Genomic DNA, 115,343 nt, shown 5'->3' with positions numbered 1-115,343 from the left:
GGGGTGGACAATAACAAGGCCGCTGCCAAGACAATAAACCGCATCTTCGTAAATCCTTTTATCGGGCATGCCTGACGCCAGGACGGCGTCAGAGGTGGCCGGCATTATCGGAGCCAGCGCAGCCAAAGAGCAATCGTTCCTATTTGAACAGGAACGGTCTTACGGATAAGTCGGATCAGCGCTGCATGCCCCAACGCTTCACCGTCAGCCGCTCGAAGGTGTCGAACACCAGGTTTTCCACGAGCAGGCCGATCAGAATCACCACGGCCAAGCCGGCAAACACCTTGTCGGTGTACAGCTCATTCCGGTTCTGGAAGATGTACCAGCCCAAGCCGCCCTTGCCGCTGGTGGCGCCGAAGACCAGCTCGGCGGCGATCAGCGTACGCCAGGCAAACGCCCAGCCGATTTTCAGGCCCGCCAGGATCGACGGCAGCGCCGCCGGGATCAGGATGAACAGCACAAAACGTATGCCCTTGAGGCCATAGTTGCGACCGGCCATGCGCAGGGTTTCGGACACGCCAAGGAACCCGGAGTAGGTATTCAGCGCCAAGGCCCACAGCACCGAATGCACCAGCACGAAGATCAGGCTGTTCTGCCCGAGGCCAAACCACAGCAGCGCCAGCGGCAGCAAGGCAATCGCCGGCAGCGGGTTGAACATCGAGGTCAGTGTGCTGAGCAGGTCGCGCCCCAATTGGGTCGACACCGCCAGCGTGGTCAAGCCGAACGCCAGCACAATGCCGATCAGGTAGCCCTTGATCAGCACCGCCAGCGAGATACTCACTTTGCTGAGCAACTCACCACTGAGCAGGCCGTCGAACAGTGCGTGCGAGGTCTGCAGGAAACTGGGCAGCAGCAAGTCATTGTTCTGATAGCGGGCGACTGCCTCCCAGAGGATCGCCAACACGATCAGGATCAGGCCCTTACGCAGCCAACCTTGCTGCCACAGGCGTTGACGCAAGGGGAGCTCGCGCTCCACGGGGACGCTGAGCAGCGGTTCGAGGGTGACTTCAAATTCCTGGCGCATGGAGTGTCCCTTCAGTAGGCGATGCGGATATCAGCGAAACCCAACTCACGTTCGGCCTCGGGCGCTTCGTCAAACAGCAGGCGATGAATCCGCCGCGCCGACGCCTGGAACGCCGCGCCACCCAGGCTGTGCAGGTCATATTGATGGCTGTGAATTTCCGCACGCACACGCCCGGGATGCGGCGACAGCAACAGGATGCGATTGCCCACCACCAACGCTTCTTCGATGGAGTGGGTGACGAACAACAGGGTGAAGCGCACCTCTTCCCACAGCAGCAGCAACTCTTCCTGCATTTTGCGTCGTGTCAGGGCATCGAGGGCGGCGAAGGGTTCATCCATGAGCAGGATTTTCGGTTGCATGGCCAGCGCACGGGCGATGGCCACGCGGGCTTTCATGCCGCCGGAAAGGGTATGCGGGTAAGCATCGGCGAAGGCACTGAGGCCTACTTTTTCGAGGTAATGCAGGGCCCGCTCTTCGGCTTCGCGACGCTTCAAGGTTTTCGACGCCAGGAGCGGGAACATCACGTTCTGCTTGACGGTTTTCCACGGCGGCAGTTGGTCGAACTCCTGGAACACCACGATGCGATCCGGGCCGGGCTCATCGACCTTTTGCCCCAACAGGCGAATCTCGCCTTCGCAGGGCTTGATAAACCCGGCGATGGACTTGAGCAAGGTGGATTTGCCGCAGCCTGAGGGGCCGAGCAGTACGTAACGGTCGGCCGGGTCGATCTCGAAACTGACCTGGTGCGTGGCCCGCACCACGCGTTCGGGGGTGCGGTATTCAAGGCTGACGTTATCCACCGCCAACAGGGGTTCGATGGCGGTATTCAGGTTGCTGGCCGCGTGGCCTTGCAGGGGCGCGTTCATTTCAACTCTCTTGCCGGGAATAAGCTTCAGAAAGGCGCGTCGCCCTGGATGGTGGTGCGAAACAGCTTGCGGCGCAGATAGCTGGGGCAACCCGCGGCCAGGTGGATCAGCGAGCGGTTATCCCAGAACACCAGGTCGTGGGGCTGCCACTGGTGGCGGTAGATATTTTGCGGCAGCACGCTGTGGGCGTAGAGCTGGGCCAACAGATCGCGGCTTTCGTCTTCCGGCAGGCCGACGATGCGGGTGGTGAAACCTTCGCTGACGAACAGCGCTTTGCGCCCGTTTTCCGGGTGGGTACGCACAATCGGGTGCACCACTTCCGCCACTTGGGCCAGTTGCTCGGGCGTCAGGGTCGGGCGCCAGTTGCCTTCGAATTTGGTCTCGCTGTAACGCGCCGTGTAGGAGTGCGCAGCGCTGCGCCCCTCCACGGCTTTGCGCAGGTGCTCGGGCAATTGGTCCCAGGCTTTGTGCATGTCGGCGAATAACGTGTCGCCGCCCTCGGAGGGCAGCTCCTGGGCGTGCAGCATCGAGCCCAGGCTGGGCAGCTCTTTGTACGACAGGTCCGAATGCCAGAATTTACCCGCGTCGCCCAGGCCGATGGATTGGCCGTTTTCGATGATATTGGAGACGATCAGGATTTCCGGGTGGTTGGCCAGCAGGAACTGTTTGAGCACGTGGATCTGCAGCACACCGAAGCGACGGCTGAAGGCGATCTGTTGTTCGGGGGTGATTCGCTGGTCGCGGAAGACCACCACATGGTGGTCGAGGTGAGCGCGATGAATGCGCGCGAAGTCCTCGTGGTTGACCGGGCGGGATAAATCCAGGCCGATGATCTCGGCGCCGACACTACCGGGGAACGGGCGAATCTCGAAAGATTGGGCGGTAGAGGTCGCTGTTGGAACAGTAGAGGTGGCGGACATGAGGGCACTCCCGGTCGGACAGGGGAGTGACTTTATAGATATAAGAACGGACGCTTAAATACCGTTAGCGAATATCGATATGCATTAGGGTTGGGATCTGCAGTGAAGCTGATGGCGCCATCGCAGGCAAGCCAGCTCCCACATTTGAATGTGTTCACAAATCAACATGTGGGAGCTGGCTTGCCTGCGATGAGGCCCTGGCAGGCGATAGAGATTACCGCTCGTGCAACGCCTCGGCCCGCGCCTTGATGATCGGCTTGAGCAGGTAGCTCAGGATGCTTTTCTTGCCGGTGATGATGTCCACCGAGGCGACCATGCCGGGGATGATCAGCAATGGCTTCTCATCGGTGCCCAAGTGGCTGCGGTCGGTGCGCAAGGTGATCATGTAGTAAGTGGTTTTTTTGTCTTCATCGGTGATGGTATCGGCACCAATGCGTTCCAGCTTGGCCTTCAGGCCGCCGTAGATGGTGTAGTCATAGGCGGTGAATTTAACGATCGCTTCTTGCCCCGGGTGCAGGAAAGCAATGTCTTGCGGGCGGATCTTGGCTTCCACCAGCAGGGTGTCGTTGAGCGGCACGATTTCGACCATGTCGCTGCCCGGCTGGATCACGCCGCCCACGGTGTTGACCAGTAACTGCTTGACGATACCGCGCACTGGCGAGGTGACCAGCGTACGGCTGACACGGTCTTCGAGGGCGCGGCCAGTGGATTCGGCCTTGTTCAGTTCGGTGCGGGCTTCGTTGAGCTGGGTCAGCGCTTCACTGCGGAACTTGCCACGGGTTTCGTCGATCTTGCGCTGCACTTCCTTGATCGCCGATTCGGCGCGGGGAATCGCCAGGGTGGTGGCGTCGAGCTGACCACGGGTTTCCATTTCGGCGCGCTTGAGGCGCAAGACTTCAACCGGCGACACCGCACCCTGCGCCACCAGGGGCTCGGACATGTTGATTTCCTGGCGTTGCAGGGACAACTGGCTGCGGTACTGGCCTTGTTTGGAGGTAAATTCGCGCAGTTCCTGCTGGCGCTGCACCAATTGCTCCTGCAAGCCACCCACTTCGTCCTTCAACTGCTGGCGGCGGCTTTCATACAAGGAGCGCTCGTTGGCGGCCTGGCTTGGGGCGGCCTTGAGTACCTCGTCAGGGATGTTCAGCGGGCGATCATCCACCTGCGCGCTCAGACGCTCGACACGCAGTTGCATGGCCAGGCGCAAGGCTTCGGTTTCACCGGCATTGGAGACAAACCGCGTGTCATCGAGGCGAATCAACGGTGCGCCAGCCTCTACGATCTGGCCTTCTTTCACATACAACTCGGAGACGATGCCGCCTTCCAGGTTCTGGATTTTCTGCAGCTTGGACGACGGAATCGCCTTGCCGTCGCCACGGGTGACTTCGTCGATGCTGGAGAACCCCGCCCATACCACCAGAAATACAAAGAACGCGATGATCGCCCAGATGGTCAGGCGGATAACCCGCGGTGCATCTTCGATCAGGGCCTTGTTGACCTCGGGCAGGGGCTGGTTGCGCAGGGAGTCGGAGCCTTTGAAATAGCGGCCGACCGCGCTTTTGATGGAGTTAAGCAACACTGATCTGCCCCTTTTTCAACGCTTCCATAACCACGGCTTTCGGGCCATCCGCGAGGATCTGCCCACGGTCGACGACCAACAGGCGGTCCACCAGAGAGAGCAGTGAGGCACGGTGGGTGACCAGCACCACGGTCTTGTTTTGCACCACGGCTTGCAGGCGTTGCTTCAAGCGTTCTTCACCGGTGTTATCCATGGCGCTGGTGGGTTCGTCCAGCAGCAGGATGGGCGGGTTGAGCAACAATGCGCGAGCCAGGGCGACGTTCTGACGCTGGCCGCCGGACAGGTTCTGCCCACGCTCGCCGACTTGCAGCTCATAGCCCTGGGGGTGCAGACGCGCGAATTCGTGCACGCCGGCCAGCTCCGCGGCTTGCAGGACCATTTCATCTTCTACATAACGCGCACCGGACACCAGGTTGTCACGCAGGGTGCCGGCCAGCAATTGGATATCTTGGGCGACGTAGCCGATGTTGTGGCGCAGTTCGCTCACATCGATCTGGCGCACGTCGACGCCGTCCACCAGCAACGCGCCGGAGTCCGGCTGATAAAGACCGACGATCAGTTTGGCGAGGGAGCTTTTACCTGAACCACTGCGGCCGATGATGCCGATTTTCTCGCCCGGCTTGATCACCAGGTTGATGTTTTTCAGCGCAGCGTTCTGTTGGTTCGGGTAGGTAAAGTTCAAGCCCCGACACTCGATGGCACCTTGCAGGGTGCGACGGCTCATCGGGCGCTCTTCGAAATTGCGCTCTTGGGGCAGCTCCATCATCTGGTCCACCGAGGTCATGGTGACCTTGGCTTGCTGGTAACGGGTCAGCAGGCCGGAGAGCGAGGCCAGAGGGCTCAAGGCGCGGCCGCTGAGCATGTAGCAGGCAATCAGGCCGCCCATGCTGAGGTTGCCGTCGATGATCTGGTACACGCCGAACACAATCATGATCACGCCAGCCAGTTGCTGGATCAGCAGGGTCATGTTCATCGACAGGCCCGACAGCAACTTCACGCGCAGCTCAAGCCGGCTCAGGGTGCCAATGGTTTGCTCCCAGCCGTACTGGCGCTCGCTTTCGGCGTTGTTGACCTTGACCGCGTCCAGCCCGGCGAGGGTTTCGATCAGGCTCGACTGGCGCTCGGCGGCCAGGGCCATGGTTCGTTCCATGGTCGCCACCAACGGTTTTTGCAGGGCGTAGCCAATGCCCAGGGCAAGCGGGAACGCCAGCACCGGAATCCACACCAGGTGGCCGCCGAGGATAGCGATCACCAGGAAAATCAGCAGCGTGAACGGCAGGTCGATCAGGCTGGTGAGGGTCAGCGACGCGAGGAAATCGCGCAGGCTCTGAAACTCATGGATGTTCTGCGCAAAGCTGCCGACCCGCGCCGGGCGGTACTTCATGGACATGCCGACGATGCGCTCGAACAGCGTGGCCGAGATGATCAGGTCGGTCTTTTTACCGGCCAGGTCCAGGCACAGGCTGCGCAGGCTTTTGAGGATCAGGTCGAACAGGTAAGCGCCGCAGATGCCCACGGCCAGCACCCACAGGGTGGCAGTGGCCTGGTTCGGCACAACGCGGTCATACACATTCATCACAAACAGCGGCGCGGCCATGGCGATGATGTTGATCAGGAAGCTCGCAGCGATGGCGTCGGTGTAGAGCCAGCGCGAGCGCATGAGGGTGTCACGGAACCACGAACGCGCCCGGGGAATCAGGGAGCCGTGGTTGACGTCGAATTTGTGCTGAGGCTGGGCGAAGAAGACCTTGCCGATGTAGTCGTCCGCCAACTGCTCACGCTTGATCAGCACTTCACCGCCGTCGCTTTCGCTGAGCAGGATCCGCGCCTCGTCTTCGCCTTGCCAGCCGACCAGCACCGTACTGCGACCGTCTTTGAGCAGCAGCAGCGCTGGCAGTGCAATTGTCGGAATCTGTTCGAGCTTGCGTTGCAGCAACCGCCCCTGCAGCCCGGCACGCGCGGCGGCGCGAGGCAGCAGCTCGGCACTCAACCGCTGCGAAGGCAGCGGCAGGCCGGTGGTGAGCATGGCTGCGCTGGCGGGTTTTTGATGCAGGGCACAGAGCGCCAACAACCCGTCCAGTAACGGGTCGTCGTGCAGCGTGCGTGGATCATGACTGAGATGAACTCGACTGACTTCGGATTCCACGCGCTGCACTCTCGACTAACAGATGGGGCTATTGGGGTGACTCAATTCATCCCAGGCAGTTGGACTTTAGGCTTCACGTCGTTTTGCACGACGGAGGCCATCGGTGCGACCACTCCCTGGCTTTTGAGCAATTCGCCCATGGTCGCCTTGATTCGATATTGAGTAAATAACTGAATGTTCTTGATCTCTTCCAAGCGACGGGAAGCGGTGAACAATTCGTTCTCGCTGTCGAGCAAATCCAGCAGGGTACGTTGGCCGAGACTAAACTGCTGCTGGTAGGACGTGCGCACCCGGGTGCTGTGATCCACGTATTGCTGGGCTACCGGCAACTGCGCATTCGCATTGTTCAAGGCGTTCCAGGCCAGGCCCAGTTCTTCATTGAGTTGGCGCAAGGCGTTGTTGCGGATATCCAGTGCCTGGCTGGCCTGGTACGACTTGGATTGCAGGTCAGCCTTGTTGCTGCCACCGGCGAACAGGTTGAAGCGCATGCGCACCATGGCTTCCCAGCCGTTGTTGTGGCTGGCGTCGCCGGACACGTTGTTGTCGGCGTTGGTGCCGAGCTCGGCATCAAAACGCGGGTAGAACGTGGATTTAGCGGCTTCGTACTGGCTCTCGGCGGCGGAAATGTCCGACTCGGCCGAACGCAGGATCGGGCTGTTGTCGAGCATCTGGCGGCGCGCTTCATTCAGGTCTGCCGGCAGCATGGCCATGAACGGGGCCGGGCGTTCGAGCTGGTCGGGCATCTGGCCGACGGCACTGAGGTAGTTGACCTGCGAGTCGGCCAGGTTGGTCTGCTCGGTGATCAGGTTGTTGCGGGCCTGGGCCAGGCGCGCTTCGGCCTGGTCCTGGTCGGCGCCGTTGCCAACGCCGCGCTGGGTGCGCAATTTGATCTGGTCGTAGATGCGTTCGTGGTTGCGCAGATTTTCTTCAGCCAGGCGCACGAACTCGCGACGGGTCAGCACATCCAGGTACACCTGGGCAACGGTCAACCCGGTGCGCTCGGAGGTACCCAGCAAAGAGTAAGCACGAGAATTAACGTTGGCTTGTTGACGCCCGACTTCGCTGGAGGTGGCGAAACCGTCAAAAATCATTTGTTGCAGGCGCAGGCTGGATTCGCCGCGATTGAGCGTGTCCCAGTGGTTGCCGTTTGGGCCGTTGGCGGCACGGGTGGTGGAGTTATCGGTGCCTTCACGGCCGTAACCGGCGTTCAGGTCAACGCGCGGCAGGTAACCACCTTGGGCGGCGCGCAATTGGTAATCGGCGGCGATACGACTATTTACACCGGCTTGAATTTCCGGGTGCACATCCAGCGCCTGCTGCATGGCCTGGGGCAATGTTTGGGCTTGTACAAAACTGGCGGCGAGGACGAACGGTATTGCCTTAAACAGGTGCAGACGCATTAAAAAATTCCCCAGGACTTCTTGTCTCAAATCACAGCGATTGGCCTCGCTGCGTCGGATAATGGCTACCGTTATGACCGTACGTCGGAAAGTTCAAAAAGCGGAACTGCTTCACACATGTAGGACGGTTCGCCGCATAAATATCAATGTGACATTACGGAGGCGATTGTTTAGGATGGCGACCAGAAGGTCAATAGTTTGGCATAAACTAGATCGCTAAAAAATATAGCCAAATATTTGACGTCATTAACACCATAGACTACGCCCCTACTGTCTGGCGCCCTAACTTGGGCTGCCACATGGATTTCATCAGAACGGAACGCCGGAGAAAATTTTAATGAGCAGTGTTGTTGCCATCGTCAAAAGCATTGTTGGTCAAGTTTTCGTTATTTCTCCGGAAGGAACGCGCCGAGTCCTCGTTGAGGGCGACCGCCTGTTCGCAGGCGACCAGGTAGACACCGGCCTGTCTGGCGCTGTCAGCCTGGAGCTGGCCGACGGCCGCACACTGGACCTGGGCCGTGATACCCAATGGAGCGCCGATTTGCCGGACTCCAGCGCCGACCTGGCTGCTGCCGCTGAAAACGCTGCGCCGTCGGTTGCCGAGCTGCAACAAGCCATCGTCGCGGGCGCCGACCCGACCACCGACCTGGAAGCTACCGCTGCCGGCGCGACTGCGGCCGGTAACGGCGCTGCAGGCGGGGGCCACAGTTTCGTTGTACTGGATGCAACCGCTGGCCGTGTCGACCCCACGATCGGTTTCCCGACCGGCCCGCTGGGCCAGGGCGCTTCGACACTGACCCAACTCACGGGCGCCCAGGCCGCCGCCAATACGGGCAACCTGGCCTTGCAGGCCTCGACGCTGAGCCTGAGCGCGACCCCAACCATCACCGAAGCCGGCGGCGTACTGACCTACACCGCCACCGTGACCCAGGCGCCATCCAGCGACCTGAGCATCACCCTGTCCAATGGCGCGGTGATCACGATCAACGCCGGCCAGCTGACCGGCACCGTCAACGTACCGCTGGCACCGAATGACAGCCCCTACATCGACGCAAGCCAGATCACCGTCAACGTCACCGGCACCACCGGCGGCAACAACCTAGTACTGACCCTCGACCCTAATCCGGCCGTTACTCAGATTACCGATACCATCGATACCACTACCGTTACGCTGACCGCAGGTCAAAACGTGACCGAAGGTGGGCAGATCACCTACACCGCTACGTTGACCAATCCTGCGCAGACTCCGGTAACTGTCACCTTGAGCAATGGCTCGGTGATTACCATCAAGGCTGGCGAGTCGGTTGGCACTGTCGTGGTCGATACACCGGCTAATGACGTCTACAACAACGGTTCGACCGTCAGCACCACGATTACCGGTGCGACCGGCGGCAACTTCGAAAATCTGGTGCCAAGCACGACGCCTGCGGTCACCACGATTACTGATTCGATCGACACCACCACCGTCACGCTGACGGCGGGCAACACCGTGACCGAAGGCGGTCAGATCACCTACACCGCCACGTTGACCAACCCGGCGCAGACCCCAGTGACTGTCACTTTGAGCAATGGCTCGGTGATTACCATCAAGGCTGGCGAGTCGGTCGGCACTGTCGTGGTCGATACCCCGGCTAATGACGTCTACAACAACGGTTCGACCGTCAGCACCACGATCACCGGTGCGACCGGCGGCAACTTCGAAAATCTGGTGCCGAGCACGACGCCTGCGGTCACCACGATTACTGATTCGATCGACACCACCACCGTCACGCTGACGGCGGGCAATACCGTGACCGAAGGCGGTCAGATCACCTACACCGCCACGCTGACCAACCCGGCGCAGACCCCAGTGACTGTCACCTTGAGCAATGGCTCGGTGATTACCATCAAGGCTGGCGAGTCGGTTGGCACGGTTGTGGTCGATACACCGGCTAACGACGTCTACAACAACGGTTCGACCGTCAGCACCACGATCACCGGTGCGACCGGCGGCAACTTTGAGAACCTGGTGCCGAGCACGACGCCTGCGGTCACAACGATTACTGATTCGATCGACACCACCACCGTCACCCTGACGGCGGGCAATACCGTGACCGAAGGCGGTCAGATCACCTACACCGCTACGTTGACCAACCCGGCGCAGACCCCAGTGACTGTCACCTTGAGCAATGGCTCGGTGATTACCATCAAGGCTGGCGAGTCGGTCGGCACTGTCGTGGTCGATACCCCGGCTAATGACGTCTACAACAACGGTTCGACCGTCAGCACCACGATCACCGGTGCGACCGGCGGCAACTTCGAAAATCTGGTGCCGAGCACGACGCCTGCGGTCACCACGATTACTGATTCGATCGACACCACCACCGTCACGCTGACGGCGGGCAATACCGTGACCGAAGGCGGTCAGATCACCTACACCGCCACGCTGACCAACCCGGCGCAGACCCCAGTGACTGTCACCTTGAGCAATGGCTCGGTGATTACCATCAAGGCTGGCGAGTCGGTTGGCACGGTTGTGGTCGATACACCGGCTAACGACGTCTACAACAACGGTTCGACCGTCAGCACCACGATCACCGGTGCGACCGGCGGCAACTTTGAGAACCTGGTGCCGAGCACGACGCCTGCGGTCACAACGATTACTGATTCGATCGACACCACCACCGTCACCCTGACGGCGGGCAATACCGTGACCGAAGGCGGTCAGATCACCTACACCGCTACGTTGACCAACCCGGCGCAGACCCCAGTGACTGTCACCTTGAGCAATGGCTCGGTGATTACCATCAAGGCTGGCGAGTCGGTTGGCACGGTTGTGGTCGATACACCGGCTAACGACGTCTACAACAACGGTTCGACCGTCAGCACGACGATCACCGGTGCGACCGGCGGCAACTTCGAAAATCTGGTGCCGAGCACGACGCCTGCGGTCACCACGATTACTGATTCGATCGACACCACCACCGTCACCCTGACGGCGGGCAACACCGTGACCGAAGGCGGTCAGATCACTTATACCGCTACGTTGACCAATCCTGCGCAGACGCCGGTAACTGTCACCTTGAGCAATGGCTCGGTGATTACCATCAAGGCTGGCGAGTCGGTTGGCACGGTTGTGGTCGATACACCTGCTAACGACGTCTACAACAACGGTTCGACCGTCAGCACCACGATTACCGGTGCTACCGGCGGCAACTTTGAAAATCTGGTGCCGAGCACGACGCCTGCGGTCACCACGATTACTGATTCGATCGACACCACCACCGTCACGCTGACGGCCGGCAATACCGTGACCGAAGGCGGTCAGATCACCTACACCGCTACGTTGACCAACCCAGCGCAGACGCCGGTAACTGTCACCTTGAGCAATGGCTCGGTGATTACCATCAAGGCTGGCGAGTCGGTTGGCACGGTTGTGGTCGATACACCTGCTAACGACGTCTACAACAACGGTTCGACCGTCAGCACCACGATTACCGGTGCTACCGGCGGCAACTTCGAAAATCTGGTGCCGAGCACGACGCCTGCGGTCACCACGATTACTGATTCGATCGACACCACCACCGTCACGCTGACGGCGGGCAACACCGTGACCGAAGGCGGTCAGATCACCTACACCGCCACGTTGACCAATCCAGCGCAAACGCCGGTAACTGTCACTTTGAGCAATGGCTCGGTGATTACCATCAAGGCTGGCGAGTCGGTTGGCAGCGTGATCGTCGACACCCCGCCGAACGACGTCTACGTAAACGGCAGCACTGTCAGCACCACTATCGCGAGCGCGACGGGCGGCAATTTCGAGAACCTGGTGCCGAGTACGACCCCTGCGGTCACCACGATTACTGACTCGATCGACACCACTACCGTCACGCTGACGGCTCCGTCGCAGGTTAGTGAGGGCGGCCAGATCACGTACACCGCTACGCTTTCCAATAAAGCGGGTACTGACGTCACCCTGAAACTCGACAACGGCTCGACGATCACCATCAAAGCCGGTGACACAGTCGGCACTGTGACTGTCCCAGCGCCAAGCGATGACGTGTTCATCGACAAGAGCACTCAGACCGTCAAGATCACTGACACCGCTGGTGGCAACTTCGAGAAGTTGGACGTTGCTGGCGACGGTGCAACAACGACGATCAACGACACCATCGACAAGGTTGATGTGGTTCTGACTGCCACTACCACTATTGGCGAAGGCGGCAACATCGTTTACACCGCGTCGCTGGTCGACAAGTCGGGTAACGCGGTGACTAACATCACCAACCCGCTGACCGTCACTCTGGACAACGGCCAGACCATCACTATCGGTGTGAACCAGTCCAGCGGCACCGTCACCACCGTGGCACCGAACGACGTCTACAAAGGCGACCAGACCGTCACCACCGCAATTAAGGGTGTGACCGGCGGCGAGCACTTCGAAAACCTGGTGCCGGGTACTACGCCGGTTAACACCACTGTCACTGATACTCCAGGCACTGCGGACACCACCACCGTAACGCTGACTGCGCCAAGCGCAGTCAACGAGGGTGGCCAAATCACCTACACCGCAACCTTGAGCAACAAGGCGGGTACCGACGTCACCCTGAAATTGGATAATGGTTCGACCATCACCATCAAGGCTGGCGACACCGTCGGCACCGTAACTGTCCCAGCACCTAGCGATGACGTGTTCATCGACAAGAGCACTCAGACGGTCAAGATCACTGACACCGCTGGTGGCAACTTCGAGAAGCTGGAAGTAGCAGGCGACGGCGCAACGACGACGATCAACGACACCATCGACAAGGTTGATGTGGTTCTGACTGCCACCACCACCGTTGGCGAAGGCGGCAATATCGTTTACACCGCGTCGCTGGTCGACAAGTCGGGTAACGCGGTGACTAACATCACCAACCCACTGACCGTGACCTTGGATAACGGCCAGACCATCACAATCGGCGTGAACCAGTCGAGCGGCACGGTCACCTCCGTGGCGCCGAACGATGTGTACAAAGGCGATCAAACTGTAACGACGGCTATCAAAGGCGTAACCGGCGGCGAGCACTTCGAGAATTTGGTTCCTGGCACTACGCCGGTTAACACCACTGTCACTGATACTCCAGGCACTGCGGACACCACCACCGTAACGCTGACCGCGCCAAGCGCAGTCAACGAGGGTGGCCAAATCACCTATACCGCAACCTTGAGCAACAAGGCCGGCACCGACGTCACCCTGAAACTGGATAATGGTTCGACCATTACCATCAAGGCCGGCGACACCGTCGGCACCGTGACTGTCCCAGCACCTAGCGATGACGTGTTCATCGACAAGAGCACTCAGACGGTCAAGATCACTGACACCGCTGGTGGCAACTTCGAGAAGCTGGAAGTAGCAGGCAACGGCGCGACCACAACGATCAACGACACCATCGACAAAGTTGATGTCGTACTGACTGCCACCACCACCGTTGGCGAAGGCGGTAATATCGTCTACACCGCCAGCCTTGTGGATAAAAACGGCGCGGCAGTGACCAACATCACCAACCCGCTGACCGTGACCTTGGATAACGGCCAGACCATCACCATCGGTGTGAATCAGTCGAGCGGTACCGTTTCGGTTGTAGCTCCAGATGACGTCTACAAAGGCGATCAAACCGTCACCACCGCAATTAAGGGTGTGACCGGCGGCGAGCACTTCGAAAACCTGGTGCCTGGTACCGATAAAGTCACCACCACTGTGACTGACACTCCGGGCACTGCCGATACCACTACCGTGACCCTGACGGCTCCGTCCGAGGTGAGTGAAGGCGGTCAGATTACGTACACCGCTACGCTTTCCAATAAAGCGGGCACCGACGTAACCCTGAAACTCGACAACGGCTCGACGATCACCATCAAAGCCGGCGACACCGTCGGCACCGTGACTGTCCCAGCACCTAGCGATGACGTGTTCATCGACAAGAGCACTCAGACCGTCAAGATCACCGACGCTGCTGGCGGCAACTTCGAGAAGCTGGAAGTAGCAGGCGACGGCGCAACAACGACGATCAACGACACCATCGACAAAGTTGATGTGGTTCTGACCGCTACCACCACCGTTGGCGAAGGCGGCAATATCGTCTACACCGCCAGCCTTGTGGATAAAAACGGCGCGGCAGTGACCAACATCACCAACCCGCTGACCGTGACCTTGGATAACGGCCAGACCATCACCATCGGTGTGAATCAGTCGAGCGGTACCGTTTCGGTTGTAGCTCCAGATGACGTCTACAAAGGCGATCAAACCGTCACCACCGCAATTAAGGGTGTGACCGGCGGCGAGCACTTCGAAAACCTGGTGCCTGGTACCGATAAAGTCACCACCACTGTGACTGACACTCCGGGCACTGCCGATACCACTACCGTGACCCTGACGGCTCCGTCCGAGGTGAGTGAAGGCGGTCAGATTACGTACACCGCTACGCTTTCCAATAAAGCGGGCACCGACGTAACCCTGAAACTCGACAACGGCTCGACGATCACCATCAAAGCCGGCGACACCGTCGGCACCGTGACTGTCCCAGCACCTAGCGATGACGTGTTCATCGACAAGAGCACTCAGACCGTCAAGATCACTGACGCTGCTGGCGGTAACTTCGAGAAGCTGGACGTTGCTGGCGACGGTGCGACCACCACGATCAACGACACCATCGATAAAGTTGATGTGGTTCTGACCGCTACCACCACCGTTGGCGAAGGCGGCAATATCGTTTACACCGCGTCGCTGGTCGACAAGTCGGGTAACGCGGTGACTAACATCACCAACCCGCTGACCGTGACCTTGGATAACGGCCAGACCATCACAATCGGCGTGAATCAGTCGAGCGGCACCGTCACCACCGTGGCGCCGAACGACGTTTACAAAGGCGATCAAACCGTAACGACCGCTATCAAAGGCGTAACCGGCGGCGAGCACTTCGAAAACCTGGTGCCGGGCACTACGCCGGTTAACACCACCGTTACCGACACACCAGGCACTGCCGATACCACTACCGTGACCCTGACGGCTCCGTCCGAGGTGAGTGAAGGTGGTCAGATTACGTACACCGCTACGCTTTCCAATAAAGCGGGCACCGACGTAACCCTGAAACTGGACAACGGCTCGACGATCACCATCAAAGCCGGCGACACAGTCGGCACTGTGACGGTCCCAGCGCCAAGTGATGACGTGTTCATCGACAAGAGCACTCAGACCGTCAAGATCACCGACGCTGCTGGCGGTAACTTCGAGAAGCTGGAAGTAGCTGGCGACGGTGCGACCACAACGATCAACGACACCATCGACAAAGTTGATGTGGTTCTGACCGCTACTACTACCGTCGGCGAAGGCGGCAACATCGTTTACACCGCTTCGCTGGTCGATAAGTCGGGTAACGCAGTAACTAACATCACCAACCCGCTAACCGTCACTCTGGACAACGGCCAGACCATCACTATCGGCGTGAACCAGTCGAGCGGCACCGTCACCACCGTGGCGCCGAACGATGTGTACAAAGGCGACCAGACCGTTACCACTGCCATCAAAGGCGTAACGGGCGGCGAGCACTTCGAGAATTTGGTTCCTGGTACTACGCCGGTTAACACCACCGTTACCGACACACCAGGCACTGCCGATACCACTACCGTGACCCTGACGGCTCCGTCCGAGGTGAGTGAAGGCGGTCAAATTACGTACACCGCTACGCTTTCCAATAAAGCGGGTACTGACGTCGCCCTGAAACTCGACAACGGCTCGACCATCACCATCAAGGCCGGCGACACAGTCGGCACCGTGACTGTCCCAGCGCCAAGCGATGACGTGTTCATCGACAAGAGCACCCAGACCGTCAAGATCACCGACGCTGCTGGCGGCAACTTCGAGAAGCTGGAAGTAGCAGGCGACGGCGCAACAACGACGATCAACGACACCATCGATAAAGTTGATGTGGTTCTGACTGCCACCACCACCGTTGGCGAAGGCGGCAATATCGTCTACACCGCGTCGCTGGTCGATAAGTCGGGTAACGCAGTAACTAACATCACCAACCCGCTGACCGTGACCTTGGATAACGGCCAGACCATCACAATCGGCGTGAATCAGTCCAGCGGCACCGTCACCACCGTGGCGCCGAACGACGTTTACAAAGGCGACCAGACCGTTACCACTGCCATCAAAGGCGTAACCGGCGGCGAGCACTTCGAGAATTTGGTTCCTGGTACTACGCCGGTTAACACCACCGTTACCGATACCCCGGGCACTGCGGACACCACCACCGTCACTTTGACCGCGCCAAATGAAGTCAACGAGGGTGGCCAGATCACCTACACCGCAACCTTGAGCAACAAGGCCGGCACTGACGTCACTCTGAAGCTCGATAACGGCTCGACCATCACCATCAAAGCCGGTGACACAGTCGGCACCGTGACTGTGCCAGCGCCAAGCGATGACGTGTTCATCGATAAGAGCACTCAGACCGTCAAGATCACTGACACCGCTGGTGGCAACTTCGAGAAGCTGGACGTTGCTGGCAACGGCGCGACTACCACGATCAACGACACAATCGACAAAGTTGATGTGGTTCTGACCGCTACCAACACCGTCGGCGAAGGCGGCAGCATCGTTTACACCGCCAGCCTTGTGGATAAAAACGGCGCGGCAGTGACTAACATCACCAATCCGCTCACCGTGACCTTGGATAACGGCCAGACCATCACAATCGGCGTGAATCAGTCGAGCGGCACCGTCACCACCGTGGCGCCAAACGACGTCTACAAAGGCGATCAAACCGTCACCACCGCAATTAAGGGTGTGACCGGCGGCGAGCACTTCGAAAACCTGGTCCCTGGTACCGATAAAGTCACCACCACTGTGACTGACACTCCGGGCACTGCTGACACCACCACTGTCACCCTGACGGCTCCGTCCGAGGTGAGTGAGGGTGGCCAGATCACCTACACCGCAACCTTGAGCAACAAGGCCGGCACTGACGTCACTCTGAAGCTCGATAACGGCTCGACCATCACCATCAAAGCCGGTGACACAGTCGGCACCGTGACTGTGCCAGCGCCAAGCGATGACGTGTTCATCGATAAGAGCACTCAGACCGTCAAGATCACTGACACCGCTGGTGGCAACTTCGAGAAGCTGGACGTTGCTGGCAACGGCGCGACTACCACGATCAACGACACAATCGACAAAGTTGATGTGGTTCTGACCGCTACCAACACCGTCGGCGAAGGCGGCAGCATCGTTTACACCGCCAGCCTTGTGGATAAAAACGGCGCGGCAGTGACTAACATCACCAATCCGCTCACCGTGACCTTGGATAACGGCCAGACCATCACAATCGGCGTGAATCAGTCGAGCGGCACCGTCACCACCGTGGCGCCAAACGACGTCTACAAAGGCGATCAAACCGTCACCACCGCAATTAAGGGTGTGACCGGCGGCGAGCACTTCGAAAACCTGGTCCCTGGTACCGATAAAGTCACCACCACTGTGACTGACACTCCGGGCACTGCTGACACCACCACTGTCACCCTGACGGCTCCGTCCGAGGTGAGTGAGGGTGGCCAGATCACCTACACCGCAACCTTGAGCAACAAGGCCGGTACTGACGTCACTCTGAAGCTCGATAACGGCTCGACCATCACCATCAAAGCCGGCGACACCGTCGGCACTGTGACTGTGCCGGCGCCAAGCGATGACGTGTTCATCGACAAGAGCACTCAGACCGTCAAGATCACTGACACCACTGGCGGTAACTTCGAGAAGCTGGAAGTAGCTGGCGACGGCGCGACCACCACGATCAACGACACCATCGACAAAGTTGATGTGGTCCTGACCGCTACTACTACCGTCGGCGAAGGCGGCAATATCGTCTACACCGCCAGCCTTGTGGATAAAAACGGCGCGGCAGTGACTAACATCACCAATCCGCTCACCGTGACCTTGGATAACGGCCAGACCATCACAATCGGCGTGAATCAGTCGAGCGGCACCGTCACCACCGTGGCGCCAAACGACGTCTACAAAGGCGATCAAACCGTCACCACCGCAATTAAGGGTGTGACCGGCGGCGAGCACTTCGAAAACCTGGTCCCTGGTACCGATAAAGTCACCACCACTGTGACTGACACTCCGGGCACTGCTGACACCACCACTGTCACCCTGACGGCTCCGTCCGAGGTGAGTGAGGGTGGCCAGATCACCTACACCGCAACCTTGAGCAACAAGGCCGGTACTGACGTCACTCTGAAGCTCGATAACGGCTCGACCATCACCATCAAAGCCGGCGACACCGTCGGCACTGTGACTGTGCCGGCGCCAAGCGATGACGTGTTCATCGACAAGAGCACTCAGACCGTCAAGATCACTGACACCACTGGCGGTAACTTCGAGAAGCTGGAAGTAGCTGGCGACGGCGCGACCACCACGATCAACGACACCATCGACAAAGTTGATGTGGTCCTGACCGCTACTACTACCGTCGGCGAAGGCGGCAATATCGTCTACACCGCCAGCCTTGTGGATAAAAACGGCGCGGCAGTGACTAACATCACCAATCCGCTCACCGTGACCTTGGATAACGGCCAGACCATCACAATCGGCGTGAATCAGTCGAGCGGCACCGTCACCACCGTGGCGCCAAACGACGTCTACAAAGGCGATCAAACCGTCACCACCGCAATTAAGGGTGTGACCGGCGGCGAGCATTTCGAAAACCTGGTGCCGGGTACTACACCTGTAAACACCACCGTGACCGACACGCCGGGCACCGCTGATACCACCACCGTCACTTTGACCGCGCCAAGCGCAGTCAACGAAGGCGGTCAGATTACGTACACCGCGACCTTGAGCAACAAGGCCGGCACCGACGTCACCCTGAAACTGGATAATGGTTCGACCATTACCATCAAGGCCGGCGACACCGTCGGCACTGTGACTGTCCCAGCGCCAAGCGATGACGTGTTCATCGACAAGAGCACTCAGACCGTCAAGATCACTGACACCACTGGCGGTAACTTCGAGAAGCTGGAAGTAGCTGGCGACGGCGCGACCACCACGATCAACGACACCATCGACAAAGTTGATGTGGTCCTGACCGCTACTACTACCGTCGGCGAAGGCGGCAACATCGTTTACACCGCCAGCCTTGTGGATAAAAACGGCGCGGCAGTGACTAACATCACCAATCCGCTCACCGTGACCTTGGATAACGGCCAGACCATCACAATCGGCGTGAATCAGTCGAGCGGCACCGTCACCACCGTGGCGCCAAACGACGTCTACAAAGGCGATCAAACCGTCACCACCGCAATTAAGGGTGTGACCGGCGGCGAGCATTTCGAAAACCTGGTGCCGGGTACTACACCTGTAAACACCACCGTGACCGACACGCCGGGCACCGCTGATACCACCACCGTCACTTTGACCGCGCCAAGCGCAGTCAACGAAGGCGGTCAGATTACGTACACCGCGACCTTGAGCAACAAGGCCGGCACCGACGTCACCCTGAAACTCGACAACGGCTCGACGATCACCATCAAAGCCGGCGACACCGTCGGCACTGTGACTGTCCCAGCACCTAGCGATGACGTGTTCATCGACAAGAGCACTCAGACGGTCAAGATCACTGACGCTGCTGGCGGTAACTTCGAGAAGCTGGACGTTGCTGGCGACGGTGCGACCACCACGATCAACGACACCATCGACAAAGTTGATGTGGTCCTGACCGCTACTACTACCGTCGGCGAAGGCGGCAACATCGTCTACACCGCGTCGCTGGTCGACAAGTCGGGTAACGCGGTGACTAACATCACCAACCCGCTGACCGTGACCTTGGATAACGGCCAGACCATCACAATCGGCGTGAATCAGTCGAGCGGCACCGTCACCACCGTGGCACCGAACGACGTTTACAAAGGCGACCAAACCGTAACGACCGCTATCAAAGGCGTAACCGGCGGCGAGCACTTCGAGAATTTGGTTCCTGGCACTACGCCGGTGAACACCACCGTGACCGACACACCGGGCACCGCTGATACCACCACCGTCACTTTGACCGCGCCAAGCGCAGTCAACGAAGGCGGCCAGATTACGTACACCGCAACCTTGAGCAACAAGGCCGGCACTGACGTCACTCTGAAGCTCGATAACGGCTCGACCATCACCATCAAAGCCGGTGACACCGTCGGCACTGTGACTGTTCCAGCACCTAGCGATGACGTGTTCATCGACAAGAGCACCCAGACCGTCAAGATCACCGACGCTGCTGGCGGTAACTTCGAGAAGCTGGAAGTAGCTGGCGACGGTGCGACCACAACGATCAACGACACCATCGACAAAGTTGATGTGGTTCTGACTGCCACCACCACCGTTGGCGAAGGCGGCAACATCGTCTACACCGCCAGCCTTGTGGATAAAAACGGCGCCTTGGTGACCAACATCACCAACCCGCTGACCGTGACCTTGGACAACGGCAAAACCATCATCATCGGTGTGAACCAGTCCAGCGGTACCGTCACCACCGTGGCGCCGAACGACGTTTACAAAGGCGACCAAACCGTAACGACCGCTATCAAAGGCGTAACCGGCGGCGAGCACTTCGAGAATTTGGTTCCTGGCACTACGCCGGTGAACACCACCGTCACTGATACTCCAGGCACTGCGGACACCACCACCGTAACGCTGACCGCGCCAAGCGCAGTCAACGAGGGTGGTCAGATTACGTACACCGCTACGCTTTCCAATAAAGCGGGTACTGACGTCACCCTGAAACTCGACAACGGCTCGACGATCACCATCAAAGCCGGTGACACCGTCGGCACGGTGACCGTCCCCGCTCCGAGCGATGACGTGTTCATCGACAAGAGCACCCAGACCGTCAAGATCACTGACGCTGCTGGCGGCAACTTCGAGAAGTTAGAAGTTGCTGGCAACGGTGCGACCACCACGATCAACGACACCATCGACAAAGTTGATGTGGTTTTGACTGCCACCACCACCGTTGGCGAAGGCGGCAACATCGTCTACACCGCCAGCCTTGTGGATAAAAACGGCGCCTTGGTGACCAACATCACCAATCCGCTGACCGTGACCTTGGACAACGGCAAAACCATCACCATCGGTGTGAACCAGTCCAGCGGTACCGTTTCGGTTGTAGCTCCAAATGATGTGTACAAAGGCGATCAAACCGTAACGACGGCTATCAAAGGCGTAACCGGCGGCGAGCACTTCGAGAATTTGGTTCCTGGTACTACGCCGGTGAACACCACCGTGACCGACACACCGGGCACCACCGACCTCACCAGCGTCACGCTGACCGCACCAAGCGCAGTTAACGAGGGCGGCCAGATCACCTACACCGCCACCTTGAGCAACAAGGCCGGCACCGACATGGTGGTCCAGCTCGATAACGGCGCCAGCATCACCATCAAGCAAGGTGCGACCGTAGGCACCGTGACCGTCCCTGCTCCGAGTGATGACGTGTTCATCGACAAGAGCACCCAGACCGTCAAGATCACCGGTACCACCGGCGGTAACTTCGAGGGTGTGACCATCACTCCAGGTGGCGCGACCACCACGATCAACGACACCATCGACAAGGTTGATGTGGTTCTGACCGCTACCACCACCGTTGGCGAAGGCGGCAATATCGTCTACACCGCCAGCCTTGTGGATAAAAACGGCGCCTTGGTGACTAACATCACCAATCCGCTGACCGTGACCTTGGACAACGGCAAAACCATCACTATCGGCGTGAACCAGTCCAGCGGCACCGTCACCACCGTGGCGCCAAACGACGTGTACAAAGGCGATCAAACCGTCACCACCGTCATCAAAGGCGTGACCGGCGGCGAGCATTTCGAAAACCTGGTGCCGGGCACTACGCCGGTGAACACCACCGTGACCGACACACCGGGCACCACCGACCTCACCAGCGTCACGCTGACCGCACCAAGCGCAGTTAACGAAGGCGGCCAGATCACCTACACCGCCACCTTGAGCAACAAGGCCGGCACCGACATGGTGGTCAAGCTCGATAACGGCGCCAGCATCACCATCAAGCAAGGTGCGACCGTGGGCACGGTGACTGTCCCAGCGCCAAGCGATGACGTGTTCATCGACAAGAGCGTCCAGACCGTCAAGATCACCGGTACCACCGGCGGTAACTTCGAGGGTGTGACCATCACCCCAGGTGGCGCGACTACCACGATCAACGACACCATCGACAAAGTTGATGTGGTTTTGACTGCCACCACCACCGTTGGCGAAGGCGGCAACATCGTCTACACCGCCAGCCTTGTGGATAAAAACGGCGCCTTGGTGACCAACATCACCAACCCGCTGACCGTGACCTTGGACAACGGCAAAACCATCACCATCGGTGTGAACCAGTCCAGCGGCACCGTTTCGGTTATAGCTCCAAATGATGTGTACAAAGGCGACCAGACCGTCACCACCGTCATCAAAGGCGTAACCGGCGGCGAGCATTTCGAAAACCTGGTGCCGGGCACTACGCCGGTGAACACCACCGTGACCGACACACCGGGCACCACCGACCTCACCAGCGTCACGCTGACCGCACCAAGCGCAGTTAACGAGGGCGGCCAGATCACCTACACCGCGACCTTGAGCAACAAGGCCGGCACCGACATGGTGGTCCAGCTCGATAACGGCGCCAGCATCACCATCAAGCAAGGTGCGACCGTAGGCACGGTGACCGTCCCTGCTCCGAGTGATGACGTGTTCATCGACAAGAGCACCCAGACCGTCAAGATCACCGGTACCACCGGCGGTAACTTCGAGGGTGTGACCATCACCCCAGGTGGCGCGACTACCACGATCAACGACACCATCGATGACGTGACCGTCTCGCTTAAGGCCACCGGTTCGGTCAATGAGGGCGGCCAGATCGTCTACACCGCCTCCCTGGTCGACAAGAATGGTGCAGCAGTGACCAACGTCGGTTCCGACTTGGTGGTGAAGCTGGATAACGGCTCGACCATTACCATCGGCAACGGCAAGTCCAGCAGCACCGTTACGGCTGTTGCGCCTAACGACGTGTACGTGGGTGCCAATGATGTCAGCACCAAGATCACTGGCGTAGTCAGCGGCGGCGACAAGTACGAACACCTGATCGTCGACGGCAGCACCGTGGTCACCAAAGTGACGGATGTAGTTAACAGCACCACCATCAGCATCACCGGCGACGCTTCGGTGACTGAAGGCGGCACTGCGCACTACACGCTGACCCTGAGCAACCCGGCACAAACCGATATGACCGTGACGCTCAAGTACAGCGGCACCGCCACCGACGGTTCGGACTTCAACGGCGTGTACACCGTGAAGATCCCGGCCGGCTCCAGCAGCGTGCCGTTTAACATCGCCACGATCGACGACAAGATCACCGAGCCGACGGAACAGATTGTCATCACCATCGACAAGACCACCGGTGGCAACTTCGAGAGCCTGGTGATCGGCAATGGCAGCGTCAGCACCAACATCATCGACAACGATGCGCCGCCGGTTATCGACCTGGATGCCAACAATTCCAGCGGCGCCACGGGTGCCGACTATAAGACGTCGTTCACCGAAGGCGGCACTGGCGTGTCGATTGCTGACACCGATATCAAGATTACCGATCCGGACAGCACCCAACTGACCGGCGCCACCGTGGTGCTGACCAACACTCAGCAGGGCGACTCGCTGAACGTCACAAACGTCACCGGCATCACCGTGACCCCGACGACTGACCCTGCCACGGGCAAGATCACGCTGACACTGACCGGCACGGCGTCGCTGGCTGACTACATGCAGCAGATCAAGAACATCACGTTCACCAACAGCAGCCACGACCCGAGCACCACGCCGCGCGTGATTACCGTGACCGTGACCGATGGCGGCAACTACTCCAACGTCGCCACCACCACGATTAACGTCGTGGCCGTCAACGATCCGCCGGTAGCCACTGGCAGCGCCGTGACCGGCACCGAAGACACGGCGCTGGCACTGACCTGGGCCAACTTCGGCGTCACCGATGTGGACTCGCCACAAGCCAGCCTCGGCGTGAAGATCACCGACCTGCCGGTGGCCGGCAAACTGCAATACCTGGCAGCGGATGGCTCCACCTGGAGTAACGTGACCGCTGGCCAAACCTTCACCAAAGCCCAGATCGACGGCGGCCAGTTGCGCTTCATGCCTAACGCCAACGAGTCCGGCACCAACGGTTATGGCGGCACCGGCATCGGCAACCAGCAGGCCGATTACGCGCAGTTCAAGTTCCAGCCGACTGATGGCAAGGACTTGGGCAATAGCGCCACGGTGAAAGTCGATATCACGCCGGTAGCTGACGCACCGACCCTGACTGTGGCCGACAACAACGTGAGCTCGATCGGCCTGATCAAGCAAAGCTGGAACAGCATCGCGGGTATCGGCACTAACGGTAACGGCGCGGCACCGGCCGACCTGAAAAACGCGATTGATAACGCCGGCACGCCGAACAGCAGCGGGGTCGTGACCAATGTCGAGTCCACCGCCAACGTCGCCGCAGGTGCAGGCTCGAAGATCTCCGGCCTGATGTACATGGAAGCCGGCAAGTCCTACACCTTCAGCGGCACCGGCGATGACAGCCTGGTGATCAACGTCGGCGGCAAAGACGTGGCCAGCGCGCAGTGGGGCACCAACAGCGGCAAGTTCACCGGCACTTTCACCCCGACGGTGAGCGGTTACTACAGCCTTGAGATCTACCACGCCAACCAGTCCGGCCCTGGCAGCTATGACGTCAACCTGTCGGTCAACGGCGGCGCGGTCCAGGACCTGAGCACCAGCGGCGTGCCGTTGTATACCGGTATCACTGACCTGACCAACGCCGGCGTGACCGTGTCCGACCTGCATGGCAGCAACGGTGACGGTTACTACGTGGGCTACAAGCTCAACGAAGGCCAGGAAAACGGCACCGTGAAGCTGTCCAAGGTCACCACCGCGCTGACCGACACTGACGGCTCCGAGACCTTGAGCGTGAAGATCGGCGGCGTACCGGCCGGCTCGGTACTGACCGATGCTTCCGGGCACACCTTCACGGCCACCAAGACCGTGGGCGAAGTCAACGTCACCGGCTGGGACCTGAGCACCCTGACGATCAAGCCGCCGACCTACTACAGCGGCCAGTTCAACCTGACCGTCACCTCGACCTCCACCGAAAGCCTCGGCGGTTCGGCCATCACCACCGCGCAATTGCCGGTCACGGTGTACCCGGCCACCTACAGCTCGGTGACGGGCACTTCGGGCAGTGACAATATCACCGGCACCGATGGCAACGACATCGTCGTGGCCGATATCGGCGGCCTGAACGTGGTGCAGGGCAAGAACTACAACATCGCGTTCATGGTGGACAGTTCCGGCAGTATGAGCACCACCTCGATCAACGCGGCGAAGGCGTCGCTGACATCGGTGTTCAATTCGCTCAAAGACAGCCTGGGCGCCAACACGTCCGGGAGTGTGAATATCTTCCTGGCGGACTTCGATACCCAGGTGAACAAGTCGGTCGCGATCAACCTCAACGATCCAAATGCTCTCGTCTTGCTCAAGGCGGTGCTGGATTCGATGGTGTCCGGCGGTGGTACCAACTATGAAGACGTATTCAAGACCACGGCCAACTTCTTCCAGAGCGGCCTGGCCACCGGCAACACCGGTGCCACCAACCTGACCTACTTCATCACCGACGGCCAGCCGACGTACTACCAAAGCGGCGAGCAGACCAACCCGACGCTGTATGGCAACGTCAAGTTCGATGATGTGGTGACCACCGCCAACTACACACCAGGCACGACGGTCGCCAAGTATCTGGACAGCACTCACTACTTCAGCATCGACTCCTCGGGCAATGCTGTACTCCAGACCCTGAGTGGCAACAGGTGGTACAGCAGCAATCTGGGCACTGTCCATGCCCAAGGTGACGGCACCTTCGAGCTGTCCAACCTTGCGGGCGCGGGCAGCAGCACCGACTCGGCGACACTGAGCAACGCCCAAAGCGCCTTTGCGCTGCTGGGTGGGCTGTCGCAAGTTGAAGCGATCGGCATCAACAGCGATGTCACCCTCAACGACCTGAAGCCGTACGACAGCGATGGCAAACCGCAAAGCAACATCGATCCGAAGGATCTGGCCAATGCCATCCTCGGCCACACCGAGGCAACACTGCCAGGCTCCGACACCATCAACGGTGGTGACGGCAATGACATCATCTTCGGCGACCTGGTGAGCTTCAGCGGGATTACCGGCGAGGGTTACAACGCACTGCAGGCCTTCGTCGCGCAGAAAACCGGTGTAGCCGTCTCGGCGGTGACCACCTCGAACGTGCATCAGTACGTGACCGAGCATTACGCAGACTTCGATGTGTCCGGCGCCAAGGACGGCAACGACACGCTGCTGGGCGGCACCGGTGATGACATCCTGTTCGGCCAGGGCGGCAATGACTACCTGGACGGCGGCAAAGGCAATGACATCCTGCTGGGCGGTACCGGTAACGACACCTTGATCGGCGGCCCGGGCAACGACATCCTGATTGGCGGTTCGGGGGCCGACACCTTCGTGTGGAAGGCCGGTGACATCGGCAACGATGTGATCAAGGACTTCAAGGCGTCGGAAGGTGACCGGATCGATCTCAAGGATCTGTTGAAAGGTGAGACGGACAGCACCATCGACAACTACCTCAAGATCACCACGGTAGAGGGCGTGTCGACCCTGCAAATCAGCAGCGAAGGCAAGCTCAACGCCGCCGGCGGCCTGGCCAACGCTGACGTGACGATCAAGCTGGAAGGCAACGATTGGTCGCACACCAGCATCAACTCGCTGATCAGTGGTGCCGACCCGACCATCAAGATCGACCACACCGCCTAAGCCTCGGTTTATCGGCCGCCCCCAGGGGCGGCCGATTTATTTGCACGACAGGTGGCTGGCCCTGGCGCAGGGTTGCATCGCATACTCGCGCCCATAAACACACCATTGACCTATGCTGGTGAACGCGTGTGGCTCATTTTCGAGGGTTTGTTATGTTTTACGTGCAACGTGATGCACAGGGTGCATTGAGTCGCGTGGAGGCCGCCGCCTTTGCCGAGTCGACCGAAACCCTGCCGGCCGATCACCATGAGATCCAGGCCTGGTACGCCAACGAAGTGGTGGAAACCAGCCTGGCGCAGCTCAAGCAGAGCGACCTGGAGATGATCCGGGTACTGGACGACTTGATACAGGTGCTGACCCGCAAGGGTGTCATAAGCGTGACGGACCTGCCGCCGGCGGCACAGGCCAAGTTGATGGACCGTACCCACGCACGGGAAGCATTGGGTGGGTTGAGCCATTTGATCGATGATGAAGAGACTGGGTTGATCTGAACCCAAGAATTTCAACGGTAAGCTTGTGTGGGAGCCGGGCTTGCCCGCGATGCAGACACCTCGGTATGTCAGTCACACCCGAGGTGATGCAATCGCAGGCAAGCCAGCTCCCACATAAGCCTGCTTGCACATTAGGTTTGGGTTACTTCCAGGGCGCAGGCTCACCAAACAGTTGACCCTGCACGCCGAAAATCCCCATCTCGCGAATCACTTTCAACTCCCCCTCGGTCTCCACACGCTCGGCGATCAACGGCAGGTCGATGCTGTGGGCAGCGCGCTGGATCGCCTCGATAAACAGGCGCTTGTCGCTTTCCTGGTCGATGGCGCGGATGTAGCTGCCGTCGATCTTCAGGTACGCCAGGCCCAGCCGTGCCAGGTTGCCGATCATGCTGAACCGCCCACCAAAACGCTGCAGGCTCAGGGAGAATCCCAGCTCGCGCAGGCGCTGGGTCAACTGCTCCAGCAAGGCCTGTTCCGGCAATTGTTCTTCGCCGATTTCCAGGGTCAGGCGTGGGCCCAGGTTGCTGTGCTGGCGTAACAGTTCAAAAATCCGATTCAGCGCCTGAGCGTCCTGCAGGGTTGCGGCCGAGAGGTTCAGCGCCAGGCTGTGAGTGTGACTGGCCATCTGCTTGAGCACTTGCTCCAGCATCAGGCGGTCCAGGCGTGCGGTCCAGCCGAAACGTTCAAGCCACGGCAGGAAACGCCCGGCCGGGATCGTGTGCCCGTCTTCATCCTGCAAGCGCGACAGCACTTTGTAGTGCAAGACCAATTGCGGGTCCTGGCTGGCGACAACCGGTTGGAAGTACAGCTGGAAACGCTGCTGGGTCAGGGCCTGGTCCAACAATGTGTGCCAGGCATGGTGATCGTCACCCACGCTGGCGGCGGCGCTGTGGTCGAGGCACACCCAACTGGTGTCGCCCTGCCCTTCGGCCTGGGCCAGGGCCTGGTCAGCCAGGGTCAACAAGGCCTGCGGTGAATCGCCATGGCTAAACGGCGCCAGGCCGATGTAGGCGACCGGCGTGACATCACTGGCGGCGGTCGCTTGAAGGCTGAGCAAGGTGCTTTCAAGGTTCTGCGCCAACTGCAGTGCTTCTTCACGCATCAGCCCCGGCGCCAGCACCGCGAACTCACCGCCACGGATACGGGTGACGAGGTTGTGGGTTTCCGGATAAGGCTCGCATTGGCGCAGCAGTTGTTCGCCGACCGCTTGCAGCAACTGGTCGGTGCGCTGGCCACCCAGGCGCTGGTTGAGACCGGCCAGGTCCTTGACCCGCAATAGCAGCAGATAGCCGGAGTTAGTCTCTTCCGGGTTGCTGACGCGCGCGTTGAGCTGCATCTCGAAATAACGACGGTTGGCGAGGCCGGTGAGGTTGTCCTGATAGGATTCGATGCGCAGTTTTTCGCTGCGCTCCGCTTGTTCCTGGAACAACGCCTTGAGCTTTTCTACCATCTGGTTCATGGCCTGCACCACGCGCCGCAGTTCCGGCGTGCGTGGCAGGTCAGGCAAGCTGAGGAACTCGCGACGAGCGATGGCGTGGGACTGCTTGACCATGTAGTCCAACGGCTTCAACTGCCGACGCAGCAACAACGCGCCAAGCACCGCACTCACCGCACCGCACAACAGCAACCAGCCAAGGCTGCCCAAGGCGCTTTGCCAGAGTTTGGCCAGAGCGAACATCGGGTGGCTGACCACCTCCACACGCGCCGCCTGTTCCCAGCCGCGGCTGACCAGCGCATCACCACCGGCCGGCTCCAGACCGATGAGTTTGACGAACCAGTTGGGCACGCCGTTGTTGTCAGGAATACCGCTGCGTTCGACGATGGTTTTATCCGTGGCCAAATCCACTACGCGGATGCTGGCGTAATAGCCGCTGTCGAAGATCGAGCTGACCAGCAATTCCACCATGGCCGGGTCGTCGATATTCGGTGTCAGCGACAGCGCCAACGCGGTCGCCGCGTCCTGTGCATGGGAGCGCAGTTGGTTGACGTATTGGGTGCGCGAGCTTTCGAGGCTGACCATGAAGCTGCCGCTGAAGGCGACCACCAGGAACAGACAGATTGCGATCAATAGTTGTTTGAACAGAGACATCCGATCAGTTACTCCTAGTTGGCAGGCTCGGCCGGGAAGCCTTCCGCACGCATTTTTCTCAACACATCCTGCCAGCGCGACAAGCGTTTGGTGTCACCGACTTTCTTGTTGCCCTTGGCGCCAGGCAAGTACAAGCCCTCGGCGTTGAATGAGTACACCGGGACCAGGTCGGTACGGCGGGTCGCCGGCAGAATCTCGTCCATCAGGCTGTCGAGCACCAGCGGGATGGCTTCGGGCGTCGGATAATACGTCAGCACCATGTGCGCGCGATTCTGACGCAAGGCCTTGACGTAAGTAATGCGCAATTTGTCGCTGGAGACGCCCAGGTGACGCAGGCTGAAATACTTGGCGATTGCGTAGTCCTCACAATCTCCGGCACCTTTCCACAGCGCTTCGATGGGGGTCTCCCAATAGTCGACCACGTGCCACAGGTCGATGTCTTCCACATAAGTCATTTGCTTGTTGAAGAACAGGTTCACGACCTTGAGCTGCTCCTGTTCGTCGACCTTCTTTTCGGTCGCGAGCAGCCGCTGCCAGGCGTCGATACGCTGCTGGCCCTCCCCCAGCGGCCCGTACAAAGCGGTGGCGTTGCGGCTGATCTGAGAGAAATCCCAATCGGCATGCAGCCCGCCGGGCATCAAGCCAGCCAACAAAATCGCTGAAAGTAGCCAGCTTAGAATTCGAGAGGGAATAAAACTTACCGCCAAGGCGTTCAGTCCGTGAAGAGAGACGGAATTTCAGGGATGGTGAAGCTTCAACCACCAAAAAACAATGGCACAGTGCAATCATTGATAAGCGGTCCGAATTTATAAACGCCCCTTGTGGGATGCTCAAAGTAGATCCCGTAAGCCCTTACAAACTGAAACCCTGGCTGTTTGACAAGTGTGTGACCCATCTTTAGTGTGCATTGGATCCAATTAAACACACTTTATTCAAGCAAGGAGGATAGCGTAACCGTGACGCAGAAGCCGAACCCTTTGAGCAGCATCAAAACCAGCGGGCCTATCCCAGCCCATCTTGCTCGCGCCGTTATTGAAGAAACGTTGCGCAATGCCATTCTCGATGGCCGCTTGCCCTGTGGTACCGCGATGCGCCAGCAGGAACTGGCCAGCCTGTTCGGCGTCAGCCGCATGCCCGTGCGCGAAGCCTTGCGCCAATTGGAAGCCCAATCCTTACTGCATGTGGTGACCCACAAAGGCGCCGTGGTTGCACCGTTGATCGAAGATAATTCGGCCGAGACCTACGCACTGCGCATGCTGCTGGAATCCGAAGCGCTGCGCTTATCGATTCCACTGCTCACCGACGCGGACATTGCGCAAGCCGACGCCTGCATCAATGCACTGGAACGCGAGAAGGACTATACCGAGATTGGCCGGCTCAATCGCCTGTTCCACATGGCGCTGTATGGCAAGGCGCCCAACCAGCGGTTGCTCAAATTGGTCGAGCACGGTCTGAATGAGGAGGAACGCTTCCTGCGCTTCAACCTCGAGGCGATGGGGTTGGGCGAGACGTCTCAGGAAGACCACCGGGAACTGTTGAGCCTGGTGGCGCAGAAGAAAGTCGACGAAAGTATTCTGACGCTACGCAATCACCTGACGCGAGGGATGGAGGTGATCTCCACTTATCTCAATAGTCTTGAAGCCAACGAAAAGAATAGCGCGCAGTAAACTTCTAAAGCGCTGCGCCTACACCTTACCTATACAGTGCGGGGCTCCCCTCCCATCATGGAGCCTTCGCACAGTCATACGCCGGATCCAACAATTCGATATAAATAAGCCCGTTTATTCCAAGGAAATATCCGACAACTAATCAAGCAACTCACTCACAACAAACCATTTTCCGAAAAACCATCTAATACTTTTACAAGCTCATCAAAACGTTTAATCAGATTATTATCCGCCCTCAATAAAACACACACCTCATACGGCAGCGCAGACCGATCCTCGGCCAGCGCCGCGCGCATGATGGGCTAAACGCCATCTTTTCATATTGAATTAAACACCTCACCACTGTTTCCAGAACAGTCGCAACAACTTATAGGCGTCAACCATGCATCAACACTTACTTGAACAAAAAAAACTGCAGTTGTGCAGCCATCCGTTATTTACAGAAATAACTTCACTTAACAAGTTACAACTTTTCATGGAACACCATGTGTTTGCCGTTTGGGACTTCATGACACTGACCAAACGCCTGCAGCAAGATCTGACCTGCACGCAATTGCCCTGGCTCCCACCGGCGGACCCACTCGCCGCACGCCTCATTAATGAAATCGTGCTCGGCGAAGAATCGGACGAACACCCAACGCGAGGCGCTTGCAGCCACTTTGAACTGTATCTGGAAGCCATGGCCGAGGCAGGCGCCGATACCACCACTGTCCGGCGCTTCATTGAGCTGCAGCATCAGGGCGTCGAAGCAAGCACGGCCCTGCAGCTGATCAATGTGCTGCCAGGCGTGGCCCGCTTCGTCGACAGCACGTTACAGATCGCGCTGCACGCACCGACCCACTGCGTGGCAGCGGCCTTCTTGCATGGCCGCGAGAGTGTCATACCGTCGATGTTCGAACGCATTCTGCATGGCAACGCATTGATTGAACGCCAGGCGCCGACCTTGTGCCACTACCTCAGCCGTCACATCGCATTGGACTCCCAGGAACATGGGCCGGGGGCAGAGCATTTGCTCCAACGCCTGATCGGCGCTGACCCGGCGCGCCAACGCCAGGCAGATGACTTCGCCCTCGCCGCCGTGGAAAGCCGACTCAGCTTGTGGGACGACGTAAGTGCCGCGCTGCAAGAGGTGCAATCATGATTGCCGCCGACTACCGCTCCTTTGCCGAAGACTGGGAACGCCGGGCAACCATCCGCACCCGCCCTCGGCGCTTGCTCGAAAACGATGACAGATTGATCTACCCCTTGTGCCGCCAGCCGCTGGTACTCACTGCGACCTTCCTCGAACACTGCCCGCAGTGGCGCGATTTCGTGCTGGTGCAAAGCTTCTACAAATTCATCAATGATGTGGTGATTTTCGAAACCGAAATCGTCGACAAGACCGCCCGCAGTATCGCCAAGAATCGCTTCTCGCTGCCCTTTCCTCGCGCCTGTCGGGTGGATGCGATGACCGTCGTGGTGGATGAGGATTACCACGCGCTGGTCGCATTGGATTTCCTGCAACAGACCGTGGAAATGACCGGCATACAACCGCTCGAACTACCCGGGCAAATCGAACTGAGCCGTGCCCTGCCGGCAGCGCGGGCGCTGGCAGCACCACACCTGCGCGATGCCGTGGAGTTGATTGGCGTAGCCATCGCCGAGAACACCGTCACCCATGCGGTAGCGGCGTTTTCCAAGGACGACAGTGTCAAGCCATCCATCCGTGGCCTGATGGCCGATCACTTGTTTGACGAAGGGCGCCATGCACAGTTCTGGACGCAATTGGTGCGTATCTACTGGCAGGCGGCAAGCCCGAGCGATCGCGACAGCATCGCCGAAATCCTGCCAATTTTTTTGGCGCATTACCTGACCAACGATCTGCAAAAAAGCTTCGATCTACACCTGATCGAACACCTGGACGTCAGCGCCAATACCCGACAGACCCTGCGGGCCGAAGTCGCGGCGCTGGACTTTCCCATCACCCGCCAGCACCCCCTGCTTGGCAACATCATGGGGTTCCTGCACCAGAGCGGCGTGCTGAACACACCCAGCGTCGCGCGTACCCTGAGCGACTATCTCCCCGACACGCGGAGGCCGGCATGAGGCGCTTGACGATTGGATGGAGCGGCACGAGCGAGGCTTTGGAGGCAGTCAGGCAAACGCTCGAGCAATACGGACATGTCAGCGCAACAGAAGCCCTTGATGTGCTCATTGAGGACGGCAGCCAACCACCGTCCACACGTTCCGACAAAGCCCAGTGGATAAGCCTGCGCGTGGGTATCGGCCCAGAGTCCGACTACGGGCTTCCCTCTGTGCAGTTGCGTTGCTATGGCCATGACCAGCGCTTGCTGGCGGTGCAGGACGTTGCCGAGGAGCCCAGCGGCAACGGCCAACGTTTGCGCAGACAGGCGACGAACGCACTGGTCGAGTGCGTCGCCTTGCTGGTCAGCGGCTTCTCGAGGGACCCAGAGTTCTTCACGGCAGTAACCACGGCCAACACGTGGCCCGAGCACGGCTTGAAAGGGCTGGATGCACTGGCATTTATGCATCGATTCAATCGCACTGCGCAACCGGCGCTATTGCAGACGGCCCAGGTGCCGATAATCGAACGGCTACAGATCAGTCTCCATACCTTCGCAGAACGAACGGCGCTGAACATCGCGGGCGCCGTGCTGACTTACCGTCAATTACAAGAGCGGGCCCTGTCGATCCAGCAACGCCTGCGGCCGCTGTTGGAGGGCATTCCGTCGCCCCCGGTGATCGGCGTGTGCCTGGAAAAATCTGTCGAGCTGTACGCCAGTATTCTCGCGGTGTTGGGCTGCGGCGCGGTCTACCTGCCCCTGGCGCCGGAGCATCCGTCACAGCGCCATCAAGCGATGCTGCACAGCACCAGGGCCAAGGTGTTGCTCGATGATGGCCAACACCCTCTGCGCGACCATTTCGTTACCCTGAATGTCTGCACTGTCGACATGGCACTGGCCGACACTACGCAGCCCTTGATGCACCATCGCCCCTGCATCGAAGCTCCGTGCATCGCGCTATTCACCTCGGGCACCACTGGCCAACCGAAGGGCGTACTGCTGAGTCAACGCAACCTTGCGCATTTCACGGCCTGGTTCGGTACCTGCCTGGCGCTGGACGAACAGAGCCGTGTACTGCAATTGTCGCCGCTGAGTTTCGACTCATCGCTGATCGATATTTTCCCTGCCCTGATAGCCGGTGCCGAGTTGATCGTTCCAAGCGAAGCCCAGCGGCGCGATCCTCATCAGTTGGTCGAGCTGATTCGCCACCAGCGCATCAGCCATGCTTTTCTGCCGCCCGCGCTACTCAGCATTCTGCCGTTGGATCAGCCTTTGGGCCTTAGCCATCTGTTGACCGGTGGTGATGCCTGCGAGCCGCATGTGATCGAACGATTGGCGAGCCAGTACCCCTTGCACAATTTCTACGGCCCTACCGAGACTACGGTGCTGGTCACCCACCGGACGTTTCAGCCCGGTGACAGCAATCGCAACCTGGGCCGCCCCATCGCGAACAGCCAAGTGTTGATCCTCGACGACAAGCTGCAACCGGTGGATGAACAGGTGACGGGCGATCTATACATCGTCGGCCCTGGCGTAAGCCTGGGGTATGTGAACGCGCCGCCGCAGGTCGACGACCCGTTCATGGTGTTGACACTGCCTGATGGCCGGACGCTGCAGGCCTACCGCAGCGGTGACTTGGCGAAATGGACGCCGGACGGTATCGAGCTGGGCGGCCGGCGGGATGACCAAGTGAAGATCCGTGGCTTTCGGGTCGAGCCCCAAGAGATCGAGCAGTGCCTGCGCGCCAGTCGATTATTCCGCCAAGTGGCTGTGGTGATCGATGGTGATCGCAGGATTTTCTGCGTCGTCGCCCAGCCCGAACCGGACGCCACGGTGGCTGGCCTGAAGCGATATGCACAGCAGTGGCTGCCGGATTATATGCACCCGGCAGTGTGGACCGAGCTGCCAACGATGCCGCGCACCAGCCATGGCAAGATCGACCGTGTGGCGTTGCTGGCGATGCCGAAGCACGCTACCCACCACGTTGCCAGACGCCCAGCGCAAACACCTCTCCAAACGCGGCTGGTGGCGCTGTGGAGCGAATTGCTGGACGTGCCCGGCGATGACTTCTCGATTGATGACAGCTTTTTCAACCTCGGCGGTCATTCCATCCTGCTGTCGACCCTGCTGCTGCGTTTGCGCGAAGCGTTTGGCCGCAGCCTCTCATTGAGCCGTTTCTTTGAAACTCCGACGATTCGTACGCTCACCGTGCTGATGGAGGACGGCGCGCTACCTGAAGTACCGTCAGGCCAGGCGGAGCAGGATGCATCGCAGGCGCTGAATATAGAAATGCTGCACGAAGACCGCACTGGCGATCCGCGCAAGGTGATCGTCACAGGCGCCAACAGTTTTGTCGGCGTGCATCTCGTCGAAGCGTTATTGGCAGGGGGTGTACTGGAGGTGGCTTGCCTGGTGCGTGAACAGCCGGGCCACTGCGCCACGGCGCGGTTTACCCAGGCATTACGCGAGTATCGCCTGGAGCATTTGGACCTGAGCCGGGTGCAGGTATATGCCGCCGATATCAGCCTGCCTCGTCTGGGCCTGGCCTGCGATGTATATGAGCGACTCGCCCACAGCCATGGGGCATTGGTGCACAACGCAGCGCGGGTCAATCATGTGATGGATTACGCCTCACTGGCCAGTGACAACGTCGATTCGGTGCTGGAGTGCCTGCGACTGTGTGAAACCCACTGCAAAAAGGTTTTCAATTTCATCTCGACGCTGTCGGCGTGCAGCAGCATCGACGCCCGCGGGTACATCCTCGAAACACCGGCGGTGGCCACGTTGCCGCTCTACCTCAAGAATGGCTACAACCTGTCCAAATGGGTCGCCGAGCGGCTGTTAGGGCGTGCGATCGAGCAAGGTGCCTGGGTGAATATCTATCGACCGGGCAACATCGCCTTCAACAGCCGCAGCGGTGTCTGCCAGCCGCAAAACAACCGCCTGATGCTGATGCTCAAAGGGTCACTGCAGTTGGGTATGGCGCCACGCCTGAACGTGAACTTCGACCTCATGCCGGTGGATTTCTTTGCCCGTTTTGTCGCGTTCCACTGCGGCCAATATGCTGTCGGGCGAAACGTATTCAACCTGCATAACCCGCAACCGTTGAGCTGGGATCACTACCTTGATGCATTCAGCCGGGCGGGCCATCACTTCGAACGGGTGAGCGTTGCACATTGGCAAAGAGAGCTACAGACGGTGGGTCGCGATAACGCGCTGTTTGGTGTGCTGGGTTTCTACCTGGATGACCTTGCCGAAGACATCAGTGACATCTCGATGATTTGTCACGACAACGCCCGCCAAGGTGTTGAATCCATGGGCGAGCAATACCCGCAAAAGGAACCGGCGCTGTTGCGCAGGGGCTGCGACCACCTCAAGGCCATCGGATTTCTCTGACCGTTTCAGGACACCCTTATGAAACTGCTGCAACCCGATACATTGATCCGCAACCCGAATGGCTCCGCCTTGGAGGCGTCTATCAACGTCGCGTGCGAGGCCGCTCGCCTGTGGAGTGTGGTAGGCAACTTTGCGGAATTTGATGCCTTCATTCCCGCCCTCTCGCACATCGAAATGACGGGCACAGGTGTAGGCGCCTTGCGCACGAAATTTTTCCACGATGGCCATTGTGTCGTCGAGCAGCTCAATAGCCGAAACGACGACGCGATGTACATGACGTGGACCACCCTCTACAACACGTTGGGTGTCGCCCGACTGTGGGCCGCAATGAGTGTGCAAGTGCTTGGTGCAGGATACTCCAGGGCGACCTGGACCCTGATTGGCGAACCGGTCGATACACCGCAGGCGGAGTTTGAACTGTTTGTGCAGGCCTTCGCCGACAGCGCCCTGGAGAATGTGCGGAAGATGCTTGGCTGATGAGCAGGAGCGAAAGCCTTCGCCCCTGCATAAGGTGGGTCAGATCTTGAAGCTGTCGACCAGTTGCTTCAGTCGGCTGGCCTGCTGGGACAGCGCATCGCAATCCTTGAGCGTTTCGTTGAGGTTTGCCACGCCCTGCTGATTCAGCAGGTTGATCTGGTTGATGTCGACGTTGAGGGTTTCAACCACCGCCGTCTGCTCCTCGGTGGCGGCAGCAACCGATTGGTTCATGCCATCGATCTCTACGATTCGCTGCGTCACGCTGACCAGGCGCGCACCGGCCTGGTTGGCCACTTCAACGCTTTCTTCGCTGGAGGTCTGGCTGGCGTTCATGGTGGTCACCGCTTCACGCGAACCCACTTGCAGCGAAGTGATCATTTTATGGATCTCTTCCGCAGACTCCTGGGTACGGTGAGCCAGGTTACGCACTTCATCCGCAACCACCGCAAACCCACGCCCGGCTTCCCCAGCACGGGCAGCCTCGATCGCGGCATTGAGCGCCAACAAGTTGGTTTGCTGGGAGATGCCTTTGATCACATCGAGAATATGACCAATGTTGTCGGTGCTGGCGTTCAGGGTTTCGATCTGAGTGCAGGACAGGCTGATCTTTTGCGACAGTTCCGACATCGCCAGGATGGTTTTCTCTACGACCTTACGACCGTCGTCTGCCTGCTCACTGGCACCACTGGCGTGCTGCGAAGCATCGGCCGCGTTGCGCGCAATTTCCTGGGTGGCGGCGCCTAGCTCGTTAATCGCCGCTGCCACGCTGTTGGTACGCGCGCTTTGTTCGTCAGAGCCGATGATCGACGCGTTGGAAGACGCCATGACACGCTGGGACAGATCGTGTACCTGACGTGTTGCCGAAGAGACTTCGGAAATAGAGGCATGGATACGCTCGACGAACTGGTTGAAGGCACTGCCAACCTCGCCAAACTCATCCTTACTGGTCACGTCCAGGCGACGGGTCAAATCGCCTTCGCCCTGGGCAATATCCTGCATGGCAGTACCCATGGTGGTCAGCGGACGCAGCAGTACTTGAATCAGCAGGCTCAACAGCACGGCAATCGCTACGACCGCAATCAACATGGCAATCAACGCTGAAGTACGGAACTTACCCAGTGGCGCGTAGGCTTTGTCCTTGTCGATCGAGAGACCGATGTACCAGTCCGCACCCGGCAAACCGCTGATCGGAGTGAACGAAAGAATGCGGTCCTGGCCGTTCAGGACGACATCCTGGCTGACCTTCTCGATACGAAGACTTGTACCTGGGTAGATGTCCTTGAGGTTTTTCATGACCTGGTCCTGGTCAGGACTGACGATCACCTGGCCATCGGCACTGACCAGAAACGCATGGCCGATACCGCCGAAGTCTACCGAGTTGATGATCTTCACCAGGGTTTGCAAGCTCAGGTCACCGCCGACCACGCCCAGCAGTTCACCGTTCTTCTTGACTGGCAGAGCGATGGTTACGATCTGCCCACCCACCGCAGCCATGTAAGGCGGGGTGAGCATGGTTTTATCGGCGGCCACTGCTTGCTTGTACCAAGGACGCTGACGTGGGTCGTAACCGTCGGGCATCTTCGCGTCAGGGCGCTGGGTGAACACACCGTTGGTTTGACCGACATAGGTGAACTGGAAGTTTGAGGTGAACGCCGGCTGGTCGACCAGCCCTGGAAGGTCGGCACCACTCCCCTGATGGGCAACGTTTTGCGCCAGGCTTTCGAGGACCAGGATGCGCCCGCTGAGCCAGTTCTGCACGCTGCTGGCCGTAAGCTCGCCTGATTGCTGGATAGACGACTCGAGGTTTTGCTTGATGGTGCTGCGCTGCAGGTAGTCGTTGTAGAGCGTGAATAACGCGAAGGCCAGAACCACGACGCCTGACGCGGCCAACAGAATTTTATGACTGAACTTAAGATTCATTTCATCGACTTCTTTTGCCAAAGGGGGGTGAGCGTGCCGAGTGGAACATTCCATGTAACGGGATAGGCAGACTCTCGGGTCGCTCTATTTCGGTGCACGCATGGCTCATCAGGCTTTCGGCCAAGACAGAATAAATCTTAGAAATTTGTGAGATCCATCGTTACTTTGAGTAGGAAACCGACCGGCGGTAGAGGTGAATAGTTAGGCAGGACAAAAATCAGCGATATACATCTGACCCGCTTCCGTCGACGGCTTTAGCAAAATGGCGTCTATTTGAAAGACCTGATGGAAACGGATAAATCGGGGTTTCGTCGCGCTGTAGGTGCCCTGGACGGCTTGCGACTTGGCGGTGGGATGCGATACGTAGGGTATAGATGGGCAGATGCAGGGAACGCGATGAAGGTGCCGACCTACAGCTTGTCTGACGCTTCAGGAGGGTACGATGCAGGTAAGGTGGGGTTGAAAGGTGTGGATGTTCGACTGACCTCACCAACGAGACCTATATGGCATCCGGTGCCAACCTGAACGTCTGCTATCTGGGTGAGGAGCGTAATGTCAGCGCGACGGCAAGCGACCAGTTCTGATCCGTTATTGTTTCCAGGCAACCGTCGCCTGATTTCAGGTGTCGGCTGTTTTGTTAGCGTCGTTGAGCTGCCCTCTTAATACCGATCAGTAGCCAGCAGCAAGAGCGGGTCAATTATCAAACCTCTAAACGACAAAACCCCTGTCTGTATTAGCAGACAGGGGTTTCGGAATTTAATCTTGACGATGACCTACTCTCACATGGGGAAACCCCACACTACCATCGGCGATGCATCGTTTCACTGCTGAGTTCGGGATGGGATCAGGTGGTTCCAATGCTCTATGGTCGTCAAGAAATTCTGTGTACCAGTACGTCGTGTTAGCAACGCGCCAGTGAAATTCATGGACTTCTACATAAACAAAACCCCTGTTTGCGTTAGCAAACAGGGGTTCTGGAATTTAATCTTGACGATGACCTACTCTCACATGGGGAAACCCCACACTACCATCGGCGATGCATCGTTTCACTGCTGAGTTCGGGATGGGATCAGGTGGTTCCAATGCTCTATGGTCGTCAAGAAATTCGGGTACTGAGTCGTGACCAGATGGCCTCGCTTCAGCAAATTGGGTATGTGATAGCTTTCGGTGTTTTGTGAGATCGAACTTTCGGTTCTATCGTCTTCACACACCGCAATCTGGTCTCTTTCGCTTTTCAGCTCGGAGCATGCAAATTGCTTGGGTGTTATATGGTCAAGCCTCACGGGCAATTAGTATTGGTTAGCTCAACGCCTCACAGCGCTTACACACCCAACCTATCAACGTCGTAGTCTTCGACGGCCCTTCAGGGGACTCAAGGTCCCAGTGAGATCTCATCTTGAGGCTAGTTTCCCGCTTAGATGCTTTCAGCGGTTATCTATTCCGAACATAGCTACCCGGCAATGCCACTGGCGTGACAACCGGAACACCAGAGGTTCGTCCACTCCGGTCCTCTCGTACTAGGAGCAGCCCCTCTCAAATCTCAAACGTCCACGGCAGATAGGGACCGAACTGTCTCACGACGTTCTAAACCCAGCTCGCGTACCACTTTAAATGGCGAACAGCCATACCCTTGGGACCGGCTTCAGCCCCAGGATGTGATGAGCCGACATCGAGGTGCCAAACACCGCCGTCGATATGAACTCTTGGGCGGTATCAGCCTGTTATCCCCGGAGTACCTTTTATCCGTTGAGCGATGGCCCTTCCATACAGAACCACCGGATCACTAAGACCTACTTTCGTACCTGCTCGACGTGTCTGTCTCGCAGTCAAGCGCGCTTTTGCCTTTATACTCTACGACCGATTTCCGACCGGTCTGAGCGCACCTTCGTACTCCTCCGTTACTCTTTAGGAGGAGACCGCCCCAGTCAAACTACCCACCATACACTGTCCTCGATCCGGATAACGGACCTGAGTTAGAACCTCAAAGTTGCCAGGGTGGTATTTCAAGGTTGGCTCCACGCGAACTGGCGTCCACGCTTCAAAGCCTCCCACCTATCCTACACAAGCAAATTCAAAGTCCAGTGCAAAGCTATAGTAAAGGTTCACGGGGTCTTTCCGTCTAGCCGCGGATACACTGCATCTTCACAGCGATTTCAATTTCACTGAGTCTCGGGTGGAGACAGCGCCGCCATCGTTACGCCATTCGTGCAGGTCGGAACTTACCCGACAAGGAATTTCGCTACCTTAGGACCGTTATAGTTACGGCCGCCGTTTACCGGGGCTTCGATCAAGAGCTTCGCGTTAGCTAACCCCATCAATTAACCTTCCGGCACCGGGCAGGCGTCACACCCTATACGTCCACTTTCGTGTTTGCAGAGTGCTGTGTTTTTAATAAACAGTCGCAGCGGCCTGGTATCTTCGACCGGCATGAGCTTACGGAGCAAGTCCTTCACCCTCACCGGCGCACCTTCTCCCGAAGTTACGGTGCCATTTTGCCTAGTTCCTTCACCCGAGTTCTCTCAAGCGCCTTGGTATTCTCTACCCAACCACCTGTGTCGGTTTGGGGTACGGTTCCTGGTTACCTGAAGCTTAGAAGCTTTTCTTGGAAGCATGGCATCAACCACTTCGTCATCTAAAAGATGACTCGTCATCAGCTCTCGGCCTTAGAATCCCGGATTTACCTAAGATTCCAGCCTACCACCTTAAACTTGGACAACCAACGCCAAGCTGGCCTAGCCTTCTCCGTCCCTCCATCGCAATAACCAGAAGTACAGGAATATTAACCTGTTTTCCATCGACTACGCTTTTCAGCCTCGCCTTAGGGACCGACTAACCCTGCGTCGATTAACGTTGCGCAGGAAACCTTGGTCTTTCGGCGTGGGTGTTTTTCACACCCATTGTCGTTACTCATGTCAGCATTCGCACTTCTGATACCTCCAGCAAGCTTCTCAACTCACCTTCACAGGCTTACAGAACGCTCCTCTACCGCATCACTTACGTGATACCCGTAGCTTCGGTGTATGGTTTGAGCCCCGTTACATCTTCCGCGCAGGCCGACTCGACTAGTGAGCTATTACGCTTTCTTTAAAGGGTGGCTGCTTCTAAGCCAACCTCCTAGCTGTCTAAGCCTTCCCACATCGTTTCCCACTTAACCATAACTTTGGGACCTTAGCTGACGGTCTGGGTTGTTTCCCTTTTCACGACGGACGTTAGCACCCGCCGTGTGTCTCCCATGCTCGGCACTTGTAGGTATTCGGAGTTTGCATCGGTTTGGTAAGTCGGGATGACCCCCTAGCCGAAACAGTGCTCTACCCCCTACAGTGATACATGAGGCGCTACCTAAATAGCTTTCGAGGAGAACCAGCTATCTCCGAGCTTGATTAGCCTTTCACTCCGATCCACAGGTCATCCGCTAACTTTTCAACGGTAGTCGGTTCGGTCCTCCAGTTAGTGTTACCCAACCTTCAACCTGCCCATGGATAGATCGCCCGGTTTCGGGTCTATTCCCAGCGACTAGACGCCCTATTAAGACTCGCTTTCGCTACGCCTCCCCTATTCGGTTAAGCTCGCCACTGAAAATAAGTCGCTGACCCATTATACAAAAGGTACGCAGTCACCCAACAAAGTGGGCTCCCACTGCTTGTACGCATACGGTTTCAGGATCTATTTCACTCCCCTCTCCGGGGTTCTTTTCGCCTTTCCCTCACGGTACTAGTTCACTATCGGTCAGTCAGTAGTATTTAGCCTTGGAGGATGGTCCCCCCATATTCAGACAAAGTTTCTCGTGCTCCGTCCTACTCGATTTCATGACTAAGAGATTTTCGCGTACAGGGCTATCACCCACTATGGCCGCACTTTCCAGAGCGTTCCGCTAATCTCAAAGCCACTTAAGGGCTAGTCCCCGTTCGCTCGCCACTACTAAGGGAATCTCGGTTGATTTCTTTTCCTCAGGGTACTTAGATGTTTCAGTTCCCCTGGTTCGCTCCATACACCTATGTATTCAGTGTAAGGTAACCATCTTATGATGGCTGGGTTCCCCCATTCAGACATCTCCGGATCAAAGTCTGTTTGCCGACTCCCCGAAGCTTTTCGCAGGCTACCACGTCTTTCATCGCCTCTGACTGCCAAGGCATCCACCGTATGCGCTTCTTCACTTGACCATATAACCCCAAGCAATCTGGTTATACTGTGAAGACAACATTCGCCGAAAATTCGATAATACTCAATTACGAGTAACTCACAAATTTTACCTTAGCCTGATCCGTTACCAGTGAAAGTAACGTTCAGTCTATCTTTCTATCACATACCCAAATTTTTAAAGAACGATCTAATCAAAGACTAGAAATCAACATTCACCACCTTAACGATGGAATGCTCATTTCTAAGCTTTCAAAACTTCAGAAGCAGTAGTGGTGGAGCCAAACGGGATCGAACCGTTGACCTCCTGCGTGCAAGGCAGGCGCTCTCCCAGCTGAGCTATGGCCCCGTATTTCTACAGGCGTTTCCCACACAAAATTGGTGGGTCTGGGCAGATTCGAACTGCCGACCTCACCCTTATCAGGGGTGCGCTCTAACCAACTGAGCTACAGACCCAATTTCGGGCTGCTTCTTATCGTCTTCTTCAATGAATCAAGCAATTCGTGTGGGAACTTATGGAGCAGCTGATGTCGTCGATTAAGGAGGTGATCCAGCCGCAGGTTCCCCTACGGCTACCTTGTTACGACTTCACCCCAGTCATGAATCACACCGTGGTAACCGTCCTCCCGAAGGTTAGACTAGCTACTTCTGGTGCAACCCACTCCCATGGTGTGACGGGCGGTGTGTACAAGGCCCGGGAACGTATTCACCGCGACATTCTGATTCGCGATTACTAGCGATTCCGACTTCACGCAGTCGAGTTGCAGACTGCGATCCGGACTACGATCGGTTTTGTGGGATTAGCTCCACCTCGCGGCTTGGCAACCCTCTGTACCGACCATTGTAGCACGTGTGTAGCCCAGGCCGTAAGGGCCATGATGACTTGACGTCATCCCCACCTTCCTCCGGTTTGTCACCGGCAGTCTCCTTAGAGTGCCCACCATTACGTGCTGGTAACTAAGGACAAGGGTTGCGCTCGTTACGGGACTTAACCCAACATCTCACGACACGAGCTGACGACAGCCATGCAGCACCTGTCTCAATGTTCCCGAAGGCACCAATCTATCTCTAGAAAGTTCATTGGATGTCAAGGCCTGGTAAGGTTCTTCGCGTTGCTTCGAATTAAACCACATGCTCCACCGCTTGTGCGGGCCCCCGTCAATTCATTTGAGTTTTAACCTTGCGGCCGTACTCCCCAGGCGGTCAACTTAATGCGTTAGCTGCGCCACTAAGAGCTCAAGGCTCCCAACGGCTAGTTGACATCGTTTACGGCGTGGACTACCAGGGTATCTAATCCTGTTTGCTCCCCACGCTTTCGCACCTCAGTGTCAGTATTAGTCCAGGTGGTCGCCTTCGCCACTGGTGTTCCTTCCTATATCTACGCATTTCACCGCTACACAGGAAATTCCACCACCCTCTACCATACTCTAGTCAGTCAGTTTTGAATGCAGTTCCCAGGTTGAGCCCGGGGATTTCACATCCAACTTAACAAACCACCTACGCGCGCTTTACGCCCAGTAATTCCGATTAACGCTTGCACCCTCTGTATTACCGCGGCTGCTGGCACAGAGTTAGCCGGTGCTTATTCTGTCGGTAACGTCAAAACACTAACGTATTAGGTTAATGCCCTTCCTCCCAACTTAAAGTGCTTTACAATCCGAAGACCTTCTTCACACACGCGGCATGGCTGGATCAGGCTTTCGCCCATTGTCCAATATTCCCCACTGCTGCCTCCCGTAGGAGTCTGGACCGTGTCTCAGTTCCAGTGTGACTGATCATCCTCTCAGACCAGTTACGGATCGTCGCCTTGGTGAGCCATTACCTCACCAACTAGCTAATCCGACCTAGGCTCATCTGATAGCGCAAGGCCCGAAGGTCCCCTGCTTTCTCCCGTAGGACGTATGCGGTATTAGCGTCCGTTTCCGAACGTTATCCCCCACTACCAGGCAGATTCCTAGGCATTACTCACCCGTCCGCCGCTCTCAAGAGAAGCAAGCTTCTCTCTACCGCTCGACTTGCATGTGTTAGGCCTGCCGCCAGCGTTCAATCTGAGCCATGATCAAACTCTTCAGTTCAAACATCTTTGGGTTTTTAAGAAACCCTAAACTTGGCTCAGCAATCGTTGGTTACATCTTTGATTTCTCGCGGAGTAACTTGTGATGCTGATAATCTTGTTGACTATCAGTCTGACTCCACAAGCACCCACACGAATTGCTTGATTCAGTTGTTAAAGAGCGGTTGGTTAAGATCTTTCGTCTCAACCGAGGCGCGCATTCTACAGCAGCCTCATTTGCTGTCAAGTGATTATTTTCAGAAGTTTTCGAAGAATTCTTCAACAACTTCAACCACTTGCGCTTCCGATCTCTCGTTAGCGGGAGGCGAATTCTACAGCGTTACACGCTGCTGTCAACACCTCTTTTTCTCCGCTTTCGACCGAGAGGATCGAAACGTTAATAGAGCCAAACAACACTGCCCTACCAACTCCTTCTGGGCTTCGATGAACTGAAGCAACTCGCTGTCGAACCCTGCGTAACTCTTTGTTTACCAAGGAGTTTTCCGTTTCGACTGCGCCGGAAGTGGGGCGAATTATAGACTTCCAGAATCTGCCGTCAACGCTTAATTTTGCTTTTCTATCAATTAGTTAGGATTGATTAAGAAACAACCTATATAGAGCCGTTCGCATGCTCTATATAGAAGAAGAGGCTCAGATAACGCCTGCCTCCTTTAAAGCAGCCACATTCGCCGCCCCCAGCCCAAGCACGCCCTGCAACACCTGAACCGTATGCTCTCCCAATAGAGGAGGCGCACTCCGATACTCGACCGGCGTCTTGGACAACCGTATCGGGCTGGCCACCTGCGGCACCATCCCTGCCAGCGCGTGAGGTAATGCCATCGCCAACCCCCGCGCCTTGACTTGCGGATCGGCAAACACCTGGGCCAGATCATTGATCGGCCCACAAGGCACACCCACCTGCTCCAGCAGCGCCACCCACTGAGCCGTCGTCTTGAACACTGTTGCCTGGCGAATCAGAGGAATCAGCTCTGCACGATTGGCCACCCGCATCTTATTAGAAGCAAAGCGCGGGTCATCGGCCCACTGGGGCTGCCCAGCCACCTCAGCGAACTTGCGAAACTGACCGTCATTACCCACCGTCAGGATGAAGTCACCATCAGCCGTGGGGAAATCCTGATAGGGCACAATGTTCGGGTGAGCATTACCCAGCCGCTTCGGCGACACACCCGTCGTCAAGTAATTCATCGCCTGGTTAGCCAGGCAAGCCACCTGCACATCCAGCAATGCCATGTCGATATGCTGCCCACCACCGTCGTGGTCTCGGTGAGCCAATGCCGCCAGGATCGCCACAGTCGAGTAAAGGCCCGTCAAGATGTCTGTCAACGCGACACCCACCTTCACCGGCCCAGCCCCATCATCACCCTCGGGCCGCCCCGTCAGACTCATGAGCCCTCCCAGCCCCTGAATCATAAAGTCGTAGCCTGCACGCGTCGCATAAGGCCCCGTCTGGCCAAAGCCCGTGATGGAGCAGTAAATCAACTCCGGATTGATCTCCTTGAGCGACTCATAGTCCAGCCCATACGCCGCCAGGCCACCCACCTTGAAGTTCTCGATCAGAATGTCGGACTTGGCAGCCAGGTCACGCACCAGCTTCTGCCCCTCCGGCCGCGTGAAGTCGATAGTCACCGACTCCTTGTTACGGTTAGCCGACAGGTAATACGCCGCCTCAGTGGTGTTCTCGCCATAGGCGTCCTTAAGGAAAGGTGGCCCCCATGCGCGCGTGTCATCGCCATTACCCGGCCGCTCGACCTTGATCACCTCAGCCCCAAGGTCCGCAAGTATCTGCCCGGACCAAGGGCCCGCCAGCACTCGCGATAAGTCCAATACCCGCAGGTGTGAAAGCGCGCCCATGCCGTGCTCCTATTAATAGAACGCCTGAAGGCCGGTTTGCGCGCGCCCGAGAATCAAAGCGTGCACGTCATGAGTGCCCTCGTAGGTGTTAACCACCTCCAGGTTGACCAGGTGACGCGCCACCCCGAACTCGTCGGAAATGCCGTTGCCACCCAACATATCCCGCGCCATACGCGCGATATCCAGGGACTTGCCGCAGGAGTTGCGCTTCATGATCGAGGTAATCTCAACCGCCGCCGTACCTTCATCCTTCATACGCCCCAGACGCAGGCAGCCTTGCAAGGCCAGAGTGATCTCGGTCTGCATGTCGGCAAGTTTCTTCTGGATCAACTGGGTCGCCGCCAGCGGACGACCAAATTGATGACGATCCAAGGTGTACTGGCGCGCGGTGTGCCAGCAGAACTCGGCGGCACCCAGCGCCCCCCAGGAGATGCCATAGCGCGCGGAGTTGAGGCAGGTGAATGGCCCCTTCAAGCCACGGACATCCGGGAAGATGTTCTCTTCCGGCACAAACACGTTATCCATGACAATCTCACCGGTAATCGAAGCCCGCAGGCCCACCTTGCCGTGAATCGCCGGAGCGCTCAGCCCCTTCCAGCCCTTCTCCAGGACAAAACCACGGATGTCGCCGGCATCGTCCTTGCCCCACACCACAAACACATCAGCGATCGGGCTATTGGTGATCCACATCTTGGCGCCGGTCAGGCTGTAGCCGCCGTCCACCTTGCGTGCACGTGTAATCATCGCGCCTGGGTCGGAACCGTGGTTAGGCTCCGTCAGACCAAAGCAGCCAATCCATTCGCCAGAAGCCAACTTCGGCAGGTACTTCTGCTTTTGCGCCTCGGTACCGAACTCATTGATAGGCACCATGACCAGCGAGGATTGCACACTCATCATCGATCGATAGCCGGAGTCGACACGCTCGACCTCACGGGCAATCAACCCATAGCTGACGTAACTCAAGCCGCTGCCACCGTACTGCTCAGGAATCATCGCACCCAACAGGCCAGTTTCGCCCATCTCGCGGAAGATCGCGGGGTCGGTCTTTTCATGGCGGAAGGCTTCGAGCACACGCGGCGCCAGCTTGTCCTGGGCGAATTGCTCAGCGCTGTCTCGCACCATGCGCTCCTCTTCGGTGAGCTGTTGATCCAGCAGCAGTGGATCGATCCAGTTGAAGCTTGCCTTACCAGCCATGAATAAGTCCTCGCGCAAGAAATCAGAAGTCGTGGAAGGAGCCTAGGCCGGGCAGGCGCAGAGGGCAAACGAGGTTTCTGCATAGGGTTGTGCTAATTTCTCACTTCGTAACGACTGAGAACGGCGCTGACGCGCTTTTTAAGTGAGCACTACGTACATGCGCAGAAAAATTCCCAGCACCACGGCCCTGGTCAGTTTTGAAGCAGCGGCCCGCCACGAGAGCTTTACCAAGGCGGCGCACGAGCTTTCCATCACCCAGGGCGCCATCTGTCGACAGATAGCCAGCCTTGAGGAGTTTTTGAGTGTCGAGCTGTTTCGTCGCTCACGACGCGGGGTGAAGCTGACAGAGGCGGGACTGTCCTATAGCCGTCGCGTCGCCACGCAGCTGGACGCAGTTGAGCGTGACACCTTGTCGATAATGGGGCAGCAGGGCACCAACATCATCGAGCTGGCGGTGGTTCCAACCTTTGGCACCCAATGGCTGATTCCTCGCCTCAAGGACTTTCAACGTCAGCACCCGGAAGTGACGGTCAACCTCACCAACCGCACGCGCCCCTTTCTATTTGCCGATACCGAATTCGATGCCGCGATCTACTTTGGCGATGCTGACTGGTCCGGTACGGAGTCCCATCGACTGATGGGAGAAAACCCCCTCCCCGTGTGCAGCCCAAGATTACTGGGCACCCGTACCCACTTCAGCCCCCAGGAGATAGCAGAACTGCCTCTGCTGCAGCAGACCACGAGACCTTACGCCTGGCGCCAATGGTTCAACGCGCAACAACTGAACATACCCCGTGACATGACAGGGCCTCGTTACGAGCTATTCTCGATGCTGTCCCAGGCCGCCATGCATGACATGGGAATCGCGCTGATTCCACCATTCCTCATCCAGCGCGAGCTAAAAGAGAACCAGCTGGTGATCGCGAGCCCCGAGGCACTGAACAGCTCCAAGGCTTACTACCTGATGATTCCCGAGAGAAAAGTCGAATCTGCATCACTGCATGCTTTCAGGGACTGGCTTATTGACCAGTCACAACGCTACAGCCCAGGCATTTAAAGGAACAAACGGTTTTATTGACCCTGTAGTCAATTAAATTGAAAGCCTACAGATATACGTATATGTCGCTTTTAGACAGACTGTACTTATCAACCATAAAAAGGCTAAAAGCCATGATTATCATGGCTTTCAGGGACTATCACCGGCCAATGCCCAACTATTCACACCGGCGATGGAAAAAGCGCAGACAAGCCCGCAAATCCCTTTAAATACCTGTATTTAAAGAGGTTATTTCCACGCATTGCGACAATCAGTCACAGGGTGACTTGTAGTTAATTTTTCGTCACCCGTCATAATCTCTTGAAGGCCGTAAAGTTCGCCTGCAAAATGCCGCGCCCCGCTGTCATTTCAGCGGGATCGTGCTGATCGGCCGCCCCAGATGCGCCACTCACGGTGCACTGGCCTTTTTACAAAAAGATCAAAAGCAAAAAGATCATGCAGGAGATTTGACGTGCACATTGGTGTTCCTCTCGAAACCCAGACCGGTGAAACGCGGGTGGCTGCCACCCCGGAAACCATCAAGAAGCTGATCGGCCAGGGCCATAAGGTCACTGTTCAAAGCGGAGCAGGCCTCAACGCCAGCATCGTCGACAGTGCCTATGAAACGGCAGGCGCAACCATTGGCAGTGCCAACGATGCGTTTGGCGCCGAGCTGATTCTCAAAGTGGTTGCCCCCAGCGACAGTGAGCTGGCGCTGATCAAAAGCGGTACCGTGCTGGTGGGCATGCTCAATCCGTTCAGCAACGAAACCATTACCAGGCTGGCCGAACGCGGCATTACTGCCTTCGCGCTTGAAGCCGCACCACGTACGTCGCGCGCCCAGAGCCTCGACGTGCTGTCGTCTCAAGCCAACATCGCCGGCTATAAAGCGGTCCTGCTGGCAGCCCACCACTACCCGCGCTTCATGCCGATGCTGATGACCGCAGCAGGCACCGTCAAAGCCGCTCGCGTGCTGATCCTCGGGGCGGGTGTTGCGGGCCTTCAGGCCATCGCCACGGCGAAACGTCTGGGCGCAGTGATCGAAGCGTCTGACGTACGCCCCGCAGTAAAAGAGCAAATCGAATCCCTCGGCGCCAAGTTCGTCGACGTACCCTATGAAACCGATGAAGAGCGCGAATGCGCCGTCGGTGTCGGCGGATATGCTCGCCCGATGCCGTCGAGCTGGATGCAACGCCAGGCCCTGGCCGTACACGAACGCGCCAAGCAAGCCGACATCGTCATCACCACCGCATTGATCCCAGGTCGCAAGGCACCCACCCTGCTCAGCGCCGAGACCGTCGCGCAAATGAAGCCAGGCTCGGTGGTCATCGACCTCGCCGCAGCCCAAGGCGGTAACTGCCCGCTAACGGTGGCCGATCAGGTCGTCGTGGAAAACGGCGTGACCATCTGCGGCCCGACCAACCTGGCCGGCGCCGTAGCCGCCGATGCTTCTGCTCTATATGCGCGCAACCTGCTGGACTTCCTGAAGCTGGTCTTCACCAAGGAAGGGCAGTTTGAAATCAACCTCGAAGACGACATCGTCGCCGCGTGCCTGATGTGCCGCGACGGCCAAGTCATCCGCAAAAACGCCTAAGCAGGGATTCAGACGATGGAAGAGCTTATCTCCCCCGGTATCTACAACCTGATCATCTTTGTGCTGGCGATTTATGTCGGCTACCACGTGGTTTGGAACGTGACCCCCGCGCTTCACACGCCGCTGATGGCGGTGACCAACGCGATTTCCGCAATCGTGATCGTCGGCGCCATGCTCGCCGCCGCACTCACCGTGACGCCGCTGGGCAAGACCATGGGCACCCTGGCCGTGGCGCTCGCGGCGGTTAACGTGTTCGGCGGCTTCCTGGTCACCCGCAGGATGCTTGAGATGTTCAAGAAGAAAGCCCCGAAAGTAAAAGAAGAGGCGCCCAAGTAATGAGCATGAATCTAGTCACGACGCTCTACTTGATCGCGTCGATCTGCTTTATCCAGGCCCTTAAAGGCCTGTCACACCCAACTACGTCGCGACGTGGCAACCTGTTTGGCATGCTCGGCATGGCGCTGGCGGTACTCACCACCGTGGGCCTCATCTATAAACTGGGCGCAGAACTCGCCACGGCCGGTATTGGCTACGTCATCGTCGGCCTGCTGGTCGGCGGCACCGCCGGTTCGATCATGGCCAAGCGCGTAGAAATGACCAAGATGCCAGAGCTGGTAGCCTTCATGCACAGCATGATCGGCCTGGCAGCGGTGTTTATCGCCATCGCCGCCGTGGTCGAGCCGCAATCCCTGGGCATCGTCAAACATTTGGGCGACTCGATTCCGGCCGGTAACCGTTTGGAGCTGTTCCTCGGTGCGGCCATCGGTGCTATCACCTTCTCCGGTTCGGTGATCGCGTTCGGCAAACTGTCGGGCAAGTACAAGTTCCGTCTGTTCCAGGGCGCACCGGTACAGTTCGGCGGCCAGCACAAGCTGAACCTGGTGCTTGGCCTGGCTACCCTTGGTCTCGGCCTGGCGTTCATGTTCACCGGCAACCTCAGTGCCTTCGCATTGATGCTGGCCCTGGCGTTCGTGCTCGGCGTGCTGATCATCATCCCGATCGGTGGCGCCGACATGCCGGTTGTCGTCTCGATGCTTAACAGCTACTCCGGCTGGGCAGCAGCAGGCATCGGCTTCTCGCTGAACAACTCGATGCTGATCATCGCCGGCTCCCTGGTGGGCTCCAGCGGCGCGATCCTGTCGTACATCATGTGCAAGGCGATGAACCGCTCCTTCTTTAATGTACTGCTCGGCGGTTTCGGCAACACGGCGGATGCCGGCGCAGTGGCAGGCTCGAAAGAAGCACGCCCGGTGAAATCCGGCTCGGCGGACGACGCGACCTTCCTGCTGACCAACGCCGACACCGTGATCATTGTTCCAGGCTATGGCCTGGCAGTTGCCCGCGCGCAACATGCGCTCAAAGAGCTGACCGAAAAGCTGACTCATCGTGGCGTGACCGTGAAGTACGCGATCCACCCGGTAGCGGGCCGTATGCCTGGGCATATGAACGTGCTGCTGGCCGAGGCGGAAGTGCCTTACGACCAGGTGTTCGAGATGGAAGACATCAACTCCGAGTTCGGCCAGGCCGACGTGGTGCTGGTGCTGGGTGCGAACGACGTGGTCAACCCGGCCGCCAAGAACGATCCAAACTCACCGATCGCCGGCATGCCGATCCTGGAAGCGTTCAAGGCCAAGACCATTATCGTCAACAAACGCTCGATGGCCAGCGGCTATGCGGGCCTGGACAACGAGTTGTTCTACCTGGACAAAACCATGATGGTCTTCGGTGATGCCAAAAAGGTCATCGAAGACATGGTCAAAGCCGTCGAATAACACTGCGCCAGCGCAATACCCGAAACCCTGGCCTCCAGTAGGCTGGGGTTTTTTATTATCGGACGAAACCCGACCAAAGGCTCTAAATCGCTGCCCGGCATTCGACCATGGTAGCGGGCCGAATTTTTTTGAAATCACTACACTGCCCACCTTGCTTCCGTAGCCTGAGATAACAATTCATGTACCGTGATCGTATCCGCTTGCCTTCGCTGTTGAACAAGGTCATGAGCGCGGCAGATGCCGCCGCACTGATCGAGGACGGCATGACCGTCGGCATGAGCGGCTTCACCCGTGCCGGTGAAGCCAAGGCCGTCCCCCACGCCCTGGCCGAACGCGCCAAGATTTCCCCGCTGAAAATCACCCTGATGACCGGCGCCAGCCTGGGCAATGACCTGGACAAGCAGCTGACCGAAGCCGGCGTGCTGTCTCGACGCATGCCGTTTCAGGTCGACAGCACCCTGCGCAAAGCGATCAACGCAGGCGAAGTGATGTTTATCGACCAGCATCTGTCGGAAACCGTCGAGCAACTGCGCAACAACCAGCTCAAGCTGCCGGACATTGCCGTCATCGAAGCCGTCGCGATCACCGAGCAAGGGCATATCGTGCCCACCACCTCCGTGGGCAATTCGGCCAGCTTCGCGATTTTCGCCAAGCAAGTGATTGTTGAGATCAACCTCGCGCACAACCCGAATCTGGAAGGGCTGCACGACATCTATATTCCAACGTACCGGCCGACTCGCACGCCGATCCCGCTGGTTAAGGTCGACGACCGCATCGGCAGCACCGCGATTCCGATCCCGCCCGAGAAGATCGTCGCCATCGTAATCACCAACAAGGCAGACTCCGCCTCTACGGTGACGCCGCCGGACGCCGATACCCAAGGCATCGCCAACCACCTGATTAATTTCCTCAAGCAGGAAGTAGACGCCGGACGCATGACCAACAAGCTCGGCCCGCTGCAGGCCGGGATCGGCAACATCGCCAACGCGGTGATGTGCGGCCTGATCGAATCGCCGTTCGAAGACCTGACCATGTACTCGGAAGTGTTGCAGGACTCAACGTTCGACCTGATCGACGCGGGCAAGCTGAGCTTCGCCTCGGGCAGCTCGATTACCTTGTCGGAGCGACGCAACGCCGATGTGTTCGGCAACCTGGAACACTACAAGGACAAATTGGTACTGCGCCCACAGGAAATCTCCAATCACCCCGAAGTGGTTCGGCGCCTGGGCATTATCGGCATCAACACCGCGCTGGAATTCGACATCTACGGCAACGTCAACTCCACCCACGTCTGCGGCACACGGATGATGAACGGCATTGGCGGCTCCGGAGACTTCGCGCGCAACGCGCACCTGGCGATCTTCGTCACCAAGTCGATAGCCAAAGGCGGCGCGATATCCAGCGTGGTACCGATGGTCAGCCACGTGGACCACACCGAACATGACGTCGACATTCTGGTGACCGAGATTGGCCTTGCCGACCTGCGCGGCCTGGCGCCGCGTGAGCGGGCTCGGGTGATCATCGACAACTGTGTACACCCGGCCTACCGCGATGCGCTGAACACTTACTTCAATGCCGCCTGCGCGATCGGCGGTCATACCCCGCATATCCTGCGTGAAGCACTGAGTTGGCACATCAACCTGGAAGAAACCGGGCACATGCTCAAGGCTTGATTGATACAGATCCAGGCTGATGCAAATACAGTTTCATCAGTCTGGGAATCTCAGCAGTACTTTTTTCAAAAACTGTACTGCTGTACCGGTCATTTCCTACTGAATTCTCCTACACCCCTCGCCTAAAATGCCTATTTCGCACTGTTTCAGTGCGGACAGGTACAGTTGCCCCATTTACGTACCGTACAGCCGCTATAAACAGTTAACTGGCCCCTCACAATACAGGTGAACTGTATCTAGAGAGTCTTGCGTCGGAGGAGGATCATTGGCATCAGTTAAACCACTACCTAATCCCGCCACAAGCGGAAGGATGTCATCATGGAACGTACACTCAGTTCCGATCTGTTCTTCGAAGAAAAAGCTGTAAACACCCAGGCTTCCCTGCCTTTGCGCGTTCTCGCCAACCTGATGTTGTGGCAGCGCCGCATCTCCAGCCGCCACCAACTGGCTCGTCTGGATTCGCGTCTGCTGGCTGACGCCGGTATCAGCGAAGCGCAACGCTACGAAGAGCTGAGCAAGCCGTTCTGGCGCTAATTGGCGCCCGCTGGCCCTGACCCGCCGGGTCCACCGCCAGCACCCTGATTTGTCAAAGCAAAGCCCGCCCCGGGTAACCGGAGGCGGGCTTTGCTGTTTCTGGCGTTCAGCTTTTGTACCGTTAAACAGATGCACTTCATGGAAACCAGTACAGTTTAAAAATAACTACAGTTAAGCAGTACAATTTAGCTTCGGTGTATCTGTATCGGTGAGCTCGAGCCAGCCAACATAGTGTCCCAAGACCTCATGAAAGGCTCCAGCCATGAAGACAGACACTTCATCTTATAAGCAGTTGATAGTGCGTATGGCCCATGCCGTAGGCAGCTGGGGACGAAAAACCCATGAGCGGCGCCAACTGGCACAACTTGACCCGCGCGAACTGTCCGACGCTGGAATCAGTTCGGGAGACCGAATCGCCGAGCTGTCCAAGCCGTTCTGGCGTGATTGAACAGTGAATAAACTTCCCGAACGGATAAGCGGCAGCTTAAGATTCCATCATCACGTGGCGAACCTTGTAGAACGGGCGTCTGATGCTCAACAGCAACATTGTCCGTTTCACAGTGGGCGCTTTGCGCCGCTTTATTTGATTATCTACAGGAGTGATTCCATGTCCCGTCTTCGCCTGCTGAGTGCTGCCGCCCTGTTGGCCGTAGCTGCCAACGCCAACGCGAGCAGCCTTATCGTGACCACTGATTCGATCGTCGGCGCGCTGAAAGCGACGTCCGATGCCAGCTCGGATGCCACCTCTTCCCTGCGCGACAACAAGGTCGTGCAAGCGGCCCGCGACGACGCCGCCAGCTTTGTCGCCAGCGAAGGCGCCATTCGTGGCGTGAAGCTCGAAAGCGCCCTGGCACAGATCCGCCAACAGGCTCCCCAGCTGAACACCGCAACGGACGCACAGTTGGCGCAGGCCATTCTGGCCATCTGACGCCAAGTCGACCCAAGAGAGCGCCAGCCACCACCAGATGTGTCAGCGCTGGCTCTCGCCCGGGCGTTGCGCTAGCCTTGGCGCTCGCTTTCAGTTGTCGAGTCCCATGGCTTTTTCATACCGCCTGTTGATCGTTCCCGTGTTGTTTTGCGCCTGCTGGTCACCCCTGGCTTCGGCCTTTGACGTGTCCACCCAGAGCACCGTCATCAGTGCGTATGCCACCAGCAAGGTGACGTCAGCACCCTTTGACAGAAAGTTGGTACTGGCCGCCCAGGATGACGCTGCCGCATTTATTGCCACTGACGGCCAATGGCGGGGAGCTCGTCTGGAATCTGCGCTGGATTATCTGCGTCGGACCCAGCCAAAACTTCATGCCAGCGACCTTGAACTGGCGCAGGCAATTCTCGTCCAATAATCATCTTTGTATTTTGGAGTCATCCCATGCGTAGCCCGCTGATCGCCGCCGCTCTCGGCCTGCTGTTGTTGGCCGATGTTGCCCACGCGCAAACTCTCAAGGCCACCAGTAACATCGTCGTGCGTGCCTCGGCCCGCACCATTGATTTCACCTCGGACACCACCACGTCCATCCGCGACTCCAAAATCGTGCGCGAAGCCCACGATGACGCCGCCAGCTTCGTCGCCACCAATGGCGAGATCCGTGGCGCGCAATTGGAAGCCGCCTTCGACACCCTGCGAACCCGCGTACCGGAAGCGCGCGATGCCAGTGACCAGACTCTCGCCGAAGCTATCCTCGCTCTGTGAGGCGGCTAGTCGCCTGGCTACTGGCCGGGACTGTGCTGCTCTGTGCAAGCGCAGCCCAGGCCAGCCTGCAACTGCGGCTCAAGACCGAAGGCTTGAGCCCGGCCGAACAGCAGGCCAGCCAGGCATTGCTCGATGAGGCGATGCGCGCTTTGCCGCCGCGCTTTATCGAGCAGCTGGACCGGCGCATTGATGTCGGCTGGACCGACAAAATGCCTGAAAACGCTTATGGCCAGGCATCTCTGGTGTCCGAACTGGACCTCAACCAAAACCTGCTTGCCAGCCTGACCGACGGCAGCGCGGCCACGCAGAAGACCAACCGCCCCCACGGCACCGTACGCCGCGAAATGCTCGCCACCGTGCTGCATGAACTGACCCACATTTACGACCGTGCGCGCCTGTGGACCAAAGACGAGCGCACACTGATCCAGCGCTGCAGCCGCCAGAACAACATCACCGGCCTGATCGGCCTCCCCGATCAATGCCGAGGCCAGAACGACCGCCGCTTTACCTTAAGTGACGACCCGCGCCTGCTGGACCTTGCCGGATGGCCGCAATACGTGGGGCGCCGCGGCGAGCGGGAGCAGCACAACCATCAGGTCGCCCGCAGCCCGGACATCTACGAAACCACCAGCCCGCTGGAGTTCGTGGCCGTCAACATGGAGTACTTCCTCCTCGACCCGAGCTACGCCTGCCGTCGCCCCGCGCTGTTTCGCTATTACAAGGAACACTTCGGCTGGGCGCCGTCCGAGCAAGACACCTGCGCCACGACCTACGCGTTCCTGAACGCCGGCAACGATTTCGCCAAGACGCCGCTGGGCCAGATCGATCCGGAGCGGGTGTATGAAATCGACTACCTGCTGGCCGAAGCCAACCAAAACCTGGTCAGCCGCTGGGGCCACAGCATGTTGCGCCTGGTGATCTGCGCGCCCGGTCGCCCACGCGGCCCGGATTGCCGGCTGGACCTGGACCAGCACCTGGTGCTGTCCTACCGCGCATTTGTCGGTGACGTACAGCTGTCGAGCTGGGATGGCCTGGTGGGCAAGTACCCGTCACGGCTATTTGTGCTGCCGCTGGCCCAAGTGATCGACGAATACACCAAGACCGAGTTGCGCGGCCTGGCGTCAGTGCCGCTCAAGCTCTCGCGCCAAGAGATCAACGATACCGTCGAGCATGCCGCCGAAATGCACTGGAGCTATGACGGCAACTACTTCTTCATTTCCAATAACTGCGCAGTGGAAAGCCTGAAACTGTTGCGCAGTGGCAGCGCCAACCCGCAATTGACCGGCCTGGACAACATCACCCCCAACGGTCTGCTGGAAGTACTCAGCGCCCGTGGCCTGGCCGACACCAGCGTGCTCAATGACAAACGCGAGGCGTTGCGCCTGGGGTATCACTTCGACTCGTTCCGCGAACGCTACCAGGCGATGTTCGACGTGTTGCGCAAACACCTGCCGATTAAACAGACCCAGGTGGAAGACTGGCTGTCTCTCAGCGCCGAGGAACGCCGCCAATGGTTCAGCCAGGCCGACCTGCGCACCAGCGCCGCATTGTTGCTGCTGGAGCAGGCAAGCTATCGCAGGCAACTGATGCTGGCTCAGGACGAAGTCAAACAACGCTACCTCGGTGCACGCGAACTGAAAAACGGCGGCATGGAAAAAGCCAACCACACGTTACAACAGATCCTCGCCAACAGCGGCTTCCTCAGCCGCCCCGCAGAACTGCTGGGCACCAGCGGCTACGGCCTGCCACAACCGTCAGAAGCCCAACGCCTGGAATCGGAAAGTGCCGAACGCCAGAAGCAACTGCAATCCTTGAGCGGCGACCTGGATAAAGAGGTGCGGGTGCTGCTGGAGCCGTCCCGCGCTGCCGAGATCGCCGCCTGCGAGGCCAACCTCAAACAGGTAGGTGAGCATCTGCGGGCCCTGCACAAAGCGGCAGGGGGTTTGGAACTGCCTTAACCCACCTTAAAGAGAAGTCCTACGAACCTCTGATCATCTGAGTGCTCAGCGAAAGCTGGCTGAAAGCTTCCCCGTCTAGGATCGCCCCCACTGCCGGCAACAGACCGGCTGTTAACAACAACAATGGTGATTCCTGATGTCTGTTCGTACCCGCCTGTTCGCTCCAACTCCCACCGTACGCTACGTGCCTTTCGTACTGCGCTGACCCCCAACCGGTTCGCCATTCCCTAGCCGCGCTACGCCTGGAGTATTCCTATGCTGACTTTCCTTGGCTTTGCCATGGTCATCACGTTCATGTTCCTGATCATGACCAAGCGCCTGTCTGCGCTGATTGCTTTGATCATTGTGCCGATCCTGTTCGCCCTGTTTGGTGGCTTTGCGCCGGAAATCGGCCCGATGATGCTTGCGGGTATCACCAAGCTTGCGCCAACCGGCGTGATGCTGATGTTCGCCATCCTCTACTTTGCCCTGATGATCGACTCCGGCCTGTTCGACCCGGCCGTGCGCAAGATCCTCAAGATGGTCAAGGGCGACCCGCTGAAAGTGTCGGTCGGCACCGCTGTGCTGGCCCTGGTCGTCTCCCTCGACGGTGACGGCGCCACCACCTACATGATCTGCGTGGCAGCCATGCTGCCGCTGTACCAGCGTATCGGCATGAGCCCACGCATCATGGCCGGCCTGATCATCCTCGCCGGCGGCGTGATGAATATGACGCCCTGGGGCGGCCCGACTGCCCGCGCCGCCAGTGCGCTGCATGTGGACCCGTCGGATATTTTCGTGCCGATGATCCCGGCCATGGCCGCCGGTGTAGTGGCGATCCTGGTGATTGCCTATATGTACGGCAAGCGCGAACGTGCCCGCCTGGGTGAGCTGCACCTGCAAGGTGATGAAATCGACCACAGCGAGATCAGCGTGTCGCAATTCCCGGACGCCCGCCGTCCAAAGCTGATCTGGTTCAACGGCGCCCTGACCTTCGCCCTGATGTGCACCCTGATCGCCGGCCTGTTGCCGCTGCCGGTGCTGTTCATGGTGGCGTTCAGTATCGCGATGATCGTCAACTACCCGTGCCTGCAACAGCAAAAAGACCGCGTCGCCGCCCACGCCGGCAGCGTACTGGCGGTAGTCGGGCTAATCTTCGCCGCCGGCATCTTCACCGGCATTCTGTCCGGCACCGGCATGGTCGATGCTATGTCCAAGAGCTTGCTGGCGGTCATCCCGGACGCGCTGGGCCCGTACCTCGCGGTGATCACCGCGCTGGTAAGCATGCCGTTTACCTTCTTCATGTCCAACGATGCGTTCTACTACGGCGTACTGCCGGTACTCGCCGAAGCGGCCAGCCATTACGGCATCACCGCCGTGGAAATGGCGCGCGCCTCCATCGTTGGCCAACCCGTGCATTTGCTCAGCCCGTTGGTACCTTCGACCTACCTGTTGGTCGCCCTGGCCGGCATCGAATTTGGCGATCACCAACGCTTTACCCTCAAGTGGGCAGTGCTGGTATGCCTGTGCATAATGTTCGCCGCTTTGCTGATGGGGATTTTTCCGCTATTCAGCACTCTATAATCCTACCGACCTAACCGCGCGGCGCTGCAGCTTGCGCGGTTTCACACTTGCTCAAAGGAATACACATGGAATGGCTGACCAATCCGGAAATCTGGATTGCCTTCTTCACCCTGACGGCCCTCGAGATCGTCCTGGGCATCGATAACATCATCATGATTTCGATCCTGGTCAGCCGCATGCCCAAGCACATGCAGGCGCGCACTCGGATCTTCGGCCTGGCCCTGGCCATGGTGACGCGAATCCTGTTGCTGCTGTCGATTACGTGGGTCATGCAATTGACCGCCGACCTGTTCGTGGTCTTCGGCCAAGGCATTTCCGGTCGCGACCTGATTCTGTTCTTCGGTGGCCTGTTCCTGCTGTGGAAAAGCTCCCAGGAGATGTATCACGCACTGGAAGGTGAAGACGAAACCCACGATGAGCCCAAGGGCGCCGGTGGCAAGTTCATCTACACCATCATCCAGATCGCGATCATCGACATCGTGTTCTCCCTGGACTCGGTCATCACGGCGGTGGGCATGGTTTCCCATGTACCCGTCATGGTCGCCGCGATCATCGTCGCCGTACTGGTGATGATGCTGGCTGCCGGCACCATCAGCGAATTCATCGACAAGCACCCGTCGCTGAAAATGCTCGCGCTGTCGTTCCTGCTCGTAGTGGGTACTGTGCTGATCGCCGAATCCTTCGGCGTACACGTGCCAAAGGGCTACGTCTACTTCGCCATGGCGTTCTCGCTGGCGGTGGAAGCGATCAACATCAAGATGCGCACCTCGATCGCGAAGAAGAAGAAACAACAGGACCCGGTGAAACTGCGCAAGGACATTCCGGGTCAATAAGCCCGAGCCAGACAAAAAGGGGCTTTTATAAGCCCCTTTTTTTCATCCGCAAAAAGCTGATTTCATGACAGTTTTGTTTCAATACCTACTTTAGCTATGCGATGCTGGCGCAGAGCCCATTCGCCAACTACAGCTTAAGTACAAGACGTAGAACGGCACGCGGCAACTTTCCTTCGCCCCAATTGGGGCGCACCCACACGGGGGGCCGAGCATGCTGACCTTGCTCAATCTGCTTTCCGCCGTGACCCTGCTTATCTGGGGCACGCACATTGTCCGTACCGGCATCTTGCGGGTCTACGGTTCCAACTTGCGCCAAGTCATCGGGCAGAACATGTCCAAGCGCTGGCTGGCGTTTGTCGCCGGTATTCTGGTGACGGCCATGGTGCAGAGCAGCAACGCCACGGCAATGCTGGTGACCTCGTTTGTCGGCCAGGGCCTGATGGGCCTCACACCCGCGCTTGCGACCATGCTTGGCGCCGACGTCGGTACGGCATTGATGGCGCGTGTGCTGACCTTCGACTTGTCCTGGCTGTCACCGCTGCTGATCTTTCTGGGGGTGATTTTCTTCCTGTCGCGCAAACAGACGCGAGCAGGCCAGATGGGACGGGTCGGGATCGGCCTGGGCCTGATCATTCTCGCCCTGCAACTGATCGTCGAAGCTGCCGGGCCGATTACCCATGCCCAAGGCGTCAAAGTCATCTTTGCCTCGCTGACTGGCGACATCTTGCTGGACGCCTTGGTCGGCGCGTTGTTCGCAATGATTTCCTACTCCAGCCTGGCCGCCGTATTGCTCACGGCAACGTTAGCCGGCGCCGGTGTGATCGGCCTGCACGTGGCCATCGGCCTGGTGATCGGCGCCAACATCGGCAGTGGCGTGCTGGCCTTCCTCAGCACCAGCATGCAGAACGCCGCAGGTCGCCAGGTTGCCTTGGGCAGCCTGCTGTACAAACTGATCGGCCTGCTGCTGATCATCCCCGTACTCGACCCGCTCGTGCGCTGGATGGACGGTTTGGACTACAGCGCCCAAGGCATGGTCATCACCTTCCATCTGCTCTACAACACCAGCCGCTGCCTGATCCTGCTGCCGAGCATTAGCCCGATGGCACGCCTGTGCGCCTGGTTACTGCCGGAACAAGCAGAGGTCAACGGCAAAGCCAAGCCGCGCCACCTGGACTTGGCCTCACTTGCCACACCAAGCCTGGCCTTGGCCAACGCCGCCCGCGAAACCCTGCGCTTGGGCGACTTGATCGACAACATGCTCACCGCCATGCTCGAAGTGCTGCGCGGCAAGCAAACGGCGATTACCCAGGAAATGCGCAGTCTCAGCGATGATGTCGAGGCACTCTACAGCGCGATCAAGCTCTACCTCGCGCAAATGCCCCGCGAAGACCTCAGTGAACAAGACAGCCGCCGTTGGGCCGAGATCATCGAGCTATCAATCAACCTGAAACTGGCTGGCGACCTGATCGAGCGCATGCTGCGCAAGGTCCAGCAGCAGAAAACCTCGCAGCGTCGCCAGTTTTCTGAAGTGGGCCTGGAAGAACTGGCCGGCCTGCATACGCAACTGATTGCCAACCTGCGTCTGGGGCTGTCGGTGTTCCTGAGTGCCGACCCCGAAAGCGCCCGCCAACTGCTGCGCGAGAAGCGCCGCTTTCGCGCTCAGGAACGCCGCCTGGCGCATGCTCACGTCAGCCGCCTGCAACGCAAAATCGTACAGAGCCTGGAGACCAGCTCCTTGCACTTGGAGCTGATTGCCGACATGAAGCGTCTCAACTCACTGTTCTGCAGCAGCGCCTATGTGGTGCTCGAAACCTCCGACACCGGTGCACTCTCCGCTGAAGATATTGCCGACATCACCCATTCGCCCTGAACGTACGGGCGGCTGCACAGTCAGTAAAAAATGGACTTAAAACCAAACCGGCAATGTGGGAGCGGGCTTACTCGCGAAAAAAGTGGTGCGCCAGTCGACGATTCGGCCGACTGAACCACCGCCTTTACGAGCAAGCCCGCTCCCACAATCATTCGCCAGGAAGCTTGTTATGCGTCGCCTGTTATTCGCCTGCCTGTTGTTGGGCTCTGCACACGCCTTCGCCTTTGATCGTCTGCAAGTCGAGGGCTACACCCTGCCCAACGGCCTGCAATTGCTGCTCAAACCGGGCACCGAGCGCGGGCATGTGGCCATCCGCCTGGTCGTAGGCGTGGGCCTGGATGATTTCCGTTGTGATGAAAAGGAGCTGCCGCACCTGCTCGAACACCTATTGTTCAGCGGCATCGACGGCGGCGGCGAAGGCGACCTGGAAGACCGCATGCAAGCCCTCGGCGGCGAGTGGAACGCCTACACCAGCAACGCCGACACCACCTTTGTGATCGAAGCGCCCGCACAAAACCAGCGCAAGGTGCTGGACTTGCTACTCGCGATCATCACCCGCACTGAACTGTCCGATGCCAACATCAAAGCGGCCAAGCAGGTGGTCGAACGCGAAGATGGCGGCCACTACTCACACCTGCAACGCCTGCTCGACCGCCAGGACCTTGGCCACACCGCCAGCAACCAACTGGCCGTCGAACTGGGGCTCAAATGCGCCGAACGTGCGCAAGTCGACCACTTGACCCGCGATCAATTGGAGTCCCTGCGCAAAAATTGGTACGCGCCCAACAACATGACCCTGATCATCGTCGGCGACCTCGACAAACTGCTGCCGGCCTACCTGGAACGCACCTATGGCCAACTCGACCCGGTCGAGCCGAGTGAGCATCTGCCGCTCCCGGAAATCCAGCAGGCCGCCGCCAGCCACCGGGATCTTGTCCACGGCTGGGTCGGTGACAGTGCCAAGCTGCACTGGCTGTTCCCCGAACCGGTACTCGACGATCAACATGATGAAACCTACGACTTGCTCAAGGACTACCTGGACTGGGCGCTCTACCGTCAACTGCGCCTCAAGCACGGTTTATCCTACGGTCCGTGGAGCGAGCGAGAAGTGCTCGGCGGCGTCGGTTTCCTGAGCCTGAATGCCGACCTTGAGCGGGACAACCTGCCCGAAGCCGAACAGGTGCTCCAAAATCTCAAGGCGCAACTGCTCAAAGACGGCCTCGACCCGACGACATTCGCCCGCCTGCAGCAAGCCGCCATCGCCCGCCAGGCCTGGGCAGTGCAAGGCAACAGCGCCCTGGCCGACTATTACTGGAGTGCCTCGGGCGACTACAACAACGGCCATTTCAGTGACCCGGTGAAGCGCATCAAGGCCGTGACCCTGGCACAGACCAATCAGGCGATGCGCCAGGTGTTCGACCAACCGGGCTATTGGCGGGTGGAAAAACCGCTGGTGAGCTATGACACCCTGGCCTGGATCGGCGTCGGTGCGCTTGCGCTGATCGCCAGCGGGTTGATCGGCGTTCGGCTTTATCGCAAACGGATCGCGTAATGAAGCACCGAGCCCAGGCCTAAGACGTTATTCTGTCCGGGTTTTTTCCTACACCCACTGTGAACCGCCCATGCCAAACCTGCCGCCCCTAATCCAGCGCATCCTCGTACTGATCAAGCGCTATCCAGGGGTGATCGCACTCGGCGGTTTTATCTCGGGTGTGTGCAGCTTCATTCTGGTGGATCGTCAGCAAGGCATGGCCAGTTGGATCGCGGTGATCATGCTGGTGAGCTGGCTGTGGCTGATGCTGGAAAACAGCTTTACCCAACTGTTCGCCAAAGTCTTCAAGCGCGAAATCCCCGAACCGCTGCTGCGCTATGCCACCCAGATGATCCACCAGGAAAGTCTGTTTTTTGTGTTGCCGTTCTTTTTCGTCACAACCAGCTGGAACAGTGGCCAATCGATTTTCACCGGCCTGCTCGGTGCGGCGGCACTCGTGTCGATTACCGACCCGCTGTACTACAAGTGGCTGGCGCCCAAACGCTCGCTGTTCCTGGCGCTGCACACCCTGACTCTGTTCGCCGCGCTGCTCACCGCGCTGCCGATCATCCTGCACCTGACCACCGCCGAGAGTTACAAGCTCGCGCTGGGCGTCGCCATGGCATTGTCGATTCCAAGCCTGGCCGCAAGCCTGCCGCTGCGCAGTATCAAAGGCTGGGCGATGCTGCTGGGAGTCACGGCCGCCATTGGCTGCGCCGGTTGGTTCCTGCGCAGCTGGGTACCGCCGGCAACGTTATGGATGACCGAAGTCGCGATCAGCACCCAGCTGCAAGACCGCACGCCGGGCGACGACCTCAAGGAAGTCAGCGCCGCCCAACTGCGCAGTGGCGGGCTGTACGCCTATACCGCGATCAACGCACCGCGCGGGCTGGATGAGCGGATTTACCATGTGTGGAAATTCAACGGCCAAGAGGTCGACCGCATCGCCCTGGATATCCACGGTGGCCGCAAGGAAGGCTACCGCGCCTGGACCCACAAGCAGAACTTCCCGGCCGATTCGATAGGGCGCTGGCAGGTGCGGGTGTTGACGGAAGACGGGCAGGTCATCGGTGTGCTGCGCTTCAAAGTCACTGACACAGCACAAACGGACACGCCAAAGTAGGCCGTATCGTGCTATTACGTAGGGATTGTGGATAGCCAAACAAGCTCGGAGCTTATGACCACTCGTACGACGGCCGGCGCAGCCCATCTCGATTCGTCTACCGTTCCCCCGTTACTCAGGATTACAGGGGACTGGACGCTTGCCCACTATGCAAACCTGAAGAAGCTGTCGGACAAACTCGACGGCCAATACGACGCCGGTGCCCGTATTGACCTTAATGGCCTCGGTGCCCTGGACACCGCCGGCGCGTCGCTGTTGGTCGAGTTGCTGGGACCGGACCGCATCGAGCAATCTGCCGAGCAAACCGACTGCAGCCTGTCCGCCCCCGACCGCGCACTGCTCAAGACCGTCTACCGTTCCCTGAATGATTTTTGTGTGCCGGACAAGGCGCCCGAAGAAACCGCCGGTATCCAGGTGCTGGCACGCATCGGCCGCGCGGTGGACACCGTCTGGCAGGACAGCAATCAGCTGCTCGGCTTTATCGGGGTGATCCTCGAAACCCTCGCTCGCGGCATCTTCCGCCCCAAGCGCTGGCGCATCACGCCGATGGTCGCGCATATCGAACAAACCGGCCTCGACGCCGCGCCCATCGTGGCGCTACTGACGTTTCTGGTCGGCGCGGTAGTCGCGTTTCTCGGCGCCACAGTACTCAAGAGTTTCGGCGCGACCATTTTCACCGTGGACTTGGTGGCGTTTTCTTTCCTACGTGAATTTGGCGTATTGCTCACCGCCATCCTGATCGCCGGTCGTACCGCCAGCGCCTTTACCGCGCAAATCGGCTCAATGAAAGCCAACGAAGAAATCGACGCCATCCATACCCTGGGCCTGGACCCGATGGAGTTGCTGGTTCTGCCACGCGTGATGGCGCTGCTGGTGTCGCTGCCGATGCTGACCTTCCTGGCGATGCTCTCGGGGATTATCGGCGGCGGTGTGGTGTGCGCTGTCGCGCTGGATATTTCGCCGGCCATGTTTCTCTCGCTGTTGCAATCGGACATCGGCGTACAGCATTTCCTGGTGGGCATGGTGAAAGCCCCCTTCTTCGCCTTCTTGATCGCGGCGATTGGCTGCCTCGAAGGCTTCAAAGTCAGCGGCAGTGCCGAGTCGGTCGGCGCCCACACCACTTCCAGCGTGGTGCAATCGATCTTTGTGGTGATTGTGCTGGATGCGGTCGCCGCGCTGTTCTTCATGGAGATGGGCTGGTGAGTCGTCTACACCGTGCGCCCTGCGAGGCGGTGATCGAAGTGCGCGGCCTGTGCAACCGCTTTGGCAGCCAGAGCGTGCACGAGAACCTCGATCTGGATTTGTATAAAGGCGAGATCCTCGCGGTGGTCGGCGGCTCCGGCAGCGGCAAGTCCGTGCTGTTGCGCAGCATCGTCGGCCTGCGTCGCCCCAGCGAAGGCGAAATACGGGTGTTCGGCAAGAACCTGCCAAGCCTGTCGGAACATGAACGCTCGTTGGTGGAACGGCGCTTTGGCGTGCTGTTTCAGAAGGGCGCGCTGTTTTCCTCGCTGACGGTCACCGAAAACGTCGCCCTGCCACTGATTGAGCACGCGGGCCTCAGCCGTGCCGACGCCGAACACCTGGCCGCCGTCAAACTGGCATTGGCCGGGCTACCTCTTTCGGCTGCCGACAAGTACCCGGCGTCACTCTCCGGCGGCATGATCAAGCGCGCGGCCTTGGCACGAGCCTTGGCGTTGGACCCGGACATCCTGTTCCTCGACGAACCCACCGCCGGCCTCGATCCGATTGGCGCAGCGCAGTTCGACCAACTGATCCTGACCCTGCGTGATGCGCTGGGCCTGAGCGTATTCCTGGTCACCCACGACCTCGACACGCTGTACACCATCACCGACCGCGTGGCCGTGCTGGCGCAGAAGAAAGTGCTGGTGGCAGGCGCCATCGATGTTGTCTCGGAAACGAACGACGCCTGGATTCACGAATATTTCCACGGCCCCCGTGGCCGCGCGGCATTGGTTGCCGCTCAATCGCTCAACGAGGTATGACATGGAAACCCGAGCCCATCATGTGATGATCGGTCTGTTTAGCGTGATCGTGGTGGTCGGCGCAATGCTGTTCGGCCTGTGGCTGGCCAAGTCCAGCGTCGACAGCGCCTTCCAGGAATATGAGGTGGTGTTCAACGAGGCGGTCAGCGGCCTGTCCCAGGGCAGCTCGGTGCAATACAGCGGGATCAAGGTGGGCGACGTCACCAGCCTGCGTCTGGACCCGAAAGACCCGCGCCGTGTTCTCGCACGCATTCGCCTGGCCGGGCAAACGCCGATCAAGGAAGACACCCAGGCCAAACTGGCACTGACCGGTATCACCGGCACCTCGATTATCCAGCTCAGCGGCGGTACCCCGCAAAGCCCCGAACTCAAGGGCAAGGACGGCAACCTGCCGGAAATCATCGCGTCGCCATCGCCGATCGCGCGCCTGCTCAATAACAGCAACGACCTGATGACCAGCATCAACCTGCTGCTGCACAACGCCAACCACATGTTCTCCCGGGAGAACGTCGAGCGCCTGAGCAATACGCTGGACAACCTGCAGCAGACCACCGGCGCCATCGCTGAACAGCGCGGCGATATAAAGGTGGTGATGCAGCAACTGATGCAAGTGAGCAAACAGGCGACTGCCGCGCTGGAGCAAACCACCGTGCTGATGCGCAATGCCAATGGCCTGCTCAACGAGCAAGGCAAGCAGGCCTTCGGCAGCGCCGAGCAGGCAATGAAGTCCCTGGAGCAAAGCACCGCGACCATCAACACCTTGCTGACCAACAACAAGGACTCGGTGAACAGCGGCATGCAGGGCCTCAACGAATTGGCACCCGCCGTGCGCGAACTGCGCGAAACCTTGGGTTCGCTGCGCGCCATCTCCCGCCGCCTCGAAGCCAACCCCAGCGGTTACCTGCTGGGCAGCGACAAGAACAAGGAGTTCACGCCATGAAGCGTGCTTACCAAATGATCGCCCCTCTGGCCCTGGCCCTCATCAGCGCGTGCTCGATCTTGCCCAAGCCGGACCCGTCGGACGTATACCGCCTGGCTTCAGCACAAACGAGCAGCCAAGGCACGCCGGTCAGTTGGTCGCTGCGCGTGTCAAAGCCGCAGAGCAGCGAGTTTCTCGACAGCCCGCGCATTGCCGTGGTGCCCAACGGTGACCTGATCAGCAGCTATGCGAACTCACGCTGGAGCGACCCGACCCCGGTGTTGCTGCGCAATCGATTCATGGACGGTTTCCAGCGCGATGGGCGGGTAACGCTGCTGAGCACCGACGAGACCAACCTGCAGGCCGACTACGAGCTGGGCGGCCAGTTGCAGGCGTTTCAGAGTGAATACAGGGGTAATCAGGTGGACGTGGTGATTCGACTTGACGCGCGATTGGTGCGCGGGAGTGATCAGCGGATTATTGCCAGCCGCCGCTTTGAGGTGAGGCAGGCTGCGAGTGATACCAAGGTGCCGGCGGTGGTGGCAGCGTTTGGGCAGGCGGGGGATCAGTTGAATAAGCAGGTGGTGGATTGGGTGGTGCAGCAGGGCAATACTGCTGCGAAACGCTGAGGGCCTCATCGCAGGCAAGCCAGCTCCCACATTTTGATGTGTAAATACATTCAAACAGGTGGGAGCTGGCTTGCCTGCGATAGCAATCTAAGCCTTAACCAAAGAACCAGTAGCACACCGAAATCGCCGCCACGACGCCAGCAAACTCCGCCAGCAACGCACACCCCACCGCATGCCGCGCCCGCTGTATCCCCACCGAACCGAAGTACACTGCCAACACATAAAAGGTGGTTTCCGTACTGCCTTGAATCGTCGCCGCCACCAGTGCCGGGAAGCTGTCCACGCCCTTGGTTTGCATGGTCTCGATCAACAGCGCCCGTGCGGCACTGCCGGAAAACGGCTTGACCATCGCAGTCGGCAGCGCGTCGACAAAGCGCGTGTCCATCCCGCTCCAGGCCACCACATGGCGAATCCCCTCCAGGCCGAAATCCAACGCCCCGGAGGCGCGCAACACACCCACGGCACACAGCATCGCCACCAGGTACGGCAGCAGGTTCTTGGCAACGTCGAAGCCCTCTTTGGCGCCTTCGACAAAGGCCTCGTAGACCTTCACCTTGCGCAGTGCGCCGATCACCAGGAACAGCATGATCAACCCAAACAGCGTGAGGTTGCCGAGTATCGAAGAAAGGCCGGCCAGGGCCGTGGCGGACAGGGTCGCCAGCAGCGCCATAAAGCCGCCCAGCACCAGTGCGCCGGGAATCAGGTAGGCCAGCACCACCGGGTCCCACAGGCGCAGGCGTTGCATCACCGCCACCGAGAGCAGGCCGACCAAGGTCGAGGCACTGGTCGCCAACAGGATCGGCAGGAACACTAACGTCGGGTCCGCAGCACCTTGCTGGGCGCGGTACATGAAGATCGTCACCGGCAACAGCGTCAGCGAGGAGGCGTTAAGCACCAGGAACAGAATCTGCGCGTTGCTCGCAACGTTCGGGATCGGGTTGAGTTCCTGCAACGCCTTCATGGCTTTCAGGCCGATAGGCGTAGCGGCGTTGTCCAGGCCCAGACCGTTGGCGGCGAAGTTGAGGGTGATCAAGCCGATAGCCGGGTGGCCAGCGGGCACCTCAGGCATCAGGCGGCGAAACAGCGGCCCGAGGGCCCTGGCCAGCCAATCGACGATCCCGGCCTTTTCGGCGATACGCAAAAAGCCCAGCCATAAGGTCAGGGTGCCGAACAGCAGCACCATCACTTCCACCGACAATTTGGCCATGGCGAAAATGCTTTCGACCATCGCCGCAAAAATCCCGGCATTACCGCCAACCAGCCACTGCACCAGTGCTGACACCATTGCCACGACAAAGAAGCCAAGCCACAGGCCATTGAGCATCAGTTGAATCCCCCGAAAGATGGAGCGAATGATAACGGGGCTGGCAGAAACGACAAACCCCGGATTTCCCGGGGTTTGTTTCAAATCACTCGCGCATCAGCCGCGGCTGGCCTCGCCGGCCGGCAGCGCTTCTTTGCTGCGCCAGTGTGGCAGGGAGTTCCAGTAGCGCTCGCCCTTGGCGTCATCGTACATGCCTTCCCAACGGGAGATGACCAGTACGGCCAAGGCATTACCGATCACGTTCAGTGCGGTACGCGCCATGTCCATCACACGGTCGACACCGGCGATGAACGCCAAGCCTTCCAGCGGAATGCCCACGCTGCCCAATGTGGCCAGCAGTACCACGAAGGATACGCCCGGCACGCCGGCGATACCTTTGGAGGTGACCATCAGGGTCAGCACCAGCATCAGCTGCTGGCCGATCGACAGGTCGATGCCATACAGCTGGGCGATAAAGATGGCGGCGATGCTCTGGTACAGGGTCGAACCGTCGAGGTTAAACGAGTAGCCGGTCGGCACCACGAAGCTGCAGATGGCCTTTGGCGCACCGTACGCCTCCATCTTCTCGATCACGCGAGGCAACACGGTTTCGGAGCTGGCAGTGGAGTAGGCCAGTACCAATTCGTCTTTGAAGATGCGCATCAACTTGATGATCGAGAAGCCAAACAGGCGTGCGATCGAGCCCAGTACCGCAAAGGCGAAGAACAGGATGGCCACGTAAACCAGGATCACCAGCTTGGCCAGCGGCAGCAAGGAGGCGAAGCCGAAATTGGCAACGGTCACCGCGATCAGGGCAAATACACCGATCGGGGCGTACTTCATGATCATGTGGGTGACTTTGAACATGCTCTCCGACACGCCTTGGAACATGGTCACCAGCGGCTCGCGCAGCTCAGGTTTGAGGCTCGACAACCCCAGGCCGAACAGCACCGAGAAGAAGATGATCGGCAACATGTCGCCGCGGGCGACCGCCGCAAAAATGTTCGACGGGATCAGGTTGAGGATCGTCTCGATGAACGCATGCTCATGCTGTACTTCGGCGGCGGTGGCGGTGTATTTGGAGATGTCGACGGTACCCAGGGTACTCATGTCGATGCCGGCGCCCGGGTGGAACAGGTTGGCAAGCAGCAGGCCGACCACAATAGCGATGGTGGTGACCACTTCGAAGTAAAGGATGGTTTTGACACCGATTCGGCCGAGCTTCTTCGCGTCCCCCACACCGGCGATGCCCACGATCAGCGAGGAAATCACAATCGGGATCACGATCATCTTGATCAGACGAATAAAGATATCGCCCGCTGGCTGCAACACATTGCTGATCCACCAGGCTTTTTCAGCACTGAAATGGTTGAGCACTGCACCGATTGCGATCCCCAACACCAAACCGATGAGGATCTGCCAGGCGAGGCTTAGCTTTGCCTTCTTCATGTCATTACCCTTACTTCAAGTGGACTTAAGGCAAATGCGCCATCTGGAACGCTCGGAAGCGAAAAAGTGTGTGCATCTGCCTCCGTAGAAGGTCACCGCAGCGTGGCCGAAATGGCTTACTGGCAGGCGAAAAAAGGCGCAACTATTCCCATGCAAGGGAGCGACGTCTAATGCCGTAAACGCCTACCCTATGCCGAATCGGCATGGCTTTTTTTGAAAATAACTGTCCGAACGGTCAGTTCAAATACGCCATTTAAGCAGGTGAATATGCCGTGGACCGGCCAATACAGGCTCGCTCAGAGATGTTGGACGACTTCAAGTCACTGGCAAAAATGCCTGGGATTTGATGAGCTTGGCGTCGGAGAAGTCCTATAGCGTGAGCAAAATTTTCTAGATAGAAGGTCGCTCCGACACACCAAGTAATGGTTGGGAGGAGGCAGAAAAGAAAATAGCGGCTATGGACGACATAGAAGATGGGTAATGAGAGTCATAAGCCCGCCGCAAGTTCAGCAAGCTTGAGGACTTGTGAACTTGCGTCGCAGCTTTTCACCTGACCCGGCCCTTGCGCAGGCACTCCCTGTACCCGTAGGTCACGCCGATCTCGATTGATCAGAGCAACCCGGCCCCCTGGTCATGCATCGCCCTTGGCGAGCGATGCAAAAGGAAAGAAACAAAGTGGCTTCTTTCCATGGACGCCAGCTCCGCAGACGACAGATGCGTCAGACGGAACCTAGTACCAATTCGGATCTTTCTTAAGCTGCTCCATCAGCAGCTTCTGCATGCCTTCATTCGGCTTACCCAGGAAACGGTAGTCGGCGTGTCGTGTCGGTGACTTGTCTGCCGGCAGACCTGCCGGGACCTGTACCAACATGGCGTAGGCATGTTTCTTGTTGTAGCTGAACGCAACGACCAAGCGCTTGTTCAGGCACGTGTCTGCTGTCTCGCAGAGCGGCCCGACCAGGTACTTGTCGCCATCTTCCTCCACAGCATTCATTTGTTCGGCCGTACCGGAGAGGTTCATTACCCATTCCGGCAGACGCTCTTCTTTCTTCACAACGCCTTGCCAGGTCTCACGAAACTGTGGATCGGCGCTCAGCAATTCGTTGGCCCGGGTCTGACCGTCATTGGCGGCCATTACCAGACCGCTGCCGCCCAAGAGCAGGGCGGCAGCTATAGCTTTGAGAGACAGAGTGGTCATTTTCAGCCTCGGCCGCGACGACCAAAGAAGAACGAAGCGATGAACATCACCAGGAAGACCACAAACAGAATTTTTGCGATACCCGTGGCAGTGCCCGCGATGCCACCGAAGCCCAGGACTGCAGCCACAATGGCGATGATCAGAAATGTGATTGCCCAACTCAACATGGTGATTCTCCTTACGCTTTTATAGGGGTAACAGCGGTAGTGCCGTGCAGCCGCTCAACTCAAGCGACCTTGTGTTGCCTAGAACACCCAACGTTCTTGAGCTGGCAATTCACCCAGGGTGGAATCCTGGTCAGCCACTCTCAATTGCGGGGCGGTTACGTCGGCGGTAGCGCTGCCAACGGAACGGAAATGGGTTTGAGTCATGAGCGGACGTTCAAATTGCGGGGTTTGTTGCTGACTCTGCTGCCAATGCTGCAGCTGCTGGCCGGCGATCAACGTGACCATCAAGGCCAGGCTGGCGAACAGACCTTGCTGCAAGCGCACTGGCGATACACGCAATTGGCTGCTGAGGCTTTGGCGAGTCATGCTGCATTTCTCCCGCATTCTGATTATTCGTTCATGACGCTGTCAGGAGAGGTATTGCAGGGTGCATGCCAGATTTTTTACAAAATAATACTCAATAAAATCAACATGTTATGAATGCATCAAGGTTATGGAAGCCAGCATCCTGCACGATGCCTCTGTCCAGGCCGTGCGAAATGCACGACCGCCAATGGTCGGATCAACGGATCGAAAGCAGTTGGGGAGTTGCCGAAGTGGCAAGAAGGCATGAAAACGCTATCAATCGGCGTGTTTGTAGGAGAGCGTGAAGATACCTGCGCGAAGACGCCGTTTATCAATCAGAATAAACCATGCAACTTGCCCGATTATTCCGGGACTAAACAGCATCATTCATAGTTAAGGAGCGCGGGACAGATGGAATCAGCCAAGGAACTTCAAGGCCGCATTCTTTTAGTGGATGACGAATCCGCGATCCTTCGCACCTTCCGTTACTGCCTGGAAGATGAAGGCTACAACGTAGCGACTGCCAACAGCGCCGCACAAGCCGATGCCCTGATGCAACGCCAGGTGTTTGACCTGTGCTTCCTGGATTTGCGTCTGGGTGAAGATAACGGCCTGGATGTATTGGCCCAGATGCGTATCCAGGCGCCGTGGATGCGCGTGGTGATTGTCACCGCGCATTCCGCCGTAGACACCGCAGTCGATGCGATCCAGGCCGGCGCCGCCGACTACTTGGTCAAACCGTGCAGCCCAGACCAATTACGGCTGGCCACCGCCAAGCAGTTGGAAGTGCGCCAACTGTCCGCACGCCTGGAAGCACTGGAAGGCGAAGTACGCCAGCCCAAGGACGGGCTCGACTCCCACAGCCCGGCGATGATGGTGGTACTGGAAACCGCACGCCAAGTCGCGGGCACGGACGCCAATATCCTGATTCTGGGCGAGTCCGGCACCGGTAAAGGTGAGTTGGCGCGGGCCATTCATGGCTGGAGCAAACGTTCGAAAAAATCCTGCGTTACTATCAACTGCCCGTCATTGACGGCGGAATTGATGGAAAGCGAGTTGTTCGGCCACAGCCGCGGCGCGTTTACCGGTGCCAGTGAGAGCACGTTGGGCCGAGTCAACCAGGCCGACGGTGGCACGCTGTTTCTCGACGAAATCGGCGACTTCCCGCTCACCTTGCAGCCAAAATTGCTGCGTTTTATCCAGGACAAGGAATATGAGCGCGTAGGCGACCCGGTCACCCGGCGCGCTGATGTGCGCATCCTGGCGGCCACCAACCTGAACCTGGAAGACATGGTGCGCGACGGCCGCTTCCGGGAAGACTTGCTCTACCGCCTCAATGTCATCACTTTGCACCTGCCGCCGCTGCGTGAACGCAGTGAGGACATCCTGACCCTTGCCGACCGCTTCCTGGCACGCTTCGTCAAGGAATACGCCCGACCGGCACGCGGTTTCAGCGACAGCGCGCGTGAAGCCCTGCTCAACTACCGATGGCCAGGCAATATTCGCGAACTGCGTAACGTGGTGGAACGCGCCAGCATCATCTGCCCACAGGAAAAGGTTGAAATCAGCCACCTTGGGATGGCCGAACAACCGACCAACAATGCCCCGCGTATCGGCGCCGCGCTGAGCCTGGATGAGCTGGAGAAAGCGCATATCGGTGCAGTACTCGCCACCAGCGACACCTTGGATCAAGCGGCCCGCACCCTCGGTATCGACGCGTCGACCCTTTATCGCAAACGTAAACAGTACAATTTATGAGCTGTACCTTATGAAGCTTGCGATGAAACTGCGCACTCGGCTATTCCTGAGCATCTCAGCGCTGATCACCGTCGCTCTGCTGGGACTGGTACTGGGACTGGTCAGCGTCATGCAAATGGCCAAGAGCCAGGAGTCGTTGATTCGCAGCAATTTCATCACCCTGGACCTGGGCCTCAAGCTGCGCCAGAGCTTGGGCGACCAGTTGATCCTGATGCTGGAGGATCAACCGGACCCCGCCGCCCTGGAAACCTCGAAACAGCAATATTTCGCCCTGCTGGATCAAGGTGTAGCCCACGAACAGCAAGACGGCAGACCCAGCGGGTTCAGCCAGGCACGCGTCGACTACCTGAACTTCCTCAAGGCGTTCGACGAGGCCCACCAAAGCTCGCTGGCAAACAATAAAAACCAAAAACTGACCGAAACCTTCAATGTATTGCGCAACGGCCTGATCGCCGAACACAAACAAGCGTTGGAGAATATCAACACCAGCGAACACAAATCGCGAGACCGTGCATTGCTGATCGCCGGCCTTTTAGGGTTGGTTGGCCTCGCGGTATTGATCATCGGCTTTGTCACTGCCCACGGCATCGCACGGCGGTTTGGCGGGCCGATCGAAGCCTTGGCCAAAGCCGCTGACAAGATCGGGCAAGGCGATTTCGAAGTGACGCTGCCCATCTCGTCTGCAGCGGAAATGAACCAACTGACGCGCCGCTTTGGCATCATGGCAGAGGCGCTGCGCCAGCATCAGGCGACCAATGTCGACGAATTGCTGGCCGGCCAGCAGCGCCTGCAAGCGGTGCTCGACAGCATCGACGATGGCCTACTGATGATCGACCGCCAAGGCTGCCTGGAACACCTCAACCCCGTGGCGCAGCGCCAATTGGGCTGGGACGAGGCGCGCTTAGGCCAGGGGCTGGGCGAAGCACTGGGCCGCCCGGAAATGGATGAACAACTTCAGTTGGTCCTGCGTGGCGGCAACCTCGAGCGGGCGCCGGAAGACCTGGAAGTGGAAGTCGAAGGCGAATTACGCCTGCTGACCTATAGCCTGACACCCGTCAGCCATACCCAAGGGCACATTCTTGGCGCGGTGATGGTGCTGCATGACGTCACTGAACAGCGCGCCTTCGAACGGGTGCGTAGCGAATTCGTGTTGCGCGCCTCCCACGAGTTGCGCACACCGGTGACCGGCATGCACATGGCCTTCGGGCTGTTCCGCGAACGGGCAAAGTTCCCTGCGGAGTCTCGTGAAGCGGACCTGCTGGATACGGTCAATGAAGAGATGCAGCGCCTGATGCAGCTTATCAATGACCTGCTCAACTTTTCACGCTACCAGAACGGCCTGCAAAAGCTCACGCTCGGGCCATGTGATGTCACCGACCTGCTGGAGCACGCACGGGCTCGATTCACTGAGCCAGCGAATGCACAGAACATCGAGTTATTGGTGGAGGCCCAAGCAGAATTGCCCAGGCTGTATGCCGACCAGGCTCAGTTGGAGCGAGTGCTCGATAACCTTTTAGGCAACGCTTTGCGGCACACCGCAGAGGGTGGCCAGATTCGTCTGCAGGCGCGCCGTCATGGCGAACGGGTGATTATCAGCGTCGAAGATAACGGCGAGGGTATTGCTTACGGCCAACAAGGGCGGATCTTCGAGCCCTTCGTGCAGGTGGGCCGCAAGAAAGGCGGCGCCGGCCTGGGGTTGGCACTCTGCAAAGAGATCGTGCAATTGCACGGCGGCCGCATGGGCGTGTATTCGCGGCCGGGGCAAGGCACACAGTTCTACATGGCGCTGCCGCTGTAATCTGGCTGCTCGGGTTGCCTTGTCACAGCGACACGGACCTCAAAGACCACAATCAAACCTTCGACGCACATGTGAAAAATGTGGGAGCGGGCTTGCTCGCGAAGGCGATTTCAAAGCCAACATTGCTGCCGCCTGACATTCCGCTTCCGCAAGCAAACCCATCCCGCTCCCACGTTGGAATCGGTTTACACGCTTAGCTGCGGTTCAACGCGCGCAGGATCGCGGCACTTTCGGCATCCGGCGTACCATCGAACAGTGATGGACGGAAGTGCATCTGGAAGGCCGCGATCACATGCCGCGTGGCTACATCCAGCTCACCCGTCTGCGGCGTTTGGTAGCCGAGTCGTGCCAGCTCTTCCTGGAACCAGGTAATACTCGGCAGTGCAGCGGCGTACTGCTGCTGGAATCGGGCGACTGCCTGCGCGTCCGGCCACATCCCCAAACCTTCAGCGGCTAGACGCTTCCACGGGAACAGCGGGCCCGGGTCGAGCTTGCGCAGCGGCGCGATGTCGCTGTGGCCGATGATATTCCTGGGGTTGATGCCATTGCGCTTGCTGATGTCCTTGAGCAACACCACCAGCGACTGCACCTGCGCTTCGGAGTACGGATACCACACGCGACCCGTCGGCGTGTCGCGATACCCTGGGTTGACGATCTCGATGCCAATGGAGCTGGAGTTGAGCCAAGTGCGCCCCGTCCACTCGCTTTCCCCAGCGTGCCAGGCGCGCTGGCTCTCATCCACCAGCTTGAAGATGGTGCCTGAGGCGTCGTCGCCAATCAGGTAATGGCTGCTGACCTGGCCGTGCGTCAACAGCGCCAGGGAGCGTTCAAGGTTGGTGGCCGTGTAGTGAACAATGACGAACTGCACGCGGTTATCGTGGTTCATCGAAGGGTGGTTGGTGTCCAGGCGCGGGCCGCTGGCGCAGCCGGCGAGGAGGAGAAACACAAAAGCGACGTACAAGGATTTCATGGCAAAGGCATTACACTGAAGACGATAATGCAACAGTGTAACGTACCGTTTAAGGCCCGGCGGCCAAATCCGGGCTTTTAAACAAAATGGAACATTTTTTACGCCGCCTGTACCCGGTTACGTCCGGCAGCCTTGGCCCGGTAAAGCGCCTCATCGGCGCGCTTGAGCGCCAAGTCACTGCGCTCACCTGGCTGAAACTGCGCCAGGCCCATGGACATGGTGATCGTCACCGGCTCGCCCTTGAAGTGGAACGGGCACGCTTCAATCGCTGCGCGCAGCCCTTCGCCCACGGCCAAGGCATCCTCCAAGGCGGAGTCAGGCATCAGCAACACAAACTCCTCACCGCCGAAGCGCGCGATAAAGTCGTTGGGGCGCAGGTTTTTGCGCAACACATTGGCGATGATTTTCAGCACCTTGTCACCCGCCAGGTGACCGTAGCCGTCGTTGATACGCTTGAAGTGGTCCAGATCCAGCATGGCCAGTGACAGGCTATTGCCGCGCTGGTGCCAGGTATTCACTTCATGGTCCAGGCGCTCACTCCATGCAGCACGATTGGGCAGGCCGGTGAGCGGATCGATCAAGGCCTTCTGGCGTTGTACCTCCAAATGCTCGCGATAGCCCTGGGCCTCCTGTTCCATGTTTGCAACCCGCTCAGCCAAGCCCTTCAGCCGCGCCGCGACCTCCTGCTCGCGCTGGTCACGCTGCTGCTGGTGTTCGTCCATAGTGCCGAGCAAGCCTTCAAGATGGCTTTCCAGCACTTGCTTGAGGCTGTCCAGGTCGGCCGCGTCCTGCACGCTGCTTTGCAGGCCGTCGACCTGCTCACGGATCTGCGTATCCAGTTCCCGCGCGGCCGAGCGGCTGTCCGCGTGGCCATCACTGGCCACCTGCAGATGACCCTGGAATGCCTCGAGGCGCTCGTTGAGCTGCTTGAGGTAGGCTTCGAACTCATGCTGGCCGCTGTCGGTAATCGCCAGCATCAGAACCGCCAGGTCATCAAGGATCGGCAGCAACTCGTACCAGTTCAAGCCGTGGGCCAGGCGTTCGCGCATGGCTTCGGCTTGGGGCCGGTGGCGCTCGGGCAGTGACAGATCATCCAGCAAGCCGAGCAAGGTGCCTTCGATATGACTGGCGACCGAGCTATAGGACGGCTCGGGCGAATCGGGCAGCGCGTAAACGCCGTCCGATTGCAGCGTATCCGGGTCAGGCTCCGGGCTTTCCTGCACCGGAGGTAGCGACAGGCTGCCGATGGAGGTTTCGTCCGGGGTATCGACCAGAGCCTGCGGGACCTCGATAAACGCGGCGAGTGCGCTCTCGGGAACGGCTTCCTCTGCTTCGGGTTCAGGTGCTGCGGCAGGCAGAAGGGTGGGTTCCGCTGGCGCCGGGGCCTCAAAGACAAACGTTTCGGCGGCAACCTCTGCGGCTTTGACAGGCTTGATCGGTTCAGGCTGCGTCGCGACCGGGGTCTGCGGCAACGGCGCGAAGGCGCGCAAGGCGTGTGTCAGTTCTTCGGATTGCGCAGGTTCCTGAGGCTCAGGTTTGGGCGCGGCGGGGACGGGGGCGGGTTTCGGCGCAGCCAGCTCCGGCGTAGGCAGTGGCGTAGCTTGGGCCACCGGCACTTCATTCGAAACATCCTTCGCGCCAAATAGACGTTGCAGCAGGCCCGGCCCAGTGCGCGTGGTTTCGCCGTCCGGCTCCAGGTTACTCAGCGCCTGCTCTTGCAGGCTGCTCAGCTCACTGAGCAACAGCGGGATCTCACGCGCCTGCCCGACGCGACCCTCCAGCTGCTTGGCGAAGGTTTTCAGCGGTCGGGCCACCTCACGCGGCAGTGGCAACTTCTGTAACTGCATAACCAGGGCGGTGAGCGCGGTGCTGATCTGGTCGACCCGGGTTTCGCGGCGCTGCTCCGAGTCGAGCACGGCTTTTTCCAGGCGCGGCAACAACGCGGCGAGAGCGGCGTCCATGTCGTCCGTACGCACGACGTCGCGCATCTCTTTCATGCATTGATCAACCGCGCGGTCGGTCCCTTCAGCCGCCAGCGTGCTGCGCACCAGCCCTCGCCGCAGCAGGTCAAGGCGGGCGGCCCAGCGACGTTCGAGCTTGTCTTGCTGCTCGACGCCTTTCAGGTATTTCTCTTTCCAGCGCTGGGCGTCGTCGCTCATGCAAGGGGTCCGCGAGGGCTGGGGCTCAACGCGGGTAATGCATCAGCCGTGAGCGAACCCGGCAGACGAATCTCTACCGCGACCGGCAGGTGATCGGAGATGGGCTGCGCCAGCACCTGCACGCTTTCAAGCGTAAGGGTCGGGCTAAGCAGGATATGGTCCAGGCAACGCTGCGGGCGCCAACTGGGAAACGTGGCTTCGACTTGCGGCGCCAGTAACCCGAGGTCACGCAACGGAGAATTCTGCAACAGGTCATTGGCATGGGTATTCATGTCACCCATCAGTACCTGATGCTTATAGTTGCCAATCATTTCACGCACGTAGGCAAGCTGCAGGTTGCGCGCACGCCCCCCGAGCGCCAGGTGCATCATTACCACCACCAAGGCTTCCGGGCCTTCGCCGAATCGCACGAGGATCGCCCCACGGCCCTTGGGGCCTGGTAATGGGTGATCTTCGATAGCGGTCGGTTTCAGGCGACTCAGCACGCCATTGCTGTGCTGCGCCAGGCGCCCTAGATTGCGGTTGAGTTGCTGGTACCAGTAGGGGAACGCGCCAAGCTGAGCCAAGTGTTCCACTTGGTTGATGTAGCCAGAGCGCATGCTGCCGCCGTCAGCTTCCTGCAGGGCGACCAAGTCGAAGTCGTTCAGCAGGTTGCCGATCTTTTGCAGGTTAACCGCACGCCCGTTATGCGGCAGCAGGTGCTGCCAGCCCCGGGTGAGGTAGTGCCGGTACTTCTCGGTGCTGATGCCCACCTGGATATTGAAGCTGAGCAGGCGCAAGCGGCTGTCTGCCGGCAGGCCTGTGGACTCCAGGTGATGTTCGTTGACCTGCGCATCATGCAGGCCAACGACACGTTCAGTACCCCAGCGGCGCATGGTGGGCCCCTTACTTGGCTGCGCGCTCTTTGGCGATCAGCTGGTCGGCAACATTGAGGGTCTGTTCAGGACCACCGGTCGTGCCCAGGTCGAAACGGTATTTACCGTTGACGATCATGGTCGGTACGCCTTGCACGCCATACTTCTGGGCCAACTCTTTGTATTGAGCCATTTTGCCCTTGACGGCGAACGAGTTGAAGGTCTCGAGGAACTTGGCTTTGTCGACCCCTTGGGTAGCAACGAAATCAGCCATGTCTTCCGGCTTGGTCAGACGCTTGCCTTCCTTCTGGATAGCATTGAACACGGCGTTATGAACCTTTTGCTCAACGCCCATGGTGTCCAGGGTGATGAAGAGCTGACCATGGGCATCCCATGGGCCACCGAACAGCGCTGGGATGCGCTTGAAGTTCACGTCGGCCGGGAGTTTTTCAGCCCAAGGGTTGATGGTCGGCTCAAAGGCGTAGCAATGCGGGCAGCCATACCAGAACAGCTCCACCACTTCGATCTTGCCAGGCTCCGAAACGGGGACCGGGTTGGCCAGTTCTACATAGGTTTTACCGGCTTCAAGCGGCACGTCGGCAGCTTGGGCGGTCACGCCGAAAAGGCTGGCAGTGACGAGAGCGGCGCTGAGGATCAGATTACGCATGCTTTACTCCTGTACAAATAAAGTCGCCTCACGCGACCTTTAATTGTGACAGGTCTACGCGGGCATGAGTTCGTTAGTGTAACGGCACCGGCCACAAAAAAGGGCGGCCTAAGCCACCCTTTTTATGCTTGCATCGATAGATTAATCGAGCGTTAACGTACTGCCTGGATCAGTGCAGGCCCTGGATGTACTGGGAAACTGCTTCGATATCCTTGTTACTCAACTTGCCGGCAATGCTTTGCATGATTTTGGTATCGCCGTCGTTGGTGCGATTACCCTCACGGAAGTCCGTCAGTTGCTTGGTGATGTACTGGGCATGCTGGCCGCTCAGGTGCGGAAAACCTGCAGCGGCAAGGCCGGCGCCATTAGGCGAATGGCAGCCGAGGCAGGAAGGCATGCCTTTTTCCAAGTTGCCACCACGGAACAGTTCTTCGCCGTGAGCCACCAGTTTTGGATCGGCAGCTCCCACACTGCCGTGCTGACTGGCAAAATACGCCGCGATGTCTGCCAGGTCCTGATCGCTGAGATTAGTCAGCAAGCCGGTCATTTCGAGCACCGTGCGCTTGCCGTCCTTGATGTCGTGCATCTGCTTGGTCAGGTAACGTTCACCCTGGCCTGCCAGTTTAGGGAAGTTCGGCGCCGGGCTGTTGCCATCCGGTCCGTGGCAAGCACCACACACGGCGGCTTTCGCCTGGCCCGCTGTAGCGTCGCCTGCAGCATGGGCAACACCGGTGATGCCCAAGGTCAACAGCAGACTCACGATCAGTTTGTTCATCAGCTAATCCAACTACGGCTAAGGGTTTAAGAGTTATCTACCGGGTTTACTCACCATCAACTCAATGATGGCCTGGTAATCCTCAGTACTGCAGTCCATGCACAAACCACGCGGCGGCATTGCCTTGAAACCCTGGGTCACGTGTTGCACCAGCGTGTCCATACCCTGCGCCAGTCTAGGCGCCCAAGCTACCTGGTCACCCCGTTTGGGGGCGTTGGGCAGTTGGCCGGCATGGCAAGCCACGCAAACTCGGTTGTACACCGCCTCCGGATCCTGTGTAGCCTGAGCGCCGTAAAGCGGCACCAGGACACCAAAAGCGAGCAACCATCGGGTCATACATCGACCTTTTCAGGGTTTGAGAGCGTTTTGCGTTCTAATGCGCAATGAAGGTCTTTCGCTCCCGTGAACTTCATCCTTCGCTGGGACAAAGCACACACAAAATCTGCGGCATTATATACTGGCGCTACTGAAACGGAAACGACACCGCTTGCCGCACCCTTTTTCGGCACCGCCCACATCGGAAATCTCATGCAACTCAAGAATCCCATCCTCGGTCTGTGCCAACAGTCCACATTCATGCTCAGCGCCGCCAAAGTTGACCAATGCCCCGATGACGAAGGCTTTGAAGTCGCCTTTGCCGGTCGTTCCAACGCTGGCAAATCCAGCGCGCTGAACACCCTGACTCACGCCAGCCTGGCGCGCACCTCGAAAACCCCGGGCCGCACGCAACTTCTCAACTTCTTCAAGCTAGACGATGATCGGCGTCTGGTCGACCTGCCGGGCTACGGTTATGCAAAAGTACCTATCCCGTTGAAGCTGCACTGGCAGCGTCATCTGGAGGCTTACCTGGGTGGTCGGGAGAGTTTGAAGGGTTTGATTCTGATGATGGACATCCGTCATCCAATGACCGACTTCGACCTGCTGATGCTCGATTGGGCTGTCGCCAGCGGCATGCCGATGCATATCCTGCTGACCAAGGCCGACAAGCTGACCTACGGCGCCGCCAAGAACACCCTGCTCAAAGTGCAATCCGACATCCGCAAAGGTTGGGGTGATGCGATCACCATCCAGTTGTTCTCTGCGCCTAAGCGGATGGGCCTGGAAGACGCCTACACCGTGCTGGCCGGCTGGATGGAATTGGCCGACAAGGGCACTGAAATCGCGGAATAACTTTTCTGCGGGCAAAAAAAACCCCGGACTTCGTATGGGGAGGGGAAGTTCGGGGTTCAAGTTCCGGACCGCTAGGGCGGGGTCCAGATATCTGCCAACACTTAACACAACATAGGAGCATTGAAGGGCTTCACCACCCATTCAGTAACTCTGAGTAGCAATTCACGGGTTAAGTTCCGGCAGGTTCAAAAAACTATTGGAAATAGCTGTCGTCGATTTCTGATCTAAAGCGCTCTGCCACTCCCCTCGCAAGTGGCAGAGCCGCGAAATCAGTGCGCCTCGTCCCAGTTATCGCCTACGCCCACATCCACCACCAGTGGCACGTCCAACTGCGCTGCCGCACTCATGTGCTCGCGGATCTTCTCGCTGACTTGCGCCACCAGGTCCTCACGCACCTCAAGCACCAGTTCATCGTGTACTTGCAGGATGACCTTGGCATCCAGGCCCGATTCCGTCAGCCAGTTATCCACCAGCACCATGGCTTTTTTGATGATGTCCGCCGCCGTGCCTTGCATCGGCGCGTTGATTGCCGTGCGCTCGGCAGCCGCTCGTTCCTGAGGCTTATTGGAATTGATATCCGGCAAATACAGCCGACGCCCGAAGAAGGTTTCTACATAGCCTTGATCAGCAGCCTGGGCACGCGTGCGCTCCATGTACTCGCGAACACCTGGGTAGCGCGCGAAGTACACATCGATGTACGCCTTGGCAGTCTTGGTATCGACGCCAATATCCTTGCCCAACTTCTGCGCGCCCATGCCGTAGATCAGGCCAAAGTTAATCGCCTTGGCACTGCGACGTTGATTGGACGTGACCTCAGACAATTCAACCTTGAACACCTCAGCCGCCGTAGCGGTGTGCACGTCCAGGTCGTTGCGAAACGCATTCATCAAGCCCTCGTCCTTGGACAAGTGCGCCATGATCCGCAGTTCGATCTGCGAATAGTCCGCCGCCAGCAGCTTGTAGCCCTTGGGCGCGACAAACGCCTGGCGGATCCGCCGCCCTTCGGCGGTGCGCACAGGGATGTTCTGCAGGTTCGGGTCGCTGGACGACAAGCGCCCGGTAGCCGCCACAGCCTGATGATAAGACGTGTGAATGCGCCCGGTGCGCGGGTTGATCTGCTCCGGCAGGCGGTCGGTGTAGGTGCTTTTCAGTTTGCTCATGCTGCGGTACTGCATCAGCACCTTGGGCAACAGGAAGTCATCTTCGGCCAACTTGGCCAGCACTTCTTCCGCCGTGGACGCCTGCCCCTTGCCGGTCTTTTTCAGCACCGGCAGGCCAAGTTTCTCGTAGAGAATCGCCCCAAGCTGCTTGGGTGAGCCCAGGTTGAACTCTTCGCCCGCGATCTCGAACGCCTGGCGCTCCAGCTCAACCATCTTGTTGCCCAACTCGATGCTCTGGATGCCCAGCAGCTCCTTATCCACCAACGCACCCTGGCGCTCGATACGTGCCAGCACCGGCACCAAGGGTATTTCGATATCCGTGAGCACACTGGCCAGGCTCGGGATGGCCGCGAGTTGTGCGTGCAGTGCCTGATGCAGACGCAGCGTCACGTCGGCATCTTCGGCGGCGTAAGGGCCGGCTTGCTCAAGCGGGATCTGGTCGAACGTCAGCTGCTTGGCGCCTTTGCCGGCGATGTCCTGGAAGCTGACGGTGTCGTAGTCCAGGTACTTCTTCGCCAGGCTGTCCATATCATGCCGAGTCGCAGTGGAATTCAGCACGTAGGATTCAAGCATGGTGTCGAAGGCGATACCGCGCACTGTAATGCCCCGTTCAAAGTCACCACCGATGGCGCAGTTGGCCAGGATGTTCATGTCGAACTTGGCGTGCTGGCCAACCTTGAGCTTGGTCGGGTCTTCCAGCAATGGCTTGAGGGCCAGCAACACGGTGTCACGGTCCAACTGCTGCGGCGCACCCTCGTAAGAGTGGGTCAGCGGTATGTAGGCCGCTTCGTGAGGCTGCACGGCAAAGGAAACCCCGACCAGCTGCGCCTGTTGGGCGTCAATCCCGGTGGTTTCCGTGTCAAACGCGAACAACGTCGCGTCATTGAGCTTCTTCAGCCAACGGTCGAATGTCGCTTGGTCGAGGATGGTGGTGTACGCCGTCTCCACAGGGGCCGATGCAACCTCCTCAACGACAGCTTCAGCAGTCGGCGCAGCCTGGGCCGAAGCCTTCAATTCAACGCGCTTGGCGTCGCGCTGAATCTCATCAAACCAGCTCTTGAACTCCAGCAGCGTGTACAGCTCCAGCAGCTTGTCGCGATCCGGCTCGATCAGGTGCAGATCATCCAGGCCCACATCCAGCGGCACGTCGATCTTGATCGTCGCCAGTTGATAGGACAGGAACGCCATTTCCCGATGCTCTTCCAGCTTGGCCGGCAGGTTCTTGGCGCCCCGAATCGGCAGGGTCGGCACAATATCCAACTGCTCATAAAGCTCTTTGAGGCCGCCATTCACGCCCACTAACAGGCCGGAAGCGGTCTTCGGACCAATGCCCGGAACGCCCGGGATGTTGTCGGAGGAATCGCCCATCAACGCCAGGTAATCGATGATCTGCTCGGGAGCGACACCGAATTTCTCCTTCACGCCCTCGATGTCCATCGCGCTACCGGTCATGGTGTTGACCAAGGTAATGTGCCCGTCGACCAGTTGCGCCATGTCCTTGTCGCCAGTGGAAATCACCACCGGTCGGTCGGCCGCCGCACTGCTGCGGGCCAGTGTGCCGATCACGTCATCGGCCTCGACGCCTTCAACGCACAGCAGCGGGAAGCCCAGCGCGATCACGCTTTGGTGCAGGGGCTCGATCTGCAGGCGCATGTCATCAGGCATGCTCGGGCGATTAGCCTTGTATTCAGCGTACATGTCATCGCGAAAGGTCCCACCCTTGGCGTCGAACACGACCGCGAACGGGCTGTCCGGGTACTGCTTGCGCAGGCTTTTGAGCATGTTCAACACGCCCTTGACCGCACCGGTCGGCAGGCCTTTGGAGGTAGTCAGCGGTGGCAGCGCGTGAAAGGCGCGGTACAGGTAAGAAGAACCGTCCACCAGGACGAGGGGGGCTTGGCTCATGAGCAGGATCAACCTTTTCGGCGGGTCAGGCGCTAGAATAGCCGGACCAATGACGACAAAGGGACAAGGTTATCATGCGTACAGTAAATCGCCTGTTGTTGACCGGCTTGATTGCACTCACTCCGATGGTGGCCATGGCGGCAGACAGTGCGCCTTCGGGCGACCCGGAAGTCACCATTCGCACGGAAGGCGACAAGACCATTCAGGAATACCGCCAAAATGGTTTCCTGTACGCGATCAAGGTGACCCAGAAAGGCTTTCCGCCGTATTTCCTGGTGCGCGCGGACGGAACCGATGCGAACTTCATCCGTTCTGACCAGCCGGATATGCTGATCCCGTCATGGAAGATCTTCGAATGGAAATGATTTCTTAACTTAAATTGGCGCCGCGCACTGCGGCGCCCGTACTGGCAGTTTTAACCATGTCTGTGTTTACCCCCCTGGCTCGGCCCGAGCTGGAAACCTTTCTCGCCCCTTACGGGCTCGGCCGCCTGCTTGATTTCCAGGGGATTGCCGCCGGTAGCGAAAACACCAACTTCTTCATCAGCCTGGAACAGGGCGAATTCGTCCTGACCCTGGTTGAACGCGGCCCCGTCGCAGAAATGCCGTTCTTCATCGAACTGCTCGACGTGCTCCACGACGCCGATCTGCCGGTGCCTTACGCCCTGCGGACCATCGATGGCGTGGCCCTGCGCGAACTTGCCGGTAAACCAGCGCTGCTACAACCGCGCCTGGCCGGCAAGCACATCAAGGACGCCAATGCGCAGCATTGCGCCCAGGTCGGCGACCTGCTCGGCCACCTTCACCTGGCGACTCAAGGCGAGAAGGTGCTGGAGCGCAAGACGGATCGCGGGCTGGATTGGATGCTGACTGAAGGGGCGCAGCTGATTTCGCACCTGAACGACGCCCAGCAGCGCCTGCTGCAAGATGCACTGACCGAAATAGACGCTCACAAGGCCCAGATCCTCGCCCTGCCCCGCGCCAACGTTCACGCCGACCTGTTCCGCGACAACGCGATGTTCGAAGGCACGCACCTGACCGGGTTGATCGACTTCTACAACGCCTGCTCGGGCCCGATGCTGTACGACGTGGCGATCGCGCTGAACGACTGGTGCTCGGACGCCGATGGCGTGATTGATGGCCAACGCGCCCGCGCGCTGCTGGGTGCCTACGCGGGGCTGCGTCCCTTCACGGCCAAGGAAGCGCAATTGTGGCCGACGATGTTGCGGGTAGCGTGCGTGCGCTTCTGGCTGTCGCGCCTGATCGCCGCTGAATCATTTGCCGGGCAGGACGTGTTGATTCATGACCCGGCAGAGTTCGAGCACCGGCTGGCACAGCGTCAAAAGGTCAGCGTGCACTTGCCGTTCGCACTCTAAAGACCTGCTCGGTAAAAAATGTGGGAGCTGGCTTGCCTGCGATAGCGGTGTCGACTGACACATCGCCATCGCGGGCAAGCCCGCTCCCACAGTAGTTCTGTGTTGGTTGTTATAACGATTCCAGGCACCCAGCCAAATCATTCCCCAACTTCTCCAGCACCTGCTCGTAACCCTGCGCTGTAGCTGGCGTGTAACCGCCCAACGCATCCAACTCCGCCAATTTCACCGGCAAACCGGCGACCAGCGTCTCGGCCAGGCGCGGGCGCAGCGGCGGCTCGCTGAACACGCAGGTCTTGCCGACTTCCTGCAACCGCGTACGCATCGCCGCCACATGCTGGGCGCCTGGCTGTACTTCGGCGGCAACGCTGAACACGCCGGTGTGCTTGAGCCCGTAAGCGTCTTCGAAGTAATCAAAGGCCTCGTGGAAGACGAAGTAAGGCTTGTCACCCACACTCGCCAAACGAGCTTTCAAGCGCGCATCCAACGCATCCAGACGCTCATCGAACGCCTTCACGTTGCTCTGATAGCGCGCGGCATTGTCCGGGTCGGCGGTGCTGAGGTCAGCCGCCATGCGCGCCGCGATGACGCGAGCGTTTACGGTCGACAACCACAAATGCGCGTCCAGGCTGCCTGGGCGGTGATCGTGATCATGCTCGTCGGCATCCTCTGCATGCGAGTGGCTATCTTCGGCGAAACGACGCAGTTTCATGCCCGCAAGGTCCTGCACCGCCACGGTCGGCAGGCTACGCCCCTTGAGCACGCGCGGCAGGAAGCTCTCCATGTCCGGGCCGATCCAATACAACAGGTCCACCGACTGCACACGCCGTACGTCGGATGGGCGCAAGGCATAGTTGTGCGGCGAAGCGCCGGGCGGCAATAACACCTCCGGAATGGCCACGCCGTCCTGCACAGCCGCGGCGATCAACTGCAACGGCTTGATGCTGGTCAGCACCTTGACCTCGGCTTGAGCAGCCCCGGCGATGAGCAAACTGGTGACAAATACGACAAAAACAGGAAAAAGTCGGGACACGATGACCACTCAATGGCGTAGGAACGGGTAACATAATAACGTCTCTATCAAATGTCTGTCGCCGCTCATGCCTATTACACCGCTTGCCAGCCGTCCCCACGACCACTCTCACTGCGTGCATACCGCGTTGTCGGAGGCCGATACCCTGTGCGCACGCCAAGGCCTGCGGCTGACTGCGCTGCGTCGTCGCGTGCTGGAGCTGGTGTGGCAGAGCCACAAGCCGCTGGGCGCCTACGACATTCTTGGCGTGCTCAGCGAGCAGGACGGCCGCCGCGCTGCGCCGCCTACGGTGTACCGTGCGCTGGATTTCCTGCTGGAAAACGGCCTGGTGCACCGCATCGCCTCACTCAACGCCTTTGTTGGCTGCAACCACCCGGAACACGCGCATCAGGGCCAGTTCCTGATCTGCCGCGAGTGCCACGCTGCCATCGAGCTTGAACAAAAAAGCATCAGCGACGCCATCATCAAGAGCTCCGCCGAGGTCGGCTTCAAGGTCGAAGGGCAAACGGTCGAAGTGGTCGGGCTGTGCTCGGGCTGCCAGGGGGCTTGATGAGCAACGCGTTAATCCGCCTGGAACAGGTCGGGGTCACGTTCGCCGGTCAAGCCGTGCTCGATAACATCGCACTGAGCGTCGAACCGGGGCAGATCGTCACCTTGATCGGCCCCAACGGCGCCGGTAAGACCACGCTGGTTCGCGCCGTGCTCGGCCTGCTCAAGCCCGACACCGGCAGCGTGTGGCGCAAGCCCAAGCTACGCGTCGGCTACATGCCGCAAAAACTGCACGTCGACCCGACGCTGCCATTGTCCGTGCTGCGCTTCTTGCGCCTGGTGCCGGGTGTAGACCGCACCCGCGCGCAGGCTGCGCTCAAGGAAGTCGGCGCCGAACAGGTCATCGACAGCCCGGTGCAAAGTATCTCGGGCGGCGAAATGCAGCGCGTCTTGCTGGCCCGCGCCTTGTTGCGCGAACCAGAATTGCTGGTGCTCGATGAGCCCGTGCAAGGCGTCGACGTCGCCGGCCAGGCCGAGCTGTACAGCCTGATCACCCGCCTGCGCGACCGTCATGGCTGCGGCGTGTTGATGGTCTCCCACGACCTGCACCTGGTCATGAGCACCACCGACCAAGTGGTGTGCCTCAACCGCCACGTCTGCTGCTCCGGCCACCCGGAACAGGTGAGCGGCGATCCGGCGTTCGTCGAGTTGTTCGGCAAAAACGCCCAAAGCCTGGCGATCTATCACCACCATCACGACCACGCCCACGATCTGCATGGCGCCGTCGTCGACGATCCCGCTACGCCCCACTCCCACGTTCATGGAGATAGCTGCAAGCATGGCTGATTTTCTGCTCTACGCCCTGCTGGCAGGCTTGGCTTTGGCACTGGTGGCGGGCCCATTGGGCTCGTTCGTGGTTTGGCGGCGCATGGCCTACTTTGGCGACACGTTGTCGCACGCCGCGCTGCTGGGCGTGGCCATGGGCTTCTTGCTGGATGTGAGCCCGACCATCGCCGTGACCGTGGGCTGCCTGCTGCTGGCGGTGCTGCTGGTGACCCTGCAACAGCGCCAGCCGCTGGCCTCCGACACCCTGCTCGGCATCCTGGCGCCGAGCACCTTGTCCCTGGGCCTGGTGGTGCTGAGCTTCATGCATGAAGTGCGCATCGACCTGATGGCCTACCTTTTCGGCGACCTGCTGGCGATCAGCCCGACCGACCTTGCCTGGATCCTCGGCGGCAGCGCCGCCGTGCTGGTTTTGCTGGTAGCGCTGTGGCGCCCATTGCTGGCGATCACCGTGCATGAAGAGCTGGCCACGGTGGAAGGTTTGCCCGTGCCGGCCCTGCGCATGACCCTGATGCTATTGATCGCAGTGGTGATTGCTGTCGCGATGAAGATTGTCGGCGTATTGTTGATCACGTCGCTGCTGATCATTCCCGCGGCCGCTGCCCAGCGCCACGCTCGCTCACCCGAGCAAATGGCGATCGGCGCCAGCCTGTTGGGCATGCTCGCGGTGTGCGGGGGCCTGGCGCTGTCCTGGTTCAAGGACACGCCGGCCGGGCCGTCGATTGTAGTAGCGGCGGCCGCCCTGTTTCTGCTGAGTTTTGTCCTGCCCCGTCGAGGGGTGTAGACTTGCTCGCTTTTTGCGCAAATAGAGAGTCGCAGGAATGAAGCCGTTCAACTTCCGTTATCTGCTCCTTGCCGCATTTTCCCTGCTGCTGGGCGCCTGTCAAAGCACACCGCCCGCTGCCACCGAGGTACCGGACACACGCGCTGCGGCGATCGCGCAGCTGGAGCAAAACCTGGCCAGCAGCGAGCTGGCTACCGCCGAAGACGAGCTTGCCGCCTTGCAGGCCCAATCGCCTAACGACCCGGCTCTGGAGCCTTACCAGCGCCAACTGGCCGAAGCCTACCTGCAGCGCAGCCAGATCGTGCTGCAAAAAGGTGACGTCAACGCCGCCGCCACCGCCCTGAGCCGCGCCCGCGCGCTGATGCCCAAGGCCCCGGCGCTGACCGGTGGCGTAAACAGCGCCATCAGCCATGCCCGCAAGGCCGAGCTGGATAAAGCCGAAGCCGCCTTGAAAGCGGCCGAAGCAAAGCCGGCTGCCAAAGTCATCGATCCTGCCGCTGAAAGCACCACCGTGGCGCTGAACCTCACTGACATCGAAGAACTTCGCCATCAGTTGGATGCGATCGCCACCGACGTGGTGAATTACCAGTGCGACGTGAGCATCCAGGCGCCGCGCACGCAGGATTACCCATGGCTGGCCACGTTGCTGACCAAACGGGTGAAGCGAATTGATTCGGGGTATGACCTGAAGATTCACCGACAGATCTTGAAACGTATTCCGGCGCAGATTGTGCTGATACCGCGCAAGGCGCAATAAAGCTATCGGGAGCAAGCCCCCTCCCACATTTGAAATGCATTCCAAATGTGGGAGAGGGCTTGCTCCCGATAGAGGTCTAACAAACAACCAGAAGCTTAAGCCGGAATCGCCTTAGCCTTAGGCTCACGATCCCAAACCCGGTGCTGGCCGATCGCGGCAAAAAACGCCTTGAACGCCTTGGCATCCTCGCCAACAATCAGCCCCGCATCCACCTCAAGCTTCAGCAGATCCAGCAATGGCTTCGCATCACTGGCCACCGCAATCGCCTTCAGATGCTTGTACGCCTCCAGCAGGAAGTGCAACGCCACGCCATCACCGCTCAACGCCTTGATCGACTCTTTACCGCCGGGTACGAACACCGCATCAAACGCGATGGACGGCATGCCTTCCATCGACGCATCCACCGGCAAGCTCTTGCCATCGGCCGTCTTCACGGGTGCCGAGGTAGGCCCCAACAGTTTGGCGTGCGCGCCTTGCGCTTCCAGCGCCTTCTTGAGTGCATCAATCGCAGCACCCTCCACGCCATTCGCCGCCAGAATCGCCACCTTGCGGGTCTTGATATCGCCGGGCAGCAAGTTGGCCTGGCTCAGTGCAGGTGAACGCTCCGGCTTGGTTTTGCGCTCAGGCACCGTGCCTTTGGTCGGCGCAGGCAGGCCCAGGTTGTGTGCCACACGCTTGGCCAGTTCCAGGTCGATATTGGCCAGGATCTCGTTGACCTGACGGGCACGAATAAACTCACGCTCGACCTTGCCCAGCTCAAAGCTGTAAGCCGCAATGATGTGCTCTTGCTCGTGCTTGCTCATGCTGCGGAAGAACAGGCGCGCCTGGGAGAAGTGATCGCTGAACGACTCGCTGCGCTCACGGATCTTGTGAGCATCGATGCGCTCTGGGTAAGACTCGAACCCACCGTCCTGTGCCGCCGGCGGGGTTTCTTTCGGCCAGCCGCCATCAATCGAATTCGGCTCGTAGGACGCGCGCCCTTTGTCGATGGTGCTGCGGTGCATGGCATCGCGCTGGTTGTTATGCAGCGGTGTCACCGGCTGGTTGATCGGCAGTTGGTGAAAGTTCGGGCCACCGAGACGGCTGATCTGCGTATCCGTGTAGGAAAACAGGCGACCTTGCAGCAGCGGGTCGTTGGAAAAGTCGATACCCGGCACGATATGGCCCGGGCAGAACGCGACCTGCTCGACTTCAGCAAAGAAGTTATCCGGGTTGCGGTTCAGCACCATCTTGCCCAGCGGCGTAATCGGTACCAGCTCTTCGGGGATCAGCTTGGTCGGGTCGAGGATATCGAAGTCGAACGAGTGCTCCTTGTCTTCAGGAATCACCTGTACGCCCAGCTCCCACTCAGGGTAATCGCCACTTTCAATCGACTCCCACAAATCGCGGCGGTGGTAGTCGGTATCTTTACCGGCCAGCTTTTGCGCCTCGTCCCACACCAGCGAGCAGGTGCCTGCCGTAGGGCGCCAGTGGAATTTGACGAAGTTGGATTTACCCTCGGCATTCACCAGGCGAAACGTGTGCACACCAAAGCCCTGCATGCTGCGCAGGCTTTTTGGAATGGCACGGTCAGACATGGCCCAGATCACCATGTGCGCCGACTCCGGCTGCAGCGAGACAAAATCCCAGAACGTATCGTGAGCCGAGCCACCGGTAGGAATCTCGTTGTGCGGCTCAGGCTTCACCGCGTGCACAAAGTCGGGGAACTTGATCGCGTCCTGAATAAAAAATACCGGCATGTTGTTACCCACCAGATCGAAGTTGCCTTCGTCGGTGAAGAACTTCACGGCAAAGCCGCGCACGTCACGCACCGTATCGCCGGAACCACGCGGGCCCTGCACGGTGGAAAATCGCGCAAATACCGGGGTTTTGTGGCCAGGGTCGCGTAGGAAACCGGCCTTGGTCAGCGCCGAATGGTTCTCGTAAGTCTGGAAATAACCATGGGCCCCCGTGCCACGGGCATGCACGATGCGCTCCGGGATCCGCTCATGGTCAAAGTGCGTGATTTTTTCACGCATGATGAAGTCTTCCAGCAGCGAAGGGCCACGGGCGCCGACTTTCAGGGTGTTCTGGTTATCGGAAATCTTGACGCCTTGGTTGGTGCGCAGCGCCTGGCCGGTTGCATCTGAGCGGAATTCCTCCAGGGCCTGCAACTTGGCGTTGGTGTTGCCACGGTCCAGGGTATCGGTGCCCGCGAGCTCACTCTTCGGCGGGGTAGCTGGCTTCTTGGTACTCATCAGACAAAACTCCTTATTCAAATTGGCCAGAGCGGTCCCCGGCTCGTTTGAGCAAAAACCCCAGGCACGGCACCTGGGAAATCGAGTTGCTTAAGTAGTGACTGACGCGGTTTTGCACCGTTCCTTTTTTATGACCTTTGATCGCGTTATTGCCAAATCGCTGGTTGAATGCGAAATAAATGCTAAGAAACGCTATACGGACAGGCTAAAATGCGCGCCCGGCTAACCGCTGATCCCCTTTTCATGCGCCCCACAAGGTTCGCTACGTGATCGAGTTTCATAACGTCCATAAAACCTACCGCGTCGCCGGTAAGGAAATCCCCGCGCTGCATCCCACCAGCCTGCGTGTCGAAAACGGCCAGGTGTTCGGCCTGATTGGCCACTCCGGCGCGGGAAAAAGTACCCTGCTGCGTCTGATCAACCGCCTGGAGCAACCCAGCGGTGGCCAGATCAACGTCGACGGCGAAGAAGTCACCGCCCTGGACGCCAACGGCCTGCGCCGTTTCCGCCAGCAAGTCGGGATGATCTTCCAGCACTTCAACCTGCTCGCGTCCAAGACCGTTGCCGATAACGTGGCGCTGCCACTGACCCTGGCCGGCGAATTGTCGCGCAAGGAAATCGACGTACGCGTGGCTGAATTGCTCGCCCGTGTAGGCCTGTCGGACCACGCCAAGAAGTACCCGGCGCAGTTGTCCGGCGGCCAGAAGCAGCGCGTCGGCATCGCTCGCGCCCTGGCGACCAAGCCGAAAATCCTGCTGTGCGACGAAGCCACCAGCGCCCTCGACCCGCAGACCACCGCCTCGGTGCTGCAACTGCTGGCCGAGATCAACCGCGAGCTGAAGCTGACCATCGTGCTGATCACCCATGAGATGGACGTGATCCGCCGCGTGTGCGACCAAGTGGCCGTGATGGACGCCGGCGTGATCGTCGAGCACGGCTCGGTGGCTGATGTGTTCCTGCACCCCAAGCACCCGACCACCAAGCGCTTCGTGCAAGAAGCCGATCAGATCGACGAAAGCGAGCAGCGCGATGACTTCGCGCACGTGCCGGGCCGCATCGTGCGCCTGACCTTCCAGGGCGAAGCGACCTACGCACCGCTGCTGGGCACCGTCGCCCGCGAAACGGGCGTGGACTACAGCATCCTCGCCGGTCGTATCGACCGCATTAAAGACATTCCCTACGGCCAACTGACCCTCGCCGTGACCGGTGGGGACATGGAAGCTGCCTTTGCCCGCTTTACCGCGGCAGACGTCCACATGGAGGTTCTGCGCTAATGGAAGTCCTGTTGAGTTTCTTCGCCAATATCGACTGGTCCGAAATCTGGCTCGCCACCGGCGACACCATGACCATGCTGTTCGGCTCGCTGTTCTTTACCGTATTGCTCGGCCTGCCGCTGGGCGTGCTGCTGTTCCTGTGCAGCCCGCGCCAACTGTTCGAACAAAAAGGCCTCTACGCACTGCTGTCGCTGATCGTGAACATCCTGCGCTCGCTGCCGTTTATCATTTTGCTGATCGTGATGATCCCGTTTACGGTACTGATCACCGGCACCTCGCTGGGGGTCGCCGGGGCGATTCCACCGCTGGTCGTGGGCGCAACGCCGTTCTTTGCGCGCCTGGTGGAAACCGCCTTGCGTGAAGTGGACCGTGGCATCATCGAAGCCACGCAGTCCATGGGCGCGAGCACGCGCCAGATCATCACCAACGCCCTGTTGCCCGAAGCACGCCCCGGCATTTTCGCGGCGATTACGGTCACGGCGATTACACTGGTTTCCTACACGGCAATGGCCGGTGTCGTAGGCGCCGGTGGCCTGGGTGACCTGGCGATCCGTTTCGGTTACCAGCGCTTCCAGACCGATGTGATGGTGGTCACCGTGGTGATGCTGTTGATCCTGGTGCAAATTCTGCAAACCGTCGGCGACAAGCTGGTGGTGCACTTTTCTCGAAAATAACGGCCATTGCCGGCCAAAAAGCCGGCAAATGCCCGAACAAGGAGCTTGTTGGATGAAAAAACTACTGGTTGCTTTCGCCGCCGTTGCCGCGTTTTCCGCTCACGCCGCCGAGACCCTCAAGGTTGCCGCGTCGCCGGTGCCCCACGCGGAAATCCTGGAATTCGTGAAGCCTGCACTCGCCAAAGAGGGCGTGGATTTGCAGGTTAAAGTTTTCACCGACTACGTGCAGCCGAACGTACAGGTAGCCGAAAAGCGCCTGGACGCCAACTTCTTCCAGCACCAGCCGTACCTGGACGAGTTCAATAAAGCCAAGGGCACTCACCTGGTGAGCGTCGGCGCTGTGCACCTGGAGCCTCTGGGCGCCTACTCCAGCAAATACAAAAAACTCGAAGATCTTCCTGACGGCGCCAACGTGGTGATTCCGAACGACGCCACCAACGGCGGCCGCGCCCTGCTGCTGCTGGCCAAGCACAACCTGATCACCCTGAAGGACCCGACCAACATCCTGTCGACCATCAAGGACATCACCGGTAACCCTAAAAGCCTGAAATTCCGCGAACTGGAAGCTGCCACCCTGCCGCGCGTGCTGACCCAGGTCGATCTGGCACTGATCAACACCAACTACGCCCTGGAAGCCAAGCTGGACCCTTCCAAGGATGCACTGGTGATCGAAGGCAACGACTCGCCTTACGTGAACATCCTGGTGACCCGCGAAGACAACAAGGATTCGGACGCGGTGAAGAAGCTGGTTGCAGCCCTGCACACCCCAGAAGTGAAGAAATTCATCCAAGAGAAGTACAAAGGCGCGATTCTGCCGGCGTTCTGATCAAACTCGATTTCAACACACCGAAGATCAAAAAATGTGGGAGCGGGCTTGCTCGCGATAGCAGAGCGTCAGTCAGCGAAGATGTTGACTGGCCCACCGCTATCGCAGGCAAGCCAGCTCCCACATTTGTTTTGTGTTGTTGGCTAGATCAGGCCAACACACCTGTCTGCTGTTTACCGCGCAAGGCCGGTATCACCGCATGGGTCAGCCACTGGCGCAGGCAGCGGTTCTCCGGGTAGTAGTGGTAGATGAGCAGCGCGTACACGCCGGACTCGCTGACCATCAAGGTCGGCGCGCACTGGCCGTGGGTGATCAGGGGCACGGCGTGCTGTTGATCGGGGTCGAGTTTGCGCAGTAACGCTGGATTGAGGTGCAGGCCCATCAAGTGGCCGATGTCAGCGGCGCTGAACCAGGGTTGGCTGTCGATCAACACGGCGTGCAGTTGGTGATGGTGGCGGGTGAAGACTTCGGGGGTGACGGGTGGGTCGGGGGTAAGTGCTTGCATGGTCTGGCTCCTAACGTATCAAGGGACCGCCAAGCACTACTTCCACGTAATGGGTGGCGGCTGTACGCAGGTGTGGAAGACCGGGACGTTAGGCACCCGGCGCACTCGAAAGCGCCCCGCGCACAGCCACCATAAAACACAGACAAGAAAAAGCGCCTGACACATGGTGGCGCTTTGTGCGCCTAACGATATAAGGGCTTCCACACCCTGTCACTGAATTTGCAGCGACAGCGCAAAGACTAGCCACCCCAACCGCACCCAACAAGTTCACGCACAGCGCCACAACTTGCAGGAAATGTCCGACGACTCACTATTCAACCCTTGCTCAAAACCCAATGTGGGAGCGGGCTTGCTCGCGAAAGCGGAGTGTCAGTCACCGAATCTGTCGACTGAACCATCGTCTTCGCGAGCAAGCCCGCTCCCACACTTGTTTTGTGTTGATTGAAAGATCAGTGCAACACACTTGCGTTCAACCCTTGCACAGAACCACTGTGGGAGCTGGCTTGCCTGCGACAGCGTGGGGTCAGTCAGCCTATTAGCCACTGAACTATCGCTATCGCGAGCAAGCCCGCTCCCACACTTGTTTTGTGTTGCCTGAAAGATCAGTGCAACACACTTGCGTTCAACCCTTGCACAGAACCACTGTGGGAGCTGGCTTGCCTGCGATGGCGGTGGGTCAGCAAGTGGGATGCAAGCAGGCCCACCGCTATCGCAGGCAAGCCAGCTCCCACAGGTGATTTGTGTTGTTGGCTGGGTTGGCGATCGGCTTATTTGCGCTGCAGCAGACCCGGCAATTGTGCCACCAGCTTCTGGTTGTTCAACGGCGCACGGATAAACCCACGCTGCGTACCATCCGGGCCGATCAGCGCCAGGTTGCCGCTGTGGTCGACGGTGTAGTTCGGCTTGCTGGTGTCCGCCGGAATAAACGGAATGCTCACCGCATTCGAGACCTTCTGCACATCCTCCACATTCGCGCCGGTCAGGCCTTCGAATTGCGGGTCGAAGTAGCCCAGGTATTGCTTGAGCTGGGTCGGTGTGTCGCGGTTCGGGTCAACGCTGACCAGGATCACCTGCAACTTATCCACCACCTCTTTAGGCAGCTCGCTCTTGATCTGGCGCAGCTGGGCAAGCGTGGTCGGGCAGATGTCCGGGCAGAAGGTGTAGCCGAAGAACAGCAGGCTCCACTTGCCTTTCAACTCGTTGACCACTACCGGCTGGCCGTCCTGGTTGGTCATGGTCACCGGCGGCAACTGGCGGCTTTGCGGCAGCAGGATGATACCGGCGTCGATCAGCGCGGTAGGGTCGCCCTGACCTTTGCTGTTCAGCACTTTGTTGACGGTCAGGCCCATGATCAACGCGACGATGGCCACCAGGATAAAGACGGTTTTTTGAGTTCGAGTCATAGGTTCAACAGTAAGTAGTGGTCTACGAGCAGGGCGATAAACAGCAACAGCAAGTACCCAATAGAGTACTTGAACGTGTTGATCGCCGCGTGCGGCTTGCTGCCACGGTACAGCACCCAGGCCCATTGCAGAAAGCGCCCGCCCAATACCAGCGCACACGCCAGGTACAGCAGGCCGCTCATGTGGATCACATAAGGCATCAGGCTCACCGCCAGCAGGGCGAAGGTGTAAAGCAGGATATGCACTTTGGTGTAATGCTCGCCGTGGGTGACCGGCAGCATCGGAATGTCGGCCTTGGCGTATTCCTCCTTGCGGTGAATGGCCAGGGCCCAAAAATGCGGAGGGGTCCACGCGAAGATGATCAGCACCAGCAGCAGCGGCTCGGCGCTGACATGCCCGGTGACGGCGACCCAACCCAACAGCGGCGGCGCGGCGCCCGCGAGGCCTCCGATGACAATGTTTTGCGGGGTCGCACGCTTGAGAAAGCCGGTGTAGATCACCGCATAGCCGAGCAGCGACGCCAGCGTCAGCCAGGCCGCCAGCGGATTGGTGAACGCCAGTAACAAGGCCAACCCCGCAACGGCTAGAAACAATGCAAAGGCCAATGCCGCCACCGGCGATACCCGCCCGTCTGCCATGGGCCGTTTATGCGTGCGTGCCATCACCGCATCAATCCGTCGATCCACCACATGGTTGACCGCCGCCGCGCCACCGGCGCACAGCACAATACCCAGGTTGCCGAAAATCAGCACCGTCCACGGCACCCCGGCGCGGGTCGCGAGGAACATGCCCACCAGCGAGGTGATGAGCATCAGCACCACGACTTTCGGCTTGGTCAGCTCCAGGTAGTCACGCCAGATAGCCTGATCGCGACGCGCGCCGATCAAGGTCGCCATGGCATCTCTCCTTTAAGGGTGATGAGGCCCGATACGTGTTTACGGGGGATGAAGCGCCAGCCGAACGGCAGCTGATTGCGCACCCGGACCAGGCTGGTGCGCGCGTGGTAATTGACCAGCACCAGCGTCAGCAACAACGCCGCGCCACCGGCGTTATGGCCGACCGCAACCGGCAGCGGCAGATGAAAGTACACGTTGCTCAGGCCCAAGCCGATTTGCGCCGCCAGGGCGATCAGCAACAGGCCCGCGAGCCGGGTCATGCCCACGGCGCGTAACTGCCAGGCCAGGCCGAACAACACCAACGTAACCAGCATCGCGCCAACGCGATGGGTCAGGTGAATGGCCGTGCGCGCTTCGCTATCAAGCTGGCCACCGAGGTAATTGGGCCCGATGTGCTGGGTCAGGTGAAAACCGTTGGCAAAGTCCGCCGCCGGCCACCACTCGCCATGACAGGTGGGCAGGTCGATACAGGCCACCGCCGCGTAGTTGGAACTGACCCAACCGCCCAGCGCAATTTGGCCGATCACCAACACCAAACCGGCGGTCGCCCAATATTGCAGGCGCTTGGGCACGATCAACGCCGGCAGCACGCCGGACAGGCGCAACGTCAGCAAAAACAGCAGGCTCAAGGTGGCAAAACCACCGAGCAGATGGCCGGTCACCACTTGCGGCCACAGCTTCAGCGTCACCGTCCACATGCCAAACGCCGCCTGGGCGAACACCACTGTCAACAGGAACAGCGGCAGTTTCACCGGCTGGCCGGGGTCACGCCGATGGCTCCACGAGCGCGCCGCCAGCAGCACGATCAACACACCCAAAGTGCCGGCAAAGTAGCGATGCGTCATCTCGGCCCACCCCTTGTCGGCCTCCACCGGCGTGTCGGGAAAATGCAGCTCGGCATGGGCCAGTTGGGCTTCGCTTTGCGGCACGCTGATGAAGCCGTAGCAGCCCGGCCAGTCCGGGCAGCCGAGGCCGGCATGGGTCAGCCGGGTGTAGGCGCCGAGCAGCACGACGATCAACGCTAACAAGGTGGCAAACAACGCGAGGCGAAATCCAGGTTTGGCCATGACGATGCCCTTATCCGATGTTCGACAGTTTCAGCAGCAGGCGCAGGTCGTTGAGCAAGTCCTTGCCCTTGACCTTGGCGTCGTAGCGCAGCACCAGGTTGCCGTGGGGGTCGACGATCCACAGTTGCGCATCGCCGGGCGCGGCGGCGTCCTTGGTGAAGGTCGACAGGTCCAGCGGGTAGCGTTGCAGTTGCGGGTATTCGGCCTTGAGCTTGGCGTCGTATTCGGTGCTCACCGGCTGCGCACTGGCCAGGGCATGGCTGGCGCGGGAAGCATCGCGGCCCAGGCTGATTTGCAGCTGGCGCGCCAGGTACACCAGTTGCTGGCACTCGGCAGCACAGGCGGTGGGCGCGGTCACCAGCAGTTGCCAACGATCCTCGTCCGCCTGCACGCCAATGTCGGCGCGGGTCTGGCCGTTGCCGATCATCTCGCCGTGGTAGCTGCGGCTGTCCGGCACCCAGAACTGCAGTTTGTACATGAAGGTGGCCAGCGCCATCGGGCCGATCACCATCATCAGGATCAACATCAGCTGCCAGCGGCCTTTGCGCCGATCGGGCGCCTCAGACGTGCTGGGTGGATTCATGGCCGCTCCCATGGGACTTCTCCTTTTTGTTGTGCCATCCGAGGTAGAGGTAAAGCGCCAGCAGCGCCAACGACATGGCGAACCACTGCACGGCGTAGCCCAAGTGCTTTTCCGGGCCCATGGCGACGATGGGCCAGGTGGTGTCGTACGTACCGGGGCCAGGTTCGGCGCGCAGTTCGTAGGCAAAACCGCTGCGACCCAATTCAGCCCACAGCGCGGCGGGATGCAGCGCGGTGAGCAAACGCGGCCATTGCGTGGTGGCAGGGTCGGCGTGCAGTTGGAAGGTTTCGCCGGGGGCGACGTACACCCAGGCGTCGAGATTCAAAGGTTGCTCGGGGGTCGTAAAGACGGGGGGTGTGCGCCGATCCGGCCACGGCAGCCAGCCGCGATTGAGCAACAGCCACGCACCGCTGGCTTGGTCGTGAAAGGGTTGCAACAGCTCTACACCGGCCCTGCCGTCGCGCATGCGGTTGTCGAGCAACACGCTGTGCTCGGCGTCGAATTGGCCGCGCAGGCGCACGCGGCGAAAGGCCGGGTCGGCCATGTCATTCAGTTGCACGCTGTTCATCGGCTCGGCCACGCGTCGCTCAGCGTAGCTGTCTACCAGCTGCTGTTTTTCATGGCCGCGCGCCAATTGCCAGAACCCCAGGCCCACCATCAACGGCAGCAGCACCAGCACTACCAGCGTCGGCGCGAGCCCTGGGCGAAAGTCTTTTATGGCGCTGGCTATACTGGTTTTCATTGCCCGCCCATCCGAATGGAACCTGACCATGCTCAAAGCAGCCATTGCCCTGATGCTGATCGCGACTGTCGTAAGCCTGTTCAGTGGCTTGTTCTTTCTGGTCAAGGACGAGGGCAACTCCAACCGCCTCGTCACTGCCTTGACCGTGCGTGTCGTACTGGCCGCGATCACCGTGGGGTTAATCGCCTGGGGCTTTTTCAGCGGCCAGCTGGTTTCTCATGCACCGTGGTAAGGCGCCTCAGAGCACATAAACGAAGAAAAACAGCCCGATCCACACCACGTCCACAAAGTGCCAATACCAGCTCGCCGCCTCAAAGCCGAACTGGTGCTCGGCATTGAAATGCCCGCGCAGGATGCGCATCAGCATCACAAACAAAATGATGGTGCCGATGGTCACGTGCGCGCCGTGAAAGCCGGTGAGCATGAAGAAGGTCGCGCCGTACACGCCCGAGCCGAGGGTCAGGCCCAGTTCCTTGTAGGCGTGCATGTACTCTTCGGCCTGGAAGGCCAGGAACGCCCAGCCCAGCAGCACGGTCAGCGCCAGCCAGATTTTCAGCGCGCCACGATGGCCCTTGCGCAAGGCATGGTGGGCGATGGTGATGGTCACGCTGGAGCTGACCAGCAAGATCGTGTTGATCAGCGGCAAGCCCCACGGGCTGATGGTGCCTTCTGGCGCGGGAAACATTTTGGGGTCTGGGTTATTGAGCAACGGCCAGGTGAACTGGAAGTTCGGCCACAGCATGTGCGCGATGCCCTTATGCCCTTCACCGCCCAACCAGGGGCCGGACAGGTGCCGCACATAAAACAGCGCGCCGAAGAACGCGACAAAGAACATCACCTCGGAAAAGATGAACCAGGTCATGCCCCAGCGGAACGAGCGGTCCATCTGCGGGCTGTACAACCCCGCGCGGCTTTCCTTGATGACCGCGCCGAACCATCCGAAGAGCATGTAGGCCAGTAACAGGCCGCCGACGAAAAAGATCCACGGCCCGTGGGATTCCGGGCGCGCCGCCTTCAAGTCGTTGAACCACACCGCCAAACCGTACACGGTGGTCAGCATGCCCAAGGTCGCAATTATTGGCCATTTGCTTTGCGCTGGTACGTAGTACGTATCATGAGCCGACATGTATTCGCTCTCCTGATTAAGCCTGCAAACAGTCGCTAGCCGCCGTTATGTACAGCCACGGGCGGCTGGCGCGCAGTGATGTCAAACAGCGTGTACGCCAGGGTCAAATGCTTCACTTCCTTGGGCATGTCGCGATCGACAATGAAGCGCACCGGCATTTCGATACGCTGACCGGGCTGCAGCACTTGCTGGGTGAAGCAAAAGCATTCGGTCTTGTGGAAGTACATCGCCGCTTCCGCCGGGGAGATGCTCGGCACCGCCTGGGCGGTCATGGCTTTGTCGGTGGGGTTGTAGGCGACGAACAGCATTTCGGTGACCGCACCAGGGTTAACCACCACCTCGTCAGCCTTGGAGTGAAACTCCCAGACCATGTCGATAGCGTTGGTCGACAGGAACTGCACGCGCACCTGGCGCGTAGGGTCGACCACCTGCTCGCCCTCGTACTGCCCGGCGGTCTTGCCGTTGATGCCGAACGCCTTGCACATCACGTCGTAGATCGGCACCAGGGCGAAGCCGAAGGCGAACATCGCCACCACCAGGATCAGCAGGCGGGTGACCAGGCGCTTGATGGGCACGGACTCAAGCATGGCAGCCACCCCGCTTTTGACTTTCTGTGGGAGCTGGCTTGCCTGCGATGAGGGTCTGGCAGTTGATAGATTCGGCGACTGACATACCGCTATCGCAGGCAAGCCAGCTCCCACAGGAGAGCGAGGTAGCCTGGGTCAGGGTATTCACTTGACCTCCGGCGGCGTGGTGAACGTGTGGTACGGCGCAGGCGAAGGAATGCTCCATTCCAGGCCTTCAGCGCCATCCCACGGCTTGGCCGGGGCCGGCGGGCCGCCACGGATGCACTTGATCACGATGAACAGGAAGAAGATCTGTGTAGCGCCGAACATGAACGCGCCGATGGACGAGACCATGTTGAAGTCGGCGAACTGCAGGTTGTAGTCCGGCACCCGGCGCGGCATGCCGGCCAGCCCCACGAAATGCATCGGGAAGAACGCCATGTTCATGCCCACGAAAGACAGCCAGAAGTGCAGCTTGCCCAGGGTTTCGTCGTACATGTGGCCGGTCCATTTCGGCAGCCAGTAGTAGGCCGAGGCGAAGATGCCGAAGATCGCACCGGGCACCAGTACGTAATGGAAGTGCGCCACTACGAAGTAGGTGTCGTGGTACTGGAAGTCCGCCGGGGCAATCGCCAGCATCAGCCCGGAGAAGCCGCCGATGGTGAACAGAATCACGAAGGCCACGGCAAACAGCATCGGCGTCTCGAAGGTCAGCGAGCCTTGCCACATGGTGCTGACCCAGTTGAACACCTTCACGCCCGTGGGCACGGCGATCAGCAGCGTGGCGTACATGAAGAACAACTCGCCCACCAGCGGAATGCCGACCACGAACATGTGGTGTGCCCAGACGATAAACGACAGGAACGCGATGCTCGCGGTGGCGTAGACCATCGAGGTGTAGCCGAACAATGGCTTGCGCGAGAAGGTCGGGATGATCGAGCTGACGGCGCCGAAGGCCGGCAGGATCATGATGTACACCTCGGGGTGGCCGAAGAACCAGAACACGTGCTGGAACAATACGGGGTCACCGCCACCGGCCGCGCTGAAGAAGCTGGTGCCGAAGTGGATATCCATCAACATCATGGTCACGCACCCGGCCAGTACCGGCATCACTGCAATCAGCAGGAACGCGGTGATCAGCCAGGTCCAGACGAACAGCGGCATCTTCATCAGCGTCATGCCGGGGGCCCGCAGGTTGAGGATGGTGGCGACCACGTTGATCGCGCCCATGATCGAACTGATGCCCATCAGGTGGATGGCAAAGATAAAGAACGTCACGCTTTCCGGCGCGTAAGTGGTGGAGAGCGGGGCGTAGAAGGTCCAGCCGAAATTCGGCCCGCCGCCGGGGGTGAACAGGGTCGAGACCAGCAGCAGGAACGCCGCCGGCAGCAGCCAGAAGCTGAAGTTGTTCATGCGCGGCAGGGCCATGTCCGGCGCGCCGATCATCAGCGGGATCATCCAGTTGGCCAGGCCGACGAACGCCGGCATCACCGCACCGAACACCATGATCAGGCCGTGCATGGTGGTCATCTGGTTGAAAAACGCCGGCTGCACGATCTGCAGGCCCGGCTGGAACAGTTCGGCGCGGATCACCATGGCGAACGAGCCGCCCAGCAGGAACATGGTGAAGGCGAACCACAGGTACATCGTGCCGATGTCTTTGTGGTTGGTGGTCAGTACCCAGCGCATCAGGCCTTTGGCGGGGCCGTGGGCATGGTCGGCGTGACCATGGTCATCGATCACAGTGCTCATGGCCGTTCTCCTGCAAACGAGTGGGCGAGGCGGTTCAGGGCATACGCTATGAAGGCAGTCATTTGCTTTCCGCCTGCTTGATGGCCAGCACGTCTTTAGGCGTGACCATGTCGCCTTTGTTGTTGCCCCAGGCATTGCGTTCGTAAGTCACTACGGCGGCGATATCCACTTCCGACAGCTGTTTGCCGAACGCGGCCATGGCGGTGCCGGGCTTGCCGAAGTACACGCGGTGCAGGTGATCTTCCTTGGGCCCGGTGGCAATCGGCGAACCTTTGAGTGCCGGGAACATCGGCGGCAGGCCCTGGCCTTCTGCCTGGTGACAGGCCACGCAGGTGGTGTGATAGATCTTGTCACCGCGCGCCACCAACTCTTCGAGCGTCCACTCTTTGGAGGTCAGCTCCTTGAGCTTGGCGGCCTCAGCCTTGCGCTCGCCAAGCCAGGTGTCGTAGTCGGCCCTGGATTTGACATCCACTACGATGGGCATGAACCCATGGTCCTTGCCGCACAGCTCGGCGCATTGGCCGCGGTAGATGCCGGGCTTCTCGATCCGGGTCCAGGCCTCGTTGATGAACCCAGGAATCGCGTCGCGCTTGACTGCAAACGCCGGCACCCACCAGGAGTGGATCACATCAGCAGCCGTCACCAGGAAACGCACCTTGGCGCCTACCGGCAGCACCAGCGGCTGGTCGACTTCCAGCAGGTAATGCTCGCCTTTGACGGCCTGGTTATGAATCTGCTCGGCGGGCGTGGCCAGGTTGCTGAAGAACTCGACGTCCTGACCCAGGTATTTGTAGTGCCACTTCCATTGGTAGCCCGTAATCTGGATGTCGATATCCGATTCACTGGTGTCGTACATCTTGATCAGCGTCATGGTCGCCGGAATAGCCATGGCCACCAGGATCAGCAAGGGCACCACGGTCCAGAGGATTTCCACGGTCGTACTCTCGTGGAACTTGGCGGCCACCTGGCCCGTGGACCGGCGGTGCATGATCATCGACCAGAACATCGCGCCAAACACGACAATGCCGATCACCACACAAATCCAGAAAATGGTCATGTGCAGGTCAAACACGGCGTGACTGACTTCAGTAGCCCCTGGCGCCATATTCGTTGTCCAGGCGGCTTGCGCCTGGCCGAATACTGACCACAACAGTAGGCCCATCCAAACATGTGGATGTCGCGTCATTGCGGGTTCCCCTTTATGTTTCTTGTTATCCCGCCGGTTTGCACCTGCGGCGAAGGGAGCGGCTTCCATACTGCTTACAACCGCCAAGCCTTGCCTGCTTCATGCAGTTGGGCGTCATCAGCTAATTGCGTACAAAACCGAGTATAGACAGCCGCACCAACCCCGCAATGTGTAGGGGCAAATGAGCAAAAACAGACGGGCGGGCCTAATAAAGCCGGGGGCGGAAACGTTTATCCGACGAGCGATGGCATTTCGATATAACGCCTGCGCATAACCATGAAATAATTATGACAAATGCGTCTTAGGTGCTCGTATAAACGAGCTACCTTATCTTCTCCCTTTTCCTACGCCTGCTTCACTGGAGCTTTCATGAACACCGCTGCATTGCGCGAGCAGATTTCCCGTGCCCATCAACACGAAGCCAGCACTGGCCAGCTTGCCCAGCAACTGGAAAAACAATTGCCGCACCTGCACTCGGCCATCTCCCTGGCTGACGGTGATCGCAACATTGTCATGACCCGTTTTGTCACCGCCTACATCGAGCTCGTCCCGGACTTGCTGGAAGCCGCCAATGACGTGGCCCGCGAAGCCGGGATCGAAAGCCAGATCAAGCCGGTACTGAAAATCGCCGAGCATTTCTTCCTGCAACCGCCCGCGATTCTGGCCGGCCATGAAGGCCTCGACGGGCTGCTGGACGAGGCCTACCTGGCCCATCGTTTGGTGGAGGAAGTCAACGATCTGTATATCAAGCATTTCGGCCAACCGTTGATTCCGGCGGATACCACTGTGGCCAACGTGATTGCCCACCAACTGATCGGTGAAGCATTCGCCAACCAGCTGGATGAAGCCGTGCACTTGGCGGTGGATGAAATGCTCAACGAAGACAGCTTTGCGCTGGAGTCGGTCGAGGCGTATCGCGAGACGCTCAAGAGCCCGAACACGGAAGCGGCGTGGAAACGCTGGCCGTGCCTGTCGCGGCAATTGGGGGTTGAGTTGGCGCTGGATCAGCCTGCTTAAACTTGCGACCTGATAAAGATCAAATGTGGGAGCGGGCTTGCCCGCGATGGCGGTGTGTCAGTCAGCCAATGCGTTGACTGACACACCGCCATCGCGAGCAAGCCCTGCTCCCACAGTGTTTTGTAGTGTTCAGACAGGCGCCGAACCGATTCCCACTGTCGTGCGCACCCGGCCTTCCAGCCGGCGCTTCAACCCCCGCGCCTCAATCACCAGCCTGGAGCCTTTGGCCGCATTGGCCCGCCCCCATTCCTCCAGCAATTCCAGGCACGAATGGTCGATGTAACTCAGGTTACTCAGCGGCACATGCAACGTGGTCCCCGCAGGCACCGTCGACAGCACCTGGGTCAGCGCCGGGACTTTGAGAAAGGTCGCCGCGCCGGTCAGGCGCAGTTCCATCTCACCGTCCTGAGGCAAGTCGATCAGGCTGACTTTCAGTCGCGAAGCCTTGAAGGCCAGCTTCACCAATGTGAGCCCGAAGCCCACCAGTACACCAGTGAGCAGGTCGGTAAAGATGATCGCCAGCGCCGTCGCGGCATAGGTGAACATCGGCATCCGCCCATAGCGGCCCAACGCCCGGAACGCCTTTACGTCCACCAGCTTGATCCCGGTGTACACCAGCACGCCCGCCAGGCTCGCCACCGGAATGCTTTGCAGCACACTCGACAGCAGCAGCACGAACCCCAACAGCCACAGGCCATGGAACATCGCTGACAACCGCGTGGTAGCGCCGGCCTGCACATTGGCCGAGCTGCGCACGATCACGCCGGTCATCGGCAGGGCACCCACCAGGCCGCATAGCATGTTGCCCACACCTTGAGCAGACAATTCCTTGTCGAAATCAGAACGCTGACCGCTGTGCATACGGTCCACCGCTGCGGCGGACAGCAGGGTTTCGGCGCTGGCAATAAACGCTACGGCGAACGCGGCGATCAACAGCTGTGGATCAGCCAGGTTGAGGAGTTCACTGGGGCGCAACCAGTCGATCGCGTCAGCGAGGTTTTCCGGGACTTCCACGCGCTTGACCTGCAACGCCAGCACCAGGCTGGTGACCGTCGCCAGGCCCACGCCCAACAAGGCACCCGGCACGAAGCGTAGTGCGTGCGGACGGAATTTGTCCCACAGGTACATCACCAGCATCGTCGACAGCCCCAGCAAACCGGCCTGCCAGCCGAGGCCACCGCCAAGGGTCGGAATGGCTTCGACCAATGCGGCCGGGAAGCCCGCCAGGTTATCCAGCCCTGAAGGTTTGGGGGCGCCGTCGAGCATCACATGGACCTGGGACAGCACAATCAGCACGCCGATCCCCGCCAGCATGCCGTACACCACGGCCGGGGCCGTGACGCGGAACCAACAGCCCAGGCGCAAGCGCCCCGCCACCAGTTGCAGGAAACCCGCCAGCAGCAGGATCGGCCCGAGCATCATCATGCCGTGCTGGCGCACCAACTCGAACACCAACACCGCCAGACCCGCTGCCGGGCCGCTGACCTGCAGCGGCGAACCCGCCAACCAGCCCACTACCAGCCCACCAATAATCCCGGTGATCAGCCCTTTGGCCGGCGGCATGCCGGAAGCAATCGCAATGCCCATGCACAAGGGCAGGGCGACCAGAAACACAACCACGGACGCGAGCAGCTCCCGTGGCAATACAGCTTTCAATTGAGCAGCACGCATGATGACTCTCCCGAGGCATTCGCCGGGCGCGGCAAAGCCTGGCTGCATCCATGGCAGCCACCGCTTTACCCGGCAGGGAAGTGTTTTAGAAGCGCGCTTTAGGCGTCGCGCAAGGGATTGGCCCGTCGCCGCTCAGCGGTCGGAACGCCGCCTGGTCAGCGTCGTATGCGCGAATTTCGCTGGTCTCGATGTTGTAGATCCAGCCATGGATAAACAAATGACCATTGGCCATGCGCGAAGCCACGGAAGGGTGGGTGCGCAAATGTTGCAACTGGGCGATGACGTTTTCTTCGGTCAGCACCTTCATGCTTTCGCCTTCATTGGCGCAGTCGCAGTTGTCCTCGACCATGGACTTGGCGACCTCGGCGTGGCGCAACCAGGCCTTGACCGTCGGCATCTTTTCCAGGCTCTGGGGGTTGAGCACTGCGCGCATGGCGCCGCAATCGGAATGCCCGCACACGATGATGTGCTGCACGCCCAGGGCAAGTACCGCGTACTCGATGGCCGTGGAAACACCACCATTCATCTGGCCGTAAGGCGGCACCACGTTACCCACGTTACGAGTCACGAACAGGTCGCCGGGCGAGCTTTGGGTAATCAGCTCGGGCACGATGCGTGAGTCGGCGCAGGTAATGAACATTGCGCGCGGGCTCTGGGCCGTGGCGAGTTTCTTGAAGAGTTCTTCCTGCTGAGGGAAGACGTCGTGATGGAAATGCAAAAAGCCGTCAACGATGTGCTTTAGCGCTGCATCGGCGGTTTCCGCCACCTGAGGGGCTGAAGCCGACGCAGCCAACGGCTGTTTATCCTTGTCACTCATGATTCATCCTCTTGATTAATGCAGGGTGAGTGTTCAGGTCTATTCGACGCCCAGCCTTTGAAATAGTTAGCAAACTACACAAACCGAGGCGCCGACTCATCAGTCACTCGCTGAACAAGGTAACCATCGAAACTTAACTCAAACTGAATGAACCGCTCTAGATCGAGGGTTTCACTGATGTCAAAACGCGACTATTCCTACAGAAATAATGCGTTCTTCCTCGTCAGTTTACAACAATGCCATTTGCCTGCCAGGCGGGCAAAACACCGAACAATCCAGGTTAAAACCCTCCCGGCGATTGAGCCCCAGCCGCTTGATCGCCTTGCTGAAGCGCTGCGCCAACAAATCAGCAAACGGCCCCTCGCCGCGCATGCGCACACCGAAGCGGCTGTCGTACACCTCACCCCCACGTACCTGCCGCACCAGGCTCATCACATGGGCCGCACGCTGCGGGTAATGCGCCGCCAGCCACTCCTCGAATAACGGCGCCACTTCCAATGGCAAGCGCAGCATCATATACGCCGCACTCTGCGCACCCGCCGCGTGGGCTTCGGTCAGCAGGCTTTCCAGTTCACTGTCGTTGATCATCGGAATCATCGGTGAACACAGCACACCCACCGGTATGCCTGCCTCACGCATCACTCGAATCGCCCGCAATCGCGCCTTGGGCGCCGCCGTGCGCGGCTCCAGGATGCGCTTGAGCTCGTCGTCCAGGCTGGTGAGGCTGATCATCACCGCCACCAGACGTTGGCGCGCCAATTCAGTGAGCAAATCGAGATCGCGCAGGATCAGCGAGCCCTTGGTGATGATCGTCACCGGGTGCCGATAACGCAGCAGCACTTCGAGGGTCTGCCGGGTGATCTTGTATTCGCGCTCGATAGGCTGGTACGGGTCGGTATTGGAGCCCAGATTGATCGGTGCACACACATAACCCGGCTTCGACAGCTGCTGTTCGAGCACGTCGGCGGCATTGGTTTTGGCGATCAGTTTGGTTTCGAAATCCAGCCCCGGCGACATGTCCCAGTAGGCATGGCTGGGCCGCGCATAGCAGTAGATGCAGCCATGCTCGCAGCCGCGATAAGGGTTGATCGAGCGATCGAAGGGCAAGTCCGGCGAGTTGTTGCGGGTGATGATGCTCTTGGCCGTCTCGATACGCACTTCGGTGCCCTGGGTCGGCGGCACTTCCTGAAACCAGCCGTCGTCCTCGACCACGCTGGTGGTCGGCGCAAAACGGTTGTGCAGGTTGGTGGCCGTGCCCCGGCCACGGGGCGGCAGCGGAGTAGACATGAAAACGCCTCGATACTGTTTTTATATACAGTATCGAGGCGCGGGGGTTCTGACCAGTGCCGTTTGGCGGTCAGGGCAGGATCAGTGCTTCTGCGTCACCTGCCCCAGGTCATCGCCCGAGGTGGTGCGCATATCACTCTTGCGCAGGTCCGCCACGTCACTGGCTTTCACGGGCGCGCCTTTGTTGCCCCAGCTGCCGCGAACAAAGCTGACGACATCCGCCACTTCCTGGTCCGACAAACGCCAGGCAAAAGCCGGCATGGTGAATGTCGACGGCGCCGTGTGAGTCGCCGGCAAGGTTCCACCGTTCAACACAATGTTGATCAACGACGTGGCATCCGCCGTCTGCAACACCGGGTTACCCGCCAGTGCCGGGAACACCCGCGTATAACCATGGCCGTCCGTACGGTGGCAGGCGGCGCAGTTGTCGATATACACCGACGCGCCCGGCTTGCTGTCATCGCCTTTCCACAGCGCCTCGGCCACCTGCTTATCGTACTGATGCGGCTGATCCTTGGGATCGACCACCGGCAGGCTTTTGAGGTAACGGGCGATAGCGGTCAGGTCGTCCTGCGACATGTACTGCATGCTGTGCACGACAACATCACTCATGCCGCCAAACACCGCGCTGCGGTCACTGCGACCGGTCTTGAGGAACTGCACCAGTTGCTCCTCGCTCCAGCTACCGAGGCCGTCCTTGTGGTCGCCACGCAGGCTTTTCGCGATCCAGCCTTCCAACGGCGCGCTGCCGGACAGGAAGGCAGCGCCGTCCGCGGCACTCAGGGCTTTTTCCTGCATGGTCAGCGCGCGCGGCGTATGGCAGGCGCCACAGTGGCCGAGGCCTTCAACCAGGTAGGCGCCACGGCTGATCACCGGGTCGGCGGCGACCTGTGCCGGATGCTCCTCAACCGTCGGGGCAAACATCCAGCGCCAGGCCGCCAACGGCCAGCGCATGCTCAAGGGCCACGGAATGTCACTGTCCTTGTTCGCTTGGGCGACCGGCTCAACCCCTTTCATGAAATACGCATACAACGCCTGCATATCGCTGTCGCTGACGCGTGCGTAGGACGGATACGGCATCGCCGGGTAAAGCGTACTACCGTTCTTGGCGACACCATGGCGCACGGCCTTGTCGAAGTCTTCGAAGCTGTAGTCGCCCAGGCCCGTCTTGTCCGGGGTGATGTTGGTGGAATAGATCACGCCGATGGGCGTTTCCATCGGCAGGCCGCCAGCGAACGGCTTGCCGCCCTTGGCGGTGTGGCAGGCCACACAGTCACCCGCGCGGGCCAGGTATTCGCCCTGCTTGATCAAGTCGGTTTCGGCGGCGCTTACCGAGCAACTGCTGAGCAACGCCAGGGTGGCGATAACGAGTGCTTTCATGGTCATCGCTCCTTATGCCTGAACCAGTGGGCCGGGATTCTTGAGGTACTGCTCGCGGATCGCCCGCGCCGACCAGTAGGTCAACGCCGCCACCAGGCCGGTAGGGTTGTAACCCAAGCCTTGTGGGAAAGCGGACGCGCCCGGGACAAACACGTTGTGCACATCCCAGCTCTGCAGGTAGCGGTTCAGCGCGCTGGTTTTCGGGTCGGTGCCCATGATCGCGCCGCCGTTGAGGTGAGTGGTCTGGTAGGCCGCAGTGTTGAATTGCTCTCCGACCTTTTTGCCCAGCACGGCAATGGCCTTGGGGTTCATCGCTTGGGCGACCTTGCCCATTTTCTCCATCATGAAACGGTTCATCTTGATGTCGTTTTCCTGCCAGTCGAACGTCATCCGCAGCAATGGCAGACCGTAGGCATCGCGGTACACCGGGTCCAGGTCCAGGTAGTTGGCCCGGTAGGATTGATGCGCGCCGTGGGAGTCCATCGACACCTGGTGGGTGTAGTAATCGGCGGTGGCGCGCTTCCAGGCACTGCCCCACGCGGGGGTGCCCGGCGGGTTGGACGTACCGGCGATCGGCCGGCTGCCAGCCTGGTTGACCCACATCGGCGAGCCCCCCACAAAGCCGTGCGGCCCGTGGTCGAAGTTATCCGCGTTGAAGTCATCAATGGCCACGCCATTGCCGCCCGCACCGATGAAGTTGTTGGTGTGGGTGTCCTTGTCGAAGAAGGCCTTGATGGTGCCCATGTTCTGGTAGGCGAAGTTCCTGCCCACCACACCCTCATTGGTAATCGGGTCGTAGGGCTTGCCGATACCCGACAGCAGCATCAGGCGTACGTTGTTGAACTGGAAGGAGCCGATGATCACCAGATCCGCCGGTTGCTCGCATTCCCGCCCCTGGCCGTCGATATAGGTCACGCCGGTGGCCTTGCTCTTGGTGCTGTCGAGGTTGACCTTGAGCACGTGGGAATTGGGCCGCAGCTCGAAGTTCGGCACCTGGCGCAGTGCTGGCAGAATGTTTACGTTTGGCGAGGCCTTGGAATACATGTAGCACACGTAACCGCTGCAGAACCCGCAGAAGTTGCACGGGCCCATCTGCGCGCCGTAGGGGTTGGTGTACGGCCCCGAGGTATTGGCCGACGGCAGGTTGTAGGGCTTGTAACCGACCTCGGCAGCCGCCTTCTGAAACAGCTGTGCGGACACGGTGTTTTTCTGCGACTCCAACGGGAACGGGTTGGAACGATCCGGTGCATATGGGTTGCCGCCACGGCCTTCGCCCACCACCTGACCTTTTACGGTCCAGGCCTGGCCGGAGGTGCCGAAGACTTTTTCCGCGTAGTCGAAAAACGGCTCCAGTTCTTCGTAGCTCACGCCGAAGTCCTGGATGGTCATGTCTTTGGGAATGAAATTTTTGCCGTAGCGCTCTTCATAGTGGCTACGCATGCGCAACTCGATAGGGTCGACGCGAAAATGCACCCCCGACCAGTGCAGGCCCGCGCCGCCCACGCCATTGCCCGGCAGGAACGCGCCCAATTGGCGGTTGGGCAAGGCAACGTCATTCACGCTATGGCGAATGGTCACCGTCTCCTTGGAGATGTCCTGAAAGAGTTTTTTACGCACGCTGTAGGTCAGTTCGTCGATGACCTGCGGATAGTTGCCGTCGGGGTAGGTGTCCTGCATCGGGCCGCGCTCCAGCGCTACCACGTTGAGGCCTGCTTCGGTCAGTTCCTTGGCCATGATCGCGCCGGTCCAGCCGAAACCCACGATCACCGCGTCCACTTTCTTCATGATGGTCGCCACGTTTATGCCCTCTCGCCGCGAATGGAAACAGCCGGGAAGGGGTATTGCTCGTTGCGTTCAACCCAGTCCATGAAATCGGCGCGGGCGCCGGGGAAGCCAATCATCGTCCAGCCGACCATGCCTTTATTGCCGCCGTGGATCGGGTCGCAGAAGAACCCTTCCTTGGTATTTTGCAGCAGCAGGTTGAAAAACATCTTTGCCGGCACGGCTTCGAAATGCGCCGTCATTTCACTGCCGCCAGCCTCCATACGCCGCAGCATGTCGTCCTGGGTAGCGCTGTCTTGCACGGCAAAAGCCTTGCCATTGAACGCCTTCGACCAGGCATCCGTCGCGGCAATGCCCAGGCGATAGATGTCCTTGGGTACCAGTTTGCTCTGCCAGCCCATCTCCGGCGCCGCATCGGCGTTAAACGGGCCTTGCATGAACCACAGCGCGCCCGCGGCATACGGCGTGTTCATCTGGCGGTCGATGTATTCCGGCGCGCCGGCTTCCAGGGCGCCAGGGCCTTGGGCGTCAGCGGGAATCAGGCGGGCGACGGCCGCGTTGATAAACGCCCACTCTTCGGCGGTGAAATAGCTCGGCTCATAGGCTTTGTCGTTGACGGACGGCTTGGCAGGAGCGGCCTGAACCGGCTCCGGCGTGGCCATCAATATCGAGC

84 protein-coding genes, 2 tRNA genes, 4 rRNA genes and 1 pseudogene (2 of these 91 only partly in view) are annotated in these 115,343 nt (G+C 59.2%); 42 read left to right on the top strand and 49 right to left on the bottom strand.

Features of this window, described 5'->3' with window-relative positions; translation table 11 throughout:
• The 7 genes from A7J50_RS00700 to A7J50_RS00670 all read right to left on the bottom strand — a co-directional run.
• On the bottom strand, positions 1 to 44 hold the 5' end (the start) of the coding sequence (locus tag A7J50_RS00700; RefSeq protein ID WP_064450096.1) for a TonB family protein. 583 nt of this gene lie to the left of the window's left edge; only the first 44 of its 627 coding nucleotides appear in the window; the start codon lies at positions 42 to 44; the stop codon falls past the left edge of the window.
• 131 nt (positions 45 to 175) lie between these two features.
• The gene (locus A7J50_RS00695; protein ID WP_064450095.1) at positions 176 to 1,024 is read right to left on the bottom strand and encodes an ABC transporter permease; all 849 of its coding nucleotides are present in this window, start codon (positions 1,022 to 1,024) and stop codon (positions 176 to 178) included.
• Between the two features lie 11 nt (positions 1,025 to 1,035).
• A complete protein-coding gene (locus tag A7J50_RS00690) occupies positions 1,036 to 1,890 on the bottom strand; it encodes an ABC transporter ATP-binding protein (RefSeq protein WP_064450094.1) in 855 nt (284 codons plus the stop codon).
• Positions 1,891 to 1,916: 26 nt separating this feature from the next.
• Positions 1,917 to 2,810, bottom strand: a complete 894-nt coding sequence (locus A7J50_RS00685; RefSeq protein WP_064450093.1) for a TauD/TfdA dioxygenase family protein — start codon at positions 2,808 to 2,810, stop codon at positions 1,917 to 1,919.
• Between the two features lie 214 nt (positions 2,811 to 3,024).
• Positions 3,025 to 4,389, bottom strand: coding sequence for an HlyD family type I secretion periplasmic adaptor subunit (locus A7J50_RS00680; RefSeq protein WP_064450092.1), 1,365 nt, complete (start codon positions 4,387 to 4,389; stop codon positions 3,025 to 3,027).
• Positions 4,379 to 6,535 carry a type I secretion system permease/ATPase gene (locus tag A7J50_RS00675; RefSeq protein ID WP_064454832.1) on the bottom strand — a complete coding sequence of 719 codons (2,157 nt, stop codon included), beginning with the start codon at positions 6,533 to 6,535 and terminating at the stop codon, positions 4,379 to 4,381. The genes A7J50_RS00680 and A7J50_RS00675 overlap by 11 nt, the downstream gene beginning before the upstream one ends.
• A 41-nt stretch (positions 6,536 to 6,576) precedes the next feature.
• Positions 6,577 to 7,935, bottom strand: coding sequence for a TolC family outer membrane protein (locus A7J50_RS00670; protein WP_064450091.1), 1,359 nt, complete (start codon positions 7,933 to 7,935; stop codon positions 6,577 to 6,579).
• Between the two features lie 337 nt (positions 7,936 to 8,272).
• On the opposite strand from A7J50_RS00670, the gene A7J50_RS00665 reads away from it, so the two are divergent.
• Together A7J50_RS00665 and A7J50_RS00660 are read left to right on the top strand one after the other, a co-directional pair.
• Positions 8,273 to 26,836 carry a retention module-containing protein gene (locus A7J50_RS00665; RefSeq protein ID WP_064450090.1) on the top strand — a complete coding sequence of 6,188 codons (18,564 nt, stop codon included), beginning with the start codon at positions 8,273 to 8,275 and terminating at the stop codon, positions 26,834 to 26,836.
• A gap of 152 nt (positions 26,837 to 26,988) precedes the next feature.
• Complete coding sequence (locus A7J50_RS00660) at positions 26,989 to 27,327, top strand: hypothetical protein (RefSeq protein ID WP_064450089.1); 339 nt, start codon at positions 26,989 to 26,991, stop codon at positions 27,325 to 27,327.
• Positions 27,328 to 27,469: 142 nt separating this feature from the next.
• On the opposite strand, the gene lapD is transcribed toward A7J50_RS00660, so the two are convergent.
• Together lapD and lapG are read right to left on the bottom strand one after the other, a co-directional pair.
• Positions 27,470 to 29,416: a cyclic di-GMP receptor LapD gene (gene lapD, locus A7J50_RS00655; protein WP_064450088.1), complete on the bottom strand. Its 1,947-nt coding sequence runs from the start codon at positions 29,414 to 29,416 to the stop codon at positions 27,470 to 27,472.
• A 14-nt stretch (positions 29,417 to 29,430) separates the two neighbouring features.
• Complete coding sequence (lapG, locus tag A7J50_RS00650; protein WP_064450087.1) at positions 29,431 to 30,123, bottom strand: cysteine protease LapG; 693 nt, start codon at positions 30,121 to 30,123, stop codon at positions 29,431 to 29,433.
• A 249-nt stretch (positions 30,124 to 30,372) separates the two neighbouring features.
• Between lapG and A7J50_RS00645 the strand changes: the two genes are divergently transcribed.
• A complete protein-coding gene (locus A7J50_RS00645) occupies positions 30,373 to 31,083 on the top strand; it encodes a GntR family transcriptional regulator (protein ID WP_064450086.1) in 711 nt (236 codons plus the stop codon).
• Positions 31,084 to 31,238: 155 nt separating this feature from the next.
• Here the strand turns inward: A7J50_RS00645 and A7J50_RS31270 are convergent, their stop codons facing one another.
• Positions 31,239 to 31,379 (bottom strand): hypothetical protein, encoded by a 141-nt coding sequence (locus A7J50_RS31270; RefSeq protein ID WP_156526239.1) that lies wholly within the window; start codon positions 31,377 to 31,379, stop codon positions 31,239 to 31,241.
• Positions 31,380 to 31,465: 86 nt separating this feature from the next.
• Between A7J50_RS31270 and A7J50_RS00640 the strand changes: the two genes are divergently transcribed.
• The 4 genes from A7J50_RS00640 to A7J50_RS00625 are packed head-to-tail and all read left to right on the top strand — an operon-like array spanning position 31,466 to position 37,019.
• Positions 31,466 to 32,224 (top strand): DUF3050 domain-containing protein, encoded by a 759-nt coding sequence (locus A7J50_RS00640; protein ID WP_064450085.1) that lies wholly within the window; start codon positions 31,466 to 31,468, stop codon positions 32,222 to 32,224.
• Positions 32,221 to 33,168, top strand: a complete 948-nt coding sequence (locus tag A7J50_RS00635) for a diiron oxygenase (protein ID WP_064450084.1) — start codon at positions 32,221 to 32,223, stop codon at positions 33,166 to 33,168. The genes A7J50_RS00640 and A7J50_RS00635 overlap by 4 nt, the downstream gene beginning before the upstream one ends.
• The gene (locus A7J50_RS00630) at positions 33,165 to 36,542 is read left to right on the top strand and encodes an amino acid adenylation domain-containing protein (RefSeq protein ID WP_064450083.1); all 3,378 of its coding nucleotides are present in this window, start codon (positions 33,165 to 33,167) and stop codon (positions 36,540 to 36,542) included. The genes A7J50_RS00635 and A7J50_RS00630 overlap by 4 nt, the downstream gene beginning before the upstream one ends.
• Positions 36,543 to 36,560: 18 nt before the next feature.
• Entirely contained in the window at positions 36,561 to 37,019 is a 459-nt protein-coding gene (locus A7J50_RS00625; RefSeq protein WP_064450082.1) for an SRPBCC family protein, read from the top strand.
• 39 nt (positions 37,020 to 37,058) lie between these two features.
• Here A7J50_RS00625 and A7J50_RS00620 read toward each other — a convergent pair whose 3' ends face one another.
• A complete protein-coding gene (locus tag A7J50_RS00620; protein ID WP_064450081.1) occupies positions 37,059 to 38,939 on the bottom strand; it encodes a methyl-accepting chemotaxis protein in 1,881 nt (626 codons plus the stop codon).
• 321 nt (positions 38,940 to 39,260) lie between these two features.
• On the opposite strand from A7J50_RS00620, the pseudogene A7J50_RS30260 reads away from it, so the two are divergent.
• Positions 39,261 to 39,523: pseudogene (locus A7J50_RS30260) on the top strand (TonB-dependent siderophore receptor); the annotation flags it as partial.
• 176 nt (positions 39,524 to 39,699) lie between these two features.
• Here A7J50_RS30260 and rrf (A7J50_RS00615) read toward each other — a convergent pair.
• From rrf (A7J50_RS00615) to A7J50_RS00580, 8 genes are all read right to left on the bottom strand, one after another.
• Positions 39,700 to 39,815 (bottom strand): 5S ribosomal RNA (gene rrf, locus A7J50_RS00615).
• A gap of 109 nt (positions 39,816 to 39,924) precedes the next feature.
• Positions 39,925 to 40,040 (bottom strand): 5S ribosomal RNA (rrf, locus tag A7J50_RS00610).
• 167 nt (positions 40,041 to 40,207) lie between these two features.
• Positions 40,208 to 43,099 (bottom strand): 23S ribosomal RNA (locus A7J50_RS00605).
• A 250-nt stretch (positions 43,100 to 43,349) separates the two neighbouring features.
• Positions 43,350 to 43,425: transfer RNA gene (locus A7J50_RS00600), tRNA-Ala, on the bottom strand.
• A gap of 30 nt (positions 43,426 to 43,455) precedes the next feature.
• A tRNA-Ile gene (locus tag A7J50_RS00595) sits at positions 43,456 to 43,532 on the bottom strand.
• A gap of 82 nt (positions 43,533 to 43,614) precedes the next feature.
• A 16S ribosomal RNA gene (locus A7J50_RS00590) occupies positions 43,615 to 45,151 on the bottom strand.
• The 16S, 23S and 5S rRNA genes sit together here with 2 tRNA genes alongside, the layout of an rRNA operon.
• Before the next feature lie 629 nt (positions 45,152 to 45,780).
• On the bottom strand, positions 45,781 to 47,001 hold the full coding sequence (locus tag A7J50_RS00585; RefSeq protein ID WP_064450080.1) for a CaiB/BaiF CoA transferase family protein: 1,221 nt from the start codon (positions 46,999 to 47,001) through the stop codon (positions 45,781 to 45,783).
• 12 nt (positions 47,002 to 47,013) lie between these two features.
• On the bottom strand, positions 47,014 to 48,195 hold the full coding sequence (locus A7J50_RS00580; RefSeq protein ID WP_064450079.1) for an acyl-CoA dehydrogenase: 1,182 nt from the start codon (positions 48,193 to 48,195) through the stop codon (positions 47,014 to 47,016).
• A gap of 157 nt (positions 48,196 to 48,352) precedes the next feature.
• Between A7J50_RS00580 and A7J50_RS00575 the strand changes: the two genes are divergently transcribed.
• The 20 genes from A7J50_RS00575 to A7J50_RS00485 all read left to right on the top strand — a co-directional run bounded on the left by A7J50_RS00575 (position 48,353) and on the right by A7J50_RS00485 (position 68,923).
• Entirely contained in the window at positions 48,353 to 49,252 is a 900-nt protein-coding gene (locus A7J50_RS00575; RefSeq protein WP_064450078.1) for a LysR family transcriptional regulator, read from the top strand.
• 451 nt (positions 49,253 to 49,703) lie between these two features.
• Positions 49,704 to 50,825 (top strand): Re/Si-specific NAD(P)(+) transhydrogenase subunit alpha, encoded by a 1,122-nt coding sequence (locus A7J50_RS00570; RefSeq protein WP_064450077.1) that lies wholly within the window; start codon positions 49,704 to 49,706, stop codon positions 50,823 to 50,825.
• Between the two features lie 15 nt (positions 50,826 to 50,840).
• On the top strand, positions 50,841 to 51,161 hold the full coding sequence (locus tag A7J50_RS00565; protein ID WP_003187417.1) for an NAD(P) transhydrogenase subunit alpha: 321 nt from the start codon (positions 50,841 to 50,843) through the stop codon (positions 51,159 to 51,161).
• A complete protein-coding gene (locus A7J50_RS00560; RefSeq protein WP_064450076.1) occupies positions 51,161 to 52,597 on the top strand; it encodes an NAD(P)(+) transhydrogenase (Re/Si-specific) subunit beta in 1,437 nt (478 codons plus the stop codon). Before A7J50_RS00565 ends, A7J50_RS00560 begins: the two co-directional genes overlap by 1 nt.
• A gap of 179 nt (positions 52,598 to 52,776) precedes the next feature.
• A complete protein-coding gene (locus A7J50_RS00555) occupies positions 52,777 to 54,270 on the top strand; it encodes an acetyl-CoA hydrolase/transferase family protein (RefSeq protein ID WP_064450075.1) in 1,494 nt (497 codons plus the stop codon).
• 318 nt (positions 54,271 to 54,588) lie between these two features.
• Complete coding sequence (locus A7J50_RS00550; RefSeq protein WP_003214752.1) at positions 54,589 to 54,804, top strand: DUF1127 domain-containing protein; 216 nt, start codon at positions 54,589 to 54,591, stop codon at positions 54,802 to 54,804.
• Between the two features lie 262 nt (positions 54,805 to 55,066).
• A complete protein-coding gene (locus tag A7J50_RS30250; RefSeq protein ID WP_082895802.1) occupies positions 55,067 to 55,252 on the top strand; it encodes a DUF1127 domain-containing protein in 186 nt (61 codons plus the stop codon).
• Between the two features lie 159 nt (positions 55,253 to 55,411).
• Entirely contained in the window at positions 55,412 to 55,732 is a 321-nt protein-coding gene (locus tag A7J50_RS00545) for a DUF2388 domain-containing protein (protein WP_064450074.1), read from the top strand.
• A gap of 106 nt (positions 55,733 to 55,838) precedes the next feature.
• Positions 55,839 to 56,147 carry a DUF2388 domain-containing protein gene (locus A7J50_RS00540; protein ID WP_064450073.1) on the top strand — a complete coding sequence of 103 codons (309 nt, stop codon included), beginning with the start codon at positions 55,839 to 55,841 and terminating at the stop codon, positions 56,145 to 56,147.
• 26 nt (positions 56,148 to 56,173) lie between these two features.
• Entirely contained in the window at positions 56,174 to 56,494 is a 321-nt protein-coding gene (locus A7J50_RS00535) for a DUF2388 domain-containing protein (RefSeq protein ID WP_064450072.1), read from the top strand.
• Complete coding sequence (locus A7J50_RS00530) at positions 56,491 to 58,452, top strand: DUF4105 domain-containing protein (protein ID WP_064450071.1); 1,962 nt, start codon at positions 56,491 to 56,493, stop codon at positions 58,450 to 58,452. Before A7J50_RS00535 ends, A7J50_RS00530 begins: the two co-directional genes overlap by 4 nt.
• Before the next feature lie 255 nt (positions 58,453 to 58,707).
• Positions 58,708 to 60,015: a CitMHS family transporter gene (locus tag A7J50_RS00525; protein WP_064450070.1), complete on the top strand. Its 1,308-nt coding sequence runs from the start codon at positions 58,708 to 58,710 to the stop codon at positions 60,013 to 60,015.
• 65 nt (positions 60,016 to 60,080) lie between these two features.
• Positions 60,081 to 60,848, top strand: a complete 768-nt coding sequence (locus A7J50_RS00520) for a TerC family protein (RefSeq protein ID WP_064450069.1) — start codon at positions 60,081 to 60,083, stop codon at positions 60,846 to 60,848.
• A gap of 211 nt (positions 60,849 to 61,059) precedes the next feature.
• On the top strand, positions 61,060 to 62,718 hold the full coding sequence (locus tag A7J50_RS00515) for a Na/Pi cotransporter family protein (protein ID WP_064450068.1): 1,659 nt from the start codon (positions 61,060 to 61,062) through the stop codon (positions 62,716 to 62,718).
• Between the two features lie 169 nt (positions 62,719 to 62,887).
• Entirely contained in the window at positions 62,888 to 64,270 is a 1,383-nt protein-coding gene (locus A7J50_RS00510; protein WP_064450067.1) for a M16 family metallopeptidase, read from the top strand.
• 70 nt (positions 64,271 to 64,340) lie between these two features.
• Positions 64,341 to 65,372 carry a DUF5924 family protein gene (locus tag A7J50_RS00505; RefSeq protein ID WP_064450066.1) on the top strand — a complete coding sequence of 344 codons (1,032 nt, stop codon included), beginning with the start codon at positions 64,341 to 64,343 and terminating at the stop codon, positions 65,370 to 65,372.
• Positions 65,373 to 65,426: 54 nt separating this feature from the next.
• Complete coding sequence (locus tag A7J50_RS00500; protein WP_064450065.1) at positions 65,427 to 66,575, top strand: ABC transporter permease; 1,149 nt, start codon at positions 65,427 to 65,429, stop codon at positions 66,573 to 66,575.
• Entirely contained in the window at positions 66,572 to 67,375 is an 804-nt protein-coding gene (locus tag A7J50_RS00495; RefSeq protein ID WP_064450064.1) for an ABC transporter ATP-binding protein, read from the top strand. Before A7J50_RS00500 ends, A7J50_RS00495 begins: the two co-directional genes overlap by 4 nt.
• A gap of 1 nt (position 67,376) precedes the next feature.
• Entirely contained in the window at positions 67,377 to 68,315 is a 939-nt protein-coding gene (locus A7J50_RS00490; protein WP_053253687.1) for an MlaD family protein, read from the top strand.
• Positions 68,312 to 68,923, top strand: a complete 612-nt coding sequence (locus A7J50_RS00485) for an ABC-type transport auxiliary lipoprotein family protein (RefSeq protein WP_064450063.1) — start codon at positions 68,312 to 68,314, stop codon at positions 68,921 to 68,923. The genes A7J50_RS00490 and A7J50_RS00485 overlap by 4 nt, the downstream gene beginning before the upstream one ends.
• A gap of 94 nt (positions 68,924 to 69,017) precedes the next feature.
• Here the strand turns inward: A7J50_RS00485 and A7J50_RS00480 are convergent, their stop codons facing one another.
• The 5 genes from A7J50_RS00480 to A7J50_RS00465 form a co-directional block, all read right to left on the bottom strand.
• Positions 69,018 to 70,247, bottom strand: a complete 1,230-nt coding sequence (locus A7J50_RS00480; RefSeq protein WP_064450062.1) for a nucleoside recognition domain-containing protein — start codon at positions 70,245 to 70,247, stop codon at positions 69,018 to 69,020.
• 96 nt (positions 70,248 to 70,343) lie between these two features.
• Entirely contained in the window at positions 70,344 to 71,675 is a 1,332-nt protein-coding gene (gltP, locus tag A7J50_RS00475; protein ID WP_064450061.1) for a glutamate/aspartate:proton symporter GltP, read from the bottom strand.
• Positions 71,676 to 72,405: 730 nt separating this feature from the next.
• The gene (locus A7J50_RS00470; protein WP_064450060.1) at positions 72,406 to 72,873 is read right to left on the bottom strand and encodes an inhibitor of vertebrate lysozyme family protein; all 468 of its coding nucleotides are present in this window, start codon (positions 72,871 to 72,873) and stop codon (positions 72,406 to 72,408) included.
• A 2-nt stretch (positions 72,874 to 72,875) separates the two neighbouring features.
• Positions 72,876 to 73,040: a DUF1328 domain-containing protein gene (locus A7J50_RS30215; RefSeq protein ID WP_003170804.1), complete on the bottom strand. Its 165-nt coding sequence runs from the start codon at positions 73,038 to 73,040 to the stop codon at positions 72,876 to 72,878.
• A gap of 78 nt (positions 73,041 to 73,118) precedes the next feature.
• The gene (locus tag A7J50_RS00465; protein WP_064450059.1) at positions 73,119 to 73,406 is read right to left on the bottom strand and encodes a hypothetical protein; all 288 of its coding nucleotides are present in this window, start codon (positions 73,404 to 73,406) and stop codon (positions 73,119 to 73,121) included.
• 390 nt (positions 73,407 to 73,796) lie between these two features.
• Between A7J50_RS00465 and algB the strand changes: the two genes are divergently transcribed.
• Together algB and A7J50_RS00455 are read left to right on the top strand one after the other, a co-directional pair.
• Positions 73,797 to 75,143 carry a sigma-54-dependent response regulator transcription factor AlgB gene (gene algB / locus A7J50_RS00460; protein WP_053253681.1) on the top strand — a complete coding sequence of 449 codons (1,347 nt, stop codon included), beginning with the start codon at positions 73,797 to 73,799 and terminating at the stop codon, positions 75,141 to 75,143.
• Positions 75,144 to 75,153: 10 nt separating this feature from the next.
• On the top strand, positions 75,154 to 76,941 hold the full coding sequence (locus tag A7J50_RS00455) for a KinB sensor domain-containing domain (RefSeq protein WP_064450058.1): 1,788 nt from the start codon (positions 75,154 to 75,156) through the stop codon (positions 76,939 to 76,941).
• Between the two features lie 193 nt (positions 76,942 to 77,134).
• Here the strand turns inward: A7J50_RS00455 and A7J50_RS00450 are convergent, their stop codons facing one another.
• The 6 genes from A7J50_RS00450 to A7J50_RS00425 all read right to left on the bottom strand — a co-directional run bounded on the left by A7J50_RS00450 (position 77,135) and on the right by A7J50_RS00425 (position 82,702).
• Positions 77,135 to 77,911, bottom strand: a complete 777-nt coding sequence (locus A7J50_RS00450; RefSeq protein ID WP_064450057.1) for an N-acetylmuramoyl-L-alanine amidase — start codon at positions 77,909 to 77,911, stop codon at positions 77,135 to 77,137.
• Between the two features lie 98 nt (positions 77,912 to 78,009).
• Positions 78,010 to 80,070: a GGDEF domain-containing protein gene (locus A7J50_RS00445; protein WP_064450056.1), complete on the bottom strand. Its 2,061-nt coding sequence runs from the start codon at positions 80,068 to 80,070 to the stop codon at positions 78,010 to 78,012.
• Complete coding sequence (locus A7J50_RS00440; protein ID WP_064450055.1) at positions 80,067 to 80,945, bottom strand: endonuclease/exonuclease/phosphatase family protein; 879 nt, start codon at positions 80,943 to 80,945, stop codon at positions 80,067 to 80,069. Before A7J50_RS00440 ends, A7J50_RS00445 begins: the two co-directional genes overlap by 4 nt.
• Before the next feature lie 10 nt (positions 80,946 to 80,955).
• On the bottom strand, positions 80,956 to 81,591 hold the full coding sequence (locus A7J50_RS00435) for a thiol:disulfide interchange protein DsbA/DsbL (protein ID WP_064450054.1): 636 nt from the start codon (positions 81,589 to 81,591) through the stop codon (positions 80,956 to 80,958).
• A gap of 169 nt (positions 81,592 to 81,760) precedes the next feature.
• The gene (locus tag A7J50_RS00430) at positions 81,761 to 82,366 is read right to left on the bottom strand and encodes a c-type cytochrome (RefSeq protein ID WP_064450053.1); all 606 of its coding nucleotides are present in this window, start codon (positions 82,364 to 82,366) and stop codon (positions 81,761 to 81,763) included.
• Positions 82,367 to 82,399: 33 nt separating this feature from the next.
• The gene (locus A7J50_RS00425) at positions 82,400 to 82,702 is read right to left on the bottom strand and encodes a c-type cytochrome (protein WP_053253674.1); all 303 of its coding nucleotides are present in this window, start codon (positions 82,700 to 82,702) and stop codon (positions 82,400 to 82,402) included.
• 192 nt (positions 82,703 to 82,894) lie between these two features.
• Between A7J50_RS00425 and yihA the strand changes: the two genes are divergently transcribed.
• Positions 82,895 to 83,536: a ribosome biogenesis GTP-binding protein YihA/YsxC gene (gene yihA, locus A7J50_RS00420; protein ID WP_053253673.1), complete on the top strand. Its 642-nt coding sequence runs from the start codon at positions 82,895 to 82,897 to the stop codon at positions 83,534 to 83,536.
• A gap of 269 nt (positions 83,537 to 83,805) precedes the next feature.
• On the opposite strand, the gene polA is transcribed toward yihA, so the two are convergent.
• Positions 83,806 to 86,601, bottom strand: a complete 2,796-nt coding sequence (gene polA, locus A7J50_RS00415; RefSeq protein WP_064450052.1) for a DNA polymerase I — start codon at positions 86,599 to 86,601, stop codon at positions 83,806 to 83,808.
• Between the two features lie 74 nt (positions 86,602 to 86,675).
• Between polA and A7J50_RS00410 the strand changes: the two genes are divergently transcribed.
• A complete protein-coding gene (locus A7J50_RS00410) occupies positions 86,676 to 86,966 on the top strand; it encodes a DUF2782 domain-containing protein (protein ID WP_053253671.1) in 291 nt (96 codons plus the stop codon).
• A 56-nt stretch (positions 86,967 to 87,022) separates the two neighbouring features.
• Positions 87,023 to 87,976 (top strand): homoserine kinase, encoded by a 954-nt coding sequence (locus A7J50_RS00405; RefSeq protein WP_064450051.1) that lies wholly within the window; start codon positions 87,023 to 87,025, stop codon positions 87,974 to 87,976.
• Positions 87,977 to 88,085: 109 nt separating this feature from the next.
• Here A7J50_RS00405 and A7J50_RS00400 read toward each other — a convergent pair whose 3' ends face one another.
• Positions 88,086 to 89,015, bottom strand: coding sequence for a zinc ABC transporter substrate-binding protein ZnuA (locus tag A7J50_RS00400; protein ID WP_064450050.1), 930 nt, complete (start codon positions 89,013 to 89,015; stop codon positions 88,086 to 88,088).
• 58 nt (positions 89,016 to 89,073) lie between these two features.
• Here A7J50_RS00400 and zur point away from each other — a divergent pair, with 58 nt between their 5' ends.
• From zur to A7J50_RS00380, 4 genes are read left to right on the top strand one after another with little or no spacing between them, the layout of a single operon-like run.
• Positions 89,074 to 89,556, top strand: a complete 483-nt coding sequence (zur, locus tag A7J50_RS00395) for a zinc uptake transcriptional repressor Zur (RefSeq protein WP_053253668.1) — start codon at positions 89,074 to 89,076, stop codon at positions 89,554 to 89,556.
• Positions 89,556 to 90,341 carry a zinc ABC transporter ATP-binding protein ZnuC gene (gene znuC / locus A7J50_RS00390; protein ID WP_064450049.1) on the top strand — a complete coding sequence of 262 codons (786 nt, stop codon included), beginning with the start codon at positions 89,556 to 89,558 and terminating at the stop codon, positions 90,339 to 90,341. The genes zur and znuC overlap by 1 nt, the downstream gene beginning before the upstream one ends.
• Positions 90,334 to 91,122, top strand: coding sequence for a zinc ABC transporter permease subunit ZnuB (gene znuB / locus A7J50_RS00385; protein WP_064450048.1), 789 nt, complete (start codon positions 90,334 to 90,336; stop codon positions 91,120 to 91,122). The genes znuC and znuB overlap by 8 nt, the downstream gene beginning before the upstream one ends.
• A 37-nt stretch (positions 91,123 to 91,159) precedes the next feature.
• Entirely contained in the window at positions 91,160 to 91,879 is a 720-nt protein-coding gene (locus A7J50_RS00380) for a PA5502 family lipoprotein (RefSeq protein WP_064450047.1), read from the top strand.
• 95 nt (positions 91,880 to 91,974) lie between these two features.
• On the opposite strand, the gene katE is transcribed toward A7J50_RS00380, so the two are convergent.
• The gene (katE, locus tag A7J50_RS00375; RefSeq protein WP_257784307.1) at positions 91,975 to 94,119 is read right to left on the bottom strand and encodes a catalase HPII; all 2,145 of its coding nucleotides are present in this window, start codon (positions 94,117 to 94,119) and stop codon (positions 91,975 to 91,977) included.
• A gap of 263 nt (positions 94,120 to 94,382) precedes the next feature.
• Here katE and A7J50_RS00370 point away from each other — a divergent pair, with 263 nt between their 5' ends.
• From A7J50_RS00370 to A7J50_RS00360, 3 genes are read left to right on the top strand one after another with little or no spacing between them, the layout of a single operon-like run.
• Complete coding sequence (locus A7J50_RS00370) at positions 94,383 to 95,390, top strand: methionine ABC transporter ATP-binding protein (RefSeq protein ID WP_064450045.1); 1,008 nt, start codon at positions 94,383 to 94,385, stop codon at positions 95,388 to 95,390.
• A complete protein-coding gene (locus A7J50_RS00365) occupies positions 95,390 to 96,064 on the top strand; it encodes a methionine ABC transporter permease (protein ID WP_064450044.1) in 675 nt (224 codons plus the stop codon). Before A7J50_RS00370 ends, A7J50_RS00365 begins: the two co-directional genes overlap by 1 nt.
• 52 nt (positions 96,065 to 96,116) lie before the next feature.
• Entirely contained in the window at positions 96,117 to 96,890 is a 774-nt protein-coding gene (locus A7J50_RS00360; RefSeq protein ID WP_064450043.1) for a MetQ/NlpA family ABC transporter substrate-binding protein, read from the top strand.
• Positions 96,891 to 97,038: 148 nt separating this feature from the next.
• On the opposite strand, the gene A7J50_RS00355 is transcribed toward A7J50_RS00360, so the two are convergent.
• The 6 genes from A7J50_RS00355 to A7J50_RS00330 form a co-directional block, all read right to left on the bottom strand.
• Complete coding sequence (locus A7J50_RS00355; protein ID WP_064450042.1) at positions 97,039 to 97,395, bottom strand: Bro-N domain-containing protein; 357 nt, start codon at positions 97,393 to 97,395, stop codon at positions 97,039 to 97,041.
• 767 nt (positions 97,396 to 98,162) lie between these two features.
• Positions 98,163 to 98,798: an SCO family protein gene (locus A7J50_RS00350; RefSeq protein WP_064450041.1), complete on the bottom strand. Its 636-nt coding sequence runs from the start codon at positions 98,796 to 98,798 to the stop codon at positions 98,163 to 98,165.
• Positions 98,795 to 99,694, bottom strand: a complete 900-nt coding sequence (gene cyoE, locus A7J50_RS00345; RefSeq protein WP_064450040.1) for a heme o synthase — start codon at positions 99,692 to 99,694, stop codon at positions 98,795 to 98,797. Before cyoE ends, A7J50_RS00350 begins: the two co-directional genes overlap by 4 nt.
• Complete coding sequence (locus tag A7J50_RS00340) at positions 99,682 to 100,761, bottom strand: COX15/CtaA family protein (RefSeq protein WP_064450039.1); 1,080 nt, start codon at positions 100,759 to 100,761, stop codon at positions 99,682 to 99,684. The genes cyoE and A7J50_RS00340 overlap by 13 nt, the downstream gene beginning before the upstream one ends.
• A 10-nt stretch (positions 100,762 to 100,771) precedes the next feature.
• Positions 100,772 to 101,356, bottom strand: a complete 585-nt coding sequence (locus tag A7J50_RS00335; RefSeq protein WP_064454831.1) for a hypothetical protein — start codon at positions 101,354 to 101,356, stop codon at positions 100,772 to 100,774.
• Complete coding sequence (locus A7J50_RS00330) at positions 101,322 to 102,086, bottom strand: SURF1 family protein (protein ID WP_064450038.1); 765 nt, start codon at positions 102,084 to 102,086, stop codon at positions 101,322 to 101,324. Before A7J50_RS00330 ends, A7J50_RS00335 begins: the two co-directional genes overlap by 35 nt.
• 28 nt (positions 102,087 to 102,114) lie before the next feature.
• Here A7J50_RS00330 and A7J50_RS00325 point away from each other — a divergent pair, with 28 nt between their 5' ends.
• Positions 102,115 to 102,318, top strand: a complete 204-nt coding sequence (locus A7J50_RS00325; protein ID WP_016969525.1) for a twin transmembrane helix small protein — start codon at positions 102,115 to 102,117, stop codon at positions 102,316 to 102,318.
• Between the two features lie 6 nt (positions 102,319 to 102,324).
• On the opposite strand, the gene A7J50_RS00320 is transcribed toward A7J50_RS00325, so the two are convergent.
• The 4 genes from A7J50_RS00320 to coxB all read right to left on the bottom strand — a co-directional run bounded on the left by A7J50_RS00320 (position 102,325) and on the right by coxB (position 106,716).
• Complete coding sequence (locus A7J50_RS00320) at positions 102,325 to 103,212, bottom strand: cytochrome c oxidase subunit 3 (protein ID WP_064450037.1); 888 nt, start codon at positions 103,210 to 103,212, stop codon at positions 102,325 to 102,327.
• A gap of 35 nt (positions 103,213 to 103,247) precedes the next feature.
• Positions 103,248 to 103,799, bottom strand: a complete 552-nt coding sequence (locus tag A7J50_RS00315) for a cytochrome c oxidase assembly protein (RefSeq protein WP_064450036.1) — start codon at positions 103,797 to 103,799, stop codon at positions 103,248 to 103,250.
• Between the two features lie 144 nt (positions 103,800 to 103,943).
• Entirely contained in the window at positions 103,944 to 105,530 is a 1,587-nt protein-coding gene (ctaD, locus tag A7J50_RS00310; RefSeq protein WP_064450035.1) for a cytochrome c oxidase subunit I, read from the bottom strand.
• 58 nt (positions 105,531 to 105,588) lie between these two features.
• Positions 105,589 to 106,716: a cytochrome c oxidase subunit II gene (gene coxB, locus A7J50_RS00305; RefSeq protein WP_064450034.1), complete on the bottom strand. Its 1,128-nt coding sequence runs from the start codon at positions 106,714 to 106,716 to the stop codon at positions 105,589 to 105,591.
• Positions 106,717 to 107,085: 369 nt separating this feature from the next.
• Here coxB and A7J50_RS00300 point away from each other — a divergent pair, with 369 nt between their 5' ends.
• On the top strand, positions 107,086 to 107,733 hold the full coding sequence (locus A7J50_RS00300; RefSeq protein WP_064450033.1) for a hypothetical protein: 648 nt from the start codon (positions 107,086 to 107,088) through the stop codon (positions 107,731 to 107,733).
• A gap of 129 nt (positions 107,734 to 107,862) precedes the next feature.
• On the opposite strand, the gene A7J50_RS00295 is transcribed toward A7J50_RS00300, so the two are convergent.
• The 6 genes from A7J50_RS00295 to A7J50_RS00270 all read right to left on the bottom strand — a co-directional run.
• Complete coding sequence (locus A7J50_RS00295; RefSeq protein WP_064450032.1) at positions 107,863 to 109,404, bottom strand: SulP family inorganic anion transporter; 1,542 nt, start codon at positions 109,402 to 109,404, stop codon at positions 107,863 to 107,865.
• Positions 109,405 to 109,489: 85 nt separating this feature from the next.
• The gene (locus A7J50_RS00290) at positions 109,490 to 110,221 is read right to left on the bottom strand and encodes a carbonic anhydrase (protein WP_064450031.1); all 732 of its coding nucleotides are present in this window, start codon (positions 110,219 to 110,221) and stop codon (positions 109,490 to 109,492) included.
• Positions 110,222 to 110,449: 228 nt separating this feature from the next.
• Positions 110,450 to 111,508 (bottom strand): PA0069 family radical SAM protein, encoded by a 1,059-nt coding sequence (locus A7J50_RS00285; RefSeq protein ID WP_064450030.1) that lies wholly within the window; start codon positions 111,506 to 111,508, stop codon positions 110,450 to 110,452.
• An 81-nt stretch (positions 111,509 to 111,589) separates the two neighbouring features.
• Positions 111,590 to 112,888 (bottom strand): cytochrome c, encoded by a 1,299-nt coding sequence (locus tag A7J50_RS00280; protein WP_064450029.1) that lies wholly within the window; start codon positions 112,886 to 112,888, stop codon positions 111,590 to 111,592.
• A 12-nt stretch (positions 112,889 to 112,900) separates the two neighbouring features.
• Positions 112,901 to 114,685: a GMC family oxidoreductase gene (locus tag A7J50_RS00275; protein ID WP_064450028.1), complete on the bottom strand. Its 1,785-nt coding sequence runs from the start codon at positions 114,683 to 114,685 to the stop codon at positions 112,901 to 112,903.
• A 2-nt stretch (positions 114,686 to 114,687) separates the two neighbouring features.
• Positions 114,688 to 115,343: the 3' portion of a gluconate 2-dehydrogenase subunit 3 family protein gene (locus A7J50_RS00270; protein WP_064450027.1), read on the bottom strand. 97 nt of this gene lie beyond the right edge of the window; only the last 656 of its 753 coding nucleotides appear in the window; the start codon falls outside the window, past its right edge; the stop codon is at positions 114,688 to 114,690.

Source organism: Pseudomonas antarctica (assembly GCF_001647715.1).
GTDB lineage: Bacteria > Pseudomonadota > Gammaproteobacteria > Pseudomonadales > Pseudomonadaceae > Aquipseudomonas > Aquipseudomonas antarctica_A.
Note: the sequence above shows the minus strand (reverse complement) of the source record. Positions and strands in the feature narration are given on the sequence as shown.

Bases quoted from the DNA above. Each gene is read 5' to 3' on its own strand.
- A7J50_RS00695 (WP_064450095.1), bottom strand. From the start codon at position 1,024: ATGCGCCAGGAATTTGAAGTCACCCTCGAACCGCTGCTCAGCGTCCCC.
- A7J50_RS00690 (WP_064450094.1), bottom strand. From the start codon at position 1,890: ATGAACGCGCCCCTGCAAGGCCACGCGGCCAGCAACCTGAATACCGCC.
- A7J50_RS00685 (WP_064450093.1), bottom strand. From the start codon at position 2,810: ATGTCCGCCACCTCTACTGTTCCAACAGCGACCTCTACCGCCCAATCT.
- A7J50_RS00670 (WP_064450091.1), bottom strand. From the start codon at position 7,935: ATGCGTCTGCACCTGTTTAAGGCAATACCGTTCGTCCTCGCCGCCAGT.
- A7J50_RS00665 (WP_064450090.1), top strand. From the start codon at position 8,273: ATGAGCAGTGTTGTTGCCATCGTCAAAAGCATTGTTGGTCAAGTTTTC.
- A7J50_RS00660 (WP_064450089.1), top strand. From the start codon at position 26,989: ATGTTTTACGTGCAACGTGATGCACAGGGTGCATTGAGTCGCGTGGAG.
- lapD (WP_064450088.1), bottom strand. From the start codon at position 29,416: ATGTCTCTGTTCAAACAACTATTGATCGCAATCTGTCTGTTCCTGGTG.
- A7J50_RS31270 (WP_156526239.1), bottom strand. From the start codon at position 31,379: ATGCGCGCGGCGCTGGCCGAGGATCGGTCTGCGCTGCCGTATGAGGTG.
- A7J50_RS00640 (WP_064450085.1), top strand. From the start codon at position 31,466: ATGCATCAACACTTACTTGAACAAAAAAAACTGCAGTTGTGCAGCCAT.
- A7J50_RS00635 (WP_064450084.1), top strand. From the start codon at position 32,221: ATGATTGCCGCCGACTACCGCTCCTTTGCCGAAGACTGGGAACGCCGG.
- A7J50_RS00630 (WP_064450083.1), top strand. From the start codon at position 33,165: ATGAGGCGCTTGACGATTGGATGGAGCGGCACGAGCGAGGCTTTGGAG.
- A7J50_RS00625 (WP_064450082.1), top strand. From the start codon at position 36,561: ATGAAACTGCTGCAACCCGATACATTGATCCGCAACCCGAATGGCTCC.
- A7J50_RS00620 (WP_064450081.1), bottom strand. From the start codon at position 38,939: ATGAATCTTAAGTTCAGTCATAAAATTCTGTTGGCCGCGTCAGGCGTC.
- A7J50_RS00585 (WP_064450080.1), bottom strand. From the start codon at position 47,001: ATGGGCGCGCTTTCACACCTGCGGGTATTGGACTTATCGCGAGTGCTG.
- A7J50_RS00580 (WP_064450079.1), bottom strand. From the start codon at position 48,195: ATGGCTGGTAAGGCAAGCTTCAACTGGATCGATCCACTGCTGCTGGAT.
- A7J50_RS00575 (WP_064450078.1), top strand. From the start codon at position 48,353: ATGCGCAGAAAAATTCCCAGCACCACGGCCCTGGTCAGTTTTGAAGCA.
- A7J50_RS00565 (WP_003187417.1), top strand. From the start codon at position 50,841: ATGGAAGAGCTTATCTCCCCCGGTATCTACAACCTGATCATCTTTGTG.
- A7J50_RS00560 (WP_064450076.1), top strand. From the start codon at position 51,161: ATGAGCATGAATCTAGTCACGACGCTCTACTTGATCGCGTCGATCTGC.
- A7J50_RS00555 (WP_064450075.1), top strand. From the start codon at position 52,777: ATGTACCGTGATCGTATCCGCTTGCCTTCGCTGTTGAACAAGGTCATG.
- A7J50_RS00550 (WP_003214752.1), top strand. From the start codon at position 54,589: ATGGAACGTACACTCAGTTCCGATCTGTTCTTCGAAGAAAAAGCTGTA.
- A7J50_RS30250 (WP_082895802.1), top strand. From the start codon at position 55,067: ATGAAGACAGACACTTCATCTTATAAGCAGTTGATAGTGCGTATGGCC.
- A7J50_RS00545 (WP_064450074.1), top strand. From the start codon at position 55,412: ATGTCCCGTCTTCGCCTGCTGAGTGCTGCCGCCCTGTTGGCCGTAGCT.
- A7J50_RS00540 (WP_064450073.1), top strand. From the start codon at position 55,839: ATGGCTTTTTCATACCGCCTGTTGATCGTTCCCGTGTTGTTTTGCGCC.
- A7J50_RS00535 (WP_064450072.1), top strand. From the start codon at position 56,174: ATGCGTAGCCCGCTGATCGCCGCCGCTCTCGGCCTGCTGTTGTTGGCC.
- A7J50_RS00525 (WP_064450070.1), top strand. From the start codon at position 58,708: ATGCTGACTTTCCTTGGCTTTGCCATGGTCATCACGTTCATGTTCCTG.
- A7J50_RS00520 (WP_064450069.1), top strand. From the start codon at position 60,081: ATGGAATGGCTGACCAATCCGGAAATCTGGATTGCCTTCTTCACCCTG.
- A7J50_RS00515 (WP_064450068.1), top strand. From the start codon at position 61,060: ATGCTGACCTTGCTCAATCTGCTTTCCGCCGTGACCCTGCTTATCTGG.
- A7J50_RS00510 (WP_064450067.1), top strand. From the start codon at position 62,888: ATGCGTCGCCTGTTATTCGCCTGCCTGTTGTTGGGCTCTGCACACGCC.
- A7J50_RS00505 (WP_064450066.1), top strand. From the start codon at position 64,341: ATGCCAAACCTGCCGCCCCTAATCCAGCGCATCCTCGTACTGATCAAG.
- A7J50_RS00500 (WP_064450065.1), top strand. From the start codon at position 65,427: ATGACCACTCGTACGACGGCCGGCGCAGCCCATCTCGATTCGTCTACC.
- A7J50_RS00490 (WP_053253687.1), top strand. From the start codon at position 67,377: ATGGAAACCCGAGCCCATCATGTGATGATCGGTCTGTTTAGCGTGATC.
- A7J50_RS00485 (WP_064450063.1), top strand. From the start codon at position 68,312: ATGAAGCGTGCTTACCAAATGATCGCCCCTCTGGCCCTGGCCCTCATC.
- A7J50_RS00480 (WP_064450062.1), bottom strand. From the start codon at position 70,247: ATGCTCAATGGCCTGTGGCTTGGCTTCTTTGTCGTGGCAATGGTGTCA.
- gltP (WP_064450061.1), bottom strand. From the start codon at position 71,675: ATGAAGAAGGCAAAGCTAAGCCTCGCCTGGCAGATCCTCATCGGTTTG.
- A7J50_RS00470 (WP_064450060.1), bottom strand. From the start codon at position 72,873: ATGACCACTCTGTCTCTCAAAGCTATAGCTGCCGCCCTGCTCTTGGGC.
- A7J50_RS30215 (WP_003170804.1), bottom strand. From the start codon at position 73,040: ATGTTGAGTTGGGCAATCACATTTCTGATCATCGCCATTGTGGCTGCA.
- A7J50_RS00465 (WP_064450059.1), bottom strand. From the start codon at position 73,406: ATGACTCGCCAAAGCCTCAGCAGCCAATTGCGTGTATCGCCAGTGCGC.
- algB (WP_053253681.1), top strand. From the start codon at position 73,797: ATGGAATCAGCCAAGGAACTTCAAGGCCGCATTCTTTTAGTGGATGAC.
- A7J50_RS00455 (WP_064450058.1), top strand. From the start codon at position 75,154: ATGAAGCTTGCGATGAAACTGCGCACTCGGCTATTCCTGAGCATCTCA.
- A7J50_RS00450 (WP_064450057.1), bottom strand. From the start codon at position 77,911: ATGAAATCCTTGTACGTCGCTTTTGTGTTTCTCCTCCTCGCCGGCTGC.
- A7J50_RS00445 (WP_064450056.1), bottom strand. From the start codon at position 80,070: ATGAGCGACGACGCCCAGCGCTGGAAAGAGAAATACCTGAAAGGCGTC.
- A7J50_RS00440 (WP_064450055.1), bottom strand. From the start codon at position 80,945: ATGCGCCGCTGGGGTACTGAACGTGTCGTTGGCCTGCATGATGCGCAG.
- A7J50_RS00435 (WP_064450054.1), bottom strand. From the start codon at position 81,591: ATGCGTAATCTGATCCTCAGCGCCGCTCTCGTCACTGCCAGCCTTTTC.
- A7J50_RS00430 (WP_064450053.1), bottom strand. From the start codon at position 82,366: ATGAACAAACTGATCGTGAGTCTGCTGTTGACCTTGGGCATCACCGGT.
- A7J50_RS00425 (WP_053253674.1), bottom strand. From the start codon at position 82,702: ATGACCCGATGGTTGCTCGCTTTTGGTGTCCTGGTGCCGCTTTACGGC.
- yihA (WP_053253673.1), top strand. From the start codon at position 82,895: ATGCAACTCAAGAATCCCATCCTCGGTCTGTGCCAACAGTCCACATTC.
- polA (WP_064450052.1), bottom strand. From the start codon at position 86,601: ATGAGCCAAGCCCCCCTCGTCCTGGTGGACGGTTCTTCTTACCTGTAC.
- A7J50_RS00410 (WP_053253671.1), top strand. From the start codon at position 86,676: ATGCGTACAGTAAATCGCCTGTTGTTGACCGGCTTGATTGCACTCACT.
- A7J50_RS00405 (WP_064450051.1), top strand. From the start codon at position 87,023: ATGTCTGTGTTTACCCCCCTGGCTCGGCCCGAGCTGGAAACCTTTCTC.
- zur (WP_053253668.1), top strand. From the start codon at position 89,074: ATGCCTATTACACCGCTTGCCAGCCGTCCCCACGACCACTCTCACTGC.
- znuC (WP_064450049.1), top strand. From the start codon at position 89,556: ATGAGCAACGCGTTAATCCGCCTGGAACAGGTCGGGGTCACGTTCGCC.
- znuB (WP_064450048.1), top strand. From the start codon at position 90,334: ATGGCTGATTTTCTGCTCTACGCCCTGCTGGCAGGCTTGGCTTTGGCA.
- A7J50_RS00380 (WP_064450047.1), top strand. From the start codon at position 91,160: ATGAAGCCGTTCAACTTCCGTTATCTGCTCCTTGCCGCATTTTCCCTG.
- A7J50_RS00365 (WP_064450044.1), top strand. From the start codon at position 95,390: ATGGAAGTCCTGTTGAGTTTCTTCGCCAATATCGACTGGTCCGAAATC.
- A7J50_RS00360 (WP_064450043.1), top strand. From the start codon at position 96,117: ATGAAAAAACTACTGGTTGCTTTCGCCGCCGTTGCCGCGTTTTCCGCT.
- A7J50_RS00355 (WP_064450042.1), bottom strand. From the start codon at position 97,395: ATGCAAGCACTTACCCCCGACCCACCCGTCACCCCCGAAGTCTTCACC.
- A7J50_RS00350 (WP_064450041.1), bottom strand. From the start codon at position 98,798: ATGACTCGAACTCAAAAAACCGTCTTTATCCTGGTGGCCATCGTCGCG.
- cyoE (WP_064450040.1), bottom strand. From the start codon at position 99,694: ATGGCGACCTTGATCGGCGCGCGTCGCGATCAGGCTATCTGGCGTGAC.
- A7J50_RS00340 (WP_064450039.1), bottom strand. From the start codon at position 100,761: ATGGCCAAACCTGGATTTCGCCTCGCGTTGTTTGCCACCTTGTTAGCG.
- A7J50_RS00335 (WP_064454831.1), bottom strand. From the start codon at position 101,356: ATGGGAGCGGCCATGAATCCACCCAGCACGTCTGAGGCGCCCGATCGG.
- A7J50_RS00330 (WP_064450038.1), bottom strand. From the start codon at position 102,086: ATGAAAACCAGTATAGCCAGCGCCATAAAAGACTTTCGCCCAGGGCTC.
- A7J50_RS00325 (WP_016969525.1), top strand. From the start codon at position 102,115: ATGCTCAAAGCAGCCATTGCCCTGATGCTGATCGCGACTGTCGTAAGC.
- A7J50_RS00320 (WP_064450037.1), bottom strand. From the start codon at position 103,212: ATGTCGGCTCATGATACGTACTACGTACCAGCGCAAAGCAAATGGCCA.
- A7J50_RS00315 (WP_064450036.1), bottom strand. From the start codon at position 103,799: ATGCTTGAGTCCGTGCCCATCAAGCGCCTGGTCACCCGCCTGCTGATC.
- ctaD (WP_064450035.1), bottom strand. From the start codon at position 105,530: ATGAGCACTGTGATCGATGACCATGGTCACGCCGACCATGCCCACGGC.
- coxB (WP_064450034.1), bottom strand. From the start codon at position 106,716: ATGACGCGACATCCACATGTTTGGATGGGCCTACTGTTGTGGTCAGTA.
- A7J50_RS00300 (WP_064450033.1), top strand. From the start codon at position 107,086: ATGAACACCGCTGCATTGCGCGAGCAGATTTCCCGTGCCCATCAACAC.
- A7J50_RS00295 (WP_064450032.1), bottom strand. From the start codon at position 109,404: ATGCGTGCTGCTCAATTGAAAGCTGTATTGCCACGGGAGCTGCTCGCG.
- A7J50_RS00290 (WP_064450031.1), bottom strand. From the start codon at position 110,221: ATGAGTGACAAGGATAAACAGCCGTTGGCTGCGTCGGCTTCAGCCCCT.
- A7J50_RS00285 (WP_064450030.1), bottom strand. From the start codon at position 111,508: ATGTCTACTCCGCTGCCGCCCCGTGGCCGGGGCACGGCCACCAACCTG.
- A7J50_RS00280 (WP_064450029.1), bottom strand. From the start codon at position 112,888: ATGAAAGCACTCGTTATCGCCACCCTGGCGTTGCTCAGCAGTTGCTCG.